General features: G+C 62.5%; 106 protein-coding genes and 1 tRNA gene (1 of these 107 only partly in view). 54 read left to right on the top strand and 53 right to left on the bottom strand.

Translation table 11 applies throughout. From position 1 onward, the window contains the following. Positions 1–219, bottom strand: partial view of a prolyl-tRNA synthetase associated domain-containing protein gene (locus C8D77_RS13940; RefSeq protein WP_109663657.1) — the beginning only. The gene continues 279 nt to the left of window position 1, outside the view; 219 of the gene's 498 nt are visible here — the first part of the coding sequence; its start codon is at positions 217–219; its stop codon lies beyond the left edge, outside the window. Positions 220–436: 217 nt separating this feature from the next. On the opposite strand from C8D77_RS13940, the gene C8D77_RS13935 reads away from it, so the two are divergent. Both C8D77_RS13935 and C8D77_RS13930 read left to right on the top strand, forming a co-directional pair. Further along, positions 437–511, top strand: a tRNA-Gly gene (locus C8D77_RS13935). 528 nt (positions 512–1039) lie between these two features. Next, positions 1040–2692: an amidohydrolase family protein gene (locus tag C8D77_RS13930; protein WP_109663654.1), complete on the top strand. Its 1653-nt coding sequence runs from the start codon at positions 1040–1042 to the stop codon at positions 2690–2692. A 141-nt stretch (positions 2693–2833) separates the two neighbouring features. Here the strand turns inward: C8D77_RS13930 and C8D77_RS13925 are convergent, their stop codons facing one another. Beyond that, positions 2834–2971, bottom strand: coding sequence for a hypothetical protein (locus C8D77_RS13925; RefSeq protein ID WP_215732067.1), 138 nt, complete (start codon positions 2969–2971; stop codon positions 2834–2836). A 40-nt stretch (positions 2972–3011) separates the two neighbouring features. Between C8D77_RS13925 and C8D77_RS13920 the strand changes: the two genes are divergently transcribed. Continuing rightward, the gene (locus C8D77_RS13920) at positions 3012–3368 is read left to right on the top strand and encodes an invasion associated locus B family protein (protein WP_245468918.1); all 357 of its coding nucleotides are present in this window, start codon (positions 3012–3014) and stop codon (positions 3366–3368) included. Between the two features lie 144 nt (positions 3369–3512). Then, the gene (locus C8D77_RS13915) at positions 3513–4757 is read left to right on the top strand and encodes a M24 family metallopeptidase (RefSeq protein WP_109663647.1); all 1245 of its coding nucleotides are present in this window, start codon (positions 3513–3515) and stop codon (positions 4755–4757) included. Between the two features lie 5 nt (positions 4758–4762). Here the strand turns inward: C8D77_RS13915 and C8D77_RS13910 are convergent, their stop codons facing one another. The 5 genes from C8D77_RS13910 to C8D77_RS13885 form a co-directional block, all read right to left on the bottom strand. Then, the gene (locus C8D77_RS13910; RefSeq protein ID WP_109663645.1) at positions 4763–6199 is read right to left on the bottom strand and encodes an amidase; all 1437 of its coding nucleotides are present in this window, start codon (positions 6197–6199) and stop codon (positions 4763–4765) included. Between the two features lie 204 nt (positions 6200–6403). Next, entirely contained in the window at positions 6404–7495 is a 1092-nt protein-coding gene (locus C8D77_RS13900; protein WP_109663640.1) for a Gfo/Idh/MocA family protein, read from the bottom strand. A 78-nt stretch (positions 7496–7573) separates the two neighbouring features. After that, positions 7574–8737 (bottom strand): ABC transporter substrate-binding protein, encoded by a 1164-nt coding sequence (locus C8D77_RS13895; RefSeq protein ID WP_109663638.1) that lies wholly within the window; start codon positions 8735–8737, stop codon positions 7574–7576. Between the two features lie 70 nt (positions 8738–8807). Then, complete coding sequence (locus C8D77_RS13890; RefSeq protein ID WP_109663636.1) at positions 8808–9656, bottom strand: ABC transporter permease; 849 nt, start codon at positions 9654–9656, stop codon at positions 8808–8810. Then, complete coding sequence (locus C8D77_RS13885) at positions 9653–10480, bottom strand: ABC transporter ATP-binding protein (protein WP_109663634.1); 828 nt, start codon at positions 10478–10480, stop codon at positions 9653–9655. Before C8D77_RS13885 ends, C8D77_RS13890 begins: the two co-directional genes overlap by 4 nt. Before the next feature lie 336 nt (positions 10481–10816). Between C8D77_RS13885 and C8D77_RS13880 the strand changes: the two genes are divergently transcribed. The 3 genes from C8D77_RS13880 to C8D77_RS13870 all read left to right on the top strand — a co-directional run bounded on the left by C8D77_RS13880 (position 10817) and on the right by C8D77_RS13870 (position 14403). Continuing rightward, entirely contained in the window at positions 10817–11761 is a 945-nt protein-coding gene (locus tag C8D77_RS13880) for a MurR/RpiR family transcriptional regulator (RefSeq protein ID WP_109663632.1), read from the top strand. A gap of 169 nt (positions 11762–11930) precedes the next feature. Continuing rightward, the gene (locus C8D77_RS13875; RefSeq protein WP_109663630.1) at positions 11931–13715 is read left to right on the top strand and encodes an NAD(P)/FAD-dependent oxidoreductase; all 1785 of its coding nucleotides are present in this window, start codon (positions 11931–11933) and stop codon (positions 13713–13715) included. Between the two features lie 223 nt (positions 13716–13938). Next, positions 13939–14403 (top strand): CatB-related O-acetyltransferase, encoded by a 465-nt coding sequence (locus C8D77_RS13870; protein WP_109663627.1) that lies wholly within the window; start codon positions 13939–13941, stop codon positions 14401–14403. A gap of 41 nt (positions 14404–14444) precedes the next feature. On the opposite strand, the gene C8D77_RS13865 is transcribed toward C8D77_RS13870, so the two are convergent. Together C8D77_RS13865 and C8D77_RS13860 are read right to left on the bottom strand one after the other, a co-directional pair. Then, positions 14445–15680, bottom strand: coding sequence for an amidohydrolase/deacetylase family metallohydrolase (locus tag C8D77_RS13865; RefSeq protein ID WP_109663625.1), 1236 nt, complete (start codon positions 15678–15680; stop codon positions 14445–14447). A 29-nt stretch (positions 15681–15709) separates the two neighbouring features. Continuing rightward, positions 15710–16075, bottom strand: coding sequence for a RidA family protein (locus C8D77_RS13860; RefSeq protein ID WP_109665318.1), 366 nt, complete (start codon positions 16073–16075; stop codon positions 15710–15712). Between the two features lie 219 nt (positions 16076–16294). Here C8D77_RS13860 and C8D77_RS13855 point away from each other — a divergent pair, with 219 nt between their 5' ends. Next, positions 16295–16780, top strand: coding sequence for a hypothetical protein (locus C8D77_RS13855; RefSeq protein WP_109663623.1), 486 nt, complete (start codon positions 16295–16297; stop codon positions 16778–16780). 7 nt (positions 16781–16787) lie between these two features. Here the strand turns inward: C8D77_RS13855 and C8D77_RS13850 are convergent, their stop codons facing one another. After that, positions 16788–17423 (bottom strand): methyltransferase family protein, encoded by a 636-nt coding sequence (locus C8D77_RS13850; protein WP_109665314.1) that lies wholly within the window; start codon positions 17421–17423, stop codon positions 16788–16790. Positions 17424–17699: 276 nt separating this feature from the next. Here C8D77_RS13850 and C8D77_RS13845 point away from each other — a divergent pair, with 276 nt between their 5' ends. The 4 genes from C8D77_RS13845 to C8D77_RS13830 all read left to right on the top strand — a co-directional run bounded on the left by C8D77_RS13845 (position 17700) and on the right by C8D77_RS13830 (position 20933). Further along, positions 17700–17957, top strand: coding sequence for a hypothetical protein (locus C8D77_RS13845; protein ID WP_109665312.1), 258 nt, complete (start codon positions 17700–17702; stop codon positions 17955–17957). A 29-nt stretch (positions 17958–17986) separates the two neighbouring features. After that, entirely contained in the window at positions 17987–18784 is a 798-nt protein-coding gene (locus tag C8D77_RS13840) for a COG4705 family protein (protein ID WP_109663621.1), read from the top strand. Positions 18785–18888: 104 nt separating this feature from the next. After that, on the top strand, positions 18889–19566 hold the full coding sequence (locus C8D77_RS13835) for a winged helix-turn-helix domain-containing protein (protein ID WP_109663619.1): 678 nt from the start codon (positions 18889–18891) through the stop codon (positions 19564–19566). Next, complete coding sequence (locus C8D77_RS13830) at positions 19563–20933, top strand: HAMP domain-containing sensor histidine kinase (RefSeq protein ID WP_109663616.1); 1371 nt, start codon at positions 19563–19565, stop codon at positions 20931–20933. The genes C8D77_RS13835 and C8D77_RS13830 overlap by 4 nt, the downstream gene beginning before the upstream one ends. A gap of 43 nt (positions 20934–20976) precedes the next feature. Here C8D77_RS13830 and C8D77_RS13825 read toward each other — a convergent pair whose 3' ends face one another. Then, positions 20977–21405 (bottom strand): Lrp/AsnC family transcriptional regulator, encoded by a 429-nt coding sequence (locus tag C8D77_RS13825; protein WP_109663614.1) that lies wholly within the window; start codon positions 21403–21405, stop codon positions 20977–20979. Between the two features lie 115 nt (positions 21406–21520). Here C8D77_RS13825 and C8D77_RS13820 point away from each other — a divergent pair, with 115 nt between their 5' ends. Beyond that, positions 21521–22624: a saccharopine dehydrogenase family protein gene (locus tag C8D77_RS13820; RefSeq protein ID WP_109665309.1), complete on the top strand. Its 1104-nt coding sequence runs from the start codon at positions 21521–21523 to the stop codon at positions 22622–22624. A 41-nt stretch (positions 22625–22665) separates the two neighbouring features. Here the strand turns inward: C8D77_RS13820 and C8D77_RS13815 are convergent, their stop codons facing one another. The 5 genes from C8D77_RS13815 to C8D77_RS13790 form a co-directional block, all read right to left on the bottom strand. Next, positions 22666–23541, bottom strand: a complete 876-nt coding sequence (locus C8D77_RS13815) for a glycosyltransferase (RefSeq protein ID WP_109663612.1) — start codon at positions 23539–23541, stop codon at positions 22666–22668. 76 nt (positions 23542–23617) lie between these two features. After that, positions 23618–25015, bottom strand: a complete 1398-nt coding sequence (gene lpdA, locus C8D77_RS13810) for a dihydrolipoyl dehydrogenase (RefSeq protein WP_109663610.1) — start codon at positions 25013–25015, stop codon at positions 23618–23620. A 247-nt stretch (positions 25016–25262) separates the two neighbouring features. Then, positions 25263–26591, bottom strand: a complete 1329-nt coding sequence (locus tag C8D77_RS13800; RefSeq protein ID WP_109663608.1) for a dihydrolipoamide acetyltransferase family protein — start codon at positions 26589–26591, stop codon at positions 25263–25265. A gap of 1 nt (position 26592) precedes the next feature. Beyond that, entirely contained in the window at positions 26593–27606 is a 1014-nt protein-coding gene (locus tag C8D77_RS13795) for an alpha-ketoacid dehydrogenase subunit beta (RefSeq protein ID WP_109663606.1), read from the bottom strand. Positions 27607–27609: 3 nt separating this feature from the next. Next, on the bottom strand, positions 27610–28842 hold the full coding sequence (locus C8D77_RS13790) for a 3-methyl-2-oxobutanoate dehydrogenase (2-methylpropanoyl-transferring) subunit alpha (RefSeq protein WP_109663604.1): 1233 nt from the start codon (positions 28840–28842) through the stop codon (positions 27610–27612). Positions 28843–29300: 458 nt separating this feature from the next. Between C8D77_RS13790 and holA the strand changes: the two genes are divergently transcribed. Further along, a complete protein-coding gene (gene holA, locus C8D77_RS13785) occupies positions 29301–30344 on the top strand; it encodes a DNA polymerase III subunit delta (RefSeq protein ID WP_109663602.1) in 1044 nt (347 codons plus the stop codon). A gap of 46 nt (positions 30345–30390) precedes the next feature. On the opposite strand, the gene C8D77_RS13780 is transcribed toward holA, so the two are convergent. The 7 genes from C8D77_RS13780 to mnmE all read right to left on the bottom strand — a co-directional run bounded on the left by C8D77_RS13780 (position 30391) and on the right by mnmE (position 38173). Further along, positions 30391–31179, bottom strand: a complete 789-nt coding sequence (locus C8D77_RS13780) for a DUF2182 domain-containing protein (RefSeq protein ID WP_109663600.1) — start codon at positions 31177–31179, stop codon at positions 30391–30393. A gap of 32 nt (positions 31180–31211) precedes the next feature. Continuing rightward, entirely contained in the window at positions 31212–31838 is a 627-nt protein-coding gene (locus C8D77_RS13775) for a DUF1326 domain-containing protein (RefSeq protein WP_109663597.1), read from the bottom strand. A 386-nt stretch (positions 31839–32224) separates the two neighbouring features. Next, complete coding sequence (locus tag C8D77_RS13770; protein ID WP_109663595.1) at positions 32225–33115, bottom strand: ParB/RepB/Spo0J family partition protein; 891 nt, start codon at positions 33113–33115, stop codon at positions 32225–32227. Positions 33116–33178: 63 nt separating this feature from the next. After that, entirely contained in the window at positions 33179–33979 is an 801-nt protein-coding gene (locus tag C8D77_RS13765) for a ParA family protein (RefSeq protein ID WP_109663593.1), read from the bottom strand. 54 nt (positions 33980–34033) lie between these two features. Then, complete coding sequence (rsmG, locus tag C8D77_RS13760; RefSeq protein WP_109663591.1) at positions 34034–34666, bottom strand: 16S rRNA (guanine(527)-N(7))-methyltransferase RsmG; 633 nt, start codon at positions 34664–34666, stop codon at positions 34034–34036. Further along, a complete protein-coding gene (mnmG, locus tag C8D77_RS13755) occupies positions 34663–36543 on the bottom strand; it encodes a tRNA uridine-5-carboxymethylaminomethyl(34) synthesis enzyme MnmG (protein WP_109663589.1) in 1881 nt (626 codons plus the stop codon). Before mnmG ends, rsmG begins: the two co-directional genes overlap by 4 nt. A 298-nt stretch (positions 36544–36841) precedes the next feature. Next, positions 36842–38173, bottom strand: coding sequence for a tRNA uridine-5-carboxymethylaminomethyl(34) synthesis GTPase MnmE (gene mnmE / locus C8D77_RS13750; protein ID WP_109663587.1), 1332 nt, complete (start codon positions 38171–38173; stop codon positions 36842–36844). Positions 38174–38239: 66 nt separating this feature from the next. Here mnmE and C8D77_RS13745 point away from each other — a divergent pair, with 66 nt between their 5' ends. Continuing rightward, positions 38240–40258: a thioredoxin domain-containing protein gene (locus C8D77_RS13745; RefSeq protein ID WP_109663585.1), complete on the top strand. Its 2019-nt coding sequence runs from the start codon at positions 38240–38242 to the stop codon at positions 40256–40258. Here C8D77_RS13745 and yddG read toward each other — a convergent pair whose 3' ends face one another. The 4 genes from yddG to hemE all read right to left on the bottom strand — a co-directional run bounded on the left by yddG (position 40259) and on the right by hemE (position 44371). Continuing rightward, a complete protein-coding gene (gene yddG, locus C8D77_RS13740; RefSeq protein ID WP_109663583.1) occupies positions 40259–41191 on the bottom strand; it encodes an aromatic amino acid exporter YddG in 933 nt (310 codons plus the stop codon). Between the two features lie 172 nt (positions 41192–41363). After that, a complete protein-coding gene (rho, locus tag C8D77_RS13735; protein ID WP_109663581.1) occupies positions 41364–42629 on the bottom strand; it encodes a transcription termination factor Rho in 1266 nt (421 codons plus the stop codon). A gap of 174 nt (positions 42630–42803) precedes the next feature. Beyond that, positions 42804–43340, bottom strand: coding sequence for a protoporphyrinogen oxidase HemJ (gene hemJ, locus C8D77_RS13730; protein WP_109663579.1), 537 nt, complete (start codon positions 43338–43340; stop codon positions 42804–42806). Next, a complete protein-coding gene (gene hemE / locus C8D77_RS13725) occupies positions 43340–44371 on the bottom strand; it encodes a uroporphyrinogen decarboxylase (RefSeq protein ID WP_109663577.1) in 1032 nt (343 codons plus the stop codon). Before hemE ends, hemJ begins: the two co-directional genes overlap by 1 nt. Before the next feature lie 405 nt (positions 44372–44776). Here hemE and C8D77_RS13720 point away from each other — a divergent pair, with 405 nt between their 5' ends. The 5 genes from C8D77_RS13720 (at position 44777) to dnaQ (ending at position 48649) form a co-directional block, all read left to right on the top strand. Next, positions 44777–45598: a pyruvate, water dikinase regulatory protein gene (locus C8D77_RS13720; RefSeq protein WP_109663575.1), complete on the top strand. Its 822-nt coding sequence runs from the start codon at positions 44777–44779 to the stop codon at positions 45596–45598. A 132-nt stretch (positions 45599–45730) separates the two neighbouring features. Beyond that, entirely contained in the window at positions 45731–46330 is a 600-nt protein-coding gene (locus tag C8D77_RS13715) for a Maf-like protein (RefSeq protein ID WP_109663573.1), read from the top strand. Beyond that, positions 46323–47165 (top strand): shikimate dehydrogenase, encoded by an 843-nt coding sequence (locus C8D77_RS13710; RefSeq protein ID WP_109663571.1) that lies wholly within the window; start codon positions 46323–46325, stop codon positions 47163–47165. The genes C8D77_RS13715 and C8D77_RS13710 overlap by 8 nt, the downstream gene beginning before the upstream one ends. Then, the gene (gene coaE, locus C8D77_RS13705) at positions 47162–47767 is read left to right on the top strand and encodes a dephospho-CoA kinase (RefSeq protein WP_109663568.1); all 606 of its coding nucleotides are present in this window, start codon (positions 47162–47164) and stop codon (positions 47765–47767) included. Before C8D77_RS13710 ends, coaE begins: the two co-directional genes overlap by 4 nt. A gap of 177 nt (positions 47768–47944) precedes the next feature. Beyond that, positions 47945–48649 (top strand): DNA polymerase III subunit epsilon, encoded by a 705-nt coding sequence (gene dnaQ, locus C8D77_RS13700; protein WP_109663566.1) that lies wholly within the window; start codon positions 47945–47947, stop codon positions 48647–48649. Positions 48650–48772: 123 nt separating this feature from the next. Here dnaQ and secB read toward each other — a convergent pair whose 3' ends face one another. Both secB and C8D77_RS13690 read right to left on the bottom strand, forming a co-directional pair. After that, positions 48773–49273: a protein-export chaperone SecB gene (gene secB, locus C8D77_RS13695; RefSeq protein ID WP_109663564.1), complete on the bottom strand. Its 501-nt coding sequence runs from the start codon at positions 49271–49273 to the stop codon at positions 48773–48775. A gap of 133 nt (positions 49274–49406) precedes the next feature. After that, positions 49407–49907 (bottom strand): FxsA family protein, encoded by a 501-nt coding sequence (locus C8D77_RS13690; RefSeq protein WP_109663561.1) that lies wholly within the window; start codon positions 49905–49907, stop codon positions 49407–49409. A gap of 217 nt (positions 49908–50124) precedes the next feature. Between C8D77_RS13690 and C8D77_RS13685 the strand changes: the two genes are divergently transcribed. From C8D77_RS13685 to C8D77_RS13670, 4 genes are read left to right on the top strand one after another with little or no spacing between them, the layout of a single operon-like run. Beyond that, positions 50125–50832: a Tim44/TimA family putative adaptor protein gene (locus C8D77_RS13685; protein WP_109663559.1), complete on the top strand. Its 708-nt coding sequence runs from the start codon at positions 50125–50127 to the stop codon at positions 50830–50832. 24 nt (positions 50833–50856) lie between these two features. Next, positions 50857–51981, top strand: coding sequence for a murein transglycosylase A (gene mltA, locus C8D77_RS13680; RefSeq protein ID WP_109663557.1), 1125 nt, complete (start codon positions 50857–50859; stop codon positions 51979–51981). Next, positions 51978–52508 carry a Smr/MutS family protein gene (locus C8D77_RS13675; RefSeq protein WP_109663556.1) on the top strand — a complete coding sequence of 177 codons (531 nt, stop codon included), beginning with the start codon at positions 51978–51980 and terminating at the stop codon, positions 52506–52508. Before mltA ends, C8D77_RS13675 begins: the two co-directional genes overlap by 4 nt. Further along, complete coding sequence (locus tag C8D77_RS13670; protein ID WP_109663555.1) at positions 52505–52873, top strand: helix-turn-helix domain-containing protein; 369 nt, start codon at positions 52505–52507, stop codon at positions 52871–52873. Before C8D77_RS13675 ends, C8D77_RS13670 begins: the two co-directional genes overlap by 4 nt. Before the next feature lie 86 nt (positions 52874–52959). On the opposite strand, the gene C8D77_RS13665 is transcribed toward C8D77_RS13670, so the two are convergent. The 4 genes from C8D77_RS13665 to C8D77_RS13645 all read right to left on the bottom strand — a co-directional run bounded on the left by C8D77_RS13665 (position 52960) and on the right by C8D77_RS13645 (position 56351). After that, a complete protein-coding gene (locus tag C8D77_RS13665; protein ID WP_109663554.1) occupies positions 52960–53196 on the bottom strand; it encodes a hypothetical protein in 237 nt (78 codons plus the stop codon). Positions 53197–53545: 349 nt separating this feature from the next. After that, positions 53546–54163 carry a transglutaminase-like cysteine peptidase gene (locus C8D77_RS13660; protein WP_109663552.1) on the bottom strand — a complete coding sequence of 206 codons (618 nt, stop codon included), beginning with the start codon at positions 54161–54163 and terminating at the stop codon, positions 53546–53548. Between the two features lie 257 nt (positions 54164–54420). After that, positions 54421–55698: a polyhydroxyalkanoate depolymerase gene (locus tag C8D77_RS13650; protein WP_109663548.1), complete on the bottom strand. Its 1278-nt coding sequence runs from the start codon at positions 55696–55698 to the stop codon at positions 54421–54423. A gap of 293 nt (positions 55699–55991) precedes the next feature. After that, positions 55992–56351: a septal ring lytic transglycosylase RlpA family protein gene (locus C8D77_RS13645; RefSeq protein WP_109663545.1), complete on the bottom strand. Its 360-nt coding sequence runs from the start codon at positions 56349–56351 to the stop codon at positions 55992–55994. 309 nt (positions 56352–56660) lie between these two features. Between C8D77_RS13645 and C8D77_RS37610 the strand changes: the two genes are divergently transcribed. After that, entirely contained in the window at positions 56661–56837 is a 177-nt protein-coding gene (locus tag C8D77_RS37610; RefSeq protein ID WP_170136744.1) for a hypothetical protein, read from the top strand. An 11-nt stretch (positions 56838–56848) separates the two neighbouring features. On the opposite strand, the gene C8D77_RS13635 is transcribed toward C8D77_RS37610, so the two are convergent. The 4 genes from C8D77_RS13635 to tauA all read right to left on the bottom strand — a co-directional run bounded on the left by C8D77_RS13635 (position 56849) and on the right by tauA (position 59829). Continuing rightward, positions 56849–57034 (bottom strand): hypothetical protein, encoded by a 186-nt coding sequence (locus C8D77_RS13635; protein WP_109665302.1) that lies wholly within the window; start codon positions 57032–57034, stop codon positions 56849–56851. A gap of 31 nt (positions 57035–57065) precedes the next feature. Further along, positions 57066–57926, bottom strand: a complete 861-nt coding sequence (locus C8D77_RS13630; RefSeq protein ID WP_109663542.1) for an ABC transporter permease subunit — start codon at positions 57924–57926, stop codon at positions 57066–57068. After that, positions 57923–58714: a taurine ABC transporter ATP-binding protein gene (locus C8D77_RS13625; protein ID WP_109663539.1), complete on the bottom strand. Its 792-nt coding sequence runs from the start codon at positions 58712–58714 to the stop codon at positions 57923–57925. Before C8D77_RS13625 ends, C8D77_RS13630 begins: the two co-directional genes overlap by 4 nt. A 101-nt stretch (positions 58715–58815) precedes the next feature. Further along, positions 58816–59829, bottom strand: coding sequence for a taurine ABC transporter substrate-binding protein (tauA, locus tag C8D77_RS13620; protein ID WP_109663536.1), 1014 nt, complete (start codon positions 59827–59829; stop codon positions 58816–58818). A gap of 700 nt (positions 59830–60529) precedes the next feature. On the opposite strand from tauA, the gene C8D77_RS13615 reads away from it, so the two are divergent. The 10 genes from C8D77_RS13615 (at position 60530) to C8D77_RS13570 (ending at position 72086) form a co-directional block, all read left to right on the top strand. Next, positions 60530–60979: an RrF2 family transcriptional regulator gene (locus C8D77_RS13615; protein ID WP_109663534.1), complete on the top strand. Its 450-nt coding sequence runs from the start codon at positions 60530–60532 to the stop codon at positions 60977–60979. Between the two features lie 31 nt (positions 60980–61010). Next, complete coding sequence (locus C8D77_RS13610; RefSeq protein WP_109663531.1) at positions 61011–62345, top strand: FAD/NAD(P)-binding protein; 1335 nt, start codon at positions 61011–61013, stop codon at positions 62343–62345. Positions 62346–62534: 189 nt separating this feature from the next. Continuing rightward, positions 62535–63956 carry a pyridoxal-phosphate dependent enzyme gene (locus C8D77_RS13605; protein ID WP_109663529.1) on the top strand — a complete coding sequence of 474 codons (1422 nt, stop codon included), beginning with the start codon at positions 62535–62537 and terminating at the stop codon, positions 63954–63956. Continuing rightward, positions 63953–65134 carry a trans-sulfuration enzyme family protein gene (locus C8D77_RS13600; protein WP_109663526.1) on the top strand — a complete coding sequence of 394 codons (1182 nt, stop codon included), beginning with the start codon at positions 63953–63955 and terminating at the stop codon, positions 65132–65134. Before C8D77_RS13605 ends, C8D77_RS13600 begins: the two co-directional genes overlap by 4 nt. Positions 65135–65403: 269 nt before the next feature. Beyond that, positions 65404–66375 (top strand): GlxA family transcriptional regulator, encoded by a 972-nt coding sequence (locus C8D77_RS13595; protein ID WP_109663524.1) that lies wholly within the window; start codon positions 65404–65406, stop codon positions 66373–66375. Positions 66376–66644: 269 nt separating this feature from the next. After that, the gene (locus C8D77_RS13590; RefSeq protein WP_109663522.1) at positions 66645–67940 is read left to right on the top strand and encodes a M24 family metallopeptidase; all 1296 of its coding nucleotides are present in this window, start codon (positions 66645–66647) and stop codon (positions 67938–67940) included. Next, positions 67937–68617, top strand: a complete 681-nt coding sequence (locus C8D77_RS13585) for an isochorismatase family protein (protein WP_109663520.1) — start codon at positions 67937–67939, stop codon at positions 68615–68617. Before C8D77_RS13590 ends, C8D77_RS13585 begins: the two co-directional genes overlap by 4 nt. Positions 68618–68628: 11 nt before the next feature. After that, positions 68629–69576, top strand: coding sequence for an alpha/beta hydrolase (locus C8D77_RS13580; protein WP_109665300.1), 948 nt, complete (start codon positions 68629–68631; stop codon positions 69574–69576). 414 nt (positions 69577–69990) lie between these two features. Next, positions 69991–71631 (top strand): ABC transporter substrate-binding protein, encoded by a 1641-nt coding sequence (locus tag C8D77_RS13575; protein WP_109663517.1) that lies wholly within the window; start codon positions 69991–69993, stop codon positions 71629–71631. A gap of 266 nt (positions 71632–71897) precedes the next feature. Beyond that, positions 71898–72086: a hypothetical protein gene (locus C8D77_RS13570; RefSeq protein WP_109663515.1), complete on the top strand. Its 189-nt coding sequence runs from the start codon at positions 71898–71900 to the stop codon at positions 72084–72086. 394 nt (positions 72087–72480) lie between these two features. On the opposite strand, the gene C8D77_RS37605 is transcribed toward C8D77_RS13570, so the two are convergent. Next, positions 72481–72993 carry a hypothetical protein gene (locus C8D77_RS37605; RefSeq protein ID WP_170136742.1) on the bottom strand — a complete coding sequence of 171 codons (513 nt, stop codon included), beginning with the start codon at positions 72991–72993 and terminating at the stop codon, positions 72481–72483. Positions 72994–73344: 351 nt separating this feature from the next. Here C8D77_RS37605 and C8D77_RS13555 point away from each other — a divergent pair, with 351 nt between their 5' ends. Continuing rightward, on the top strand, positions 73345–76425 hold the full coding sequence (locus tag C8D77_RS13555) for an SIR2 family protein (protein WP_109663513.1): 3081 nt from the start codon (positions 73345–73347) through the stop codon (positions 76423–76425). Positions 76426–76444: 19 nt separating this feature from the next. Here C8D77_RS13555 and lepA read toward each other — a convergent pair whose 3' ends face one another. Next, positions 76445–78250 carry a translation elongation factor 4 gene (gene lepA, locus C8D77_RS13550; RefSeq protein ID WP_109663510.1) on the bottom strand — a complete coding sequence of 602 codons (1806 nt, stop codon included), beginning with the start codon at positions 78248–78250 and terminating at the stop codon, positions 76445–76447. Between the two features lie 191 nt (positions 78251–78441). Here lepA and C8D77_RS13545 point away from each other — a divergent pair, with 191 nt between their 5' ends. The 4 genes from C8D77_RS13545 to msrA all read left to right on the top strand — a co-directional run bounded on the left by C8D77_RS13545 (position 78442) and on the right by msrA (position 81792). Then, entirely contained in the window at positions 78442–79620 is a 1179-nt protein-coding gene (locus tag C8D77_RS13545) for a TadE/TadG family type IV pilus assembly protein (protein ID WP_109663508.1), read from the top strand. Between the two features lie 183 nt (positions 79621–79803). Further along, positions 79804–80502: a DUF1223 domain-containing protein gene (locus C8D77_RS13540; RefSeq protein ID WP_109663506.1), complete on the top strand. Its 699-nt coding sequence runs from the start codon at positions 79804–79806 to the stop codon at positions 80500–80502. A gap of 104 nt (positions 80503–80606) precedes the next feature. Beyond that, on the top strand, positions 80607–80909 hold the full coding sequence (locus tag C8D77_RS13535) for a hypothetical protein (RefSeq protein ID WP_109663504.1): 303 nt from the start codon (positions 80607–80609) through the stop codon (positions 80907–80909). 145 nt (positions 80910–81054) lie between these two features. Beyond that, a complete protein-coding gene (gene msrA / locus C8D77_RS13530) occupies positions 81055–81792 on the top strand; it encodes a peptide-methionine (S)-S-oxide reductase MsrA (protein ID WP_109663502.1) in 738 nt (245 codons plus the stop codon). A 61-nt stretch (positions 81793–81853) separates the two neighbouring features. On the opposite strand, the gene C8D77_RS13525 is transcribed toward msrA, so the two are convergent. Together C8D77_RS13525 and C8D77_RS13520 are read right to left on the bottom strand one after the other, a co-directional pair. After that, positions 81854–82858: a cytochrome d ubiquinol oxidase subunit II gene (locus C8D77_RS13525; RefSeq protein WP_109663499.1), complete on the bottom strand. Its 1005-nt coding sequence runs from the start codon at positions 82856–82858 to the stop codon at positions 81854–81856. 10 nt (positions 82859–82868) lie between these two features. Continuing rightward, positions 82869–84230, bottom strand: coding sequence for a cytochrome ubiquinol oxidase subunit I (locus tag C8D77_RS13520; RefSeq protein ID WP_109663497.1), 1362 nt, complete (start codon positions 84228–84230; stop codon positions 82869–82871). 317 nt (positions 84231–84547) lie between these two features. Here C8D77_RS13520 and C8D77_RS13515 point away from each other — a divergent pair, with 317 nt between their 5' ends. Beyond that, the gene (locus C8D77_RS13515) at positions 84548–85474 is read left to right on the top strand and encodes an ABC transporter ATP-binding protein (protein WP_109663494.1); all 927 of its coding nucleotides are present in this window, start codon (positions 84548–84550) and stop codon (positions 85472–85474) included. Next, entirely contained in the window at positions 85471–86232 is a 762-nt protein-coding gene (locus C8D77_RS13510) for an ABC transporter permease (protein ID WP_109663491.1), read from the top strand. Before C8D77_RS13515 ends, C8D77_RS13510 begins: the two co-directional genes overlap by 4 nt. Before the next feature lie 109 nt (positions 86233–86341). Here C8D77_RS13510 and C8D77_RS13505 read toward each other — a convergent pair whose 3' ends face one another. Beyond that, positions 86342–87379, bottom strand: coding sequence for a phosphatidylglycerol lysyltransferase domain-containing protein (locus C8D77_RS13505; RefSeq protein ID WP_109663489.1), 1038 nt, complete (start codon positions 87377–87379; stop codon positions 86342–86344). 355 nt (positions 87380–87734) lie between these two features. Between C8D77_RS13505 and C8D77_RS13500 the strand changes: the two genes are divergently transcribed. From C8D77_RS13500 to C8D77_RS13490, 3 genes are all read left to right on the top strand, one after another. Then, complete coding sequence (locus C8D77_RS13500) at positions 87735–88931, top strand: flavin-containing monooxygenase (protein WP_109663486.1); 1197 nt, start codon at positions 87735–87737, stop codon at positions 88929–88931. 84 nt (positions 88932–89015) lie between these two features. Then, positions 89016–89501 carry a MarR family winged helix-turn-helix transcriptional regulator gene (locus C8D77_RS13495; RefSeq protein ID WP_109663484.1) on the top strand — a complete coding sequence of 162 codons (486 nt, stop codon included), beginning with the start codon at positions 89016–89018 and terminating at the stop codon, positions 89499–89501. Next, positions 89498–90178, top strand: coding sequence for a GNAT family N-acetyltransferase (locus tag C8D77_RS13490; RefSeq protein WP_109663481.1), 681 nt, complete (start codon positions 89498–89500; stop codon positions 90176–90178). The genes C8D77_RS13495 and C8D77_RS13490 overlap by 4 nt, the downstream gene beginning before the upstream one ends. A 19-nt stretch (positions 90179–90197) precedes the next feature. Here the strand turns inward: C8D77_RS13490 and C8D77_RS13485 are convergent, their stop codons facing one another. Together C8D77_RS13485 and C8D77_RS13480 are read right to left on the bottom strand one after the other, a co-directional pair. Continuing rightward, positions 90198–90422 carry a hypothetical protein gene (locus tag C8D77_RS13485; protein ID WP_013528677.1) on the bottom strand — a complete coding sequence of 75 codons (225 nt, stop codon included), beginning with the start codon at positions 90420–90422 and terminating at the stop codon, positions 90198–90200. A 139-nt stretch (positions 90423–90561) separates the two neighbouring features. Further along, positions 90562–92565 (bottom strand): PhoX family protein, encoded by a 2004-nt coding sequence (locus C8D77_RS13480; RefSeq protein ID WP_109663478.1) that lies wholly within the window; start codon positions 92563–92565, stop codon positions 90562–90564. Between the two features lie 675 nt (positions 92566–93240). Between C8D77_RS13480 and C8D77_RS13475 the strand changes: the two genes are divergently transcribed. Next, a complete protein-coding gene (locus C8D77_RS13475) occupies positions 93241–93729 on the top strand; it encodes a hypothetical protein (RefSeq protein WP_109663476.1) in 489 nt (162 codons plus the stop codon). Positions 93730–93881: 152 nt separating this feature from the next. Here C8D77_RS13475 and C8D77_RS13470 read toward each other — a convergent pair whose 3' ends face one another. Both C8D77_RS13470 and C8D77_RS13465 read right to left on the bottom strand, forming a co-directional pair. Continuing rightward, a complete protein-coding gene (locus tag C8D77_RS13470) occupies positions 93882–94544 on the bottom strand; it encodes a LuxR C-terminal-related transcriptional regulator (protein ID WP_109663474.1) in 663 nt (220 codons plus the stop codon). Next, positions 94541–95932: a sensor histidine kinase gene (locus tag C8D77_RS13465; RefSeq protein WP_109663471.1), complete on the bottom strand. Its 1392-nt coding sequence runs from the start codon at positions 95930–95932 to the stop codon at positions 94541–94543. The genes C8D77_RS13470 and C8D77_RS13465 overlap by 4 nt, the downstream gene beginning before the upstream one ends. Positions 95933–96102: 170 nt before the next feature. On the opposite strand from C8D77_RS13465, the gene C8D77_RS13460 reads away from it, so the two are divergent. From C8D77_RS13460 to C8D77_RS13425, 7 genes are all read left to right on the top strand, one after another. Further along, entirely contained in the window at positions 96103–96444 is a 342-nt protein-coding gene (locus C8D77_RS13460) for a hypothetical protein (protein ID WP_109663468.1), read from the top strand. A gap of 14 nt (positions 96445–96458) precedes the next feature. After that, positions 96459–97178 (top strand): phosphatase PAP2 family protein, encoded by a 720-nt coding sequence (locus C8D77_RS13455; protein ID WP_109663465.1) that lies wholly within the window; start codon positions 96459–96461, stop codon positions 97176–97178. 295 nt (positions 97179–97473) lie between these two features. After that, positions 97474–97731, top strand: a complete 258-nt coding sequence (locus tag C8D77_RS13445; RefSeq protein WP_109663459.1) for a helix-turn-helix domain-containing protein — start codon at positions 97474–97476, stop codon at positions 97729–97731. Between the two features lie 99 nt (positions 97732–97830). After that, entirely contained in the window at positions 97831–99540 is a 1710-nt protein-coding gene (locus C8D77_RS13440; RefSeq protein WP_109663456.1) for a SulP family inorganic anion transporter, read from the top strand. A 351-nt stretch (positions 99541–99891) separates the two neighbouring features. After that, entirely contained in the window at positions 99892–101598 is a 1707-nt protein-coding gene (locus C8D77_RS13435) for a sensor histidine kinase (protein ID WP_109663453.1), read from the top strand. Beyond that, a complete protein-coding gene (locus C8D77_RS13430; protein WP_109663450.1) occupies positions 101598–102233 on the top strand; it encodes a response regulator in 636 nt (211 codons plus the stop codon). Before C8D77_RS13435 ends, C8D77_RS13430 begins: the two co-directional genes overlap by 1 nt. Beyond that, positions 102226–103242: a lysylphosphatidylglycerol synthase transmembrane domain-containing protein gene (locus tag C8D77_RS13425; RefSeq protein ID WP_109663448.1), complete on the top strand. Its 1017-nt coding sequence runs from the start codon at positions 102226–102228 to the stop codon at positions 103240–103242. Before C8D77_RS13430 ends, C8D77_RS13425 begins: the two co-directional genes overlap by 8 nt. Positions 103243–103285: 43 nt before the next feature. On the opposite strand, the gene C8D77_RS13420 is transcribed toward C8D77_RS13425, so the two are convergent. The 7 genes from C8D77_RS13420 to C8D77_RS13390 all read right to left on the bottom strand — a co-directional run bounded on the left by C8D77_RS13420 (position 103286) and on the right by C8D77_RS13390 (position 111306). After that, positions 103286–104752: a GMC family oxidoreductase N-terminal domain-containing protein gene (locus C8D77_RS13420; protein WP_206532334.1), complete on the bottom strand. Its 1467-nt coding sequence runs from the start codon at positions 104750–104752 to the stop codon at positions 103286–103288. Further along, positions 104727–105119, bottom strand: coding sequence for a gluconate 2-dehydrogenase subunit 3 family protein (locus C8D77_RS13415; protein ID WP_127262228.1), 393 nt, complete (start codon positions 105117–105119; stop codon positions 104727–104729). The genes C8D77_RS13420 and C8D77_RS13415 overlap by 26 nt, the downstream gene beginning before the upstream one ends. Continuing rightward, positions 105094–105828: an HAD family hydrolase gene (locus tag C8D77_RS13410; RefSeq protein ID WP_109663441.1), complete on the bottom strand. Its 735-nt coding sequence runs from the start codon at positions 105826–105828 to the stop codon at positions 105094–105096. The genes C8D77_RS13415 and C8D77_RS13410 overlap by 26 nt, the downstream gene beginning before the upstream one ends. Continuing rightward, entirely contained in the window at positions 105825–106820 is a 996-nt protein-coding gene (locus C8D77_RS13405) for a UbiA family prenyltransferase (RefSeq protein WP_109663438.1), read from the bottom strand. The genes C8D77_RS13410 and C8D77_RS13405 overlap by 4 nt, the downstream gene beginning before the upstream one ends. A 39-nt stretch (positions 106821–106859) precedes the next feature. Continuing rightward, a complete protein-coding gene (locus C8D77_RS13400) occupies positions 106860–108419 on the bottom strand; it encodes an ArnT family glycosyltransferase (protein ID WP_109663435.1) in 1560 nt (519 codons plus the stop codon). A gap of 36 nt (positions 108420–108455) precedes the next feature. Next, complete coding sequence (locus tag C8D77_RS13395; RefSeq protein ID WP_245951800.1) at positions 108456–109937, bottom strand: aspartate aminotransferase family protein; 1482 nt, start codon at positions 109935–109937, stop codon at positions 108456–108458. A 451-nt stretch (positions 109938–110388) separates the two neighbouring features. Then, on the bottom strand, positions 110389–111306 hold the full coding sequence (locus C8D77_RS13390) for an NADP-dependent oxidoreductase (protein ID WP_109665288.1): 918 nt from the start codon (positions 111304–111306) through the stop codon (positions 110389–110391). A gap of 108 nt (positions 111307–111414) precedes the next feature. Here C8D77_RS13390 and pdxR point away from each other — a divergent pair, with 108 nt between their 5' ends. Beyond that, positions 111415–112818 carry a MocR-like pyridoxine biosynthesis transcription factor PdxR gene (gene pdxR / locus C8D77_RS13385; RefSeq protein ID WP_109663430.1) on the top strand — a complete coding sequence of 468 codons (1404 nt, stop codon included), beginning with the start codon at positions 111415–111417 and terminating at the stop codon, positions 112816–112818. The last annotated feature ends 195 nt before the right edge of the window (positions 112819–113013 follow it).

The following is a 113013-nucleotide window of genomic DNA, read 5'->3' as shown; positions in this document are numbered from 1 at the left end:
GATCTGCTTCAGGTCGACGACCGCGTCCTCGCCAACGGTGACCAGGAAGAAATTATCCTTCTTGTCCTTCAGGAACAGGTTTTTCGTGTGCCCGCCGGCGATTTCGCCACGCAGCGCCTGCGAATCGGCGACCGTGTAGAGCGGCGGATGGCGCTTCGTCGAGGCAGCAATTCCGAGTTCGGCAAGAAAGGCCATCAATTCGGCTTCGGTCTTCGGCATCGGTTTGTCTTCGTCCCGTTTCTCAAGCCCATGCCGTTTACGGCCAAAGGGACGACCGACACAAGACCGTCATGCGACATCGCGGTGAACGCCCACCACCGAGCCTACGGCTTGCGGACATTGCCCGCCGCGTCGCAAAAAAGCCTGCGATTTCCCTGTTGCAATCGCCGCGCTCTTCAGCCATATAGGCCCGGCTTGCGGCCAAGACGCCGTGCGAGCGGGTGTAGCTCAGGGGTAGAGCACAACCTTGCCAAGGTTGGGGTCGAGCGTTCGAATCGCTTCACCCGCTCCAATTTCCTTCCAGGGAATCAAGCATCGAAAAGCCGCGGTCCGCCGCGGTTTTTTCGTTTTGATGGCGGATGAACTCCTCCGCCCGCGTTCGAGCGGATTCAGGCGACGCACACACGATTCCCCATTCGTGGCGATCACAAAGTCTGCACCCCATTCGAACAGCGAAGTAAGCTGACGACCACTGTCGAGCGAACACTTTGCATCTGCATGTAATGCCCGACTTTCAAAGCTCATCGGGTGCAAGGCCGAACGCCAAGAACGACATAGATTCTGCATTGAAAGAAATATCGGACCCAAATATCTCCTCAGCTTGACACCGTGCGGCACCGGGCTCAGTGTCCAAACATAGATCGTCGTAGATACCGTAAATATGGATGTATTTACTCCATGCAGACCAAAATAGCGTGACGCGACGATTGCGGCGATTGCAACGAAAGCGAGTGGGTTTTTGATCGGAAGAAGGCACCGGTACAAGACTCGGGCTGGGTGAACTCGATCGCTGCAGCTCAGCGCCCGGGGGGGCATCGACATGCTGCGACGGACCTTTCTGAAAGCTATTGGGCTTTACGCGCTTGCCCCAATTGTCGGCTGCAAGACTACTGTGCCTCCCGTTGCGCCTTTCGGCACCTCGATCGATGCCCACTGCCACGTGTTTAACGCGTCGGATTTGCCGGCAACGCGGTTCATTCGATACACATTCCTGGACCTTTACCCTGAAACTCAAGCCGTTCATCTGCTCGATGTCCACGATCCGGATATCGTCGATAGCCTGATTGCATTTTTCGAAGCGATACTCGGAGCCAACAGCGCTCCGTCCGCCGCCCAGGAAGTGGCGGTTCTTTCCCGAACAGCCAGATTGAAACCGGAGAATGGCGATCTCGCAACTGCCTCCGCGATTGCTATCGATGCCATCGGCAAGCATATCCAGAAGATCCAGCAGAGCAGTCATCTTTCCACCCTGACCGCCGGCCGGGCCAGTGCGGATCAAAAGGTCCTCGATGTCGTGCTACGGTCTTCAGGTAGCGCGAAAGCCAGGAGGCTTGGCCCCCTGACGCATGTCGAAGCGCGCCAAGCAGCGGCAGCGACTTTTGTCTCACCCAACCAGCTAGGCGTCTATTTCCGATGGTTCAGGCTTTTCACGCTCTATCGGCACAAACTGGTCGACTTGCTGATCTCCGATACGCAAGCGCAAGGGCTGAAACCGGTCATGCTTGCACCGGCAACCGTCGATTTCGACAAATGGCTGAACCAAGACGTCGACGGCTCGCCGCTTGCCGCGCAGGTCGAGGTCATGGACAGGATAGCGCGCAGGGACGGCCCCGCGGTCCATGGCTATTTCGGCTTCGATCCGCTCAGGGAGATTTACTACAGGGAGCACGTTGACCGCGAACGACAGAGCCCGATCGCTCTGGCCAGAAAGGCACTCGTGGACCACGGATTTCTGGGAATAAAACTGTACCCGCCGATGGGCTTCAGCGCCTCGGGCAACGCCGGCCCCTACCCGAAGTTCGTAACCAGGAAGGTTGGAAATCCGAGCAAGCGCTTGGATCAGGTGCTGGATGAACTCTACCAGCTTTGCGTGGACCTCGATGCGCCCATCCTGGCACATGCCTATGGTTCAAATGGCGCTGGCAAAGAATTCGCCGAGAGAGCAGATCCGGCATATTGGGTGCCGGTTTTCCGGGCCCACCCGAAATTGCGTGTTTGCCTGGCGCATTTCGGTCGCTTTGATTTGCCGTCCAGCGGCTCTCCCGGCCAGAGTTTTCCGGAAAGGAGTTGGGAGTGGACACTCGGCAGGCACTTGAAGGCCAATCCGCATGCGAACGTGGTTGCCGATCTCAGCTATTTCTCCGAAGTTCTGAATGCTGGCGCCACCGAACGAAAAAGACTGGCTACCGATTTCCGTCGGTTCATCGATGAGTTCGATCCCGGGATCGAGCATCTGGTGTACGGCACGGACTGGATCATGATCGGTCTTGAGGGTGGCTATCCCCATTATGCCCAAAGCGTGGATGGCTTCCTCAGGGATGATTGCGGACTGAATGAGGAAGAGCGCGGCCGGATCTTTCGCGGCAACGCCGTACGCTTCATGGGGTTGGGCGCGGGCGAACCTGCACGTCGACGTCTCCTGAGATTTTACAGGTTGCATGGCCTCGACCCCGCCAGACTGCCCGTCTCTTGATGTGAAATGCTGTGCGCACGCTGCGCGCGGCATGCTGAGAACTCAATGGCTCATGGAATTGCTCCAGAGGAGGCCAGGCATCGAAAAGCCGCGGTCCACCGCGGCTTTCAATAGGGGTGGCCGGTCAGCATCGGTGGGACGTCACGCAGCTGGCGGCCCCGCCTTCCGCAGTGACGCCTGGTGCACCAGCGAGGTCCAGCTGTTGGTCGAGGCGAGGTGGCAGTAGAGCATGCCGAGCGCGCCGGATTTACGCAGGTCGAGAAACGCCTCGTCGATCAATTGCTCCAGCGGTTCATCGACGGCCGAGCTTCAGTGTCAGGTGTCGCAAAACCTGACCGAAGCCAAGACCGGTCAGCGTGTGCTGACGGTGACCGTGCGCCGCGACAAGGGCAATGGCAGCCTGGCCATGTTGCTCGCTTTGCCGCACGGCCTGTTCCTGCCGTCCGGCGCCTCCTACCAGATCGACCAGGGCCAGAAGACGACCGTCGCCATCCAGACCAGCGACCAGAACGGCGCCTACGCCGCCGCACCGCTGTCGCCGGAACTCATCGCCGCCATGAAAGCGGGAACCAACCTCAACATCGGCATGGAATCCGTGACGCGAAAGCCGGTGACCATTCCGGTCTCGCTGGCCGGCTTCACCGCCGCGATCGACAAGCTGGAAGCCATCAAATAGCTGACATGCTTGACCAGCCGGCCGATTGCGATGCGGCTGACAGCTGCGGCCGCTAACTCTGTATCCAGCGATTACCCGGTATTTGCCCCTTGAACGTCGATGCCCGGAATGCTCCGTTGCCGCTTCAGACATTCGGAGAAACCCATGACAGGCTTTGTCGACCGCGAGCGCGCGGCTCAACTGATGGACCGCGCCGGCATCGAGGCGCTGGTGCTGTGCGCGCCCGAGGCCTTTCACTATGCGACCGGTGCCTCGATCGGACCGGCCGGGTTGTTCCGGCGCGCCGGCGCCGGCTTCGTCGTCATCCCGGCTGGCCAGGACCTGCCGATCGGCGTCGTGGTGGCGGATTTCAATGCGGGACAGTTGCAACGGGTTCTGCCGGACGCTGTCATCCGCAGCCATCCGATCTGGATCGAAACCGCCACGCTTGACGCCTCGACCTCAGGGCAAGGGTTGGCGCAACGCATCGAGGCCGGCCTTGCTTCGTCCAGCCGGGCGCGTGGTTTTTCTCGACCCGCGACATTCGAACTCGCCCATTCCGTCCGCGCGCTGAAGGAGATCCTGAAGGGCTTCGGCCTCGAGCGCGCAACGCTCGGCGTCGATCTCGATTTCATCGCCACCGCCGATTTCTCTGCCATGCAGGCACTGCTGCCGGGCTGCGCGATGGTTGACGGCTCGGCGGTGCTCGACAGGCTGCGGGCCATCAAGTCGCAACGCGAGATCGACCTTCTCCAGCAAGGCATCATCCTGTCGGAAGCCGGGCTGGACCTGCTGCAGGTGGATGCCATGGCCGGCATGCGCCAGGCCGATCTCATAGCGCTCTACCGGGAAGGTGTCACCACGGCCGCGGCCGGACTGGCCCATCCGGTCGCCACGGCCGAATATGTCACGCTCGGCGCCCGTGCCAAAAGCACCGATGCGAAAGCCATGCCCGGCGATCCGCTGAAGTGCGACATGGTCTGCACGGTCGGCGGCTATGCCTCCGACATGTCGCGCAACTTCACCTTCGGGCCGCCATCCGCCGAGCAGGCCGAACTGCATGCGATCGCCGAACAGGCCTTCGAGGACGGGCTGGCATCCCTTGTCCCCGGCAACACCCTCGCCCATGTGCATCGCGTCGCCACCGACAGCCTGGCGCGGCAAGGGCTGCGCTCTTACCGCCGCGGTCATTTCGGCCATGGTGTCGGCCAGTCGGTCTTCTCAGAACAATGGCCCTTCATCGCGGCCGACAGCGATGTCGTGATCGAAGCCGGCATGGTGCTGGCCTTCGAGATCCCGCTCTACATCGACGGCCTCGCCAGCTTCAATCTCGAGGACCAGTTCCTGATCACGCCGGACGGACCTGTTGCCATGAACCGCTTGCCGAGGCGCTTGGAGACAATCGGTTAGCCGGCTTATGCACTCACCGGCGGCCGCCTCTCCTTCCACGGCATCTCCTGTTCGAGCTGCGCCGCCGCGGCCAGCACCGTGGCCTCGTCGCCGTAGCGGCCGACCAGTTGCACGCCGATCGGCACGCCGCCTTTCGACCAGCCGAGCGGCAGCGAGATCGCCGGCTGGCCGGAAATGTTGAAGGGGAAGGCAAACACCGAGTCCGCCCATTTGGCGTTGTAGCGGTCGATGTCGGTTTCCGACATGTCGTAATAGCCGAACGGGCGCGGCAGCTGGGTCAGTGTCGGGGTTATGAAGAGATCGTAGGCGCCGAGGTCGCCGACGATGTCGCGGCCGATCTGCCTGAGTTGCTCGACATCGGAGATGTGCCTGGTGCCGCTGGTCGAGCGGCCGCGCTCGATGATCGCCCAGGTCACCGCCTCCACGTCGCCTGGCGTCACCGGCCGGCCGATGACCGTTTCAAGGTAGTCGAAGGTCGCCGCCGTCTGCACGCAGGTCATGTTGGTGTAGGTCTTCCACACCGTGGTAGCGTCGAGCGCCATGTCGTGCTCCTCGACATGGTGGCCGAGACGCTCGAGCGCCGCCACGGTTGCCAGCACCGCCGCCTTCACCTCCGCATCGATCGCCGTGCCGTTGGGCGGCGTGATGGAGAAGCCGATGCGCAGCTTCTTCGGTGCCCGCGTCGACAGGCTGAGCCACGAACCGTCCGGCACCGGCGGCGTATAGGGGTCGCCCGGCAGCGCGCCGGCGACCGCATCGAGATAGGCCGCGGTGTCGCGCACGGTGCGCGAGCAGCACAGGAAATAGGCGCCGCCATACCAATAGTCGCCGAAAGGCGCGAGGCTGACACGGCCGCGCGACGGTTTTAGCCCGACAATGCCGCAGCAGGAGGCCGGGATGCGGATCGAGCCGGCGCCATCGCTGGCCTCGGCGATCGGCACCATGCGGGAAGCGATGGCCGCGGCAGCACCGCCGCTTGAGCCGCCCGGCGTGATGCCGTCCTTCCACGGGTTCTTGGTCACACCGTAGAGTTTTGGTTCCGTGGTGATCGACCAGCCGTTTTCCGGCGCATTCGATTTGCCGACCAGCACCAGCCCGGCCGCCTTCATGCGGCGAACCACTTCGGTGTCGAAGTCGGCGACGACGTCTTTCAGGTAGAAGCACGAATTGGTGTTTGGCGCGCCTGTCCAGGACGAAGCCAGCTCCTTGAGCAGGAACGGCACGCCGGCGAAGGGTGCTGATTTGTCGACCGTCTCGGCCTGGGTGCGCGCCATGTCGTAGAGGCGGTGAATGACCGCGTTGAGCGCCGGGTTGAGCCGCTCGACCAGCGTGATCGCTACCTCCACCAGTTCCGCCGGCGAAACCTGGCCGCTGCGCACCAGCCCGGCCAGGTCGAGTGCATCGGACTCGGCATAGGTTTTCAGCAGACTGTCGGTGACCATGTCTCTCTCCCTCAACCAATGGGCTTTGTGTTGATGCCCCACAGATAACCGCGTTCGGGCAGCGGCCCCCTCACCCAGCCTCCGCTTCGCTCGGCTGACCTCTCCAAGGGAGGAGAGGAGACTGTCGCGCGCTGGCGCCCCCCTCTTCTCCCCAGCGGGGAGAAGGTGGCCGCGAAGCGGCCGGATGAGGGGGCTGGCGCGACTTCAGGCCAGGTCGACGGTCCGCCCCAGCGCGATGCTCTGCTCGGCGGCGAGCACGATGCGCAGGCTGTTGACCGCCGCATCCATCTGCTCTGTGAGGTCGAGATCCTCGCGGATGGCGCGCAGGAAGAAGGCCTGCTCGCGGTCGCAGAGTTCCTGATGGCCGGGCTCGTCCTCCATGCTGACGATCTCGTCGGGCTTCGAGAAATTCTTGTCGCCGTCGACCTGCGCGTAATGGATCTTCAGCGCATCGGTCTTGGTGTGGCGGTCGATGTCGGCGGAGTTCGAGACTTCAGCGGTGTCGGCAGCGCTGCTCGCCTGTTGGCCCGCGACGATCGACACCGCGCCCTTGGGGCCGACCACGTCCTTCACGAAATAGGCCGTCTCGCTCATCATCGGGCCCCATCCGGCCTCGTACCAGCCGACCGAGCCGTCATCGAAGGTGACGTGCAGATGGCCGTAATTCTGCTTGTCGGCTTCCGCCCACAATTTGGCGCCGATGCCGTGCACGCGCACCGGCTTGGCGCCGGTCAGCTGGCACATGACGTCGACATAGTGCACTCCGCAGTCGACGATCGGGATCAGCGAATCGATCAGGTTCTTGTGCCAGTGCCAGGCGCTGCCGCTGCTCTGCTGGTTGAGGTTGAGCCGCATCACCAGCGGCTTGCCGAGCGTCTTGCCGACCTCGATGAACTTGATCCAGGAGGGATGGACGCGCAGGATATAGCCGAGCACGAGCTTGCGGTTCTTGGCCCGCGCCGCCGCGACAACCTTTTCGGCATCCTCATTGTTGGTGGCGAGCGGCTTTTCCATGAACACATGGCAGTTGGCGGCGATTGCCTTCAGCGCGTATTCGGCGTGGGTGTTCGGCCAGCTGTTGATCGAGACGGCGTCGGGCCTGGTCTCCTTCAGCGCCTGGTCGAAATCCTCATAGAGCGGATAGCCGGCCAGTTCGGCCGGGATCTTCGTGTTGCTCTTGATCGAGCGGCTCATGATGCCGACGATCTCGAAACCGTCGAGCCGGTGATAGGCGCTGGCATGCGACGCACCCATATTGCCGAGACCCACCACCAGCACTTTTACCTTGTCGGACACCGCTACCTCCCACGCTTTTCATTGAAATGGATTGCGGGCGGCAATCGTGTCGCCGCCCGATCTTGTTGTCGCCGGTTCCTACTTGATCGCCGAATCGAACAGATGCGCCTTGATCTTCTCGACATCGAGCGCGGCAAAGCCTTCCGACAGCTTGTATCCGTCGGCGTCGGCCTTGACCTTGGCCTTGTCGAAATCATTGGCCGGGCCGATCAGGTCGTTGGTGCAGACATCCTCGGCCTTCACCGGAGCGGTGATCTGGCCGATCTTGTGGATCTCGTCGAAGAAGCCCTGCCAGCTCGCCATATCGTGCGAGCCCCAGCCGCCGCGCTTGTCCATGTCGCCGCGGAAGACGTTGATCTGCTGCAGGATCGAGGTGGTGCCGAGTTCGGGTCCCAGATTCTTGGCCAGCGTCGGGAACTGCTCGAACACCGCTTCGACGGCCGCGCGCGGATTCTGGTAGCCGAATTCGAGGCCCATCGCCCAGCCGCGCAGATATTTCTCCAGGAACGCCTTGCGGTCGGGATCCTCGAGGTCGGCGGCGCGCACGACGAAGGTGTTGGCCGGCAGCTTCGAATTCTGCACGCCGAGCCAGTATTCGAAGTCGAGCCCCTTGGCGATCCACTCGGCGCGGAGCCCCTCCCATGACAGGGCAGCGTCGCCCTGGCCGCCGGCAAGGGCCGTGCCCCAGGTCGGCCAGCCGGCCTCGACATATTTCACCTTCTTGATGTCGACGCCTTGCGCGGCCAGCAGCGGGTCGGTGATCGACTGCCAGGCGGCGGAGCCGAGCAGGATGGTCTTGCCTTCCAGCTTCTTCAGATCGTTCGATCCCTCGCCCTTGCGGAAGGCGAAGCTGAACGTGTCGCGCGCGCCCATGTGGAACACCGACTTAAGCTTCATGCCGTTCTGGATGGCGAAGGAGAACACGCCGGGCGACGGGAAGCCCATATCGGCCTGGCCGACGTCGACGAACTTCACCGTCGCGGTGCCGTCCGATGGTCCCGGCTGCATGTCGGTGTCCAGCCCATCGAAATAGCCCGCCTTCTTGGCCGCCCAGTAGGGATAGTCGTCGAGCACTTCGAGCGTGCCGCGCGGCGAGATCCAGGTGAATTTTCCGTAGGGTTCGGCGCTGGCCTTGAGGCCAGTGGCGCCGAGCGCGGTTGCCGTCACCAGCCCGGCGCCGGTCACCTGCAGGAAATAGCGGCGGCTGATCCCCGCCGGGTTGATCGAGTTCTCTTTGGTCATGGCATTCCCCTTTTTGTTTGACGTCAGTCTCTTGCCGCCCGCCTCCTGGGCGCCGCCTTATCCTTTGTGTTCAAGCCTCCCAGCTCGCCCATTTCTTGCCGATCAGGAAGAACAGCACGTAGATCAGGATGCCGAGCGTCGACAGGATCAGCACCACCGCGAAGAACTGCGGCATCTGGATCATCGACGAATAGGTGGTCAGCCGGTTGCCGAGGCCGAAACCGCCGCCGACCATCTCGGCGCCGACCGCGGTCAACAGGCCGAAGATGGCGCCGATCATCAGCCCGACCAGGATCATCGGCAGCGCCATCGGCGCGCGGATCTTCCAGAAGATCTGCAAGGTGCTGGCGCCATAGGAGCGCGCCAGCGCGATCTTGGCACTGTCGACGCGACGGAAACCGGTGGCGGCATTGATCATCACCATCGGGCCGGCGGCCAGCGCCACCGCGATGATGCGCGGCGTGTAGCCGAAGCCGAAGCGCAGGATCAGAAGCGGCACCAGCGCCAGCATCGGCGTGGTGACGAGCAGCAGGATGTAAGGCGCGACGATCTTCTCGGCGAACGGGAACTGGGTGATGACGGCGGCCAGCACCAGGCCGATGATAGCGCCGATGGTGAAGCCGGACACCAGCTCGACCAGCGTGTAGCCGAGATGCGGCGCAATCAGCGGAAACTCGTCGAACAGCGCATAGGCGATCGAGCTCGGCGGCGGCATGATGTAGAGCGGCACGTGGAACAGGCGCAGCGCCAGCTCGATGCCGCCGATGATGATCACCGCCACCGCAAGAATGGCCGCCACCTCCTTGCCCGACTTGATGCCGGGGCCGCTGGCGAAGGCCGACAGATTGGTCAGGCTGACCTCGTGGCCGTCACCGGTCTTGGACTTCGAGAATTCCGGAATGGCGTCGCCTCCGCTCACGGCCTGATCCTCACGATCTCGGCGCTCGGGCGCTCCGGCGCTTTTGGCCGCGTGCGTTCGCCGACAATGTCCATCTTGATCCGGTTGGTGAGGTCGAAGACCTCTTTCGTCGCCATGATCTCCAGCGAGCGTGGCCGCGCAAACGGCACGCGATACTCCTTGGCGACGCGACCCGGCCGGGCGCTCAGCACCACCACCCGGTCGGAGAGGAAGATCGCCTCCTCGATGCTGTGGGTGATGAAGACGATGGTGGTCTTGGTGTCGAGCCAGATCTCCTCGACCAGCCGGTTCATCTCCTCGCGGGTAAAACTGTCGAGCGCGCCGAACGGCTCGTCCATCAGCAGCACCGATGGCTTCAGCGCCAGCGCCCGCACGATCGCCGCGCGCTGTTGCATGCCGCCCGACAGTTCGCGCGGAAACTTGCCGCCGAATCCGTCGAGCCCGACGCGGTTGAGCAGATGCGCGATCCATGCCCGGTCCGGCTTCTCGCCCTTGATCTCGAAGGGGAAGCGGATGTTGGCATCGAGATTGCGCCACGGCAGAAGGTTCGCTTCCTGGAAGACGATGCCGATATCGGGATGCGGGCCGGTGATGGTCTTCCCGTCAAGCCGGATCTCGCCGCTGGTCAGGCTGTGCAGGCCCGACATCGACCACAAAAGGGTCGTCTTGCCGCAACCGGACGGACCGACGATCGAGACGATTTCATTGGCACTGACATCGAGGCTGCAACGGTCCAGCGCCAGCAGGTCGCCGGAAGCCGTATGATAGATCTTGGTCGCTGCCTGCACGCCAAGCTTCGGGTTTCTTGCATCGCCCGTGTTCATCTGCCCCCCGGGAAGATTGCGCGATGATCCACTGGCTCACCCGACCGCGAAATCAGTCTGTAACTATCCTACTTTCCTGTCAAGCACGAGCGCTGGTACCCGTATCATAAAAATGGACATGCATATCTATCTAATTGTTTTCCCGATGTTTTCATGACCTTGAAATATATGTTGCTTTCCTACATACTTCCGAACTCGCACGGCCTGGAAGGAAGCGGAGAAGGTGAGGTTTCCCCAACGACACGCTACGGTTGCGATGTGGTCAGGCACGTGGAGCCATGACGTGCAAACATGCTAAGACGGCAGCCACGCAACCCAGGGAAAGACCAGGACCCCATGACCGAAGCTGGCAGCCAGGACGAGCCTGTTCCAGGCCACGATACTGAGGGGCGCGATCCTGTCCGGCGCATTCCCGACATCATCTCGCTGGTCAAGGATTCCTACAGCGAATTGCGCCCGGCCGAACGGCGTGTCGCCGATGTCGTGCTCGACGATGTCAAATATGCCGTCGACGCCTCCAATGCCGCCCTTGCCCAGCGCGCCGGGGTCAGCGAACCGACGGTGACCCGGTTCTGCCGCGCCATCGGCTGCGAGGGCGTGCGCGACTTTAAGCTGAAGCTGGCGCAGAGCCTCGTCGTCGGGGCGCTCTATCTGGCCAAGTCACCTTCCGTCAGCAACGACAATGGCATGCCGTTCTGGAATGCCGTGTTCGGCGAGGCGCGCCGGGCGCTGCAGGAGGCCGAGCGGCAGCTCGACCCGGCGCAATTGCAGAAGGCGGCCGAACTGATCGCCAAGGCGCGGCAGGTCACAGTCTTCGGCCTCGGCGGCAGCTCCTCGGCGCTGGCGCAGGAAACCCAGTACCGGCTGTTCCGCTACGGCATATCAGTCAGCGCCCAGTGCGATCCCTATCTGATGCGCATGACCGCCTCGACGCTCAAGCCCGGCGATCTGGTGATCGCCATTTCGGCGACCGGGCGCACCCGCGAGGTGATCGAGGCCGTCGAACTCGCCAAGCACTACCGCGCCAATGCGATCGCGGTGACCGCGCCCGACACCGAACTGGCGCGTGCCTGCGACGTCAGGCTGACGGTGGCGGTGCCCGAATATCCCGACACGCTGAAGCCGACGGCGTCGCGCTTCGCCTTCCTGGCGGCGATCGACCTTTTGGCGGTTGCCTCGGCCTACAAGCTCGACGGTTCGGCCCGCGAGACCGTGCGCCGCATCAAATACAACGCCCAGATCCACCGCACCGGCAAGGAGATGGAGCCGCTCGGAGACTAGCTCCCTTCACCTCGTTCACGGGGAGGTGAGGAATGGTCCGCGTAGCGGACGAAAAGCCAACTGCTTGGCTTTTCGAACGACGAACGCCGGCAGGCGGATGAGGGGCGGCGCTGAGTTCGACAATTGAGATTTTGCGCCATGTGTCGGCGCACGCACAAAGAGGGAAGAAATGCTCGAAATAGCACCGACGAAACAGGCCGCCGCATGGCTCGAATCCCTGGCGCAGGCGCTCGAAGCCGGCGATGGGTCGGCAGCGAGCAACCTGTTCGTCGACGACTGCTATTGGCGCGATCTCCTGACCTTCACCTGGAACATCACGACCATGGAAGGCCGCGAGGCGATCGCCGACATGCTGGCGGCGGCGCTGGCGACGACCAAGCCCAAGGCATGGCAGCTGACCGGCGAGGCGACCTCGGACGAGGGCACCATCGAAGCCTGGTTCAGCTTCGAAACAGCAGTGGCGTCAGGAGAGGGCATCATGCGGCTGCGCGACGGCCGCTGCCGGACATTGTTCACGGCGATGACCGACCTCAAAGGGTTCGAGGAGCGCAAGGGGGCGGAGCGGCCGCTGGGTGTGCGCCACAAGGCCGATCCCAGGCGCGAGACCTGGTCGGAGGCGCGGGCGCGCGAGACGCGCGAGCTTGGCGCTGACGAGCAGCCCTACTGCCTGGTCATCGGTGGCGGCCAGGGCGGCATCATGCTGGGCGCGCGGCTGCGCCAGCTCGGCGTGCCCACCATCGTCATCGAGAAGAATGCAAGGCCGGGCGACTCCTGGCGCAACCGCTACCGCACCCTCGTGCTGCACGACCCGGTCTGGTACGACCATCTGCCCTACATTCCCTTCCCCGAAAACTGGCCGGTGTTCACGCCCAAGGACAAGATGGGCGACTGGCTGGAAATGTACACGCGCGTCATGGAGCTCAACTATTGGGTCGCCACGAAATGCCTTAGCGCCAGCTATGACGAGGTGGAGAAAGTCTGGACCGTGGTGGTCGACCGCGTCGGCCGGCACATCACGCTGAAGCCGAAGCACATCGTCTTCGCCACCGGCGCTTATGGCCCGCCACGGCGGATCGATCTGCCGGGCGCCGATCAGTTCAAGGGCGAGCTTCTGCACTCCAGCCAGTATTCCAGCGGCGAGAAATTTCGTGGCAGGAAGGTCGCCGTCATCGGCGCGGCAAGCTCTGGGCACGATGTCTGCGTCGACCTCTGGGAGAGCGGCGCCGAGGTGACCATGATCCAGCGCTCACCGACGACGGTGGTCAAATCGGACACGCTGATGGAGGTCGGCTTCGAGATCTTTTCGGAGACGGCGCTGGCACGCGGCATAACCACCGAGAAGGCCGACATGATCGTCGCCTCGACGCCGTTCGCGCTGGTGCCCAAGGGCCAGCGGGCGCTCTACGAGGTGATCAAGGCGCGCGACGCGGCCTTCTATGATCGCTTACGCGCCGCCGGCTTCGCCATCGATTTCGGCGACGACGAAACCGGCCTTTTGATGAAGGCCTACCGCACCGGCTCCGGCTACTACATCGATGTCGGCGCTTCGGATCTCATCATCGACGGAGAGATCGGCGTCCGCAGCGGCGTCGCCATCAAGTCGCTGACACCGAACGGCATTCTGTTCGAGGACGGCAGCGAACTTGCCGCCGACGCCATTATCGCCTGCACCGGCTATCAGTCGATGAACGAGACGGTGGCGGCGATCGTCTCTCGCGACGTCGCCGACGAGGTCGGCCCCTGTTGGGGGCTTGGCTCGGGCGTCAAGGGCGACCCCGGACCATGGCAAGGCGAGCTGCGCAACATGTGGAAGCCGACCGCGCAGGAAGCGCTCTGGTTCCACGGCGGCAATCTGGCGCTGTCGAGGTTTTACTCCAAATATGTGGCGCTGCAGATCAAGGCACGCATGGAAGGTATCGCGACGCCGGTTTACGGAAAGCCGAGCAACTCCTGATCCGGTACGCCAGTAGCGTTGGGCCACTACACGAAATTGCTTGCGAACTTTTCAGATGTGGTGAGTAGTCTCCCTGTGTTGCCTGGCAATTCCTGGGGGGAAGCTGGTGGGACTGCTGAGAGGACTTCGTATAAAGCTGGGACTGAAAAAGGACCCGTTGCCGCCATTGCCAGGCGTTGAGATTGGCCGTCATACCTACGGTCTCAACAAGAGATCGTTCTATATGCCGCATGAAAACGTGCCGGTGCGAATAGGCTCGTTCTGTTCGGTTGGCCCGGAAGTTCTCTTCGTCTGCGCGGCCGAACACGGGGTCGGCACCGCAACCACCTATCCGATCCACCGTATGTACGGAAAGGCCCGAAGCGGTCCCGAGCCCTCCGGCAAGGGGCCGATCACCGTCGGCAACGACGTGTGGTTCGGTGCTCGTTGTACCATCCTGAGCGGTGTCACGATCGGCAACGGTGCGGTCATCGGTGCGGGAGCCATCGTCACCAGGAACATTCCCGGCTACGCCATCGCGGTCGGCAATCCCGCTCGTGTCCTCAGATACAGATTCTCGCCGGGAGTCATCGAGCGCCTGCAGACGCTGGAATGGTGGAATTGGAGCGACGATCTGATTCGTGAGCGCATCGAGCTTTTGATGACGATCGACGCCGAGCGCTTCGTCGGCATGCTGGATCCGGCCTGACTGCGCTGACATCCAACGACCGTCAGCAGAAAGGCGCAGCATCAATCGTGCCGATGTCCAAAATGCCTCGCCGCAACCTCGACATGCGTATGCCGCTCATGCGGCTCAAAACGCTCGGTCTCGCTGACATCGTTGACCGCCTCGTTCGGCCACCAGGTGCCGCCGATGGCGATGCCTTCGCAGATCAGCCGCTGGTCGGCGACCAGCGATGCGCCAACCGCGTCGACGAAGGTGAAGCGGCCCGGGCGCTGCCGTAGCACGGCGACGTCGCCGACAGTGCCGACCGCCAGCGTGCCCAGATCAGGTCTGGCGATCGCCTGCGCCGGCGCTTGTGTCGCGGCGCGTAGGACCTCGACCAGCGGCATGCCGAGCGCCAAAAGCTTCGACATGCAAACCAGGATGTCGAAGGCCGGCCCATCGACGCAGTAGAGATGCACATCGCTGCTGATCACGTCCGGCGCCAGCCCTTCCTGGAGCATCGCCCTGGCGACGGCGAAATCGAACGAGCCCATGCCGTGGCCGATGTCGAAGATGACACCACGCTCGCGCGCCAGCCGCATGTCCGGCCGCACCGCGCCGGACGCGAAGACCGGCGCGTTGGGGAATGGGCGGAAGCAGTGGGTGAGGATATCGCCCTTGCGCAGGCGCGGCAGCACTTCCGAGCGGCCGGGCGGCGGCTCGTCGATATGCGCCATCAGCGGCAGGCCAGCCTGGTCGGCAGCCTCCAGCGCGAGATCCACCGGGGCGATGCCGCTGGTCCCGCCGGCGTGCTTGCCGGAGCGAACTTTTACGCCGACCACGACATCGCGGTGTTCACGCACCGCTGCCACAACCTCGCGCGGCTCGCATAGCCTGAGGTCGCTGCATTCGCCGACCGACACCGTCTGCGAGAAGCCGAAGATGCCGGCAAAGGAAATGTTGACATAGGCCAGGATGCGAACCTTCGAGCGCTCCATGACGTGGCGGCGGAAGCCGAGGAAATTGCCGGCTCCCGCACTGCCCGCATCGATGAAGGTGGTGGTGCCGCTCTTGGCGGCCAGCCGATCGGCATCGACGCCGAGCGAGGTGCCGCCCCAATAGACGTGGCTATGCAGGTCGACGAGGCCTGGTGTGACGATGCAGCCGCCGGCATCGACGACCTGCGCGGCGCGGTCGGCCGGGACATCGGCGTCGACCGCCGCAATGCGGCCATTGGCAATGGCGACATCGCGCGGCGCATCGAGCCCGGACGCCGGGTCGATCAGCCGTCCGCCCTTCAGCAGGAGGTCGAATTGCATTGAGGTCACCTCCGGTTCGCCAGCTTCGCTTAGAGAGGCCGGTAGGCGACCGCTTCGACTTCGATCTTGATGTCGATCATCAGCCGCGATTCGACCGTGGTGCGGGCCGGCGGGTTCTTCGGAAAGTGCCTGGCATAGACAGCGTTGAAGGCGCCGAAATCGCGCGCGTCCTCCAGCCAGACCGTCGTCTTCACGACATCGTCCAGGGTGCAGCCGGCGAGCGCCAACGCGGCCTTGATGTTGGCGAGCACCTGTTCTGTCTGTTCCGTTATGCCGCCCTTGACCACGATGCCGTCGCTGCCGACGGGCACCTGGCCGGAGACATAAACGAGATCACCGGCCCGCACGGCTGGCGACAGCGGCACATGCGACGTTCCAAAACATTGCTTGGGCAAGGGAAGGCCTCCTCTGATGACAGGACGGATGCCGTGGCAGCGCCCGCTTGCGTCGACATTTACCCCGATCGGGGCGATCCTCATAGGGGCCTTGTTGGAAAGCAACATTCTTCGAAATCTATGTTGCTTTATTACAGAAGCGCTTGCATCGTGAGCGCTGTCGGGCTGCCTTTGCAGCCGCAACGCACAGACGCATTTGCCGGACCGGAGACAATAGCAATGACCTACGACAAGAACCCGTTTCCATCAGGCGATGCGGATCGCCACGCGCTCTGGGAAATGCTGGTGCGGCGCGACATCGACGCCTTCATCGGCCAGGACTGGTCCATGGTCGAGGATGATTTCGTCGCCGACAGCTTCTTCGGCATGCACGCGCATTTCCTCAGCAATGCCGACGCCTGGCGGCTGCAGTTTCCGAGGCTGGAAATCTATCGCGACGAGTGGCTGCGCCAGGCCAAGGAGACGGCGGCGACCAAATTCGCCGAGCCGCTGCGCGAGGCGCTGTTTCGCGTCACCAACATGCGCGACATCGATGTCGATGGCGACCGCGCCGTGCTGCACAAGAAATTCGACGGCTCGGTTGCCAAGGCGGATGGCAGCGTCGACAGGCTGAAATGGCAGACGCTGTATTTCTGCAGGAAGGTCGGCGGACATTGGAAGATCGCGGGCTTTGTCGGCTATATGCCGCATCCGCTCGGCAGCTAGGAACCGATCAGTAGAGCGTGACGAAGGCTGGAAACAGCAGGCCGGTCGCCCGGAAATGCTCGACCAGTTCGATGGCCGGGAAGATGGCGAGGAAATAAAGCCCGTCGAAAAACGTACGCTTGAGCGCCCGCGTCGAGAACTGCAGCTCGTCATGGTCGTGGTACAGCCAAGGATTTGGCCAGAAGCGGGGCGTGTCCTTGGTATAGGCAAGGTAGGCCGGGCCGAATTTGCCGAGCAGGAATTCGGCCTCCTTTCGCGCCGTGACGCGAAAGATGAAGAAGCTGGCGAGGCCCAGCGCCAGCGCCGCCACCATCGAGCCGTAGAGCAATCCGACGCCGACCGCGCCGACCGTCGAGAAGAAATAGAGCGGGTTCTGGGTTGTCGAGAACGGTCCCGTCGAGACCAGTTCCTCGTTCTTCTTGCCGCCGACATAGAGGATGCTCCAGAGTCGTCCGACGACGCAGGCGAGCACCAGGCAGAAGCCGAGGAGTTCGAGCCTTTCGTGCCCGTCCGAGCCCTCGCTCAGCGCCGGTTTGGTGAGAAACAGCAGCAGCACCGCCAGCAGCGCCGCGGCCCGCACGAAGATCAACCGCTTGCGCTGGTCGAAGGCCTGTGAAACCGGCTTGAGGGAAGCGTAGGTCATTCTTGTTTTCCTTGGGCTTCGACAACCGGCGTTGAGCAGGTTCGGGGCACTGGTCACCACATTGATGGCGGATGCAAGGCGCCCGCATTTCATCAGCGCATCGCGAGGCATTCGTAAAGGCCTTTTGCGCGATCCACGCCCATTCTTACGAATTTGTATGCCGCCGGACAGGCTGATGTGAAGTCGCATCCCTATCGTTCGGATGCCGGCCTGCCATTTAAGGGCCGGCTTCCATCGCGGCAGCCCGACCGCCGGCATCAAACAAGGAATGGTTTCATGAGAAGATTTGCGCTTGCCATCGCGGTCGGCACCCTCGCCATCTCCGGCGCGATTTCCACCGTCTTTGCCGCCACCGCGCCCTGCGAGGAGACGTTGAAAGCCCTTCGCGCGGCCGAGGCAACGGCCACGCTCAGCGCCGCCGACAAGGCGAAGGTCTCGGAGCTGGAGACCAAGGGCATCGAGCGCTGCAATGCGGACGACGACAAACGCGCCGACGACTTCTTCGCTCAGGCCATGAAGGTCATGGGCAAGTAATTCCGCGAACCAGCCTCAGGATATCAGCCATGCTCTCGCCCAACACGCAACCCCCAGCCGGACCAGGCCACCACAGGGTTCCGGATGTCACGATCGATTTCTGGCTGATCAAGCTGATGGCGGTGACCATGGGCGAGACGGCGGCCGACTATCTCGCCGTCAACCTGGGACTTGGGCTGACCGTTACATCGCTGATCATGTCGGGCGTGCTGATCGTAGCGCTTGTCTTGCAGTTCGCGCAGAAACGCTACGTGCCATGGGCCTACTGGCTGGCGGTGGTGCTGATCAGCGTCGTTGGTACACTGGTGACGGACAATCTCGTCGACAATTTCGGCGTGCGCCTGCAGACGACGACCATCGCTTTCTCGGTCGTGCTCGCCGCAACATTCGCCGTCTGGTACGCCAGCGAAAGGACTCTGTCGATCCACACCATCTTCACCACCCGACGCGAGACCTTCTACTGGCTGGCGATCCTCTTCACCTTCTCGCTCGGCACCGCCGCCGGCGACCTCGTCGCCGAGACCTTCGACATGGGCTACCTCACGTCAGGCCTGCTGTTCGGCGGGGTGATCGCGCTGATCGCGCTCGCCTATTATCTACTCCACCTGGACGCCATCCTGGCCTTCTGGCTTGCCTACATCCTGACCCGCCCGCTTGGCGCCTCCTTCGGTGACCTGCTGTCGCAGCCGGTCGAATATGGCGGCCTCGGCTTCGGCACGACCTTCACCAGCCTGATCTTCCTCGGCTGCATCATTGCCCTTGTTCTCTACATGACCCTGAAGAAAACCGCCGACGATGCCGACGAAATCCTGCTGGAGTCGGATTGAAACCTTGGCTTCGTCAGGGAAGCGGCCTGAATGCCTGCCATCCTAGGAACGGACCCATGCCGGTGCTACCCTGCCCCAGATCTCGGCAACGGACCGGACCTTTCATGCGACTTCTTCTCGTCGAGGACGACCACAGGACCGCCGACTACATCGTCAAGGGACTGACCGAGGCCGGCCATGTCTGCGACTTGCTTCGCAACGGACATGACGCACTTTTCGCGGCAACCAGCGGCAGCTATGACGTGATCGTCGCCGATCGTATGATCCCGGGCCTCGACGGCCTGTCGATGGTCAAGGCGATCCGCGCCGCCGGCGTACGGACGCCGGCCATCTTTCTCACCTCGGTCGGCGGCATCGACGACCGCGTCGAAGGGCTCGAGGCGGGCGGCGACGACTATCTGGTCAAGCCCTTCGCCTTTTCCGAGCTTCTCGCCCGCATCAACGCGCTCGGCCGACGGCCGGCCGCGCAGGAGCAGAAAACCGTTCTGCGGGTTGCCGACCTCGAAATGGACCTGATCATGCGGCGCGTTATCAGGCAGGGCCAGCCGATCGACCTGCAGCCCAGGGAGTTCAGCCTGCTGGAAGTGCTGATGCGCGGCGAGGGCCGCGTCATCACCCGCACCATGCTTCTGGAGCGCGTCTGGGATTTTCATTTCGATCCCAGGACTAGCGTCGTCGAAACCCATATCAGCCGGCTGCGGGCCAAGATCGACAAGCCATTCGAAACCCAGCTCATCCACACGGTCCGCAACACCGGCTACAGCCTGCACGCGGCGCCATGACCGGAACATGGTCCCGCCTGCTGCGCAGCACGCCGTTCCGACTTGCCTTGACCTTCGCCTTCCTGTTCGTGCTGGCCTTCGTCTTGTCGGGCGCCATCGTCTACCAGATGATGAGTGCCGATCTTGCCGAGCGGCTCGACGACACCATCAAGGAAACCTACGCGGTCGTTGCCGCGACCTATGCCGACAACGATCTCAAGGAGCTGGTGGAGACTGTCGGCAGCCACTCCATGCGCAGCCTCAAGAAGGAACAGCTGTTTTCGCTGACCGACGCGGCCGGAAACCATCTGGCCGGCAATTTCACCGCGGCAGAGCTTCCCGACGGCTTTTCGATGTTCGACGCCGTATTGCCCGGCGTGCCGCCGGGGGCCGAATACCGCGCCTATTCCGGCTCGATCGGCGGCAACACCCTGACCGTCGCCTTCAGCCTTTCCGAGACGGAGGAGCTGGAAGAGGTGGTGCTGATGAGCTTCGGCTGGGGGACGCTGATCATCACCGGGCTGGCGGTCGCCGGCGGCGCCCTGCTGGCCTCGCGCGTCCAGCGCCGTCTCGACGGCATCGCCGCCACCATGGTGGATGTCTCGCATGGACGGCTGGATACCCGCATTCCGCTGACCGGCAAGGGCGACGATATCGACATCGTCTCCAACCAGGTCAATGCCGCGCTCGACCGCCTGTCGGCGCTGGTCGAGGGCATGAAACAGGTCAGCGCCAACATCGCGCACGATCTGAAGACGCCGCTCAACCGATTGCAGATGATCCTCGACACCGCGTCGGAAAAGAACCTGTCGGGTCAGAAGGTCGCCGGCGAACTGGCGGAGGCGCATGCCGAGAGCCTGCAGATCAACGAGACCTTCGATGCGCTGCTGCGCATCGCGCAGATCGAGGCCGGCGCCCGCCGGGCGCGATTCACCGATGTCGATCTGGGCGAGGTTCTGCAAACCATCGCCGAGATCTATGCCGACGTTGCCGAGGACGACGGAAAATCGCTGTCGTCAGTGCAGCTGTGCGAGACGGCGGAGCGTATCCACGGCGACAGGGAGCTGCTGACGCAGATGTTCGCCAATCTGGTCGAGAACGCACTACGCCATTGTCCATCAGGCACATCCATCAAACTGTCGGTGACGCGCCAGGGCGAGCGCGTTGTGGCCAGCGTCGCCGACAACGGTCCCGGCATTCCGGCGGAAGAGCGTGAGAAAGTGTTCCAGCGGCTTTACCGGCTGGACCACAGCCGGTCGACGCCGGGCAGCGGCCTCGGCCTCAGCCTTGTCAGGGCCATCGCCGATCTGCATGGCGCCTCGATTATGCTCGAGGATTGCCGACCTGGACTTGCGGTATCGGTCAGTTTTCCCACAGCGATGGATTAGCCGGCGAAACGCCTGGTGCAGTCCAAGTCCTCAGAAGCCCCGCCTAGCGGTCTATACGCGTCGACAGGATGATCGATGACAAAGTCCGTTCGACCCCGTCCATGGCGCCGATCTGGTCGAGCAGCATATCGAGATCGCGGATCGACGGCGCGTCGATAATGACGATCATGTCGAAATTGCCGCTGACCGAATGCAGCGTCCTAACCGGCGCCAGGGCGCGCAGGCCGCGCACCACCTTGTCGGCGAGCTTGGGCGTCACGGTGAGCAGCACATGCGCTCGCACCAGCCCCTGCTCATAGTCCGGCGCCAGCCGCACACCATAGCCGGTGATGATGCCGCGCAGTTCCAGCCGCTCGATGCGGCTCTGCACCGTCGTGCGGGAAACGCCAAGCCGCCGCGCGAGCTCGGCGGTCGAGGCGCGCGCATTTTCGCGCAGCAGGGAAAGCAGGGCCTGTTCGGCTTCACTGAGCATTTTGACGATTCCTCTCGGCAGAATGTCCAATCAGAGTTTCGTTTCGAACAATTCCACGCTTCCTTTCGACGGGCAAGCTGCGAATCTGTGCCTCATAATCAGTGAGGGATCGGTCATGAAGAAAATTGTTGTTGTCGGCGCCGGCAAGATCGGCTCGACCATTGCCGAGATGCTTGCCGCCACCGGGGATTACCAGGTCACGCTCGTCGACCGCTCGGCGGCACAGCTCATTGCTGCCGAACTGCCGGCCACGGTTGCGGCGCTGGAGCTCGACATCGAAGCCGCCGGCACCCTGGAAGCCGCGCTCGCCGGCAAGTTCGCGGTGCTCAGCGCCGCCCCCTTCCACCTGACCACCCGCATCGCCGAGGCGGCGGCCAGTGCCGGCGTGCATTATCTCGACCTGACCGAGGACGTCGTCTCGACACGCCGGGTCAAGGAGCTGGCGCGTTCGGGCAAGAGTGCCTTCATTCCGCAATGCGGCCTGGCGCCGGGCTTTATCTCGATCGTCGCCAACGATCTCGCCAGCCGCTTCGATTCGCTGGAGAGCGTGCGCATGCGCGTAGGCGCCCTGCCGCAATATCCGTCCAATGCGCTGAACTACAACCTGACCTGGAGCACCGACGGCGTCATCAACGAATATTGCGAACCGTGCGAGGCGATCGTCGAGGGCGAGCTGGTCGAAGTGCCGCCGCTAGAGGAGCGCGAGGAATTCTCGCTCGACGGCGTCACCTACGAGGCCTTCAACACCTCTGGTGGCCTCGGCACGCTGGCTGAGACACTGAAGGGCAAGGTGCGCACGCTGAACTACCGCACCATCCGCTATCCCGGCCACGCCGCGATCATGAAGGCGCTGCTCAACGATCTCGGCCTGCGCCATCGCCGCGACGTGCTGAAGGACATTTTCGAGAGCGCCCTGCCGGCGACGCTGCAGGACGTGGTCATCGTCTTCGTCACCGTCTCCGGTCGCAAGAACGGCCGCCTGCTGCAGGAGACCTACGCCAACAAGGTCTACTCCCAGCGCGTCGGCAATCAGGTGCGCAGCGCCATCCAGATCACCACGGCCTCCGGCATCTGCGCCGTGCTCGACATGCTGGCCGACGGCAGCCTGCCGGCGACGGGTTTCATCAAGCAGGAAGAGATCGCGCTCGACACCTTCCTCGCCAACCGCTTCGGCCGCGCCTACGCCCAGCACGAGATGGTGAGCCGGCTGGCGAGCTGAGCGCATAATCTCCCCCTCAAGGGGGGAGATTAGCGGTCGACTTACTTCCGCAACACCATCGGCCGCCCCAGTAGAAACCGGATGAAATTGCCGGCGTTGCGCGAGGCCTTGGCGGAGGCCTGCGGCATCTGCTTTTGCGCAGGCTCTTTTCGGGCAGCCGCGCGCGTTTCTGTTTCGGCACCGGGCCGGCCCACCGTGAAAGCCGGCTCCGCGACCGTCTTGCCGCGCAAGACATTGGCTGCATTGTTGTCGTGGATGACGATGCACCATTGGGCCTCCTTCGAGGCCGCCCCAACGGTGTTGAAACGCATCGCCATCTTCGTGTGCTTGTCGCAATAGACCCCGTTCATGGACGGTGATCTCTTCTCGACCAGCGTGCCGAAGGCCGACGTCGGATATTCGTGCTGCGTATAGCGGTTGGTTGCCGCATCGAAATTCTGGCCGTGCGGAAAGGCTATATAGAGCGGTTGCTGGTTCACTTCGCCCTTGGCGATTTCCCGGCGCGCGTAGAAGTCGACACGCTCCATGAAGCTCGGCGCCAGCGCGTCATCGCTGTCGAGCCGCGTCAGCGAAACGAATTCGGCATCGGTGTCGCTTTGGACAAACGCATTGAAGGCAACATTGTAGTCCGCGCCGGCATCGACGAGGACCGGCCTGACGTCGATCCCGATCGCACAATCGCAGACGGTCCGGATGTAGTTCTCGTGTGTCTCGGAATCGAACCCGACCAGGACCGTAAAGTCCTTCAGCGACTGGCCCTCGAGCGAGGGCGCGCAATAGGTGTCGAACAACGCCAGCCGCTCGACCAGCCACACCGGGTCGAGATTGGCTCTGCCCTTTCCATTCCATTGGCTCGGCATGAAGCCGGTGGCGGTGTTGTAGCGAATCGCCACGTATTTCTTCAGGTCGGTGTTCATTGGCTGAGACTAGAGCATGATGCCGAACGGTGGAATCCGGTTCCCGGAAATGCTCGCGCGGGCCGAGCAACCCACCCTAGATATGCAGCGCGTGCCCGAGCGCCTTCAGCGCTGCTTCCTGGAACCCCTCGCCTTGCGTCGGATGCGCATGGATGGTGCCGGCGATGTCCTCCAGCCTTGCGCCCATTTCGAGCGCCAGCCCGAAAGCCGCCGCCAGTTCCGACACGCCCTGCCCGACCGCCTGGATGCCGAGCACCAGATGGTTGTCCGCCCGCGCCACGACGCGAACAAAGCCGTCCTCGCCCAGCTTGGTCATCGCCCGCCCATTGGCGGCGAATGGGAACATGCCGATCTTGATCTCGCCGCCGAGCGCCTTGGCCTCTTCCGGTGACAGGCCAGCGGTGACGAGTTCCGGATCGGTGAAGCAGACGGCGGGAATGGAGCGCTTGTCCCAGCTGCGCTTATGGCCGGCGATGATCTCGGCGACCATTTCACCCTGCGCCATCGCCCGGTGCGCCAGCATCGGCTCGCCGGTGACGTCGCCGATGGCAAAGATGCCGCGCATCGAGGTGCGGCACTGGTCGTCGATGCGGATGAATTTTCCCGCCCTGTCGAGGTCGATCTGCTCGAGCCCCCAGCCTTCGGTCACCGGCTTGCGGCCGACCGTCACCAGGATCCTGTCCGCGGCGACCTTGGCGTTCTTGCCGTCTGAGGTCTCGACCAGCAGCGCATCGCCTTTGGTCGACAGCCCCTTGGCCTTGGCACCCAGCATCACCTCGACGCCCAGTGCGTTGAGCCGCTTGACCACCGGCCGCGTCAACTCGGCATCATACTGCGCCAGCACGCGCGGCAAGGCCTCGACCACGGTCACCTCAGCGCCCATTTTCGCGAAAGCCATGCCGAGTTCCAGCCCGATATAGCCACCACCGACGACGGCGAGTTTTTGCGGCACTTCGTTCAGCGCCAGCGCCTCCGTGGAGGAAATAACCGGACCGCCAAAGGGCAGGAACGAAAGGTCCACCGGCGCCGAACCGGTGGCGATGACGATCGTCTCGGCCCGGATCACTTGGCTTCCCGTCTCGGTCTCGACCGCGACGGTCTTGCCGTCGCGAAACATCGCCCAACCATGCACGGTCTTGACGCCGGCCTTCTTGAGCAGACCGGCAACGCCACTGTTGAGCCGGCTGACAATGCCGTCCTTCCAGGCGACGGTCCGGGCGAGGTCGAGCGTGGGTGCGGTGACCGAAATGCCGAGCGGGCTATTGCCGCCTTCCATGTGCGAGACCTTCTCGAACTCCTCGGCCGCATGGATCAGCGCCTTGGACGGGATGCAGCCGACATTGAGGCAGGTGCCGCCCGGTTTGCCGGCTTCGACGATCACCGTGTCGACGCCGAGCTGTCCGGCGCGGATGGCGCAGACGTAACCACCGGGACCGGCGCCCATGACGAGCAGCTTGCAGGAGATTTCTTTCATCTTGGCATCCTAACTCTTTGTCGCGCCGGCTTGAAAAGAGCGGTCTGTCGCGATCCTTCACGCCCCCCTCTGTCCTGCCGGACATCTCCCCCACGAGGGGGGAGATTGGCTAGTTCGGCGCTCCGCCTGCACTTCCATCGTTGAAGGTTGGCGAAAGCCGGCGTGACATCCGATCTCCCCCCTTGTGGGGGAGATGCCTGGCAAGGCAGAGGGGGGCGCTGTCCCGCCGGCATCTCGATCGTTTCCCTCAATCCACGAAAATCAGCGCCGGCGTTTCCAGCAGCGTCTTGATGCGCTGGATGAACACCGCCGCGTCCCAGCCGTCGATGACGCGATGGTCGAAGCTGGAGGACAGGTTCATCATCTTGCGCGGGATGAACTGGGTGCCGTCCCACACCGGCCGCACCATCATCTTGTTGACGCCGATGATCGCCACTTCCGGATGGTTGATGACCGGCGTCGTCGCCACGCCGCCCATGGCGCCGAGCGAAGTAATGGTGATGGTCGAGCCGGACAGCTCGTCACGTGTCGCCGTGCCGGACTTGGCCGCCTCGGCCAGCCTGATAACCTCGGCGCCGCAATCCCAGATGTCGCGCGCCTCGGCATGCTTGACCACCGGCACCACCAGCCCCGACGGCGTCTGCGCGGCAATGCCGATATGGATGCCGCCATGCTGGTGGATGATTCCGGCCTCGTCGTCGAACAGCGAATTGAGATTGGGCTGGTCCGATATCGCCTTGACCATCGCCCGCATCAGGAACGGCAGCAGCGTCAGCTTCGGCCGCTCCACGCCCGGACGCTTCTCCTTGTTGAGCGCGGCGCGCAATTCCTCGAGCGCGGTGACGTCGATCTCCTCGACATAGGTGATGTGCGGGATGCGCGATTTGGACAGCGACATCTTCTCGGCGATCTTGCGCCGCAAGCCCACCACCTTGATGTCCTGTACCGCATCGTTACGGGCGAGGCCGGATGCCTTGGCGACCTGCGGACCGCGCGCCAGGAAAGCCTCGATGTCCTCGTGGCCGATGCGGCCGGCCGGACCGGATCCCGCAACCTGCCTGAGATCGATGCCCGCCTCTTTTGCCCGCAGACGAACCGCCGGCGAGGCCAGCGGTCTTTCGCCTTCAGGACGCGGCGCGCCGGAGACGGACGGCTGCGCCGTGCTTTTCGAAACGGCCGATGGGGCCGCCGGTTTCGCCTTTGGCTCGTCGCTCTTTGGCGATGTCTTCACAACCGGCGGCGCGGCAGCCTCGGGTTTCGGGGTCGGGAGTTTTGCCGGAGGCTCGGCGGCCACCGCTTCCGCTTCGCCGCTTTGCGGCTTCGCATTGCCCTCGCCCGCCACCTTCAGCCGCACGATGGGCGAACCGATCGCCACCGTGTCGCCGATCTCGGCGCCCAGCCACAGGATTTCGCCATCGACCGGCGACGGGATTTCGACCGTTGCCTTGTCGGTCATGACAGCGGCAAGCACGGTGTCCTCGCGCACGATGTCGCCGATCTTGACGTGCCATTCGACGAGCTCGGCCTCGGCGACACCTTCGCCGACATCGGGCAGCTTGATGATGTGTTCACCCATGTCAGGCTCCCATGGTTTCAAGCAAAGCGCGGCCGACGCGCGCGGGACCGGGGAAATAGTCCCATTCCTGCGCATGCGGATAGGGCGTGTCCCAGCCGGCGACCCGCGCCACTGGCGCCTCCAGATGGTAGAAACAATTTTCCTGCACCAAGGCCGACAGCTCGGCGCCGAAGCCCGACGTCAGCGTCGCCTCGTGCACGATGACGCAGCGCCCGGTCTTCTTGACCGAGGCGACGATCGTATCGAGGTCGAGCGGCAGAAGCGTCCTGAGATCGATGATCTCGGCATCGATGCCAGTTTCCTCGACCGCGGCCTGCGCGACATAGACCATGGTGCCGTAGGCCAGCACGGTGATCGCTGAGCCCGCCCGGCGGATCGCCGCCTTGCCGAGCGGCACGGTGTAGTGGCCGTCGGCGACTTCGCCGAGCTCATGCTTCGACCATGGCGTTACCGGCCGGTCGTGATGGCCGTCGAAGGGACCGTTGTAGAGCCGCTTCGGCTCAAGGAAGATCACCGGATCCGGATCTTCGATGGCCGCGATCAGCAGCCCCTTGGCGTCATGCGGATTGGACGGCACCACCGTCTTCAACCCCGACACATGGGTGAACAGCGCTTCCGGGCTCTGGCTGTGCGTCTGGCCGCCGAAGATGCCACCGCCGGTCGGCATCCGCACCACGATCGGGCAGGTGAAATCGCCGTTGGAGCGATAGCGCAGCCGCGCCGCTTCCTGGGTCAGCTGGTCGTAGGCCGGATACATGTAGTCGGCAAACTGAATTTCCACGCACGGCTTCAAGCCATAGGCGGCCATGCCGATGGCCGAGCCGACAATGCCGGATTCGTTGATCGGCGCATCGAAGCAGCGGCTCTTGCCGTATTTGGCCTGCAGGCCCTGCGTGCAGCGGAAGACGCCGCCGAAGAAGCCGACATCCTCGCCGAACACGACAACTTTGCTGTCGCGCCCCATCGACACATCCATGGCGTCGCGGATGGCCTCGATCATGGTCCGTCTCGGCATGGCTCAGACTCCCGCCTGCTGGCGCTGGCGCCGCAGATGCGGCGGCATTTCGGCGTAGAGGCCCTCGAACATGTCGCGCGTCGACGGCTTGCCTCCGGCATGCAGCGTGCCGTGGCTTTCGGCTTCCTTTTGTGCCGCGATCACTGTGTCGAGGATTTCCGCCTCGGCCTGCGCGTGCCGCTCGTCCGACCAGACACCGAGCCCTATCAGATGGTTCTTCAGCCGCACGATCGGGTCGCCGAGCGGCCAGGCGTCGGATTCGGTCTTTGGCCGGTAGGCGGACGGATCATCCGAGCTCGAATGCGCGCCGGCACGGTAGGTGACATATTCGACCAGCGTCGGCCCGAGATTGCTGCGCGCCCGCTCCGCCGCCCATTTGGCGACCGCATGGACGGCGAGATAGTCATTGCCGTCGACGCGCAATGACGGGATGCCGAAGCCGAGGCCTCTTGCCGCGAACGTGCCCGAACCGCCGCGCGCAATGCCCTGGAAAGTCGAGATCGCCCACTGGTTGTTGACGACATTGAGCACCACCGGCGCCTTGTAGGTGGAGGCGAACACCAGCGCCGAATGAAAGTCGGATTCGGCGGTCGAGCCATCGCCGATCCAGGCGGCGGCGATCTTCGAATCATTGCTGATCGCCGAAGCCATCGCCCAGCCGACCGCCTGGATATACTGCGTCGCCAGATTGCCGGAGATCGAGAAGAAGCCGTGCTCCTTCGACGAATACATGATCGGCAATTGCCGGCCCTTCAGCGGATCGGCCTCGTTGGAATAGATCTGGTTCATCATTGTGACCATCGGGTAGCCGTCGGCGATGAGCAGCCCGGCCTGGCGATAGGTCGGAAAGTTCATGTCGCCGGGTTCAAGCGCCTTGCGGAAGGCGCAAGCCACCGCCTCTTCGCCCAGATGCTGCATGTAGAACGAGGTCTTGCCCTGCCGCTGCGCCATCTGCATGCGCGCATCGAAGGTCCTGAGCGTCATCATATGGCGCAGGCCGGCCAAAAGCTCGTCGCTGGACAGCAGTCCGGCCCAAGGGCCGACGGCTTCGCCATTGCGGTTCAGCACCCGGATGATCGAGAAGGCATGATCGCGGATGGTGCGCGGATCGACATCAATCTCGGGGCGCGGCACCGAGCCGGCCTTCGGGATCGGCACATTGGAAAAGTCAGGCGTTCCGCCCGGCCGTACTTCCGGCTCCGGAACGTGAAAACGCAACATCCCAGCATCGGCCATGACCTTTGTCCTCCAATGTTGCCTGGCCTAATTTGCCCGGAAAGATATTTGCATATCTGCGCGGCCAGACCAGTGCGAATTCGTCGGGCAAGCCTGCGGACCTCGGTCCGGTCGCGCCGGCCGATCCAGCCTCCCCAGCACCAAGATGAAGATATGTCCGCGAAATTTCTCGTCGATGTTGGGCGGTCGCGCGCAATTAGGGAGAAGGTTGGGCCGGGTTTGCCGGAAGATAAGGTAAGTTGGCGAAAGCGGCGGTATCTCCCCCCTCGAGGGGGAGATGTCGCCGAAGGCGACAGAGGGGGGTCGCCGCGCATGAAGCGCCGGCCTCCATCTGCCGCAAGGAGGTCGCATCCAATCGAACCGACCCCCTCTGGCCTGCCGGCCATCTCCCCCTCGAGGGGGGAGATCACGCACTCCACCATTTCACCCCGCCCCCGCATCATGCTAACCAACCCGCCATGGCACAGAAGAAAGCTTACGAGGTCGATGGGTGGTTGGCGCGGCCGGACCAGCGCATCTCCATTGTCCTGCTTTACGGCCCCGATCGCGGCCTCGTCTCCGAGCGGGCGAAGGCCTTTGCCGAAAAGACCGGCCTGCCGCTCGACGACCCGTTCTCGGTGGTCCGGCTCGAGGGGTCGGAGGTCGATCGCGACGAGGGCCGGCTGCTTGACGAAGCCCGCACCGTGCCGATGTTCTCCGACCGGCGCCTGCTTTGGGTGCGCAATGCCAGCGGCCAGAAGGCGCTGGCCGACGACGTCAAGGCGCTGACGGCGGAGCCCGCGCGAGACGCGATCATCCTGATCGAGGCCGGCGATCTCAAGAAGGGCGTCGGGCTGCGCGCCATCGTCGAGGCGGCGGACACTGCCATGGCGCTACCGTGCTATGCCGATGAAGCCCGCGACATCGACGCGGTCATCGACGATGAACTGCGCAAGGCCGGCATGTCGATGACCATGGAGGCGAGGCAGGCGCTGCGCCGCAATCTCGGCGGCGACCGGCTGGCCTCGCGCGGTGAGATAGAAAAACTCATTCTCTACGCCCATGGCCAGAACGAGATCGGGCTGGAGGAGGTCAAGGCGATGTCGGGCGACGTGTCCGGCGCCTCCTTCGATGACGCCGTCGATGCGCTTCTCGAAGGCAAGATCGGCGACTTCGACACCGCCTTTAGCCGCCATTGCCAGTCGGGCGGCCAGCCCTTCCTGGTGCTGTCCTCGGCGATGCGGCAGTTGCAGCAGATCCAAGTCATGCGCGGCCAGATGGACTCAGGCAATCGAAGCGCCGCCTCGGTCGTCGCCGCCGCTCGGCCGCCGGTGTTTTTCTCTCGTCGTAAGCTGGTCGAGAAGGCCCTGGAGCGCTGGAGCACCGACGCGCTCAGCCGCGCGCTGACCCGGCTGCAGACGGCGGTGCTGCAGACGCGGAGGCGACCGGATCTTTCCGTGGCGCTGGCACGGCAGGCACTGCTGGGGATAGCGGTCGAGAGCAGCAGGCTGGCGCAGCGGTAGGAGAGCGATCCTCCTCCTTTCGGCGCCGAGCCGCTGGCTCCATTCGTCAATTCATTGTAATGGCGCCCACCGGCTGAAAGGTTGGCAGCGCCTGTGGAAAGACCAGTACCGCCGCGCCATAAAGAAGCAGAGCGATACCCGACACCTTTGCGATCCCACCTCCTGACGGGAGGGTCTTTTCCGCAAAGATTAGCAAGGTGACCACGGCCATTGCGGCGACGTTCATGATCCCGAGAGGAAAGAGGGCGAGAAACAAAAGCCAGCAGCAGCCCAGGCAAAAAAGTCCATGCTCCAGGCCCATGCGAACCGCACCCCAGTAACCATCGCGCCATGAGGTCAGGATGAAGCCAATCGGCGTGCGGCATTTGGCCAGACATAGATCTTTCAGTGGGGAGAGTTGATAGGCGCCCCCGATCATCAGCAGCGCGCCGCCGATACGCGCGGCCGTCGCCGTGGACAATCCCACACGCCCGGCAAGCATCTCCGCACCCGCCGCCCCGGCAAAGGCGATAACGCCCATCACGCCCCAAACCAGCATGTACCCGGCCACGAACACCCAGCTCGAGACAAAGGTCTCGCCCCGGCCCTGTTTGCCGGCCTGGACCTGGTGAAACGTCAGGATCATGGGCGCGGCCGTCGGAAACATCATGGCAATCATCATGATCATCCAGACGGCAAGAAACAGCGGCGCCTTCATGCCCATGGTGAGTGCGTACATTTCCATGCGCATGTCCGCGTCCATGCCCATCTGCTCCCAGATAAGCAGGCTCCACGCCGCCGCAGCGATAGCGATCAGCAGCGCGAGAATTATGTATCGCTGCAACGTCGGCGCCATGGACGAGTCGTTTCGTACTATGCGGCCAACGGCTACTGCTGGCCAGACCAATTGATCGGGGCGTAATGTCCGTTTCGGCGGGAATTGTCCCAGCTCATGCCATGGTCGCTGAATGTACTGCCTTCCGCCCCCATCGCCAGGGCGAGCCAGTCGGGATTGATAGGATGGCCGGTGGCCGCCCACATCTGCCCGTCCTCGCGCATTGTCGGCAGCGGCTCGACCGCCATCTGCATGACGCCCGCGATCTCCGCCGACCGCTTCTTGCCGTCTATCCGGTAGCTTATCGGCACCTTCTTGGCGCCAAGGTTCGTGCCAATCATGGGCGCCAGCACCGCCATCGGGCCGCCCGCGGCGCCAGTGAAGATGGCACCTAGCGCCTCTGTTTGCCTGTCATCGGCCCGTTCGTCGATATAGGCGGCGGCCGTCCAATTGCCGTTTGCCATCGGACCCGGCGTGTGAGCAACCATCGCGACACTGAGCCCATCCAATCGAACGTCGCCGTAGTTGCCCGTATCGATATGAAAGACCAAACCGACGTCGCAAACACCTCTCGTCGGCTTCGATGTCAGCTGCGCGTTGGTGGACAGCAGGCAAGGACATACGACATCGCAGCTACAATTTTCGAAGTAACTTCCGGACAATTGCCAACGGACTGCCATTTGCACCTCCCACTTGCGTCAGGCGCGTCGGCATATCGCTTTGGCAAGGCGGTGCCATTTCACGACTATTGTAGGAACGGCAAATAGCCCTTGCCTCGACTGACCGGCACGCTAGGGCACATAATTTAAGCCATATGTAATATAGGTTACGCCGTTGCCTGGCACTGTCAAGCCGCGAGCGCCAGGGCTGGCGACAGGCGCTGCTCGGGATCGCGGTTGAGAGCGCGAGGCTGGGGCAGCGCGCCCAATCTCCCCTCTCGAGGGGATTCGCGGCTTCGCCGATTTCGCCAATCACCATTGCCACAAAGGAAAAAAGGCCGCCCAACGGCCAGCCCTTTCCATATGCGCCAAATCAATCTCCGACTTGAAGATAATTCGCCGGCTAACTACCGCTCCTGCTTCAGCCGTCTGCACAGCTCATCAAGCTGCTCCAGCGACCGATAGGACACGCGAAGCGTGCCGCCCTTGCCCTTGTGATCCACCGATACGATCATGCCGATCGTGTCGGTCAGCAGCTTTTCCAGCGCCAGCGTGTCGGCGTCCTTTTGCTCCGGGCTTGGCGCAGGCTTGGCTTCCTTCGCACTGCTGCTGCCGGCCGGCATCTGCGCCAGCGCTTCGGCTTGCCGCACCGAAAGCCCCTCTTCGACGATGCGCTTGGCAAGGCCGGCCGGATCCTCGGCCGTCACCAGCGTGCGGGCGTGGCCCGCAGACAGTGCGCCGTCGACCAGCATATCGCGGATCACATCCGGCAGCTTCAGGAGCCTGAGCGTGTTGGCGACATGGCTGCGGCTCTTGCCGATCACCTGGCCGAGATCGGCCTGGGTGTAGCCGTGATCGTCGATCAGTTGCTGATAACCAAGCGCTTCCTCGACCGCATTGAGGTCGGTGCGCTGGACGTTCTCGATGATCGCCAGTTCGAGCGCGGTGCGGTCGTTGACCTCGCGGATGATGACCGGGATATCGGTCAGCCCGGCGCGCTGCGCCGCACGCCAGCGACGTTCGCCGGCGATGATCTCGTAGCGTCCGGCCTGTGTCGGCGAAGGCCGCGCCACCACCGGCTGGACGACGCCATGTTCGCGGATCGACTGCGCGAGATCCGTCAGCTCGGCGTCGCCGAAATGCCGGCGCGGATTTTTCGGATTTGGCGTCAGGAACTCGATCGGCACCTTGCCGTCGGCGCTCATACCCGGCTTTTCGGGTGCTACTGGGCGATCAATCTCGCCGATCAGCGCTGCCAGTCCACGGCCCAGTCTCTTTCTCGAAAGGTCTTCGCTCATTTTTATTCCAAAGTCCCGGATCGTTTCGGTATCGAATCGGCTTTTAACTGTGTGGACGGTCTATTAAGCAGCGCGTAACTTGCGCTCACGGCGGATCACTTCCGACGCCAGTTGCAGATAGGCCTGGCTACCCGAGCATTTCAGGTCGTAGAGGATCGCCGGCTTGCCGTAAGACGGCGCCTCGGACACCCGAACATTGCGCGGAATGATGGTCTCGTAGACCTTGTCGCCCATATGCGCCCGCACATCCTGCACCACCTGGTTGGCGAGATTGTTGCGGCCGTCATACATGGTCAGCACGATGCCCTGGATGGTGAGATCCGGATTGATCGAACGGCGCACCTGCTCGACCGTTTCCAGCAATTGGCTGAGACCTTCGAGCGCGAAGAATTCGCATTGCAGCGGCACAAGAACAGAATCGGCTGCCGCCATGGAATTCAAAGTCAAAAGGTTGAGCGACGGCGGGCAATCGATCAGCACATAGCCGAACGGCGCCCCACGGGCGGTTGCGGCGCGAAGCGCATTGCGCAGCTTGAGCACACGGTCGGGTGCGGAGGCGATCTCCATTTCGATGCCGAGCAGATCGAGCGTCGACGGCACGATCGACAGGCCAGGCACAGCCGTCGGGATGGCCGCGGCTTCCAGCTCCAGCTCGCCGGTCAGCACGTCATAGGACGAGACCGTCCGATCCTTGCGGTCAATGCCAAGGCCGGTGCTGGCATTGCCTTGCGGATCGAGATCGACGATCAGCACCTTTTCGCCGATCGCGGCCAGCGCGGTCGCCAGATTGATGGCGGTAGTGGTCTTGCCGACGCCGCCCTTTTGGTTGGCTACGGTGATGATTCGGGGGCCATTCTTCATCATGGGTCTATGCCAGAAGTTCATTTTGGGTCGCCAAATGGTCTGAAAGGTCGCAGATCAGACAGGTCGCAGGTTCGACAATTCAAGGATGACCCCATGAGGGTCGGTCACACTTGGATGTTCTACCAGATCGAAGGACCATCGGTGAACGCTTTCTTGCACTTCGGCGCGGTAATCCCGGCCTTTGTGGAACAGGCCGCGCGCGCCCGACGTCAGCCAGGGCGCCGACAGGTCCAGCAAGCTCGAAAGCGAGGCCAGCGCTCGCGCCGTGACGATTTGCGGTGTCGAAACAAGCGCATGGCTGTCGTCGATGCGGCGCGCCACGACCCGCGCCGGCAGGCTGAACTGTCCGACCACGGTCTGCAGGAAGGATGCTTTTTTGCGATTGCTTTCAACCAGATCGATGCTGGCGCCGTCGCGCTCGGCAAGCAGAAAAGCCATGACGAGGCCGGGGAATCCGCCGCCCGAGCCGAGATCCACCCAGCGTGTGGCGGTCGGCTCTATGCGCCCGAGCTGCGCGCTGTCGAGGATGTGGCGCTGCCAGACATCGCCCGACGTCGACTGCGCCACAAGATTGATGCTGCGGTTCCATTTCTGGAACATCTGCTCGAACGCCATCAGCCGATCGAATGTTTCACGTGAAACCGGGCCCGCCGCGTCCTGCAGGCTCTTCCAGGACATAGAACTCACGCAACATCCTTTTGTGGGCGCTGGGCGCTCTCTGCATGGCGGACATGCGCGACAATGATCGCCAGCGCCGCCGGTGTCATGCCTTCCATGCGCTGGGCATCGGCGATCGAGCGCGGCCGCCGTACCTGCATCTTCTGCTTCAACTCGTTCGACAGTCCCGGCACGCCGGCGAAATCGACCGCCTCAGGGATCAAGCGGCTCTCTTCATGCCGGATTTGCGCCACATCCGTCCTTTGGCGATCGAGATAGACCGAATATTTCGCTTCCGTTTCGAGACGTTCCGCCGTCTTGCCGTCGATTTCCGCGAACCGCGAATCGATACGAGCCAGCCAGGCCACATCGACGTCGGGATAGGACAGCAATTCATAGCCGGACCGGCGCACGCCATCCCGGTTGATCTCCAGCCCATGACGCGCCGCTTCATTGGGGGTCAGGGTGAGCGACTTCGCCAGTTCTCGCGCCTCATCGAGATGCTGCATGACATGCTCGTAGCGCCGCATCCGCCGCGTCGAGGCGATGCCCAGTTTCGCCGCCAATGGCGTCAGCCGCTCATCGGCATTGTCGGCGCGCAGCGAGAGTCGGAACTCAGCCCGCGAGGTGAACATCCGGTAGGGTTCGCTGATGCCGCGGCTGGTCAAATCGTCGACCATCACCCCGATATAGGCCTCGGTGCGGCTGAGCACGATCTGCTCGCTGCCTGCCGCCCGCCGCGCCGCATTGAGGCCGGCGAGCAGGCCCTGCCCGGCCGCTTCTTCATAGCCGGTCGTGCCATTGATCTGCCCGGCGAGGAAGAGGCCACTAATGCGCTTCGTCTCCAGGGTCTGATGCAGCTCGCGCGGATCGACATGATCATATTCAATGGCATAGCCGGGCTGCAGCATGGTTGCGCGTTCGAGCCCGGGAATGGTTTTCAGGATGTCAAGCTGCACATCCTCAGGCAGCGAGGTCGAAATCCCATTGGGATAGACGGTGTCGTCGTCCAACCCTTCCGGCTCCAGAAAGATCTGGTGTCCATCCCGATCGCCGAACTTGACGATCTTGTCCTCGATCGACGGGCAATAGCGCGGCCCGACCCCTTCGATCGAACCGGAATACATGGCCGAGCGGCGGAGATTGGCGCGGATCAAATCATGAGTTGCCGTAGTGGTCCGCGTGATGCCGCACTCGATCTGCGGCGTCTCGATGCGGTCGGTCATCAGTGAGAACGGCACCGGATATTCATCGGCGGCCTGTTTTTCCAGCGACGCCCAATCGATGGTCCGGCCATCGAGCCGAGGTGGCGTGCCGGTCTTCAGCCGTCCGAGCTTGAAGCCCGCCCGGTCCATCGTTGCCGACAGGCCAAGGCTGGCCTGCTCGTTCATGCGGCCGGCGACAATCTTTTTCTCGCCGATGTGAATAAGCCCGCGCAGGAAGGTCCCAGTCGTCAGAACGACCGCGCCACAGGCAAGCCGCCTGCCGTCAGCCAGGAAAACAGCCGCGATCCGGCCGGCGACGATCTCGAAGTCCAGAACCTCGCCTTCGACGACGTCGAGATCGTTCTGCTGCCGAATCGCTTCTTGCATGGCAAGGCGATAGAGCTTCCTGTCGGCCTGCGTGCGGGGGCCGCGCACCGCCGGACCCTTGCGGCGGTTGAGCAGACGGAACTGAATGCCGGCAGCGTCGGCTGCCCGGCCCATCAGGCCGTCCATGGCATCGATCTCGCGCACCAGATGACCCTTGCCGAGCCCGCCGATCGCCGGATTGCACGACATGACACCGATCGTATCAAAGCGTAGCGTCACCAGTGCAGTCCTGGCACCGGCGCGCGCAGCAGCACTGGCCGCCTCGCAACCCGCGTGGCCGCCGCCCACCACAACCACATCATAGTGATTGGTCATCACAAACTTCCTAGACTCAATGAATGAGGGACACATGTCCCTGCCAAGCAGCGCTGTCAAGAAAACTCCGTAAGTCGTTTCACGTGAAACAGCCTTGCACTTGCCATCGCGCGTGTTTCACGTGAGTCATTGGGACCACAGATGTTTCACGTGAGTCACGCCGGCGGCGCAGCGCGGTGGCTTGGACGAGCCTCCCCGCCTTCGTCATCCACGGGCAAGCGGTTCCGCACGGACAATCCCTCAAAGCCTCTGAAGCATCAGAGGCAGATCCATCGGGCAAAAGACTGTTTCACGTGAGTCATTTACCGATGCAGAACTGCGAAAAGATCACGTCCAGCATGTCCTCGACGTCAATGGCGCCAACGATTCGGCCCAGGCGATCGGCAGCGAGCCGCAACTCCTCGGCGCGCAATTCCTGTCCGACAGTCCTGTCGTCAATGGCACGAAGCAGATGGCTGTTTGCCGCGCCAAGCAATTCGACGTGGCGCAGGCGTGAGGGCAGAACATCGCCGACGCTACCGGCCGCCTCCGCCGCACGCCGGCCGATTTCCGCCAGCAGTTCTTCCACGCCGGCCCCATTCTTCACCGAGATGACAAGATCATAATCGCCAGCCGCTTCGTTTGCAGCACGGCTCTCCAGCAGATCGAGCTTGGTGCCGACGCGCAAGGCCGGCGCCTCCGTCGGCAGCGACCCGATGTCCCTGGGGTCCGCAACGTCCTGCAGCAGCAGCAAGAGATCGGCACCATGCGCCTTGGCCTTCGCCTTCTCGATGCCAATCGCCTCGACCTTGCCCGGCGCATCGCGCAGCCCGGCCGTATCCGTAAGCCTGACCCGCAGCCCCTGAAGATCAAGTGTCACTTCAAGCAGATCCCGCGTCGTGCCGGGCTCATCCGTTACTATAGCGGCATCCCGCCGCGCCAGGGCGTTGAACAGACTCGACTTACCAGCGTTGGGCGCACCAAGGATGACGACCTCGAATCCATCGCGAATGATCTCGGCGGCGCGAAACCCGGCGATGTGTTGGTGGATCTCATCGATCATTATCCGGACGTCGGACCAAACCGTATCCGAAACGGAACCGGGGACATCGTCCTCATCGGCAAAATCGATCTCCGCCTCGATCATGGCGCGGGCATGGACCAGCCTGCGGCGCCAGCCGAGGTAGAGTTCGCTCTGAACGCCTTCGGCATTTTGGACAGCAAAACGCCGCTGCGCCTCGGTTTCGGCGTTGACGAGATCCGCCAGCGCCTCGGTCTCGACCAGATCGACTTTGCCGTTAAGAAAGGCGCGGCGGGTGAATTCGCCTGGTTCCGCGTGCCTGACGCCGTCAAAACCAGTGATCGTCTCCAGCATCCTGGCCACCACCGCACGTCCGCCGTGAACGTGGAACTCCGCGACATCTTCACCCGTAAAACTGGCCGGCCCGGGAAAGAAGACGACCAGGCCGTTATCCAATACGGTTCCATCGGGCGCCCGCAGCCTGCGCAAAACCGCCGCGCGGCCCTTAACCATACCGTTGGCAATCGTTTCGACTACGAATCGAGTCTGCGGGCCCGAAATGCGGATGACGGCGACGCCGGCCGGAAGCCGGCCGCTCGACAATGCAACGATCGAATCGCCTGAAATCATTTGCCCGCTCTACCAAACCACCCTAGCTTCGCGCCCATACGGTAACCCCAACCGAGTTTACCCATCGTGACGCTACCCGCGCAAAACCTGCTTGCCCAGGAGGCCAGCCCCTATCTGCAGCAGCACAGCGGCAATCCCGTCCACTGGCGGGCCTGGTCGCCGGCTTCGCTTGGGGAGGCAAAGGCGCTGGACAGGCCGATCCTGCTTTCGGTCGGCTATGCCGCCTGCCATTGGTGCCATGTCATGGCGCACGAAAGCTTCGAGAACGCTGACGTCGCCGCCGTCATGAACCGTCTGTTCGTCAATATCAAGGTCGACCGCGAGGAGCGCCCTGACATCGACCAGATCTACATGGCGGCGCTATCCGCCATGGGCGAGCAAGGCGGCTGGCCACTGACCATGTTCCTGACCCCGGACGGCAAGCCGTTCTGGGGCGGCACCTATTTCCCGCGCGAGCCGCGCTATGGTCGTCCTGGTTTCATCCAGGTGATGGAGGCGGTGGACAAGGCCTGGCGCGAGAAGCGGGCGAGCCTCAACCAGAGCGCCGACGGCCTGACGACACATGTCGAGGCACGGCTCGCCGGCTCGCATGCGAAAACAGGGCTCGATCGCGACACGCTGGCGGAACTGGCCAAGGGCATCGACGGCATGATCGACCGCGATCTAGGGGGCTTAAGCGGCGCGCCGAAATTCCCCAATGCGCCGTTCATGCTGACACTCTGGCTGTCCTGGCTGCGCGACGGCAACGCCAGCCATCGCGACGACGTCCTCATCAGCCTCGAACAGATGGTGAGCGGCGGCATCTACGATCATATTGGCGGCGGGCTCAGCCGCTACTCGACCGATGCCGAATGGCTGGTGCCGCATTTCGAAAAGATGCTCTACGACAATGCGCAGCTCATCCGCTTCTGCAACTGGGCCTATGCGGCAGGCGGCAATGAACTGTTCCGGGTGCGAATCGAAGAGACGGTCGACTGGCTGCTGCGCGAAATGCGCGTCGACGGCGGCGCCTTCGCCGCCAGCCTCGACGCCGACAGCGACGGTGAGGAAGGGCTGTTCTACACCTGGAGCCGGGACGAGATCGAAGCTGTTCTCGGCGACGAGTCCTCCTTGTTTTTCAAACACTTCGCGCTCTCCAGCCCACATGGCTGGGAAGGAAAACCGGTTGTCCATCAAACAAGATCCCAGCAATCCCAAAGCGTTATCGATCGCGATCAACTCGTCCCGCTGAAAGCGAAACTTCTGGCGGCCAGAGAGCATCGTGTGAGGCCCGGGCGCGACGGCAAGGCCCTCACTGACTGGAACGGCCAGATGATCGCAGCCCTTGCCGAGGCCGGCCGGTCGCTATCGCGGCCTGACTGGATCGACGCCGCGGCAAAAGCTTTCACCCATATCAGCTCTGCCAGCCGCGATGGCCGCTTGCCGCATTCGATGCTTGGCGCCAGGACATTGTTCCCTGCTCTGTCCAGCGACTACGCCGCCATGGCCAATGCAGCGGTATCGCTGTTCGAAGCGACTGGCGATTGGAGCTATGTCGACCAAGCCGGCAAGTTCATCGGGCAGCTCGACCATTGGCACGCCGACGCCGAGAAGACAGGCTATTACCTGAGCGCCTCGGACAGCGCCGATGTGCCGATCCGCATCAGGGGCGATGTCGACGAAGCCATCCCGTCCGCCACCGGCCAGATTATCGAGGCGCTGGTCCGGCTGGCGTCCGTCACCGGCGATCTCGAGCTGCAGGAAAGAGCCTGGCAAATCGCCGAGCACGCCGCCGGTCGCGCGGCGCACCAGGCCTATGGCCAGGCCGGCATCGTCAACGCCTGCGCGCTGGCAATCGAGCCGCTCAAGCTGGTCATCGTCGATGCGCTGGATGATCCAAAGCTCGTTCCGGTTGCGAATCGATACCGGGACCCGCGTCGCGTCGACATAGTCACATCAATCGGTACGGGTGCGAATCGACCCTTGCTGCCTGGTGGAGTCTTGCCGCCGACCGACAAACCTGGCGCCTGGCTCTGCACCGGCCAGGTCTGCCTGCCGGTCGTCACGGATCCGAAGGAGCTGGAGCAGCTCCTGCGTCGTCAATAATCAGGAGGCGTCGCTCTCCGCCGGCGCAGGAAACGCTGCCGTCTCGATCGTAGCCGCAATCTGTCGTGGCTTGAACAGCAAATCCTTGGCGGCGATGACCGCGCCGATCGTGATCAGCACGCAAGCGAGCGCCACCGACCAATGGAACACGCCAAACCCTGCCAACAGCAGCACGATCACCGAAAACAACGGTGCGGCGTAGGACAGGGCGCCGAGGATCATGATGTCCCCGTGCTTGCAGCCAAAATCCCAGGCGTAGAAGCCGGCTCCCAGAGGGATCGTGCCCAGAATGACGATAGCCATCCACTGCGTCGGCGTCTGCGGCCAGACCGTGGTCTCGAGGGTCAGGTGCAGCGCGAAAGCGACCGCCGCCGTGATGAAACAATAACCCGCCACGACATCGGTCGGCACCTGGCCGAAGCGGCGCGACAGGACCGAATAACCGGCCCAGATGAAGGCGCAGAACAGAGCGATGACATGGCCCTTCATCACCCCATTGGCCAGCCCGACATTGCCGCCCTTGGTGATCACGACGATGGCGCCGGCAAGCCCGAGAACAACGCCCACGACGTGATGAACCCTCAGCCTTTCACCGGGCAGGAAGGCGGCGAAGACGACGATCAGCAGCGGCCAGAGATAGGCGATCAGGCTGACCTCGACCGGCGGCGCCGACTGAATCGCGAAGAAGTAGGCGCAGTGGTAGATGCACAGTCCCGCCGTGCCGATCGCCCAGACCGGCCATGGCTGCCGCAGCGACCGGATCGCGCCCGGACGGACAATCCAGCTGCTTGCGCCGACCAGCCCTCCGAGCAGGAAGGTCATGGCCGCCAGCTGAAAAGGCGGGATCGGGCCGGCGGCAGTCGAAAGCACTGCCAGGAACGACCAGGTCAGGATGGCCGAAAAGCCGATCAGGGTCGGGATGGTCTTCTTCACGTCGCTGCTTCCAATTCGAAGACGTCAGCTTTGCATGAAGGCGAAATTATCTGCTGCCGCATACGGCCGCTCGATATCGGGAAAGCGACTTGCCGCAGGGTAATGAAAAACCCCATCCCGGTTTCCCGGAATGGGGTTTCAATGTAGAGGCCGGAAAGTTTCGGCCTGACCTTTACGTGTTCATCGAATCGAAGAAATCCGCATTGGTCTTGGTCTGCTTCAGCTTGTCGATCAGGAACTCGATCGCGTCGGTGGTTCCCATCGGCGCCAGGATGCGGCGCAGCACGAAAATCTTCTGCAGATCCTGGCGAGCGACCAGCAGGTCTTCCTTGCGGGTGCCGGACTTGAGGATATCCATGGCCGGATAGATGCGCTTGTCGGCAACCTTGCGGTCGAGCACGATTTCCGAATTGCCGGTGCCCTTGAACTCTTCGAAGATGACTTCGTCCATGCGGCTGCCGGTATCGATCAGCGCGGTGGCGATGATGGTCAGCGAACCACCTTCCTCGATGTTACGGGCAGCACCGAAGAAGCGCTTCGGGCGCTGCAGGGCGTTGGCGTCGACACCGCCGGTCAGCACCTTGCCTGATGACGGCACCACGGTGTTGTAGGCGCGGCCGAGACGGGTGATCGAATCGAGCAGGATGACGACGTCGCGGCCATGTTCGACCAGCCGCTTGGCCTTCTCGATGACCATTTCGGCGACCTGTACGTGGCGCACCGCCGGCTCGTCGAAGGTCGAGGAGACGACCTCGCCCTTCACCGAGCGCTGCATGTCGGTCACTTCTTCCGGCCGCTCGTCGATCAGAAGCACGATCAGATAGCATTCGGGATGGTTGGTGGTGATCGAGTGGGCGATGTTCTGCAAAAGCACCGTCTTGCCGGTGCGCGGCTGCGCCACGATCAAAGCGCGTTGGCCCTTGCCGAGCGGCGCCACCAGGTCGATGACGCGGGCCGAGATGTCCTTGGAGGTCGGAACCTCCATTTCCATCTTAAGCCGCGAGGTCGGATACAGCGGCGTCAGATTGTCGAAGTGGATCTTGTGGCGGATCTTTTCGGGATCGTCGAAATTGATCGTGTTGACCTTGAGCAGCGCGAAATAGCGCTCGCCCTCTTTCGGGCTGCGGATCGGCCCTTCGACCGTATCGCCGGTCTTCAGCGAAAAGCGCCGGATCTGCGACGGCGAAATGTAGATGTCGTCGGGACCTGGCAGATAGTTGGCGTTGGCTGAGCGCAGGAAACCAAAACCATCCTGCAGCACCTCGACCACGCCGTCGCCGATGATCTCGACGTCCTGTGCGGCCAGTTTCTTCAGGATCGCGAACATCAGCTCCTGCTTGCGCATGACACTGGCGTTTTCGACCTCGAGCGATTCGGCATAAGCGATCAGCTCTGGTGGTTTCTTGTTTTTGAACTCGGCGAGTTTCATTTCTTGCATAGACGGACCTTGAATAGATGGAGTCTGGGTAAGCTTTGGGAAAATATCGGCGGGATGCGACAAATGCCGGGCGCGGCCGAAAGCAATGAGGGGCGGCGCATGACGGGAAGGAAGACCCGTCTTTTATCGTCGGTCGGGTGAAAGAGCAAGCTGCGTTTTATGGGCCAAACAGGCCTAGAACGGCTTGACGACAACCAGGATCACGATTGCGATCATCAGCAATGTGGGGATCTCGTTGACGATTCGCCAGTGCTTGGCGGGTTTTTCATTGCGGTCCTCGGCGAATTTGCGTACCGCGCCGGCCAGATAGCCATGAACGGCGGACAGCAAAAGCACCGCACCGATCTTGGCGTGCAGCCAGCCGCCCTGGAAACCAAAGCCCTTCCATGCCAGCCACAGGCCGAACACCCAGGTGACGATCATCGCCGGATTGATGATGCCGCGCAGCAAGCGCCGCTCCATCACCTTGAAGGTCTCCGACTGCACCGAACCCTTCTCTACATCGGCATGGTAGACCAGCAGCCGCGGCAGATAGAGCATGCCTGCCATCCATGAGATCACGGCGAGGATGTGGATCGCCTTGGCCCAGGGATAAAAACTGTCGGGAGCGGCGAAATACAAAAGTGCGGTAAGCACAACCAGAACGCCTATGCCAATGACCATGCGCATCATCGCCTGCCCGGTGCTATTCGTGTTGTTCATCTGAGCCATCAGCGTGTCGCGCTCCTCACCTGTTTCACCATCGCCTCGACATGGGCGATCGGCGTCTCCGGCGTGATGCCGTGACCGAGATTGAAAATCAGTGGTCCGTCTCCCAGCGCCTTCAGGATCGCTTCGACGCCGTCGGACAGTGCCTTGCCGCCAGCCACGAGGCGCAAGGGATCGAGGTTGCCCTGAACCGCACCCGAGTGCTGCAATTCCTTCGCCGCCTCCAGGGGCACCGTCCAGTCGATCCCCAGACCCGTCACGCCGGTCTTCCGGCGATAGGTCTGGTAGCGCGCGCCGGCGCCCTTGGGAAAGCCGATGATCGGAACATCGGGATAGACGGCTCTAACCTGACGCACGATCTCCGCCACCGGCTGCACGCAAAACAGGTCGAAGGAGGCGTCATCGAGCACGCCGGACCAGGAATCGAAAATCTGCACCACATCGGCACCCGCCTCGATCTGGCGGATGAGATAGGCGGCCGAATGATCGGCAAGCACTTTCAGCAAATGCTGGAACGCCACCGGCTCGCGATAGGCAAACAGCCGTGCCGGCGCCTGGTCGGGCGTGCCATGGCCGGCGATCATGTAGGTCGCCACCGTCCAAGGCGCGCCGCAGAAGCCGATCAGCGTTGTCTCGTCGGGCAGTTTGACCCGCAAGCGGCGAACCGTCTCGTAGACCGGTTCGAGATTCACGTGAAACACCTTGCTTTCCAGAGCCAATATCTCCGGTGCCGTAATCGGCGCCAGCAATGGCCCTCTTCCCTCTTCGAAGCGAACGTCGCGGCCAAGCGCATGCGGAACGACAAGGATGTCGGAAAACAGGATCGAGGCATCGAAGCCGAAGCGCTCGATCGGCTGCAAGGTCACTTCGACGGCAAGGTCGGGATCATAGCAGAGATCGAGGAACGACCCGGCCCGTCTGCGCGTTTCACGATACTCCGGCAGATAGCGCCCGGCCTGACGCATCATCCAGAGCGGAGGCGGAAACACCGCTTCGCCCTTGAGGACGTCCAGCATGATCCGGCTTTTGGGCATCGAACGCTCGCCTCTCCCAGCCCTCTATAATCTTAAAGATTCTTATATCTAAGATTCTTCTGATTCTAAGAGTCTGTTGGTTGTGGTGGTTGTCACCTGTCCCGCTTTGCCCCGAAAAACACCAGCAAGCATATTGTCGCGCGCTTCTTTCTCCCGGATGTAGGGCTCTGGGGATAGTTTGGAATCCGCTACTGGAGTCAAAGCCTTAGGATGCTCCGGGAAAAACCGGCCCTGTGGACAGAAGCAGGGCAAGAAAACCGGTCCCCAAACTTGTCCCCAGCCGCCCGACGAAGCTGACAGCGCATCGAATTGTGGACAAACTGCCATCTGATACAGTCGCCTCCGACCGACCCGTCTTTTCATCCCGCTTTATCCACAGAAGCCCACAGCCCCAGGTGACCCCCTGTGAACAAACCCCAGAGCTTCTTCCACCTGCACCTGATTTCCGACGCGACCGGCGAAACGCTGCTCGCCGCCGGCCGGGCGGCTTCGGCGCAGTACAAGGATGCGCGTGCCATCGAGCACATCTATCCGCTCATCCGCACCGAAAAGCAGGTGGCGAAAGTGTTCGAGGACATCGAGGAGGAGCCCGGCATCATCCTCTATACGGTCGTCGACCAGAAGCTGGCACGCGGCATCGACGAGCGGTGTGCGACCATGGGCCTGCCCTGTGTGTCGGTGCTGGAGCCGGTGCTGACCGTGTTCCAATCCTATCTCGGCACGCCGGCCGGCCGGCGCGTAGGCGCCCAGCACGTGCTCGATGCTGAATATTTCCGTCGCATCGATGCGCTCAATTTCACCATGGACCATGATGACGGCCAGCTGCCGCTCAATATGGACGATGCCGATGTCGTGCTGATCGGTATCTCGCGGACGTCGAAGACGCCAACCAGCATCTATCTCGCCAACCGTGGCATCAAGACCGCCAACATCCCGATCGTGCTCGGCGTGCCGGTGCCGGAAAGCCTGGTCAACGCCAAGACGCCGCTGATCGTCGGGTTGATCGCCACCGCCGAGCGCATCTCGCACGTCCGGCAAAACCGCATCCTCGGCAACAGCAGCTCTTATGAGGCATCAGACTATATCGACCGCGCCGCCATTACCGAAGAGCTCGCCTACGCCCGCCAGATCTGCACGCGCCATGGCTGGCCGATGATCGACGTCAGCCGTCGCTCGATCGAGGAAACGGCAGCGGCGATCGTTGCCCTGCGGGGAAAGAACCGATAATTGGAGCCGCCGCGCGTCGCCAACACCCCACCGCTACGTCGCTTGAAAGTTACAGTGCCCGACGGGCGCAACGGTTTTCTACTTGGATGAACATCCCGACGGCAACTGGACGGGTAATCAGGCGCACGAACCATGACCGAGAAAATCATCCTCGCTTCGGGCAGTCCGTTCCGCAAGGCAATGCTCGTCAGTGCCGGCGTCGACGTCGAGGCGGTTCCGGCCGATGTCGACGAGCGTGCACTCGAGGCGCCTCTGCAGGACAGCGGTGTCTCGCCCGAGGATGTTGCCCTGGTGCTGGCCGAAGCGAAGGCCACCGAAGTCAGCGAGCGCAAGCCGGGCGCCCTGGTGCTGGGCTGCGACCAGACGCTGTCGCTCGGCGACGAGGTGTTCCACAAACCGGCCGATAGGGAAGGCGCGCGCCGTCATCTCCTGGCACTCTCCGGCAAGACCCATCAGCTCAACAGCGCCGCAGTGCTGGTTCGCGACGGCAAGGTTTTGTGGCGTCATGTCGGCATCGCCAGCATGACCATGCGCAAGCTCGACCCCGCCTTCATCGGCCGCCACCTCGCCCGCGTCGGCGCCAAGGCGCTGTCGAGCGTCGGTGCCTACCAGATCGAGGGCGAAGGCATCCAGCTGTTCGACAAGATCGAGGGCGATCATTTCACCATTGTCGGCCTGCCGCTGTTACCGTTGCTGGCCGAACTGCGCACGCTGGGAGCCATCGATGGCTGACGCGACCAAGAAGGCCTTCGTCACCGGCCATCCGGTCAAGCATTCGCGCTCGCCGAAGATCCATGGCCACTGGCTGGCCAGACATGGCATCGACGGCAGCTACCAGGCCATCGATGTCGCGCCGGAAAACTTTGCCGATTTCGTTAAGACGCTGCAGGCAAACGGCTACCGCGGCGGCAACGTCACCATCCCGCACAAGGAGGCGGCTTTCGCACTGGCCGAACGCCGCGACCAGGCGGCGCAAGAAATCGGCGCCGTCAACACGCTGTGGTTCGAAGACGGAGTCCTGTGGGGCGGCAACACCGACGCGCACGGCTTTGCCGCCAATCTCGATGATCATGCGCCGGGCTGGGCGAGCGAGGGCCCGGCGGTCGTGCTTGGCGCCGGCGGCGCGTCGCGCGCGGTCATCCATGCGCTGAAGGAGCGCGGCGTTGCCGACATCCGCATCGTCAACCGCACGCTGGCCCGGGCTATAGAATTGAGCGATCGTTTCGGCGCCGGCGTTTCGGCGCATGGCATGGCGGTGACCAGCGAATTGCTTGGCGATGCCGGCCTGCTGATCAACACCACCGCCCTCGGCATGCACGGCAATGAGGGCCTGTCGGCCGATCCCGCTTTGCTGCCGGACCACGCCATCGTCACCGACATCGTCTATGTGCCGCTGGAAACGCCGCTGCTTGCGGCGGCGCGCGCGAGAAAGCTGAAGACGGTCGACGGCCTCGGCATGCTGCTGCATCAGGCCGTGCCCGGCTTCGAACGCTGGTTCGGTGTCAGGCCGCAGGTCACGGCCGAACTGCGCGCGCTCATCGTTGCCGATCTGGTGCCGAAGCCATGATCGTGCTCGGCCTCACCGGCTCCATCGGCATGGGCAAGTCGACCACGGCCAAGATGTTCGCCGAGGCCGGCGTGCCGGTTCACGATTCCGACGAGGTGGTGCATCGCCTCTATGCCGGCAAGGCAGCACCTTTGGTCGAGGCGGCCTTTCCTGGCACCACATTTGCCGGAGTGGTTGACCGCACCAAACTTGGCGCGCGTGTGCTCGGTGACGCCGCCGCGCTGAAGCGGCTCGAGGCGATCATCCATCCGCTGGTGCGCGCCGACGCCGATGCCTTCCTGGTCAGGCATCGTAAATCAGGCACGCCGATCGCCGTCCTCGACATCCCCCTGCTGTTCGAAACCGGCGGTCGTGGCCGCGTCGACAAGGTCGTCGTCGTCACCGCGCCACCTGAAATCCAGCGAGAACGCGTGCTGGCGCGGCCGGGCATGACGGAGGAAAAACTGGCGTCGATCCTGGCCAAACAGGTGCCGGACGTGGAAAAGCGCCGCCAGGCCGATTTTGTCGTAGACACCGGCCAGGGGCTGGACGCCGCGCGGGTGGCGGTCAAAGCCATCATCGCCGAACTCTCCGGGGATAAGTCCGGCAAGGCAGGCTCCTGACACTACAGCGCCGCGCGTCCGTTTGGACGCGCAAAGGACGCTGTAGCACTTTGATTTTGCGCATGTCCTTTCCGAAAATCGGTACCGATTTTCGGGGACATGCGGCAGGTCGTCAGCATTGGCCATTGCCATTTTGTTCCGGTCTCATGATTCTGCTCCTTTGGAGCACCTGATTCGATGCGTGAGATCATCTTCGACACGGAAACCACCGGCCTCGATTCGCGCGACGACCGCGTGATCGAGCTGGGCGGCGTCGAGCTGGTCAACCGCTTCCCGACCGGAAAGACCTTCCACCACTATATCAACCCTCAAGGGCGCGCGATCCACGCCGAGGCGCAGGCCGTGCACGGCATCAGCGAGGCGGACCTCGCGGGCAAGCCGACCTTTGCCGAAATCGTCGAGGAGTGGCTGGCCTTCACCGACGGCGCCAAGCTGGTCGCCCACAACGCGACGTTCGACATCGGCTTCCTCAACGTCGAGTTCGGCCGGCTGGGTCACCCCGTCATCGACAATGGCCTTGTTGTCGACACGCTGGCACTGGCACGCCGCAAGCATCCGATGGGTCCCAATTCGCTCGACGCGCTCTGCCGGCGCTACGGCATCGACAACACAAGGCGCACCAAGCACGGCGCCCTGCTCGATTCCGAATTGCTGGCCGAGGTCTATATCGAGCTGATCGGCGGCAAGCAGGCGGCCCTCGTCCTCGACAGCGCCACCGCGCCGGCCCGGGGCAACGAGAATGTCCGCCAGATCGAAATTGTCATCAGCCAGCGGCCGGCACCCTTGCCGCCGCGCCTCACCGAAGCCGAGCGCGGCGCGCATGCCGGCATGGTCGCCACGCTTGGCGAAAAGGCGCTGTGGCTGAAGGTTGTCGGGAACTAAAGTACGTTCCGTAGCGATCCTTCGCGCTGTCCCGTCGGCGTCTCAGCTATATCTCTCCGGCGCCCCCCAAAACAAAAAACCCGGCGCGAGGCCGGGTTTTTCACAATTCGTGGCTGGCAGGCCTCAGCTCACCTTGACCTTGGTGGCCGCCTGGTCTTCGGCCAGCTTCTGCTGGAACATCTGCGCGAAATCGATCGGGTCGAGCATCAGCGGCGGGAAGCCGCCGTTGCGGGTTGCCTCGGCTATGATCTGGCGGGCGAACGGGAACAAAAGGCGCGGGCATTCGATGAACAGGATCGGCAGCATGTGCTCCTGCGGGAAGCCGCTGATGGCGAACACGCCGCCATAGACCAGCTCGACATTGAACAGCACTTCCTGATCGAAGGACGCCTTGGCGTTCAGCGTCAGGTTGACGTCGAACTGCTTGTCGGAGAGCGGGTTGGCGTTGACGTTGACGTTGATGGCGATACCGGGCGCCTTGTCGCGGCCACGCAGCGAATTCGGCGCGCCGGGGCTTTCGAAGGAAAGGTCCTTCACATACTGCGCCAGCACGTTGAGCGACGGCTGCGCCGCATTGCCGTTTCCGTTGGCTGCGCCGACCGGCGCGTCATCTTTGCTGGCCATAAGCCTTGTCCTCTTGCCTGGGCAGCGTCGCTGACCGAATTGAAATCGGGCGTTCGCTACCATGGCGGGGATGACAAGACAAGGTTTGCCGCCTTGCTTCTCCGTCCCGGGATGACGCAAGGGTGCGGCGTCCCTACTCGTCCTTGAGGCGGCGCCAGGGCGAGTTGTGGTCCGGTCCGCGCGCATAGTCGTCGCTGCGCGAATAATCGCTGTCATCGAGGTCGATGGTCTTGTCGCGTTGCCGGCCGCGGAAGCCGCCGGTCGAGAAATTGGTGGCCAGCATGACGCGGCCCTTCAACGCCCGCCAGGCGAGGTCGCGGATCGGCGGCAGGAACAGCAGCAGGCCGATAATATCCGTGATGAAGCCGGGAATGATCAACAGGATCGCCGCCAGCACGATCATGGCGCCATGCGCCAGTTGCCGGCTTGGATCGCGGCCGGCGTCCATCTCGGTCCGGATCCGCGTCATGACGCTGAAACCCTGATGCCGGAGCAACAGCGCGCCGGCGATACCAGACGCCAGCACCAGGCCGACCGTCGCCAAGGCGCCGACCTGGCGTCCGACAACCACGAAGCCGGCGATTTCCAGCAGAGGAAGTGCCAGGAGAAAAAGCGGAAGGAACGGAATGCGCAAGTCTTGCCAACCTTTTTCGATCGTTTTGGCTGTTTCGATTGTTTTGGCCGTCGGCGAGCAATCGCCGCTGGCACTGAGGCTGTTAGATAGGTATGCCTGCCTTTGATTTGAATGATTGCGCCTTGCGTTCTATATGCTTTGAATGTTGAACGCTATGCGACCGCGGCCATTGGGCCTGACGGTCCGGCCACAAGGCAGGGATTGATTGGCGGAAGATATGGGATTCTTCGACTTCGGCACGATTTTCTTCCTGATTGCGGCGGTGGTCATCTTTTTCCAGCTGCGCAATGTGCTGGGCCGTCGTACCGGCAGCGAACGGCCGCCCTTCGATCCCTACACGGCGGCCCGCAGCGACAAGGATGCCGCGCAGAAATCCGAAAATGTCGTTTCGCTGCCGCGCAAGCGTCTGCCGGGTGAGCCGGCGGCGGCCGACACCTATGCGGCGATCGACGCTTTTGCTAAGCCCGACACCGACCTCAATAAGGGCCTGCGCACGATCAAAGACAACGACCCGTCCTTCGAGCCGAAGGGTTTTGTCGACGGCGCCAAGATGGCCTACGAGATGATCGTCATGGCCTATGCCGACGGCGACCGCAAAACGCTGAAGAACCTGTTGTCGCGCGAGGTTTTTGACGGCTTTGTCGCCGCGATTGGCGAGCGCGAGGCCAAGGCGGAAAAGATCCAGTCCTCCTTCGTCGGCATCGACAAGGCCGACATCGTCTCGGCCGAGATGAAGGGCGGCGAGGCGCATGTCACGCTGCGCATCATCAGCGAGCTCATTTCGGCGACCCGCGACAAGGCCGGCGCCGTCATCGACGGCGATCCGGAAACTGTCGCTGAGGTCAAGGATGTCTGGACCTTCGCCCGCGACACGCGCTCGCGCGATCCGAACTGGAAGCTCGTCGCCACCGAGGAAGAAGACTGAGTTCGGATACGCGGCGAGGCTCCGGTGTCGCTATCGTCCCTCTTTGTCGGAAAATCTTTCGCTGACCTCCCCGGCTGGGAGGACGACGACCATCTGGCGGCCTTCGAAGCCTTTCGCCGCTCGGCCTTTCATGTCCTGACCAGACCCTATCGCAGCGGTGCGCTCGGCGTCGACTTCGACGCCTTTGCCGAATCCTACGCCGAGGCCCGTTCCGTTTCGCCGACGAATCGGCCGCCATTTCTAGATCGAAAGGGAGCCCGGTCCTTCTTCGAGCGCCATTTTGTCCCGGCGCACATCCGCGCCGAGAATGGCGTCGCCGGCCTCGTCACCGGCTTCTACGAGCCCGTGGTCGAAGCCTCGCCGGTGCGAACGGGCCGTTTTTCGGTGCCGCTGCTGTCGCGCCCCGCCGATCTCGTCGATATCGACGACGCCAACCGGCCGTCTGGAATGGATTCGTATCTCGCTTTCGCGCGGCAGACGCCGGACGGGCCGGTCGCCTATTTCGATCGCGGCGCGATCGAGCGCGGCGCGCTTGATGGCAAGGGCCTGGAAATCGCCTGGCTGGCTGACAAGGTCGATGCCTTCTTCATTCACGTGCAGGGTGCTGCACGACTAAACATGACCGACGGCCGGCTTGCCCGCGTCACCTATGCCGCCAAATCCGGCCAGCGCTTTACCGGGCCCGGCAAGATCCTGAGCGAGATGGGCGAGATCCCGCTCGAGAAAGTGACGATGCAGTCGATCCGCGCCTGGTTCAAGGCGCACCCCGACCGCATCGACGAGATCCTGTGGCAGAACCGCTCCTACATTTTCTTCCGCGAGGCCGATGTCGAGGACGCGGCCCTTGGCCCGATCGCCGCCGCCAAGGTGCCGCTGACACCGGGCCGCTCCATTGCCGTCGACCGCCTGCTGCACACATTCGGCACGCCGTTCTACATCGACGCCCCGACACTGACCGCTTTCGACGCAGAACCGTTCCGGCGCCTGATGATCGCGCAGGACACCGGTTCGGCCATCACCGGGCCGGCGCGGGGTGATCTCTTCGCCGGCTCCGGCGACGCGGCCGGCGAGATCGCCGGCGTGGTGCGCAATGCGGCCGATTTTTATGCGCTGGTGCCGCGCGTGCTCATTCCGGGTGCGAATCGATGACCCGGCGCCCAGACAAATTGAGCGAAGACGACCGGGTTCTGTGGAACCTGGTCGCGCGCACGGCCAAGCCGCTCAAAGGCAGGACTGCAGTCGACGTCCCCGAAATTGCTGCCGAAGCCAAGCCAAGCCAGTCGCAGCCCGCGCTGGCCGCTACCAACGCCGCAGGGACCGCAAAGCCGAAGGCTCAGCATGTCACGCACCGCCTCGACGAGCCGACGCTGGATAAACTGTCGAAAGGCCGGCTGCCGATCGAGGGCCGCGTCGACCTGCACGGCATGACGCAGGACGAGGCCTATTCGCTGCTATTTTCGTTCCTGCACCGGGCGCATGCCGGCGGCATCCGCTATGTCCTGGTCATCACCGGCAAGGGCTCGTCCTCCGGTGGCGATGGCGTCTTGCGGCGCGCCGTACCCGCCTGGCTGTCGACGCCTGCCTTCCGGCCGCTTGTCTCCAGCCACGACCATGCCGCGCGCAACCATGGCGGTTCGGGCGCGCTTTATATCCGGCTGCGGCGGGTGCGTTCATGACCCCGTTCGGCGAGAAGCTGCGGACGCTCAGAAGCGAACGCCGTGTCAGCCAGAAGGACATGGCGGCGGCGATCGGCGTCAGCGCCGCCTATCTGTCGGCGCTGGAACATGGCAGGCGCGGCGCGCCGACCTGGACGCTGATCCAGAAGATCATCGGCTATTTCAACATCATATGGGACGACGCCGAGGAGCTGGCGCGGCTGGCCGAAGCCTCGCACCCGCGCGTCAAGCTCGACACGTCGGGTCTGAACCCGGCTGCCACCGAGCTGGCCAATCTCCTGGCCGAGAACATCGAAAAACTCGACGAAGCGGAGCTTCGCCGCATCACCGCATCGATCCGCGCGGCGCTCGGCCGGCGGCCATAACTCGCCGGCTCGTGCCAGGGGCCTGAGTTCCCCTAGTGGCGCCGGCGTTCACTTCACCTGAAGAGCCCGCCGGCGGTCAACAGTGGTCATTTCTTGCCGGCCGTGCCGCCATTGTTTCCCCGGCCACCTTTGTCGCTATGGTCGTGGCCATTGTTTCCGCCGCCCAGGCAGTCCGACGCCCCGGCAGCGCTGCAACAACGGCCAGCCCAGAGGTCGTTGAGGTTGGTTTTGGCACAGCTGGTGGTCTGATCTGCCATAGCGGATCCGGCTAGGCTCGACACCGCGATAGCGGCGAGAAGGGTGTTTCGCAGAAAAGCAGTCATCTGAAGTCTCCATGGTTGGTTTCGGTTCACGGCTGTGTGTCGTTGGCCGGAGCGAAATGGTTCATGGAGAAGTGCGAAAATTCATTCGGGGCGTGGTAACGTTCGCGGGGGGAAATATTGGCAGACGTCGCGCTGCCACTCATCCGCCTGCCGGCACCTTCTCCCCGTCACTGTGACGGGGAGAAGGGTATAGCCGCGCCGTTGGCGCTTGCGACGTTGATGATTGGCGAAAGCGCGATGAAAGCGTCTTTCTCCCCGCCCCTATACGGGGAGAAATGTCCGGCAGGATAATGAGGGGCGGCGCCGGCCTCGGCTATTTGGCGAAAGCGCGATCGTGCTTCGAAGCTTCCTACTGCACCGCGCCGACCAGCACCTGCTGGCCGCCACGGATCGAGACCCAGCGGCCGGTGTTGTCGATCGCCTGCCGCTTGAGGAAGCGGTAGCCGGTCGCGTCCCATGGCCTGACCTTGTCGGTCAGATTGTCGAGCACATAGTCGCCCTTGTCGGTGCGCACTGTCAGCACCGCATGGCCTTCGCCGTCCGGCTTGCGCACCACGGTGATCAGAAGATCGGCAAGCGAGATGCTCATGCGCGAAAGCTGGCGCCGTTTTTCCAGCACGTAGTCCTCGCAGTCGCCGACGCCGTTGTCGGGATAGGCCCAGACTTCGTCCTTGCCGTAGATGTCCATGTCGCTCATCGGCTTGACGGCGGCGTTGACCCTGGCGGTGACATTGAGGAGCTTGCGCATCAACCCGTCGGTCATCGGGGCCGGCGCGAGATTGGTCGGACGGATAGAGCATTCGCCCGGATGCAGCTTGCAGAAGTCATAGTGGCCGATCGGCTGCGAGGTGAGACCCCCGGTCGCCATCGCTCCGGCCGCCAAAGCCGGCGCCACCCAGCCTCCCGTTACTGCCAGCCCGGCCGCCACATACACGCGCAGCCTTCGTGCCATTGATGAGGATATCATTGTCCCCGCTCACCCTTGTTATTAACGAAAGGTTAAGGGGGATTTACAGTCCGTGTCAATTACGACGACGGTCGGATTGTCGGCATGGTTACCCGAGGGGCAGCACCGCGTCTATTGTGCAACAGAATCGGCCAGCCGGCCGGTTTTGACGATCAATTGGCCGGATTGGCGCCGTTAAGCTTTGTTCCAGGGACGTCATTTCCCAAAATAGCTACGCCCTCGGGTCAGCCCGTGACCATGCTTTTGGGCGATGCTCATTATCTTTTGGCGGTACGCACCAGCTTCGGCTTCACCGCAACACGCTCTTGGCGCCCATAGCTGGTGATGAAGTCGACAATGCGAGGCACGATCTCGGAGCGGAAACGCGAGCCGTTGAACACGCCGTAATGACCGACTGCCGGCTGCATGTAGTGGGCATGCCGCTCAGTGGGGATGTTGGGGCACAGATCATGCGCCGCCTTGGTCTGGCCAAGGCCGGAAATATCATCGTTCTCGCCCTCGACCGTGAACAGGGCGACATTGCGGATTGCCGACGGATCGATCCTGGTGCCGCGATGCGTCATCTCGCCCTTGGGCAAGGCCTGGCGCACGAAGACGGTGTCGACGGTCTGCAGGTAGAACTCCGCCGTCAGGTCCATCACAGCCAGATATTCGTCGTAGAAGTCGCGGTGCTTCTCGGCATTGTCGCCGTCATGCTTCACCAGGTGCATGAAGAAGTCCTTGTGGGCGATGATGTGGCGGTCGAGGTTCATGCTCATGAAGCCGGACAACTGCAGGAAGCCTGGATAGACCTCGCGGCCGAAGCCCGGCACCGGCCACGGCGCCTGCATGATGACATTGTCGCGGAACCAGTCGATGCCCTTTTCCTGCGCCAGGAGGTTGACCGCGGTCGGGTTGCTGCGGGTGTCGATCGGCCCGCCCATCAAGGTCATCGTCGAGGGCACGAAGGGATCGCCCTTCGTTTCCATCAGCGCAACCGCGGCAAGCACCGGCACGGAAGGCTGGCACACTGCCATCACATGGGTGTCGGGGCCGAGCGCATGCAGCATGTCGATGATGTAGTCGATATAGTCGTCGAGATCGAAACTGCCGTCGGCCAGCGGCACCATGCGGGCATCGACCCAGTCGGTGATGTGCACGTCGGCATAGGGCAGCATGGCTTCGACCGTGCCGCGCAGCAGCGTCGCATAGTGGCCCGACATCGGCGCCACGATCAAAAGCTTCGGATCCGGCCGGCGCCCGGCGGGAATGGCGCGTTCGAAGCGGACGACTTTGCAGAACGGCTTCGACCAGACGGTCTTCTCGGTGACCTCGACGCTCTTCCAGTCGACCACTGTCTTGTTGAGGCCGAAGGTCGGCTTGCCGTAGCGGCGCGTGGTGCGCTCGAACAATTCGGCGGTCGCCGCGACCGAACGGCCCCAGGGCGTGTGGGAAAACGGATTGAGCGGATTGGAGTAGAACAGGCGCACCGCGTCGGCATAGAGACGCGCCGGCTGCAAGGCGGCGTGGTTCATTTCATAGAGCTGGTAGAACATTAAGAACCCCGCTGCTGCCTGCGACCGAAGGGACGACGAGCAGCGCCGAGCCTAAATGTCTCGCGGGGAGGTTAACAACTAATTGCTGCGATGCAATACGTCACGTGGCGTGACCAATGCTTCTTTGGTTCAAGCCACTGGGAATCGGCCCTGAACGGCGCCAGCCGGCTCAGTGTGCGGCTGCGAAATGTGTAAGTAATGTGTCCGGCCCCTCTTGCCGGACACCCGACCATGATCCCGAAAAGTGGATTCCGGTTTTCGGCAGGGGGATCATGGTCCAGGAAATAGTCGCATCAAACGCGCGCCATGCACACGGCGGTGTGGCCGGAGCCGATGAAGCCGAGCTGGCCGGCGGCACCCTTCGACAGGTCGAGCACGCGACCCTTGATGAACGGGCCGCGATCGTTGATGCGCACGATGACGCTGCGGCCGTTGTTCTTGTTGGTGACCCTGAGCTTGGTGCCGAACGGCAAGGTGCGGTGGGCGGCGGTCATCGCCGAAGGATTCATGCGCTCACCCGATGCGGTCTTGGAGTGCAGGGCATACCACGAGGCACGGCCGCACTGGCCGGCGGCGGTTGCCGAAGAAGCGCCGACCATCAGGCCAGCAGCGATCGTTACCGCGACAAGCGCGGTCTGTTTTGAGTTCTTCATGTTGAGGGATGGCTCCGTTCTTTGACAGACCCCAGCCGTTAGGTGCCGAATAAGGCAGGAAATGCGGCAATGATCTGGCGGTTCCGTGGCAGTGGCACACGTTTGGAGTCATTGGGTAACAGTCTGTCAGGGATTTTCCGGCAAGAGATGATCAATTGATGATGATCTTCGTTCCGATATCCGGGATTTGTTTGACAAGATCGAGCATAGATATCCAAGTAGAAGTCGACGCAAGCGGGCCACTTCCTTTGGCTCTTTCATCGCGGCCCCAGCGCCGCAACCGATCGACTTCGAAAGCGAGATCCGTCAATGAGACTGACCAAAAATCTGCTGGCGTTGATTGTGCTTGCAATCGGCGCGCTGTGGTCGCTGCAAGGCGTCGGCGTTGTCGGCGGCAGCTTCATGTCCGGCCAGTCGCAATGGCTCTATATCGGCATTGTCGCCATGCTGGTCGGCCTAGTGGGGCTGGTCTGGGCAAACCGGTAGGGTGTGACCCCTCACTGCGACCAGTACTGCCAGGCCCAGTAAAAACTCTCGTCGCGTGGCGGCAGGCGGTCGCGCTCGGCGTCCCAGCGTACCGGCGCCGGCGATTTCGGTTGCTGTTCAGGCGGCTGGCTTTCCCTGGTCCAGGCGAGAAACCAGTTGCCGGCCTGGGCGAACAGCACGGCGGTGGAATGGGTCATCGTCATTCTCTCCTGCTCTTCTGGTTTCCAATCATTCGCGTCCCGCCCACGGGACGAGCACGCGCTCGATCCTGCGGATGGTGAATTCGAGCACGAAGGCGATGGCCGCGATCACCAATATGCCCATCACCACGACGTCGGTGACGAGGAACTGGGCGGCCGACTGGATCATGAAACCGAGCCCCCGCGTCGCCGCCACCAGCTCGGCGGCGACCAGCGTCGACCAGCCGGCGCCGAGTGCGATGCGCAGTCCGGTCAGGATCAAAGGCAGCGCACTGGGCAGGATCACATGGCGGACCACTTGTGCTCGTGTCGCGCCAAGCGAACGCGCCGCATTGATGCGCTCCTGCGAGACGCCGCGAACGCCCGAGGCGGTCGACAATGCGACCGGCGCCAGCATGGCGATGGCGATCACCAGGATCTTGGACGGTTCGCCGATGCCGAACCAGATGATGACCAGCGGCAGATAGGCGAGCGGCGGGATCGGCCGCAGGAACTCCAGCAGCGGATCGAAGATGCCGCGCCCGACCGTGCTGATGCCGATGGCGAGACCAACCGGCACGCCGACGAGGATGGCCGCGATCAGCGCGGCAAAGACTCGGCCCAGGCTGGCGACCGCATGCTGCAGCAGCGTTGCATCGACGAAGCCGTCACGGGCGACGAGGATGAACTTGTTCCACACTGCGATCGGCGAAGGCAGGAACACCGGCGACACCAGTTGCAGGCGGGCCGACAGCGCCCATACCGCCAGCACCACCAGGATGGTCACGGCGCTGACCGCGCGTGCCGAGATGCCCTTGCGCTTCGGGCTTGGCCGCGACCACGGCACCGACAGGCCGTCGGCCTCGTCGACCTTGCTGCCCGGCCGCTCCGTGTAGGAAGTAACGGTCATGCCGCTTCTCCTTCGAAGATCGCGTCGGTCAACTCGCCGCGCGCCGCGGCAAAGGCCGGATCGGCCTTGATGGTGCGAATGGCCTCGCCGGCCGCGTAGCGCCTGGAGAAACCGGGCTCGAAGCTCCTCACCACGCGGCCCGGGCCGGGCGCCAGCACGACGATGCGGGTGGCCAGCACCAGCGCCTCCTCGATGCCGTGCGTCACCATCAGCACACCGACATCGCTTGCCGTCCACAAATCGAGCAGTGTCGTCTGCATGCGTTCGCGCGTCAGCGCGTCGAGCGCGCCGAGCGGTTCGTCGAGCAGCAGGAATTCCGGTTCTGCGGCCAGCGCCCGGGCGAGGCCGATGCGCTGGCGCATGCCGCCGGAAAGCTCCCAGATGCGCTTGTCGCCGGCATCGGTGAGCTTCACCAACTCGAGCAGTTCATCGGCGCGGCGCGCCCGCTCGGCCGGCCTGATGCCACGCAGCCTGAGCGCGAAGGCAACATTTTCGCGCGCGGTCAGCCACGGAAACAGCGCGTCGTTCTGGAACACCACCGCCCGGTCCGAGCCCGGCGCGGTGATCGGCTTGCCGTTGATGGAGGCACGCCCACGCGCCGGCGCGACAAGGCCGGCGGCGACATTGAGCAGCGAGGTCTTGCCGCAGCCGGAACGGCCGACCAGCACGACGAAGTCGCCCTTGGCGACATCGATCGACACAAGTTCGACGGCGGGTGCGGCTTGGCCGTCATACTGGATCGAGACCTTGTCCAGCACGAGATGGGGGTCGAGCACGAGATGCGGCATGGGTGCCTCGCAAGAGGTTCGTCTAAATCTGAAATGCCCCGGAGCCGCTCCTCGTCAGCGGTTCCGGGGCAGTCAGCACGCGGCGTCAGGGGTTCATGCGTCTAGTTCGAGGCCAGCGCCTGGGTGACGTATTTCGACGACACGTATTTCGAATAGTCCGGCAGCACGGCGTCGATCTTGCCTTGCTCCTTGAGGAAGGCGGATGTCGCTTCCACCGCCTTGACCGTGCCGCCGCCAAGGAATTTGTCGGACGCCTGCTCTTCGAGCGTCGGGAAGACATAGCCCTTGAGCAACTGCGGCACTTCTTCCAGCTTGGCGCCGGTGAGCTTGGCGATCGCAGCCGCCTGCGGCGACGACACCGACCAGGCGTCCGGCTTCGCCAGGAACTCGGCATAGGCCGCACCTGTCACCTTGACGAAGTCGCGTACTGCCTCAGGGTTCTTTTCGGCAAAGTCGGTGCGCACGATCCAGGCGTCGAAGGTCGGCGCGCCCCAGGCGGCGACCTTCGAGGAATCCAGCACCACCTTGCCCGTCGTCTTGATCTGGCCGAGCGCCGGATCCCAGACGTAAGCCGCATCGATGTCGCCGCGCGAAAAGGCCGCCGCGATTTCCGGTGGCCTGAGATTGAGGATCTCGACCGATTTCGGATCGACGCCCTCATGCTTCAGCGCGGCGAGCAGGCTGTAATGCGTCGTCGACACGAACGGCACGGCGACTTTCTTGCCGGCGAGATCAGCGATTTTCTCGATGCCGGCGCCGTTGCGCGCCACCAGCGCCTCGGATTCGCCGATCAGGCCGACGATGAAGATGGTCTGGATCGGCAGCTCGCGGCTCGCCGCCGCCGCCAGCGGGCTCGAGCCGACATAGCCGATATCGACCGAACCGGAAGCAACCGCGGCGATGACATCGGCGCCGGAATCGAATTTGCGCCAGTCGATGGCCGCCTTCGTCGCCTTTTCATAGGCGCCATCGGCCTGCGGCACTTTCGAGGGTTCGACCACCGTCTGGTAGCCGATGGTGATCTTGAGGTCGTCGGCAAGGGCCGGGCCGAGGAAGGCAGCACCGGCCAATGCTGCCGACGAGAGCAGAACAATGCGTCGCGAAATCGTGGACATGAAGGGCTCCTGAAAAGAGAAAATCGGAATGCCCCAGGATAGTCATCTAATTCTATCGTTCTTGTAGAGTTAAATCCTTCCAACGAAGGCCGGCTTGTTAGAAAAAAGCCACCGGCGTTGGGCTGCCAAGGCGGATAGGGCAGCTACGGTGGGCAACGTCACGGCGTTGGACAGGGCAGAGCTTTTCTAATTGCCCGCGGGACAAAGGGGGCGCGAAGGATCGCCGCATCGCCTAGCCACTCGCGAACGAGAATTCCCCCTTCGGCCAATGCCACGCAAATCCATGCCTCAAACAGCTCCGGATTTGAAAACGCATTCCGCGTGCCCGGAGCTAAGTATAGTATTCTTATCGACATGAGGGAGTTGGAGTCGACGATGAGCGGCCACCACATCACCATGATCGCTCGCGGCATGGATCGGCTTTCGCAGTCGCGTCAGTCGATGCCGGCCGCATCCGGCCCCGGAGGACCATTTGCCATTCCGCTGCCATCAAAGCGCATTCTTTGTGCTCTCAAGGGCACAAAGGCAGGTTAAAATGGCCACAGCAGCTTGAAAACGAAGCAAAATCAACATTGATCGGCTTGTACATCATGTCACTAGAATTTATGTGTCATGGCAGCTTGGACGTGGCGGCAACGCACGCCAGGCGTTTTGCAACCGATGGTTCTACGCCGTCGCATGACAGAGAAATTTTGATCTCATGCTCACGAAAAAGGGCAAGTACGGCCTCAAGGCGCTCGTACATCTCGCGCGATTGCCGGCCGGACAGCTCGCCTTCGTCAACGACATTGCCACCGGCAACAACATCCCGAAGAAATTTCTCGACGCCATCCTGGGTGAGCTGCGCAATGCCGGCTTCGTCCAGAGCCGCAAGGGCAAGGATGGCGGCTACCGCCTGGCGCGCCCTGCCGACGAAATCAAGGTCGGCCATGTCGTGCGCGTCCTCGACGGGCCGCTGGCCCCTATCCCTTGCGCCAGCCGCACCCAGTATCAGCGCTGTGAAGATTGCAACGAGGCGACATGCCAAGTCCGACATCTGATGCTCGAGGTCCGGCAGGCGATCGCCGAGGTGCTCGATCAGCGCAGCCTCGCCGAAATGCGCGATATGGCCACGGACGACCTGCCGGTTGCGATCAAGGTCCAGGCCTGACACTGGCGCTGCGCACACCGCAGGCATGCCTATGACCGGGCGCGCCAACTCGATCATCATCGTCGGCGGCGGCGCCAGTGGCGTCGTGCTGGCAGCGCATCTGCTGAAATCGTCCAATCCCGACCTGCGCATCACGCTGATCGAGAAGCGTCCGCATTTCGGCCAGGGCATCGCCTATTCGACGCTGCTGTCGGCGCATGTGCTGAATGTCAGCGCCGCCGGCATGAGCGCCTATGCCGACGATCCCGCCAATTTCTGGCGCTGGCTGCTGGAGCGCGGCCTGGCAAGTCAGGACCAGGCGCCGGTCTACGCGCCGCGCAGCGTCTATGCCCGCTATCTCGGGGAGCTGCTGGATGATCTCGAGACGCGCGAGCAGCAGACCGGGCGGCTTCGCCTGATCCGCGAGGAAAGCCTATCGATCACGCCCACGGCATCGGGCGTCGAAGTGGCGCTGGCCAACGGCACCAGCGTGGTTGCACACCTCGCCGTGCTGGCCACCGGCCATGACGAGGAGCCGGCGCAAGGCCATGCCGTCAGGATGGGCTCGGAAGCCGATACAGCACTTGATCCCGACAGAAGCGTCATGGTGCTCGGCACCGGTCTCAGCATGGTCGATGCGTTCCTGGCGCTGGAACAGCGCGGCCATCGCGGCGACATCATTGCTGTGTCCAGGCGTGGCCTGCTGCCCTCGCCGCATCGCAAGGGCAACCCGATCAAGCTCGACGTCGCCGACATCCCGCTCGGCACGCAGCTATCCTATTTCGTCGGCTGGTTCCGCGACCTGATCAAGGAAAACCAGAAGGCCGGCATCGACTGGCGCGACGTCGTCGACGGGCTGCGGCCATTCAACCAGAAGATCTGGCAGAACTGGCCGGCTTCCGCCAAGCGCCGCTTCGTCGAGCACACCAAGGCCTGGTGGGACATCCACCGTCATCGCATGGCGCCGGAGGTCTACGCTCGGGTGACCGAAGCCGTGCAATCCGGCCGCATCCGCCTGGTCGCAGGCCGCGTCGTCGACATCGCCAAGGGGGGCGAATTCACCATCCAGGTCCAGTCGCGCCACACACAGCGCCTCGAGACATTCGAGGTCGCCCGCATCTACGATTGCTCCGGCATCGTCAGGGACATCTCGACCTCATCGAACAGCGTGGTGCGTTCGCTGGTCGACCGCGGCCTGGCAAGGCCGGATCCGCTGCGCATCGGCCTCGACGTCTCAGCCAAATGCGAGATCATCGCCGGCGACGGCACCGTTTCAGCCAAGATCCTCGCCGTCGGCCCGCTGACACGCGGCACCTTCTTCGAGATCGACGCCATTCCCGATATCCGCGTGCAGTGTGCGAGGCTGAGCAAGCAGCTGCTGGGGTGAGTTGCTGTTGACGTCGGCGCTGTCCCGCTGCCCGGCCACGATTTGCGCGACAGCAGTAAACCCGGAATTTCATTCCTAATCTGGCCAGTTGATTGGCACGATCTATCTTCTTTCCGACTGCAAAGGGCTGGAAAAGAGGCTACGCTGCCGCTCTGCCTCGAGGCGGTCGCTTGATCATGGAGCATCGATATGAGCGAGCACGAGATCGCCGCACCCGACGCGTTGTCCCGCCTGCGTCCGCCCTACAAGTCGGTTCTCGACCTGATCGGCCAGACGCCGGTGGTCGAGCTGACCAAGTTCGACACCGGCAAGTGCCGGCTGTTCATTAAGCTCGAAAGCCAGAATCCCGGCGGCTCGATCAAGGACCGCATCGCGCTGTCGATGATCGCCGCGGCGGAGCGAGAGGGCAAGCTCAGGCGTGGCGGCACCATCGTCGAGGCGACCGCCGGCAACACCGGCCTCGGCCTCGCCCAGGTCGGCATCCCCAAGGGTTATCGCATCGTGCTGGTCGTGCCCGACAAGATGTCGCGCGAAAAAATCCAGCATCTGCGCGCGCTCGGCGCCGAGGTGCGCATGACGCGTTCCGATGTCGGCAAAGGCCATGCCGAATATTACCAGGACATGGCCGAGAAGATCGCGGCGGAAACGCCTGGCGCCTTCTATGCCAACCAGTTCGCCAATCCGGCCAATCCGCTGGCGCATGAGACCACCACCGGTCCGGAGATATTTTCGCAGCTCGACGGCGATGTCGACGCGGTGGTCGTCGGCGTCGGCTCCGGCGGCACGCTGACCGGCCTTGGCCGCTATTTCGCCAAGGTGTCGCCGAAGACCGAAATGGTGCTCGCCGATCCGGTCGGCTCGGTGCTGGCGCCGCTGATCAAGACCGGCAAGATGGAAGAGGCCGGCAGCTGGACCGTCGAAGGCATCGGCGAGGACTTCGTGCCGCCCAATGCCGACCTGTCGCTGGTGAAAAGAGCCTACGCCATCCCCGACAAGCAGAGCATGCTGGCCGTGCGCGACCTGCTGTCGAAGGAAGGCATTCTGGCCGGCTCGTCGTCGGGCACGCTGTTGTCCGCTGCCTTGCGCTATTGCCGCGAGCAGACGGTGCCCAAGCGCGTCGTCACCTTCGTCTGCGACAGCGGCAACAAATATCTGTCGAAAGTGTTCGACGATTTCTGGCTGGCCGAGCAGGGGCTGGCCGAGCAGGAGCAGCATGGCGACCTGCGCGACCTGGTGATGCGCTCGCATCGCACCGGCGACACCGTGTCCGTCGGCCCGGACGAAAGCCTGCTCAACGCCTATGGGCGGATGCGCCGCTCCGATGTTTCGCAGCTGCCGGTGCTCGACGACGGCAAGCTGATCGGCATCGTCGACGAAAGCGATATCCTGGCCAAGGTCGAAGGCCCGCATGACGGCCGCTGGGAGCGCTTCAACGGCCCGGTGCGCACAGCGATGACCTCCAACCTGCACACGCTGCAGGCCAGCCAGACGTTGGACGCGCTGCTGCCTGTCTTCGACCGCAACGAGGTCGCCATCATCTTCGATGGCGACGAGTTCGTCGGCCTGATAACCCGCATCGACCTGATCAACCATCTGAGGCGCGCACGATGACCAGCAAGACTTCACAGTCGGGCAAGAACCGCCTGGCCTTCTCGACGCGCACCATCCATGGCGGCCAGAGCCACGATCCGCTGACCGGTGCGGTGATGGTGCCGATCTACGCCACCTCGACCTATGCCCAGCAATCGCCCGGCGTGCACAAGGGCTTTGAATATGCCCGCAGCCAGAACCCGACACGCTTTGCCTTCGAGCGCGCCGTGGCCGATCTCGAAAGCGGTACCAATGCTTTCGCTTTCGCGTCCGGCCTGGCGTCGATCGCCACCGTTTTGGAACTGCTCGATTCCGGAGCCCATATCGTCGCCACCGACGACATCTATGGCGGCTCTTTCCGCCTGATGGAGCGGGTGCGCAAGCGCTCGGCCAATCTGCAGGTCAGCTTCGTCGACTTCACTGATCTCGCCGCCGTCGAGGCTGCGATCCGCCCCGAGACGAAAATGCTCTGGGTCGAGACGCCGACCAACCCGCTTTTGCGCATCGTCGACCTCAAAGGCGTCGCCGCGCTGGCCAAGCGCAAGGGCGTTCTCACGGTCGCCGACAACACCTTCTGCAGCCCTTACATCCAGCGGCCGCTGGAACTCGGCATCGACATCGTGGTGCATTCGACGACCAAATATCTCAACGGCCATTCCGACATGGTCGGCGGCGTCGCTGTGGTCGGCGACAACAAGGATCTGGCCGCCCAGCTGAAATTCCTGCAGAACGCCATCGGCGCCATATCAGGTCCGTTCGACAGCTTTCTGGCGCTGCGCGGCCTGAAGACGCTGGCGCTGCGCATGGAGCGCCATTCCGCCAATGGCCTCAAGATCGCCAAGTGGCTGGAAGGTCGGAAAGACGTCCGCCGCGTCATCTACCCAGGCCTCGCCAGCCACCCGCAGCACGACATCGCAAAGCGCCAGATGCATGCCTTCGGCGGCATGATCACGGCCGTGCTCGACCGCGACCTCGCCGGCACGAAAAAGTTCCTCGAACGCACGCAGCTGTTCACGCTGGCCGAAAGCCTCGTCGGGGTGGAAAGCCTGATCGAGCATCCGGCGCTGATGACGCATGGGTCGATTCCGGTCGAGAAGCGGGCGGAGATCGGCATTTCGGATTCGCTGGTGCGGCTGTCGGCGGGCATCGAGGATGGCGATGATCTGATCGCGGATCTGGATCAGGCGCTGGGGGGTTAGCGGGCGGAATCGCTCACGCCGAAGCGAGTCTCCAAAGCCTGCGCCGCCCCTCACCAGCCTGCCGGCATCCTCTCCCCGTAAACGGGGCGAGGGACGCTGTTGTCGCCGGTTTCGCCAATCACCGGCGCCAGCGGTTAGCCTCTTTCGCCCCGTTTACGGGGAGAAATGCCCGGCAGGGCAATGAGGGGCGGCGCCGACGTCTCATGATGAACTGACCAGCCAACGACCCAGTTGACCCCGAACCCCATCTGCCCGAAGTGTAGCGCCCCATGGCCACGCGCGAACCACCAAAGCCCACCGAAACGCCCCTCACCTTCGCGGTGCTGGTGTTCCCCGGCTTTCCGATGATGGCGTTCAGCTCCGTCATCGAGCCGCTGCGCGCCGCCAATGTCCTGGCCAAGCGGCAGTGCTATCGCTGGATCATCGTCGGCGGCACGAGGGGCGCGGTCGAGGCCTCGAACGGCGTCGTCATCCAGCCGGGCTTTTACGCCGAGGACGCACCGAAGGTCGATCGCATCGTCGTCTGCTCCGGCGGCGATGCCGACCACCTCGTCGCCGAGGACGCAGCACACTGGATCCGCAAGAGCCTGCGCAATGGCGCCCATATCGGCGCGGTGGCGGACGCCGCGTTCTTTCTCGCCCGCGCGGGCCTGCTCGACGGCCATGCCTGCACCTTGCACTGGACTAGCCAGGCCGCCTTCACCGAGGCTTTCCCCAACATCGAGCTCAGGCGCGACCTCTACGTCATCGACCGCAAGCGCTTCACCTCGGCCGGCGGCGTCGGCAGCCTCGACATGATGCTGGAGATCATCACCCGCGACTATGGCGCCGAACTTGCCGCCGGCGTCGCCGAATGGTTCGTGCACAGCCAGCTGCGCTCCAGCATCGACCGCAAGATGATGCCGCTGCGCCTGCGCACCGGCGTCCAGAACGAGCTGGTGCTGTCGGCCATCGCTATCATGGAGGATGCGGTGGAGGAGCGGCTCGGCATGGCCGAGCTGACCGCGAAGCTCGGCGTCTCCTCCGACAAGCTCGAACGCAGCTTCCGTTCCGAACTCGCCATTTCGCCCAATGGCTATTACCGGCGGCTCAGACTGAAACGCGCCGCAGATCTGCTGGCGCACTCGACGCTCGCCGTGCGCGACGTGGCGCTGGCCTGCGGCTTTGCCTCGATGTCGAGCTTTGCCCGCGCGTTTCGCGAGGAGCATGGCCACCCGCCGAAACTGGCGCGGAGGCATTAGGGCCGGCACTTGAGGGTAGACCCCCTCATCCGGCCGCTACGCGGCCACCTTCTCCCCGCTGGGGAGAAGAGGAAGGCGCCGGCGCTGCAAGTCTCCTCTCCCCTCGGGGAGAGGTCAGCCGAGCGAAGCGGAGGCTGGGTGAGGGGGCTGCCCCACACGTTGCAGGGCTCCAGCGGCATCCCGCACAACACCTGCGGTTTTCCGCACAATACCCGCGCCCCGCTTGCGCCATGCTCCGACCTCCCAACCCCACCCAAGGCCAGGCACCCATGAGCATCGTCGTATTCGACCCCGACAGCACCGAGGACGTCGACTTCAAGGACCGCATGCGCCACCCCGCCGCCGCCGATCCGGCCGGCGGCATGTGGCTGTCGGACACCGAGCCGTCCTTCATCGATGCGGATGCCTTGCGCAAAGGCCGGCTGGCAAAACTGCGCGGCTGGATGCGCGAGGCAGGCTATGGCGGCGTCGTGCTGTTCGACCCCTACAACCAGCGCTACGCCACCGGCTCGCGCAACATGTTCGGCTATTTCCTGCGCAACTCGACCCGCTATTTCTTCGTGCCCACCGAAGGGCCGATCGTGCTGTTCGAATATCCGCAGAGCTACCATGTCTCGATGGTGCTCGACACGATCGACGAGGCGCGTCCTTCCAAGCTCGTCTGGTCGTCGGTCTCCGGCCGCGACGACGAAACCGCCGGCCCCTTCGCCGACGAGATCGCGGAGCTCTTGAAGCAGCATGGCGGCGGCTCGATGAAGCTCGGCCTCGACCGCTGCAGCCATTTGCAGGCGCTGGCCCTGGAAAAGCGCGGCTGCGAGGTTCGCGATTGCCAGGGCGAAATCCTGGCGGTGCGCGCGGTCAAGACGCCGGAGGAAGTCAAATGCCTGCAGGTGTCGATGGCCGGTGCCGAGGCCGCGGTCTATGCGGTGCGCGAGGCAATCAAACCCGGCGTCTCCGAGAACGACCTGTTCGCCATCATGTATGGCGAGGTCATCCGCCAGGGCGGCGAGTTCATCGAGACCCGGCTGCTGACATCAGGCCAGCGCACCAACCCCTGGTTCAACGAAGCCAGCGGCCGCAAGATCCGGCCCGGTGAGCTGCTGGCGCTCGATACCGACACGATCGGCTGCTACGGCTATTATTCCGATTTCTCGCGCACCTTCCGCTGCGGGCCTGGCAAGCCGACGCCTTACCAGAAATCGCTCTACCGCATGGCGCACGACCAGGTTCAGCACAACATTTCCATCGTCAAACCCGGCATGGCCTTCCGCGAGATCGCCGAGAAGGCCTGGAAGATCCCCGACCGTTTCGTCGACCAGCGCTACACCTCCGTCATGCACGGCGTCGGCATGCATGGCGAGACGCCGTTCATCGCGCATGCCATGGACTACGAGACCTATGGCCGCGACGGCCATATCGTGCCAGGCATGGTGGTCAGCGTCGAAAGCTATATCGGCGAAAAGGGCGGCCGCGAGGGCGTCAAACTGGAGGACGAGATCCTGATCACCGACACCGGCACCGAACTCCTGTCGCGCTTTCCCTATGAGGACGAGTTTCTCGCGTGAAGGCTCCCATCGCCATCAAGCGCGGCACCGTGGCCGCGATCTTCATCGACCTGCAGGAAGAGCACCGGCAGGACCCGCGCTACCTCGTCGACGGCTTTGCCGAGATCCTCGCCAACGTCCAGCGCCTGCAGGCGGCGGCGCGCGCTAACCACGTGCCGCTCTACCACTGGGCCTACATCGTCGATCTCGACAAGCAGGACCGGCCCTTTCATCCGGTCGGTGAAGACGGCAAGTCGGCCTTCTCCGACAAGAGCGACCCGCTGACCGAGATCTGCCATGAGGTGGCGCCGATCAAGGGCGAGGCGCTGCTGATCAAGGCGGAGGCCAGCGCCTTCCGGTCGGGGCCGGCGGCCCGCGACATCAAATCGGCTGGCGTCGAATGGCTGGTCGTATCCGGCGTCTGGACCGAGGCCTGCATCGACGCGTCAGTGAAGGATGCGGTGGCGAAAGGCTTTCGCGTGCTCTTGGTCAAGGATGCCTGCGGCAGCGGCAGCGCGGCCATGCACCAGACCGGTATCCTCAACCTCGCCAATCGGCTCTATGGCGGCGCCGTCACCAACACTGACGGCGCCTGCCGTCTGCTGGCTGGTGAAACCGTCACCGCCTGGCAGGTCGAAGGCTCGGTGCCGCTGCGCTTCAGCTTCGACAACGCGGCCGCACTCTACGCCGATCTATGACTGCCGAAAGCATGACGCGGGGCAAATACGAAACCCGGCTCGATCCGGCCCTGTGGGCCTATATCGACGCCGTCAACGCCTGGTATCCGCCCGAAATCCTCGGCCTGCCGATCGACAAGCAGCGCGCCGTCTATGACCGGATGAGCCGTGCCTTCCACCAGGGCCGTCCGCCCGGCGTAAAGGCCAGCGACGGCCTGATCGCCGCCGCCGGCCGCGACATTCCGGTCCGGCGTTACCAGTTCGCCGGCAGGGCCGCGAGGGCCTTGGTGGTCTACTATCACGGCGGTGGCTTCATCCTCGGCGGGCTCGACAGCCATGACGACATCTGCGCCGAGCTCTGCGCCGCCACCGGTTTTGATGTGCTGTCCGTCGACTACCGCTTGGCGCCGGAGCATGTCCACCCCGCCGCCTTCGACGATGCGGTCATCGCCTTCGAATGGGCAGCCGCCGCCACCGATCTGCCGCTGGTGCTGTGCGGCGAAAGCGCCGGCGGCAATCTCGCCGCGGCCGTGGCGCAGGTGACGCGCCGCCATATCAGGGCCGCCATCGGCCAGGTGCTGATCTATCCCGGCCTCGGCGGCGACGAGAGCACCGGCTCCTATGTCGAGCACGCCGCTGCGCCGCTGCTGTCGGTGGCCGACATCGCCTTCTACCGCGACGTCCGCTCGGCCAAGCGCCAATCACTGGGCGATCCGACCTTCTCGCCTTTGCGCGACCGCGATTTCTCCGCCTTGCCACCGACGGTGATCATCACGGCCGAGTGCGACCCGCTGTCGTCGGACGGCGAGACCTATCGCGACCGCATTCTGGCCAGCGGCGGCAAGGCCTGGTGGCACGAGGAGCCGAGGCTGGTGCACAGTTTCCTGCGCGCCCGCACCACCGTGCCGGCGGCGGCGGAAGCGTTTGCGCGGATTATCGCCGCGGTCGCGGCGCTGGGTAAGGGTGATTGGCCGTATTGAACGTAGCGAAGGCCCCCTCATCCGGCCGCTTCGCGGCCACCTTCTCCCCGCTAGGGAGAAGAGGGAACCGCCGGCGCTGCAAGTCTCCTCTCCCCTCGGGGGTCCGAAGGACGGGAGAGACACGCGGCTCGCCCCGGAATGGTCAGCCGAGCGAAGCGGAGGCTGGGTGAGGGGGCTTCGTAGGGCGGTCCCCTCTCCGTCTCGACTTCGCCGAGCCACCTCTCCCCACTCTCGTGGGGCGAGGAACCCAAGCTGCCCCCCCCCTGCGGCCCACCGCACAATCCCTGCGGATTCCCGAACACTCCCCAGCGTCACCTGCCCTTATCATTCCCCCTCAGGCAATGGCGTCCCGGCGGTCGCGTCCGCCTCCGCGTCTGTCGATCGGCCGGGGCGCCCAACAACAGGGGAACGACGATGAAATTCATGCTGACCGACCGCAAACTGCACCCGCAAGCCAAACCCGTCGCCGATGATTTCAAGACCGGCGGCATCAACCGCCGCGAGTATCTGGCGCTGATGGCCGGGCTCGGCGTCAGTGCCGCCGGCGCACTGGCGCTGGGCGGGCTCGGCACCACCCCTGCCCGCGCGGCCGAGCCAAAAAAGGGCGGCGTCTTGCGCGTCGCCATGAACGTCAAGGGTTTCAAGGACCCGCGCACCTTCGACGGCGTCGAGATGTCCAACGTCGCCCGCCACTGCAACGAATATCTGGTGCGCTGGAACACCGACTTCTCCTTCGAGCCCTGGCTGCTCGAAAGCTGGGAGGCGAGCGACGACGCCAAGACCCTCACCCTGCATGTGCGCAAGGGCATTTCCTGGTCGAACGGCGATGCCTTCAACGCCGACGATGTCATCCACAACCTCACCCGCTGGTGCGATGCTTCCGTGCCCGGCAATTCGGTCGCCGCGCGCATGGGCGCGCTGGTCAATGCCGACACCAAGAAGGTCGTCGACGGCGGCATCGCCAAGGTCGACGACTTCACCATCAAGCTGAACCTGCCCAAACCCGACATTTCGCTGATCGCCGGCATGGCCGACTATCCGGCGCTGATCATGCACCGCTCCTATGAGGGCGACGGCGATCCGATGAAGGCGCTGGCCATCACCACCGGCCCCTGCGAGCTGGTCAGCTGGGATGCCGAGACCGGCGCCGAGGTGAAGCGCAAGGACAAGCCATGGTGGAAGGGCGAATTCCACCTCGACGGCATCAAATGGGTCGACTACGGCTCCGATCCCAACGCCATGCTGTCGGCCTTCGAATCCGGCGAGATCGATACCGACCACGAAACCGCCTCCGACGCCGTCTCGCAGACCGAACAGATGGGGCTGATGAATTCCGAGATCGCCACCGGCTCGACCATCGTTGCCCGCTTCAATGTCGGCAACGCGCCCTATGACGACGTCAAGGTGCGCCGCGCCGCCCAACTCGCCGTCGACAACTCCGCCGTGCTGACGCTCGGCCTCGGCGGCCGCGGCAAGCCCGCCGACAACCACCATGTCGGCCCCATGCACCCCGAATATGCCGATATCGGCCCGGCCAAGCGCGACGTGGAGCAGTCGAAGAAGCTGCTCACTGAGGCCGGCAAGGCCGACCATGAATTCGAGCTCATCTCCGTCGATGTCGAATGGCAAAAGAGCACCGGCGACGCCATCGGCGCGCAGATGCGCGAGGCCGGCCTCAAGATCAAGCGCACCGTGCTGCCGGCCGCCACCTTCTGGAACGACTGGAGCAAATACCCCTTCTCCTGCACCGAATGGCTCGGCCGCCCGCTCGGCGTCCAGGTGCTGGCGCTGGCGTATAAATCGGGCGCTGCCTGGAACGAAAGCGCCTACGCCAACCCGGAATTCGACACCCTGCTCGACAAGGCGCTGGCAACGCCCGACGCCAAGGCGCGCAAGGAGATCATGGGCAAGATCGAGCAGAATCTGCGCGACTCAGGCATCATCATCCAACCCTACTGGCGCTCGGTCTACCGGACGTATCGCAAGGGCGTCGAAGGCTGCGAACAGCACCAGGCGCTGGAGCAGCATTTTGAGAAGGTTTGGATCGAGAGCTGAGCCAGGCGCGGCTCTCCCTTCTCCCACAGGGGGAGAAGGGAAGGTGCGTCGGCGCCCCGGATCGACAGGGGCGGCGCGTGAGGCGTCGGCATCTGCCGCCCGCGCACATAGCCAAGCCCTATATTTCATGTACGGCGCAAAACGTGCGGCGCCCGGCGGTAGACCGCCGCCGCCACAGGGCGCATGGTTGCGCTGTCGCTGGCCACTGTATGGGCGCTGGTGCTTGAGAGTGTCAGCGTGCTCCCGCCCCCGTTGGGAGCAATGCAATGGAAGATCCCACGGGCCGGGTGCCCGCGCTTACCTTCCATGCGTTGCGAAGGGCATTCAAGACATCCATTGCCGAACGCCTCATCCCTGAGGCGCAATGGAGTCGGCACGCCAAGGCCCTGGTGCGCAAACTCACGCACAACGCGCATGTCGACAGCGGCCTCGTCGCCTGGATCATTCGCAAGTGAAGCAGAAATGGCCGACGCGAATGCCGGTGAGGCAGTTGCCTGAGCCCGCGTCGGCCACTGGCGACCTGATAGAGGACCGCCGCCCGGATTTTTTATGCTCCGATTGTGGCACGATCAACCGGGCTTGGTTGGTCTGTACGCATTCGTACCAACTCTACCGAAGCGGCCGAAGCAACAAAGCCCGCCCCGGCATAGTCCGAAGCGGGCTTCGTCAGGTCACAGTTTTCCGCAGTTCGACAGGCAAACCAACGCCGCCACCGCCGAAAGCTTTTCGCGCCTGTTGAGCGTCGGCTTTTGATAGGTCTTTTTCATGGATGTTTCCCCTAAGCCCCCAATGGCCGGCGCCCAAAGGCGCCTGTGCGCCGGCAATGTCAATGCGCGCGTCCTGACCAGCTCAGCGCGCGGGCCTGAGAAGCGTCCAGATCCAGCCGACGAAGGTCAGCACCAGGAACGGATAGCCGGCGGCGGGCAGCGGCGAGGAGGTCGGCAGCAAGGGCGCGCGCCAGAGGATCATGCAAGCCGAGACGACAAACAGCACGGCGGCCACGAGCGCGGTGAGCCGTATCCACAGGGCAAAAGTCTTCGGCGCGCTGACCATGACCAGCGCGGCCGCCCACAGCGAGATGCCGCCGACATAGGAGGGCACGCTGGCCTCCAGCCCGGCCGCATTGCCGGCCAGCAGCAGGGTCTCGCCGGCCAGGAAGGTCAGGAAGCCGGCAGCGATGCAGTCATTGCCCAGCCGCTGATATTTCATCGTCAGCAGCGCGGTCGCGACCACCAGCGCTACGCCGTCGATCGTCCAGAGCGTTTCGCGCAGCGGAGCGCTGCCCACGAAGGTGCCGGCAAGGCCGAAGGCGCCACCGATGGCGAGGCCGATCGCGGCGATGGTGTCCGATGTGGTGCGCATGCGGTGTCTCCCCCAAAGCCGTGAATAGAATACGCTAGGGCGGTGTATTCTTAAAGAGTGGTCCGCTATCCGGAGAGCAGCGAGATTAGGCGGTATGTATTTGATCGCGTCAGGCGCGCCGATGGCCTGCCCATTCAGCATAAAGAAGCCAAAGATCGCCACGCCGATGAACGGCTCAACGCTGGAAAGAGCTTGCCGGAGTAGCGGTTTAGCAGCTCAACGGAGGATGGCTGAAATCGCTTGCTAAAAAGGCCATGTTGGCCAGGTCTGAGGATATTTACCTACGCAACAAAACTGTTATTACCGGACATCAGGAGAGGAAGTACAAGAAGATTTCTGATAACGAGAATAATGACCCCTGCTTCATATGATGCCCTAGTCGAGCGCTTAAGCGACGGAATCCTTGCCTCCCGTCAGCCTGTGACGATGGTCCTTGGGTCTGCTATCAGCGCCCCCACAAGCTCGGGTGCCCCAGGCGTATTTAGTGCCGAAACGATCGTAGATTTCATTGAACGCGAGTACTTTCCGGGGCGGCACGACGAATTTCGGGAGCACATCAAGTCTAAGGCGAACGACTATATCGGCGCGTTCGACTTCCTAATTCCTCGTCGCGGTCAGAATGCGGCAAATGCTGTAGTCAGGGCAGCGGTGTGGAATTCCCGTCTTCCAAGCCAAATGCTAGAGTCCGGCTCCAGCTACCAGCCAGACGAACATACAGAGGATCAAGCCTTTTTGTCTTTCGAGGCTGATTGGGATTCTTGGTATCTGACGCCTGCCCTATCTGCGATCGGATCCTTGGCGAGCGTCTTTCCGGAAACATACGGACAAACGGTATTAACAACGAATTTCGATCCCCTTATTGAAATAGCGATACGTCGAAATCGCGGCCGTTGCTTTCGCAACGTTTTTCACCGTGACGGCAATATAGGACAGGCTTCCGGCGAGGGCACAAATATCGTCCACCTACACGGCCATTGGTGGGGATCAGATACGTTAAATACTCATATCCAGCTTACCCAGGATCGACCGAGGCTTAAAACATCGTTGAACAGCTTGATAAGAAAGGACGTCATACTGGTTTGTGGCTACGGCGGGTGGGACGACGTGTTGAACTCCGCTCTTGCTGACATCGTGAACGACGACAATGCGTATCCAGAGATTTTGTGGGCCCTTCACGGTTCGGATCCTTCGATGGTCGAAGACAAGCTGAAGCCGCTTGTCGATCGGGGTCGCGTGACTGTCTACGCTGGCGTGGATTGCAACAATCTCTTCCCTGACGTTCTCAGTCGCCTGCTGAAATTATCTCCAAGAAAAATTGTTGCACAAAGTGCTCCACCTAGCTTTGTACCACCTTTGCGCTTGCAACAGGAATACGACCAGCGTTTGCCTCAAGAAATGGAAATAAACAGAAATTTTGCACTTCTCGGCCCAAATGAAGACGATCGACCTCCAAATATCGACTTCTATGTTGGGCGACAGGCCCAGCTTGAGGAACTGGTCGGTGGCGATTATACGGTTGGATACGTCACCGGAATTGGGGGGCAGGGTAAGTCGGCCTTGGCTGCAGCGTTTTTTAACGATTGCGTCTCAACTGGTAGATTCGAACACTGTGTATGGCGTGACTGCAAGGAGGAGGCCGAGCGTTTTGAGGTTCAGATAGTAAGGATCACCGTCGCGCTTAGCGAAGGAGAACTCAAACCGGCCGACCTATCCCATCTTTCGATAGAAGAACTCTTTGATGTATTCCTTAGATATCTTTCGATGCAGAGAATCTTGTTCATCTTCGATAATGTCGACCATTATATGGAAATGGAGCAAGAGAAATTATCTGGTAGTCCAGCCGACTTTTTGAAGAAAATTGAGCGCGCAGGCGTCGGCTCTAAATTCCTTTTTACCTGTCGAGGAAATATCAGGGAAACCGGCGGTAGTACACTAAATATCCGTCTTTCCGGCTTGGATTTAGAATCAACGATCAAGTTATTTTCCAAGCGGCAAGCGCTTTCGACCAGAGAAGATATAGAGATTGCTCACGGGGTTACCAAAGGGCATGCACTCTGGCTTGACCTACTAGCTGCGCAGGCGGCGAAGCATCCAGAGAAGCCGTTGGAGCGGCTTCTAAACGCGCCGTCTGGAGACAGTGCCGGAATTCCCCTCGAAACTCTACAGTCTATATGGCAAGACCTAAAGGAAAGGGAAAGACTAGTACTTCGAACATTGGCAGAATGTGTTCGACCATCAACTGAGATCGAATTGGCAAGCTTCTTGCAGGAGCAGATGAACTTCAATAAGATTGGTAAGGCACTATACAATCTTCGCAGTCTCAATCTTATTGTCGTAAAATCTTCTGGCGGTTTCCGAGATTACATAGAGCTTCATCCCATTATCCGCGAATTCATTAAGCGTACATTTAGTCGGACAGAGAGAGCGACATTCATAGACGTGATAATTAGATACTATGAGCAGATATTTTCCGTTAGAGTTGGTAGGGGAAAACCAAAACTAACAATCGAAGAGCTCCAAAATTGGATTGAAGGGATAGAACTTCATATTTCTGCTGGAAAGCTTGAGCTAGCCTTTCAACTCATTGCAGAAGTGCATCGATCCGGGCTCTACGTCCTGAACTGCAGGGAATTTGTTCGTGTTTGTGCTACGCTATTTTCCGAGATAAGTTGGGACAAGTACGCCACGTACCCAGAGTTCGATGCGATTGCTAGCGCCTATAGTGATGTACTGTCCGACCTTGGGCGGATAGATGATGCGCGGCGCCTGCTTGCTCAGTATCGTGAGACAATTGTGGGTAAGACGGTACGCTACATCAACTATTGCGACATGCTTTGCTACCTAGAATGGGCGATAGGTGAGTATAAAGAGGCCATTAGATGGGGTGAAGAGGGTCAAGGATTAAAGTCAAAGTCAAATATCGATACCACGTACGATGCGGGGCACAATTTGGCATTGGCAAAACGGGACGGTGGTGAGGTTGACGCAGCGCTCGCCTATTTCCTAAAGGGAAGGTCTATAGAATCGGCGCTAGATCCCGAAGATTTAGATGAGACACTGCACGAGTCGTTTTATGGGAACGTTGGCAGGTGTTTGCAGCTAATGGGCCAGATAGATACGGCGTTGGTCTGCTATAGAAAGTCTGCGCTCCTTATTGAAAGGCATGAAACGGCGAGCTCGGTCAACAACCGAGGGTATGTACGTCAATGGATCGGAGAGGTTTTCGCTGCAAAGAACGCCGACGTGGACGCGGCAAAATTCCTAAAAGCGGCGTTGCGGATTTGGGCTATTATCTCTCCCGTTCGCGAATCCCGCCTCATGTCATTAGTTGCGTCCCGGCCCGAAATTGCCAAGAACGTTGCTGAACTCGATGAGTTATATGCAGAGCGATATTGCGTTGCATGGTTCTTCGGTAGGGAGACGGACGTCTAGCGACTGACTTAGTTTTTCTTCAATCCCCCATCTTCAGCGCCTGGATAAACGCCTCCTGCGGGATATCGACCTTGCCGAACTGCCGCATCCGCTTCTTGCCCTCTTTCTGCTTGTCCAGCAGCTTGCGTTTGCGCGAGACGTCGCCGCCGTAGCATTTGGCGGTGACATCCTTGCGCAGCGCCGAGATGGTTTCGCGGGCGATGACCTTGCCGCCGATGGCGGCCTGGATCGGGATCTTGAACAGATGGTTCGGGATCAGCTCCTTCAGCTTCTCGCACATCTGCCGGCCGCGCTTTTCCGCCGCCGTGCGGTGCACCAGCATGGAAAGCGCGTCGACCGGCTCCTCATTGACCAGGATCGACATCTTGACGAGGTCGCCTTCCCTGTAGTCGGTGAGGTGATAGTCGAAGGAGGCGTAGCCCTTGGAGATCGACTTCAGCCGGTCGTAGAAATCGAACACGACTTCGTTGAGCGGCAGATCGTAGATCAGCATGGCGCGCTTGCCGACATAGGACAGGTCGGCCTGGATGCCGCGCCGGTCCTGGCAGAGTTTCAGGATGCCGCCGAGATAGTCGTCCGGCGTCAGGATGGTGGCGCGGATCCACGGCTCCTCGATCGCCGAGATCTTCACCACGTCGGGCATGTCGGCCGGGTTGTGCAATTCCTTCATCGAGCCGTCGGTGAGCAGCAGCCGGTAGACGACGCTCGGTGCCGTGGCGATCAGGTCGAGGTTGAACTCGCGCTCCAGCCGCTCCTGGATGATTTCGAGATGCAGGAGCCCAAGGAAGCCGCAGCGATAGCCGAAGCCGAGCGCGGCACTGGTTTCCATTTCAAAAGAGAAGCTGGCGTCGTTGAGGCGCAGTTTGCCGACCGCGGCGCGCAGATCCTCGAAATCGGCGGCGTCGACCGGGAACAGGCCGCAGAACACCACCGGCTGCGCCGGCTTGAAGCCGGGCAGCGCCTTGGCCGTCGAGCGCTTGTCCTCGGTGATGGTGTCGCCGACGCGGGTGTCGGCCACTTCCTTGATCGAGCCGGTGAAGAAGCCGAACTCGCCGGGGCCGAGCTCGTCGACATTGATGCGGGCCGGGGTGAACACGCCGGTGCGCTCGACCAGGTGCTTGGCGCCGGTGCCCATCATGCGGATGGTCTGGCCCTTCTTCAAGACGCCGTCGATGACGCGCACCAGCACGATGACGCCGAGATAGGCGTCGTACCAGCTGTCGACCAGCATCGCCTTCAAGGGCGCCGAAGCATCGCCTTCGCGCGGCGGCGGCAATTGGTGGACGATGGCCTCCAGCACGTCGGGAATGCCAAGCCCGGTCTTGGCCGAGATCAGCACGGCGTTGGAGGCGTCGATGCCGATCACCTCCTCGACCTGCTCGCGGATGCGCTCGGGCTCGGCGGCCGGCAGGTCGACCTTGTTCAGCACCACGACGATCTCGTGGTTGTTGTCGATCGCCTGGTAGACATTGGCCAGCGTCTGCGCCTCGACGCCCTGGCTGGCGTCGACCACCAGCAGCGAACCCTCGCAGGCGGCGAGCGAGCGCGACACTTCATAGGCGAAGTCGACGTGTCCGGGCGTGTCGATCAGGTTGAGGATATAGTCCTCGCCATTGTTGGCGTGGTACTTCAGCCGCACCGTCTGCGCTTTGATAGTGATGCCGCGCTCGCGCTCGATGTCCATCGAGTCCAGCACCTGCTCCTTCATGTCGCGCAGCTCCAGCCCGCCGGTCAGCTGGATCAGCCTGTCGGCAAGCGTGGATTTGCCATGGTCGATATGGGCGACGATGGAGAAATTGCGGATGTGGTCGAGGGGCGTGCTCATGGCGCGCGTTTAGCAGGGGCGGCTTGCCCGAGCAAGCGGCGCAGGCTGCTGCCGGGACGGGCGCTGCGGGCGTTTGTCGGCTTTGTCAGGCGGTTTCGCGAAAAGTCGATAAATTTTAACCAAGTAAGTTAGAGCATAATTGGGGAGTGCCATGTTAGCCGGTAGTGATATTCCGTTGTAAGGATCAAGGCATGCGGGGGCTGGCAGGTAGGTTTATCGAGTCGAGAAGCGGTGCATTTGCGCCGATCCTCATCGTCATGATGATTCCGCTGATCACCGCGGTCGGCTTTTCGGTCGACTACACCTCGGCGGTCCAGACCAGGTCGACCGAGCAGGCGGCGCTCGATGCCGCGATCCTGTCGATCACCACGATGGATACGGCCTCGACGAAACCGCAGCGCCAGGTGGTGCTGCAGGCTTCCTACGTAGCCAATGGCGGACAGGGCGCCGCGACGCTGAACACCTTCGACGTCAGCGCCAACGGCACCGCCACCGCGCAGGCTTCGGCAAGTTTCGCCATGCCGACCGTTTTCATGCAGATCGCCAGGATCCCCACGGTGGCGGTCGGCGTTACGTCGGCGGTCAGCAAAACGCCGGCGCTGGTCCAGGCTACATTCAACGTCGATCACGTTTCAGGCTACTGGAACAAGACCATGACCGTGTACGGCCTTCCCTTCGGTTCGACCTCCGCGACCACACCGACGGCCATGATGAAGGTCGACTATGTCTACAAAGGGTATAGTTATTCCTATACGAGCGGGGGTAAGACTTATACCGCTGCCGACCCGAAAGGTTACGGTACGACAACTATTTCCACTGTGTCGGGAACAACCCAGACGCAGGTTCAGAGCCAAGTGTGCACGACAGTAGGATCAAAAACCGATTTCACTCCCACCGCGGGCGTTTACCGAAGCACCGCGGTAGCAAAAAGCGGAAATACGAGCGGCTCCACCATCTATTTCAAGACGACGTGCGCAACCACGAATACCGCCGGAAACAGCAGTGGCGCAACAATCGACGTGAGCACGATGGACCAGCTCTATCTGCAGATGAATGTGCCGTCCGGACCGGTCAACCCGCTCAAGTCGAACGATGCAAGCACGTCGAACCGGCTCTACTTGGGCGCCGGGTACGGCACCGCGGCACAAAAGACCCTGAACCCTTCCCTATACCTCCCCGTCGAGGTTGCCGGCAACGCGATCGTCGACATCTTCGCCGCTGTGCCCTGCGGCGAGACCAGCGACCAGGCATGGGAAGACGGCGGCAACAATCCTCCACTGCCAGACGTTACGAACGCCGACTTCTTCTACAGCGTGATGGGCAAGTGCGACTTCAACCGGCGCCCGTCCGACACGCTGCTGACGCAGTAGACGCTGCCGATCTCCCCACCTGCGGGGGAGATTGGCTGTCGCGACAGCCGGTGCCGCTCTCCAGCGCCGCAAAGCGACGAACCTTCATCACAAACCGGTGAGCGCTGTAACGAAGCAGCGGGCGGCGGCGAAGTGGGGACATGAGCGGTGCATTCGAAGCGCCGCCGCCCACGGAGCAAGCCGATGCCGTCATCCCGCAAGCCTATCGCATTGTCCAGCCTGGCCGCGCTCGCGCTGGCAGTGTCGCTCAGTGCGGCGGCCGCCCAGCCGCTCACCGTGGTCGAGCTGTTCACCAGCCAGGGCTGCTCGTCCTGCCCGCCGGCCAACGCCAATCTGATCAAGGTCAAGGACCAGCCCGGCGTGCTGGCGCTGTCGTTCAACGTCACCTACTGGGACTATCTCGGCTGGAAGGACACGTTCGGCCGCCAGGAATTCACCCAGCGCCAGGTCAGCTACGAGCCGCCGCTCGGCCATGACGGGCCGTTCACGCCGCAAGTGGTCGTCAACGGCCACGCCGATGTCGTCGGCGCCGCTCCCGGCGAGATCCAGAAGCTGATTTCGGCGAGTGGCCAGGCGAGCGGCCCGTCGCTGTCGCTCAACGATGGCAAGATCAGCATCGGCGCTGGCGCCGCGCCGGCCGGCCGGGCCGATGTCTGGCTGGTGCGCTACCTCAAAGGCGTCGTCGAGGTGCCGGTGGCGCGCGGCGAAAACACCGGCCGCACCCTGCCGCACGCCAATGTCGTGCATGCGCTGAAGAAACTCGGCAGTTGGACCGGCGCCGCCACGGCGCTGGATCTGCCGCCAGCTTCGGACGGCCTGAGCACCGCCGTGCTCGTGCAGTCGCCCGGCGGCGGGCCGATCCTGGCCGCCGCGACAAACTAGATCACGCTTCACAAGAGATTGCGCAAACGCCGCACCCGCGGCGCCGCATAGCACGGCCGCCAAGAGGGCGCGCCTTCCACGACCAACCGCCAAGGAGACCCACCATGACAACACTGTTTCGCCTGACGCTGCCGGCGCTCGCTCTCGCTCTGTGCTCGACGGCGCTGCTCGCCGGCGGCATTGCCCGTGCCGATGATGCGACCAACGCGATGAAGCCTGCCGCCGATGCCATGAAACCCGCTGCGGATGCGATGAAGCCGGCCGCGGACGCCATGAAGCCTGCAACGGATGCGATGAAGCCCGCCGACCCGATGGCCACCAATTCCATGAAGCCGGCCGCCAACGCCATGAAGCCGGCGGCTGACGCGATGAAACCGGCAACCGATGCCATGAAGCCGGCAAACTAGAGTTGACGCTGTTTCCGGCTTCGGTCCTCCCCCAGGTCCGAATCCGGGCGCACGTGAAAGTGAGGCCTCGGCCGCAACTCGCCCGTCGCATGATCGCATCTTATCCAATAGACTCCACATGATGGACGTCACAGGAGCTCAAGCCATGACCGACATTCAAAAACCACCCACCAGACAGTCGTCGAACCTCGTCCGCAGCGCGCTCGCCGCGCTTGCGCTTGCCGCCGCGGGCGCCGCCTTCTGGCTGACGCCGGCGGTTTCGGCCGAGGATGCGGTGAAGATCCCGCCGCCGGCTTTTGACGAAAAAGCTGCTGCCGGCAGTGAAAAGGCAATCTTCGCCGGCGGCTGCTTCTGGGGCGTGCAGGGCGTGTTCCAGCACGTCAAGGGCGTCAGCAAGGCCGTCTCCGGCTACACCGGCGGTAGCAAGGATGATGCCGTCTACGAGACGGTCGGCTCAGGCCGCACCGGACATGCCGAATCCGTCGAGATCACCTATGATCCGTCTGAGGTCACCTATGGCCAGCTGCTGCAGGTCTATTTCTCGGTCGCCCACAACCCCACCCAGCTGAATTTCCAGGGTCCCGACTCGGGCACGCAGTACCGCTCGACGATCTTTGCCGAAAACGAGGCGCAAAAGAAGATCGCGCAAAGCTACATCGCCCAGCTCGACCAGGCCAAGGTGTTCCCGGAGCCGATCGTCACCACGCTGGAAACTGGCAAGACCTTCTATCCGGCCGAGAATTATCATCAGGATTTCCTGACGCTGAACCCGACCTATCCCTACATCGTCTACAACGACCTGCCCAAGGTGGCGAACCTGAAGGCACTGTTCCCGGCGCTGTACAGCGAGAAGCCTGTGCTGGTGCTGTCGGCGAGCAACTGAGGTTGGCGGACGCGCGTAATCTCCCCCCCTCGAGGGGGGAGATCAGCTCGCGCCAACCCCCTCAATCATACGTCAAATCCGTCGCCTTCCCGCCAAACACCCGGTAGGCATAGAACGAATAGAAGATGATGACCGGCAGCACGACCACGGTGCCGGCCAGGATGATGGCCAGGCTCTCCGGTGCCGAGGCCGCTTGCCAGATGGTCAGGCGATCCGGCACCACGAACGGGTAGAACGACCAGGCCAGGCCGGCAAAGCCGAGCGCGAAGATGGCGGCCAGCGTCAGGAACGGCGTCAGCGAATGGCGGTCGTCGGGCTTCGGCAGATGGAAGGTTTGCCGCCACAGCCACAGGAACAATATTGCCGACAGGATCGGCAGCGGCGACAAATAGAGCATCGCCGGCCAGACGAACCACTTGTCGAAGATGCGCAGGCTGGCGAAGGGCGTCGCCAGCGACACCGCCGCCATGCCAAGCGCGGTCAGCACCAGCGCCGTGCGCAGCCAGCGCACCGCCTTCTTCTGCAAGTCGCCCTCGGTCTTGTAGATCACCCAGGCGGCGCCCATCGCCGCGTAAGCCGCGGCAAGGCAGAACGCCACCAGCACGCCAAACGCCATGCCGCCGAAGCCGACATCGAGGCCCAGTACATAGACGCCCAGCATATAGCCCTGTGCCAGCGAGGCGATGAGCGAACCCAGGAAGAAAATACGGTTCCAGCGGTGCTTGCGCTCGGTCGGCACCTTGGCGCGGAAATCGAAGGCGACGCCGCGCAGGATCAGCCCGATCAGCAGCACGAAGACCGGAATGTAGAGCGCGGTCAGGATAACGCCATGCGCCATCGGGAAGGCGACCAGCAGCAGGCCGACGGCCAGCACCAGCCAGGTTTCATTGGCGTCCCAGAACGGGCCGATGGCCGCGATCATCGTGTCCTGCTCGGCGTCTTCGGCGGCGGCGAACAGGATGCCAATGCCGAGATCGAAACCGTCGAGAATGACGTAGATCAGGATGGCCAGGCCCATCAGGCCGGCGAAGATCAGGGGAAGCGCGGTGGGCCAGTCGAAGCTCATTTTTCTTCTCCTATTCGCCTGCTGCCGGTTGCGACATGGCCGTCTTCATGACGCCCGGCAGCGGCGATGAATCGCCGTCCTTCGCCGCCTTCAGCGCCAGGTGCACCAGCACGCCGAGATAGGCGATCAGCAAAAGCGCGTAGAGAATGAGATAGATGGCCAGCGTCAGCGCGACATGGCTGCCGGCCACCGGGCCGACCGCGTCGGCGGTTTTCAGCACGCCGGTCACCAGCCAGGGCTGGCGGCCGATTTCCGTGGTGTACCAGCCGGCCAGCGTCGCCAGCCAGCCCGACAGCCCCATCGGCACCATCAGCAGAGCGAGCGGCTTCGGCAGGCTGTGGCGGCGCTTGAGGAAGAAGGCGGCCGACCACGAGACGATGAGCATCAATATGCCGGTGCCGACCATGATGCGGAAACCCCAGAACACCGGGAACACCGGCGGATGGTTGCCGGGATAGTCGTTCAGCCCCGGCACGACACCGCTGGTCGAGTGCCGCAGCACCAGGCTGGCCCCGTCGGGAATGGCGATCTCGAACCTGTTTTCCTTGGCCGCCTCGTCGGGCAGGGCGAAAAGAACCAGCGGCACGTTGGGGCCGGTGTTCCAGTTGGCCTCCATGGCGGCGATCTTCTGCGGCTGATGCTCCAGTGTGTTCAGCCCGTGCTGGTCGCCGGCAAAGATCTGGATCGGGATCAGGATCGCCGCGGTGAAGACGCCGGTGCGCAGCGCCTTCCACATCGATTCCGAGCGGTCGCCCTTGAGATAGCGCAGCGCTGACAGGCCAGCGATCAGGAATGACACCGTCAGGCCGGATGCCAGCAGCATGTGGGTAAGCCGGTAGGGCATCGACGGGTTGAAGACGATCGCCCACCAGTCGACGGCGTGTGCGACGCCATCACGGATCTCGAACCCGGCCGGCGTCTGCATCCAGGAATTGAGCGCGATGATCCAGAAGGCCGAGACGGTCGTGCCGCCCGCCACCAGCACCGTCGCTAGCGTGTGGATGCGGTTGGAGACACGGCGGAAGCCGAACAGCATGATGCCAAGGAACGCCGCTTCGAGGAAGAAGGCGGTGAGGATCTCGTAGGCCAGCAGCGGCCCGGCAATGTTGCCGACCTTTTCCATGTAGCCGGGCCAGTTGGTGCCGAACTGGAAACTCATGGTGACGCCGGTAACCACACCCATGGCGAAGGACAGTGCGAACACCTTCACCCAGGTGAAATACGCACGTATCCAGGCGGAATCGCCTGTCGCGTTGTAGCGCAGCTTGAAGAACAGCAGCACCCAGCCAAGCGCAATGGTGATCGTCGGGAACAATATATGGAACGAAATATTTGCGCCGAATTGCATGCGCGACAGGATGAGCGGGTCCATGGTGGGCTCCGGCTGCTTCGAATGCCTTGAAGAATAGGCCTGTCACGCCGCTCGGTCAAAGCGGCGTCCCGCCGCGAGGCGGAACGCCGCAGCGCCCTGCCAATATGACGCATGTGCAGCATGGCTTAGCCTATGCGCCGGTGTCCGGCAGGTCGCCAGACTCATCCCGGTCGCTGGGGCAGTTGTATCGGCCGCCAGCCACCAGGGTCGGCCGGCAACGATTGTCGAGAACTGTCAGCAGCGGCATTGACTTACGGTTGCATGCACCGACATTCGGCCTATATCAGGGGACCTCTTTCAAGCAGCCGTTTTCAACCATGCCCTCCATCCTGTCTATTTCCGGGGTCTCCAAGACCTACGCCACCGGCTTTACCGCGCTCAAGGAGGTCAATCTCGACATCCAGCGTGGCGAGATCTTTGCGCTGCTCGGCCCCAACGGCGCCGGCAAGACGACGCTGATCTCGATCGTCTGCGGCATCGTCAACCGCTCGTCGGGCACCGTCACCGTCGACGGCCACGACATCAACAAGGATTATCGTGCCGCGCGCAGCCTGATCGGCCTGGTGCCGCAGGAACTGACCATCGATGCCTTCGAGAGCGTCTGGGCGACGGTCAACTACAGCCGCGGCCTGTTCGGCAAGCCGGCCAACCCGGCTTTTGTCGAGAAGGTGCTGCGCGACTTGTCGCTGTGGGACAAGAAGGACGCCAAGGCGATCACCCTGTCGGGCGGCATGAAGCGCCGGCTGATGATCGCCAAGGCGCTGTCGCATGAGCCGCGCGTCCTGTTCCTCGACGAGCCGACCGCCGGCGTCGATGTCGAGCTGCGCCAGGACATGTGGGCGATGGTGCGCCGGCTGCGCGAGGATGGCGTCACCATCATCCTCACCACGCATTACATCGAGGAAGCCGAGGCGATGGCCGACCGCGTCGGCGTCATCAACCGCGGCGAGATCATCCTGGTCGAGAACAAGGTCGAACTGATGCGCAAGCTCGGCCGCAAGCGGCTGGTGCTGGAACTGCGCAATCCGCTGACGGCCATTCCCGAGGCGTTCTCGCGCTACGCGCTGGAACTGTCGCCGGATGGCGGGCAGCTGACCTACACTTATGACAACCAGGCCGAGCGGCCGGGCGTCGCCTCGCTCATCCGCGATCTCGAGGCCGGCGGCATCCAGTTCCGCGACATCGACACGCAAAACAGCTCGCTCGAGGAGATCTTCGTCAATCTGGTGAGGAGAGAGCCATGAACCTCCGCGCGGTATGGGCGATCTACCGGATGGAAATGGCGCGTGCCTTCCGCACCGTGCTGCAGAGCATCGTCTCGCCGGTCATCTCGACATCGCTGTATTTCGTCGTCTTCGGCTCGGCCATCGGCTCGCGCATCACCGAGATCGACGGCATCAGCTACGGCGCCTTCATTGTGCCCGGCCTGATCATGCTGTCGCTCTTGACGCAGTCGATCTCCAACGCCTCCTTTGCCATCTACTTTCCGAAATTCGTCGGCTCGATCTACGAACTTTTGTCGGCTCCGGTCTCCTATCTGGAGATCGTCATCGCCTATGTCGGCGGTGCGGCGACCAAGTCCATCATCCTCGGCCTGATCATCCTGGCGACAGCCTCGCTGTTCGTGCCGCTGACCATCCTGCACCCGTTCTGGATGCTTACCTTCCTGGTGCTGACGGCGGTGACCTTCAGCCTGTTCGGCTTCATCATCGGCATCTGGGCGAAGAGCTTCGAGCAGCTGCAGCTGGTGCCGCTCTTGATCATCACGCCGCTGACCTTCCTCGGCGGCAGCTTCTATTCTATCAACATGCTGCCTGGGATCTGGCGCACGGTGACGCTGTTCAACCCGGTCGTCTATTTGATCAGCGGCTTCCGCTGGAGCTTTTACGGCAAGTCCGACGTCTCGGTTGGCGTCAGCCTTGGCATGACCGTCGTCTTCCTGCTGGTCTGCATAACCATCGTCGCCTGGATTTTCAGGACCGGTTATCGGCTCAGGAACTGAGCGGTCCAAAGTCGTCATCCTGGGGTCTGCGCCGCGTCGCTTCGCTCCTTGCCACGCCCCAGGATGACGAAGGGAAAAGGCTTCGCCCAAGCCCTGAATATCGATAGACCTAGATTGCCTTGACCAGCCGCAGCAGCCCTAACATCTCCACATACGTCCCCTTGCGGAAGGCGATGTAGACCGGCTCTTCGACACCATGGAAGCGGCGCTTGAACGCCGCCTGGCCCTGCAGGTTGAACCTGCGCCGGTTGACCCATGGCGAGCCGTAGGCGCGCTGGAAGATGTTGCGCCAGAAATCGCTTTCGTCAAAGCCGCTCGGGCCGATGTCGACGAGCGGCGACAGGCCGAGCGTGACCACCGAGATGCCTTGCTCGCGAAAACGGTCGACGGCGAATTTGGTCAGGCCGACCTCGGCATGCGGCGAGGCATCGATGTGCTTGCGCTTGAAGGCGGTGGTGTAGCCGATGACCTTGCCGTCGGCAAACAGCGGATCGAAGTCAAGCAAAGCGACCAGTTCGCCGTCGGGGCCATGCAGCACGAAACGGCGCATGTCGCTACCGAGATGGTCGGCGAACGGGCGGTTGAGAAAGCCCATCTCCCAGCGCTTGACGATGCGGTCGCCGCGCCAGTTTTGGGAAAGCCGGGCGATCTCGTCGAGGTGGATCGTTCGCCTGTCCTCTTCGAACGAAAAGCCCTTCTTCAGCAGCCAGCGCTCGGAGTAGCGCACGGTTTCGTTGCGCTTTCCGGAAAAATCATGCTCGGGCAGGGTGAGGCGGGTGTCGATGCCGAAACGATTGACCTTGTAGCCGAGCCCGGCCAGCACCCGTGCGGTCTCTTCGCCGATCTGCACGAACCACGGGCTGCCGGCGGCCTCGACGAAGCGTCTGATATAGTCGGGTCGATGCGCCGGAGCCGCCACGGGGTCGCCGAGCGCGAAATGATGCTTCATCTTGGTGCCGAAGGCGATGTAGCCGTCGGCGTCGCCGAAATAGGAAAGCTTGTTCTGCACGGCGCTGGAGTAGGCGAGCGAGAAGTCGCCGTGGCGGCGTACAAGCGCCAGCCGTTCGACATGGGTCAGCGCCTCCCGCTCGACCTTGGGCGCGGCGCCCTCAAGGATGCTGTCGACATAGATCCGCAAGGAGGGCATGGTCGAGATTCCGCGTGCCGCCTACAACGCCGCGCGTCCAAGACGCGCAAAGGTGCTGTAACACTTCGATTCTGCGCATGGCCTCGAAAATCGAACCCGATTTCGGGCATGCGCGTGGGGGATAACAGAGACCCGCCAGCCCCCCAGGGCCTCGAATCAATCACATTGCCGCGACCTGATTACCGTTGATATTGCGCATATGCCATATAGGGCACAACCGCGGCCCAGCGTATGCCTCGAAAATCGTATGGCTCGAAATCGGCAGCGGTTTGCGGGTATGGTCCTGCGCGGGATCAAACGGTTACAGCGTCATGCGAGCCTTGCGGCAGGGCGGTCGAATGGGATTCAAGAGTGAATGGCTGATACGACAATCAGGTGGGTGGCGGACCAGACGGTGACGGTCGAGCCGGCAATCGTCGTCGGCGCCGGTGCTGCCGGACTGGCCGTCGCGCACGCCTTGATGAACGCCGGCGTGCCGACCGCGATCCTGGAAAAGGAAAGCCGGCTGGCCGAGCCCTGGCACCGGCGACACCCGCAGTTGCATCTCAACACCCACCGCGATCTTTCTTCGTTGCCTGGCCTCGCCTATCCCCCGGGCACCCCTGCCTTTCCGCAAAGGATGGTCGTCATCCGCCATATGAATGATTTCAGGGAGGAGAACCGGCTGCCGGTGCAGTTTGGCGTCGCTGTCGAAGAAATCGCCTTCAAGGGCGATCATTGGGCGCTGCGGACCAGCGCGGGGCGGCGCCTGGCCCGCAATGTCGTCATCGCCACCGGCCGCGACAGGCAGCCATTCACTCCTGAATGGAAAGGCATGAAGGATTTCGCCGGCCGCATCATCCATTCGGCGGATTTCGGCGACGCGCAGGACTATGCGGGCCAGAAAGTGCTGGTCGTCGGCGCCGGCAATTCGGGCTTCGACGCGCTCAATCATCTGGCCGACATAGACACGGCCGCCATCTGGCTGTCGGCCCGCAACGGCCCCGCCCTCCTGCCCAAGCGGATCGGCAAGATCGCCGTGCATCGGCTTTCGCCGTTCATGGCGCGCTTGCCGTTGCGGGTCGCCGATGCGGCGATCGCGGCAACGCAGCGCCTCGTCTTCGGCGACCTGACCAAATTCGGCGTGCCGCCCGCACCCAGGGGCGGCGTCAGCCGCCTGACCTCGGATTATACCGCGATCGCTGCCGACGACGGCGCCGTCGACGCCATCAAGGCCGGCAAGATCACCGTCGTGCCGGCCATACGGGAATTCACCCGCGACGGCGTGATCCTGGCCAATGGCAGCCTGATCGATCCCGATATCGTCATTGCCGCGACAGGCTACCGCACCGGGCTGGAGCCCATGGTCGGCAAGCTCGGCGTGCTCGACAGCAAGGGCGTTCCGCTCTTCAACGGCGGGCAAGCCGATCCGAAATTGCCCGGCCTGTGGTTCACCGGCATGCGGCCAAGCATTCGCGGCTGCTTCGCCAATGCCGGCATCCTGGCCAAGGCGATCGCCAAACGGATTGCAGCTTCCGCTGGCGCCTCCCACCAATCCGGTGCTTCACGCTGACTTAATCGGAGACGCCGGTACGTCGGCTTGATCAACTGCTTGCTATGTTATATAACATGTTATCATTTATGGCACAGGTCGACTATGGAAGACGTCATACGATCTCTTGGCTACCTCTGCCTGGGCAGCAGGTTGAAGCGCATTGGCGAGCAGTTGCAGGCCGACGCGCAGCGTCTGCTCGACGGCTTGGAGGTTCCACTTCAATCGAGCCAGTACCCGTTGCTTGCCGCACTCGACAAACTGGGACCGTTGGCTGTCGGCGAACTGGCGCAATCGCTGGGGCTGACACAGCCGGGTGTGACAAGAAGCGTGTCGCTTCTGGCCGAGCTGGGGCTGGTCGAAGCCATCCAGTCGGATGGTGACCAGCGGCGGCGGGTGGTCTCGCTGACTAAGAAGGGTCAACGCCTGGTCGATGTCGCGAAGCGGGACGTGTGGCCGCGCATAGAGAGCGCCGTCGCGGATTTGTGCCGAGATCTTTCGGGGCCAGTTCTCGATCAACTCGCGGCCATTGAGGACGGTCTGGCTACGGCCCCGCTCGATCGTCGCGTCAAACAAGGCGCCAGGCAATGAAACATATTCTTGACCGTCCTGTCTGGAGCGCGCTGGAGACGAGGCATCAGGCCTTCGCGCAAGGTGGCAAGCTTGCCAGGCGCTATTCACCGTCAATCGCCCTCTTTGCCGCTACCGCTACCGACGATGCCGAAAGCCTGCGGGCGTTCGGCAAGCTTGTGTCCTCGGGCGAGAGCGTGATCATGGCTCAGGCCGATGCCATTGCGCTGCCGGTCGGCTTGTCGGCGATCTCGACGGCCGCTGCCGTCCAGATGGTTGCCGAGGTGCCGTTGCAGACCGTGTCGGACGAGCGCGTGCAACGTCTGACGCAAGAGGATGCGGCCGAGATGCTGGCCTTGGCGTCACTCACCAAACCCGGCCCGTTCACATCCGGGGCGTTGAGCCTCGGCGACTTCTGGGGTGTGAAAATCAACGGCAGGCTGGTGGCGATGGCCGGCGAGCGCATGAAGCAACCCGGCTATAGCGAACTCAGCGGCGTCTGTTCGCACCCGGAATTCCGTGGCGGCGGCCTCGGCCGGCTGCTATCGCTGTTCGTGGCAGACCAGATTTTTGCACGCGGCGAGATACCGTACCTCCACGCCTATGCCGCAAACACTGGTGCCATAAGATTGTACGAATCCATCGGCTTCCGATTGAGAAGCATGATCAATGTGGCCGTGGTTCAGCGGGCCGAATAGGATAAGGCGCCGCCGGGCATCACGCCGACTTCGGCTCGAGCCGACGGAAACCGACGGCCTCCATCAGCATATCCTCTTCGACCATGCCGGCATTGTGCAGGGCGAGCAGGTTAAGCGCGATTTCGCGCGCATCGGCGGAATCGGGATGCGCTTCACGCCGCCGGCAGGCCTCATCGAACACGCGCTGCAGCTTGGCTATATCGGCTGGCTTGAGCAAGCCACGGTCATAGACGGACTTCGACATGGCGATCTCCTGATAAAGACCTAGGGCGCCACGTTTAAATTGCCAATCTTTCCCGAGGCTTGAATGATTTCACGTAAAAAGGGAGGGGCTTCGGGGTCACCGAAATCCCTCCCTTGAGATTGCAAACCAGTGCCGGATATCAGACCGCGATCTTGCCGCCACCCTGTTTGGTGATAGCGACCACCGACGGCCGCACCGGCATGTCGGGCTTGAAGTCGGGCCAGCGTGTCGACAGGTCTTCATAGTAGGACGGGCGGCCGAACGCCTCCCAGTCCTCGCCGCCGTCGCCCGGATGCTGGACGGCGACGAAGGCGGTCTGGTCGTCGGGCGCAAACAGCGGACCGCACATTTCGGCGCCGATCGGCACGCGGAAGAACAGTTTTGAGGTCGCCCGCGCCGACCCTTCGGTGTCCACTGCCCACAGGCCGTCGGTACGGCCGGTGGCCTTCGGGCCCTGGCCATCGGTGGCGACCCACAGGCGGCCGGCCGAATCGACGGCGCAATTGTCGGGCATGCCGAACCAGCCATTGGCCGTCGTTGCCGTCGAGAAGGTGGCGCCGATATCGGCCACCGAAGGATCGCCGCATTTCAACAGCACTTCCCACTTGCCCTTGGCAGCGGTGAAATCGCCGCCGTCCTCCGATATCTCGATGATGTGGCCGAAGGCGTTTTCGGCGCGCGGGTTGGCGGCGTCGACCTGGTCGGCCTTGCGCTTCGAATTGTTGGTCAGCATCACATAGACCTTGCCGTTGACGGCATTGGGCTGGATGTCTTCCGGGCGGTCCATCTTGGTGGCGCCGAGCAGGTCGGCGGAGCGGCGTGTTTCGATCAGCACGTCGGCTTGGCCAGTGAAGCCGTTTTCAGCCGTCAGCGGCCCCTGGCCGAAGACGATCGGCAGCCATTCCACGGAACCGTCTTCGGCGAACTTGGCGACATGCAGCGTGCCGTCGTCGAGCAGGTCCTTGTTGGCGGCATGGTCGTTCGGATTGAACGCCGCCTTGGTGACGAACTTGTAGACATAGTCGAAGCGCTCGTCGTCGCCGAGATAGAAGACGACGCGGCCGTCCTTGGCGACGATCGATTCGGCGCCTTCATGCTTGAAGCGGCCCATGGCGGTGCGCTTCCTCGGCGTCGAGGTCGGATCGTTGACATCGACCTCGACGATCCAGCCGAAGCGGTTGGCTTCGTTCGGCTCCTTGGCCAAGTCGAAGCGGTCATAGTGCGCCGCCCATTCATAGGCGCCTTCGGGAATGCCGAGGCGCTTGTAGTTGGCGGCTTCCTTGTGGTCTGCCGGCAGTTCGCCGGAGAAATAGCCGTGGATGTTTTCCTCGGCCATCACATAGGTGCCCCAGGGCGTGACGCCACCGGCGCAGTTGTTGAACGTGCCGAAAACCTTGGTGCCGGACGGGTCGGCATTGGTCTTGACGCGGTCATGGCCGGCAACCGGACCCGACAGCGCCATTTCGGTGCTGGAGGTGATGCGGCGATTAAGCTTTCCGTCGCGCACCACCTGCCATTTGCCAGCGTCCTTGCGGATCTCGACGATGGTGCCGCCGTGCGCCGCCATCTCGACATCGACCTGCTCCTTCGAGAGGGGTGCGACTTCGGCCGACTTCTTGCCGTCCTTTTCGACGATCTTCACGATGCCCGGGAACATCAGATGCGGGTTGGTGTATTCGTGGTTGACCACCAGCATGCCGTGTTCGGCTGAACCGTCGATCGGGAGATAGCCGACGTAGTCGTTGTTGTAGCCGAACTGTCTGGACTGCGCCTGCGCCGACTGTTTCGTCGGGTCGAAGTCCGGCGAATCGGCAAACAGCGGGTCGCCCCAGCGCAACAGCACATCGGCGTCGTAGCCCGGTGCGACATGATGCTTGTCGTCGATGCCGGCCTCCAACTCGTCGAACGCGAAGGCCGAGCTTTCCGCGGCCCGGGCTTCGTCGGCGCTGATAAGCGCCAGCGGGGAGACGGTGGCGGCGATGGCCGAGACGGCCAGCGAACCCCTGAGGAAGCCGCGGCGCGAGAACCGCGCGGCAATGATCTCGCCCATGGTGCGGTTGTCGGTGGGGTTGGTGGCCGGGCCGTCGTTTTCCTCGAGCAGGCTGGTGCGGAATCGGGCGTCAGGGGAGCGGTGTTCGGTCATTTGGGGGCTTGCCTCTGGCTGCGTGGATGGCTGGAGCGTGTTGCCTGTTTAACCCCTTATAATCGCCGGATCACATTTTCGTGACATCAGAGGCCTTTCAGACGCAACAGGCATTCCGCGCACCGTTGGCCAAGCATTCTCGGAGTTGCCGTGCCAGGGATGGTGGACATGATGTGACGGCGGACCACCGGCGACAGGATCGGAGTGGACGGCAACAAGATCGAGCATCCCGACGGCATCAGAGAGACAGCGCCAGGGAAGCAATCGAGAACGGTCGTTTCGATATAAAGGAGCCCTCGGCCGCGCCATCGTCGAACGTCCGGCGCCGGCGGACGATATTAGTCGTCTTCAGGCTCTGTGAAACAGGTCAACCAGGCAAAAGCCAGCGTTACAAGTCACCTCCGCCGCCCCCGGCGGAGGTGACTTGATGTCCGGCGTCTGCCGTCGTCAGGCATCGGGAAAGCCAGTCTCCCGTTAAGCGATAGCGGTCGCGGCGCCGTTCATACGAAGCTAATATAGCATAGGGATAGGACTTTAGTCCAACCTTGCGCTTGCAAAAGTCCTGGGTGACAACCGCAACGGTCGGAGGTCGCTTCCGGGAACCACGTCTTTCAGCGATGCTGGTTGCTACTGCGACGTTGAGGGTGGGCGCCGGCTCAATCGACGGAGATCAGGATGCACAGATCGGTCACGACCCGTTGTTGCCGGCTGGCGCTCAGATTGGCGGCCGCGCTGGCGTTGACCATCGCTCCCTATCACTTTGCCCTCCACGGCTCCGTTCCCGGAATCGACACCGCCAGCGCACAGGCCGGCAAGGGCGGTAATGGCGGTGGCAACAGCGGGGGTGGAAACGGCAATGGTGGCAGCAGCGGTGGCGGAAACAGTAGCGGCGGCAACAGCGGTAATAGCGGCAACAGCAACGGGAATGGCAACAGCGGCAATTCCGGCAAGTCAGGATCAAACAAGGGCAACAGCGCGAGTCATGTCAATGCCACGACTGGTGACAAGGTCGACGTGACAGGCAACAAGATCACAGTCCGGCATCCCGACGGCTTAACCGAACAGCTTGAGAACGGCCGTTTCAGGATGGAGGATGCGCTCGGGCGCACGATCATCGACCGCCGGGCCACGCCGGCCGATGTCAGCCGCCTGAAGGCCTTGTGAAGCTTGCCAACAGGCAACGGCCGGCTTCACATGTCACCTCCGCCGCCCCCCGGCGGAGGTGACCTCGTTTCTGGGCCGGCACCGCGCGATTTCCGGCACCGCGATGACTGAAGTCCCTGGAGCGGCTCCGGTTTGGTAGAAGCGCTGAACTGTTAGGTATGGCTCCTGTCGCGGTCGCGCGACTCACGCATCATCAAGGCTGCTTCGGTGCGGTTTCGCACATTGAGTTTCGACAGCACGCCGGTCATGTGATGCTTGACGGTCTTCTCCTGAAGCTCCAGCCGCAGGGCGACTTCCTTGTTGCTCAGCCCCTCAGCCACCAGCCGCAGGATTTCCGTCTGCCGCTCGGTGAGTTGCCGCAGCCGGTCCGCTATGGCGTTGGTGGGCTTCTGGGACTGGAGATCCGAAAGCAGTCGGGCCGACAGCGTCGGCGAAAGATAACTCTCGCCAGCCGCCACGTTGCGCAGGATGTCGGCAAGCGCGCGCGATCCGATACCTTTGAGGACGTAGCCGCGCACCCCAGCGTTCAGGGCCATTGTCACATCGGCATTGGCCTCCGAAACGGTCAGCATGACGATCTTCTGGGCGGGATGGCTGGCGAGGATGCCTGCAACCGCGGCCAGACCACCCCCCGGCATGGAGATATCGAGCAGCAATATGTCGGGCCGCACCGTCGAGGCGATGCGTTCGGCATCCTGCGCCGTGGCACCCTCGCCAGCCATCTCGAAACCTCCGATCTCCGACAGGCTGCGCGTCACACCTTCGCGAAAGAGGGGATGATCGTCGACAATGGCGATGCGAATAACATCAGTCATGCTTGCTCCTCAATCGATAGACGGATCACCAATCGCGTGCCTTGCGGCCCGGTCAAGGTTTCGAACTGGCCACCAATGCTTTCGACCCGCTCTCTGAGGCCGGCGAGCCCGAGGCCCTCGACCCGTGCCGGATCGAAGCCTGGCCCGGCGTCCGATACTTCAACACAAAGCCTGCCACCTTTCATCCCGGCACTCACCGCTTGATCCTTGCCTCGCCCGTGGCGGTAGGCATTGTTCAGCCCTTCCTGCACGAAACGATAGATGCTGATCTTCTCGGAGGCGCCGGGCTCTGGCAACTGTCCGGCCAGCGTGAGTGTCACCGACGTTCCCGTCCTCAGCTCGTGTTCGTTGACGGCCAGCCGCAGAATGTCTGGTGCGGCTGCCGTCTCTATCTGCGGCAGGACGAGGCCGGTGCAGATGCCGCGTATTTCGCGCAGCGCATCCTCCAGCGTCTTGCGGATCATCGCGACCTCGGTCGAGCGGCTTTCGCCCGAATGGCCGTCGGCGGAAAATATCGGACTGTCCATGCGCAACGCCGCCAGGGCCACGAGTTGGGCTGGACCGTCATGGAGATCGGCGCCGATACGGCGCAAATATCTTTCGTTGAGCGCGGTGGCGCGGCGGGAGGCCCGCTGCACGCGCATTCTCAGGGCGCTGTTTTGCGTCACCAGACCCTGCAGTTCCGACACCTGGCGGCGCAGCGCCCCGCGCTGATCGTCGATGGTGCGGCTGCCGCGCAGGACGATGCCCGACAAGAGTAGCAATGCCGCCAGGGTCGCGCCGGCCACGATCAGCCAGCTAGACCACAGAGCCGAAGCCAAGGTGGCTTTGAACTCGTCGGCGATCTCGTAGAATTCGGTGACCGCCACCACTTCGCCGGACCAGGGCTCGCGCACCGGATTGTAGATCTCCAGCAAAGGCACGCCGAACGCCTCTTCCTTGCTTTCGGTCTCGTCGAACGTGTCGAGCTGGGCGACGACATTGCCCTGGAAGGCGGAGCGCAGGCCGCTGCTTGGTTCGAAACGGCGGCCTATCAGCGCCGTCTCCTTCGCATAGAGAACCGTGCCGTCGCGGCTCCAGAGCCTGAACGAGACGAGGCGCTTGCCGAGCGCGCCCTGGCCAAGTGTCTCGTCGAGCGCCCGCTTGACCGAGTCGCTGAGCTCCTGGTCCTTGCGCAGGTCTGGCAGCAGCGGCGCAATCACGCTGTCGACATACAGCGCCGTCGTGGCGGCTGAATTGTGGATGACGCCCTCCCGGATCTGCGCCGTCACCCAGGCGCCCACCACCAGCATGACGGCCAGCAGGCCAAAGCCGCCGGCAACGACGAATTGCAGGGCAAGAGAAAGTTCGCTCCAGCGTCGCACCAGGTTTTGCAGAATGCGTATCATGAGCCCCTGACCGCCCTTGAATCGACAGACTGGGCGATATCAGCACATTGACCCTCCCTCTTGCCGTTGCCAAGAGCTACGTTTGATCGACGTCGCTTGACGTCCCGGCACGCTTCGGAAACAAGGTCCTCGACACACGCGGCGGGAGCCGCTTCGAGAGGGGACGGGACGTGAGTTTTTCGGGATTGCTGCAGCTTGGCTTGTCGACTGTCATTTTCCTGCTGGCGGCGACGGCGGCCAAGCAATGGGGCCTGGCGCCGAGCCTGGGCAAGATCCTGCTGACGCTGGCGCTCTATTCGCTGGGCAATCTGATCATGCTGCGGCTGATCCGCGAGTTCGGCATGTCGGTGTCGTTCAGCCTCTCGGCCGTCATCCAGCTGGTCTCGGTGAATGTCGTCGCGCTGATGTTCTTCGGCGAGCGCGTCAACGCGCTGCAGGCGACCGGCATCATGCTGGCGATCGCCGCCGTGGCACTGATCACGCTTGGACCCTATCTGCAAGGCCGACTGTAACGGGCGAATTGCCGATGAAGAACGCTGCGAACGCTCTGCTCAACCGGGTCGAATTCCCGGTGCTGCTGGCCGGCCTGGTCATCGCCGCCGGCCTGTGGGGCTTCGAGGAGCTGATGGAGGTGGCGCGCGCCACCACGCCGCACGCTTTCGACACTGAAATCCTGCTCGCTTTCCGTCAGCCGGGTCAACCGGGGGTGCCAATCGGCCCGCTTTGGCTGGAGGGCGCGATGCGTGACATCACCAGCCTCGGCAGTTCGGCCGTGCTGGTGCTGATCACGGCGGCGACGATCCTCTATCTGCTGCTGATCCGCCGGCCGGCAACGGCAATTTTCATCTTCGTGGCGGTGGCCGGCGGCCAGGTGCTGTCGAGCCTGCTGAAAGCCGGCATCGACCGGCCCCGCCCCGAACTCGTGTCGCATCTCGTCAACGAAACTTCGCTGTCCTTTCCCAGCGGCCACGCCATGCTATCGGCGGTGACCTACCTTACGCTCGGCGCGCTGGCAGCGCGCTTCCTGCCGGGGCGAACGACGAAGATCTATGTGCTGTCGCTGGCGGTGCTGACGACGCTGCTGGTCGGCATCAGCCGCATCTATCTTGGTGTGCACTGGCCATCGGATGTGCTGGCTGGCTGGTGCGCCGGCTTCGTCTGGGCGATGCTGTGCTGGCTCACGGCCTGGGCGTGGCAGCGATGGCGCGGGCAGCGCCTGGACGGTGACAGCGAGACTGGAGATTAGATCAGCCGGTTGATCAGCCCGTGCCCGCAACCCGTCAACAGCAAAACCACCGACAGCAAGGCTGCTGATGTCATCCAAGCTCTGGAAATCTTCAACTGCTCACCCCGGTCGATGCTGAAAAGGGAAGGCTGCGTCGATATCTTCCCGGCAATGACCAGCCTAGCATGCCTGTCTTGCTCCCCGCCATCCGGTTTCCCGAGAGGGTACATGTTTCATATATGCATTATGATGGTTGAAACATCATCATGACTGTATTATACGTTGATACCGCAGACTCAGACGGGGGTTTTGGCCGATGATCACTGCCGCGCAGATGCGCGCCGCAAGGGCGCTAGCCGGCATCGATCAAAAGACGCTCGCCGAGCGCGCCGGCGTTTCGCTTCCGACCATCCAGCGCATGGAGGCGAGCGATGGCGTGGTCAGGGGCGTGGTCGACACGCTGATGAAGGTCATCCAGGCCCTTGACGAGGCCGGGGTGGAATTGATCGGCGAGAACCAGACCAGCGAGCGCGGTGGCAGGGGCGTGCGCCTCAAGCAGACCGTGCCGCGCTAAGCCTCTCCCGCAACCCGAGTCGGCACACATAAGTCGCGACGCGACCGCCGACGTTCCTGCCGACGATCCCGCCGCCTTCACGGAGCGGAAGGCACATTCATGGACCAGAGCCATCCGGCAAGCCACCATCCGGCGAGGCCGACATTTTACGAACTGTTCACGCCGAAACTGGTGACGGTCTGGCGCGAAGGTTACCGCCTGCCGCAGTTCAAGGCCGACTTCATGGCCGGCCTGACCGTCGCCATCGTCGCACTGCCGCTGTCGATGGCGATCGCCATCGCGTCGGGGGTGACGCCGGAGCGCGGCCTGTTCACCGCCATCGTCGGCGGCTTCATCGTCTCCGCGCTTGGCGGCAGCCGTTTCCAGATCGGCGGACCCGCTGGCGCCTTCATCGTGTTGGTGGCGGCAACGGTTCAGCGCGAAGGTGTCGACGGGCTGCTGCTGGCAACGATGATGTCGGGCGTCTTCCTGCTCGCAATCGGCTATCTGAGGCTCGGCACCTACATCAAATTCATCCCCTATCCGGTGACGGTCGGCTTCACCGCCGGCATCTCGATCATCATCTTCTCCGGCCAGATCGTCGAATTGTTCGGGTTGAAGCTCGCAGGCACCGAGCCCGGACCGCTTCTGCCGAAGCTGATGGCGATCGGTGAGGCGGCCGGCACGCTCAACATCTCGGCGACATTGGTGGCGGTGCTGACCATCGTCACCATTGTCGCGGTGAAACGCTGGCGGCCGGGCTGGCCGGGCATGCTGATCGCCGTCGGCCTGGCCTCGCTGGTGGTGGCGCTGCTGGCGCTGCCGGCGGAAACGATCGGCACGCGTTACGGTGGCATTCCGCGCAGCCTGCCGTTTCCGGCACTGCCGGTGCTGAGCCTCGACAAGGCGATCGCCGTGCTGCCGGACGCCGTCGCCTTTGCGCTGCTCGGCGCGATCGAATCGCTGCTGTCGGCGGTTGTCGCCGATGGCATGACGGGCCGGCGGCACCGTTCAAATTGCGAACTGGTGGCGCAAGGCTTCGCCAATATCGCCTCGGCTCTGTTCGGCGGCATCTGCACCACCGGCACCATCGCCCGCACCGCCACCAATGTGCGGGCCGGCGCACATGGGCCGATCTCGGGCATGTTGCATTCGCTGTTCCTGCTCGTCTTCATGCTGGTGGCGGCACCGCTGGCCAGCTACATCCCGCTCGCCGCCCTTGCCGGCGTGCTGGCGGTCGTCTGCTGGAACATGTTCGAAAAACAGGCCTTCGCCACCCTGTTGCGCGCTTCGCGAGGCGATGCGCTGGTGCTGATGGCAACCTTCCTGATCGTCGTCTTCCGCGACCTCACCGAAGGGATCGTCGTCGGCTTTGTGCTGGGGTCGATCCTGTTCATCGACCGCATGTCCAAGAGCATTGCCGTCGAGGCCGATCAGCCGCTGGTGCAGGAGGATGTCGCCGACAGCAGCAACGCCTACGATTCCAGCGAGGCGACCGACGCCGACACCGTCGTCTACCGCATTTCGGGCGCCTTCTTCTTTGGCGCTGCGTCGACCGTCGGCACCGTGCTCGACCGCATTGCCGACCAGCGCAAGAACTTCATCCTCGACTGTTCGGCCGTACCGTTCTTCGATTCGACGGCGGCCAATGTCATCGAGGGCGCCGCCCACAAGGCGAAGCGCGCCGGTGTCCGCTTCATCATATCGGGTGCCGCGCCCCAGATACGGCGCATGCTGATCAATCATGGCGTCAAGCGTCCGCTGGTGACCTATGCCGCCTCAATCCGCGACGCACGGGCGCAGTTGAAAGGGAAGCTGGAGACGGAGTAGGGCGCGGCTTGAACGACCGCTTTGCGCCTCTTATCAGCCGTAGATATCAGCTTTACCGCTGCCTGAAAGCAGACATTGCCGCCCACCACGCTGAAGGTCGCGATTGCGAGAACAATAGTAGTGACCGCAAAGCGACTCGTGCTGATTGAATAGCGGACTACCACATATTGGTATGGTGCAACGACTCCGTGGGTGCCTTATTCTTCCTTGTCCAGTTCCTGCATCGGCGTGTTCGTTCCGTTCGCGCCGGAGGTGATGCAATAGCTTGCGCAGTGATGCCAAACTCGCTTGCACGCTTATTGACGGTCGCCCCCCCGGCCGCGATGCACGGTACTTCGACAAGGAGTTTGCATGGCAAGCCTCGATTTTGGCTTTGTTACTCAGACGAAGCGCGCCGGCTTGGCCGTTCGTCCAATGAGGATTGGGAGATCGGCCAGAAACTTCCTGCTGGCATCAGATCCCGAAGCGTTGATCAACATCGGCCGCTTGGTCACCGCGCTATTCGCTGTCCTGGCGATCTATCTTGATCCCACCGACCCAGCGTCGTTTTTGTTTGAATCGCAGGTGGTTCTTGGCCTCTACATGGTCCTTTCCCTGCTTTTGGTGGTATTTCCGTTTCGGAAGTCTCTTGGCAGCCCAGTCCACCTCCTCGTTCACCTCATCGATGCCGTAATACTTGGCTGTCTCGCTTTTCTGACGGACGAACTCACAAGTCCGTTCTTTTCCTTCCTGCCTTTTATCTTACTTGCCATGACCCTGCGCTGGGGACTGAGGGGAGCTTTCTTGGGCGCTGTCGTTCTGCAGGTCGTTCTGGTCATTATCGGTGTGCCCGATCTGGAGAACGGCGGTCCGTCCGAACTTAATGTATTTATCATGCGTGCGACTTATTTCATGGTTGCGGCCGTTATGCTCGGCTATTTCGGCGCTTATCGTGAGCACCACCGCCAGCGTCTGACGCAGCTTGCCCATTGGCCGTTCGATGCAATTACTGGCGATCGACTGTCATGGCTCTACGGCCTTTTCAATCACGCGGCCGACGTAATGGGTGACCCTCGCCTGGTGGTCGTTTGGCGGGATCAGGAGGAGGATATCGGCAGCGTCGCCTATTGGCTGCAGGGCGATTTGCGGCTGATCGATGTTCGGGACGCGGTTTTCTGGAACCAACACGATCCGGAACCGCCGATGCCCGATCTCGACCGAAGCGGAACGGCGCCGGTCATCGAAGCCGAAGTAGCAGGAATTTTCCGCGACCTGCCGGAACTGGCGGCGGAAGTTCGCACGCCCTTCAAATATATCTGCTCGGCCGCATTCTCCAGCGTGCGGTATCGCGGCCGGGTTTTCGTCATCGATCCGGCCTGTCATCCCGACGAATGCGGTTCGCTCACTGAAATCATCGCTATGCGATTCAGATCGGAACTAGGGCGTCTCGCGCTGATGCAGCAAACAACCGAGGCGGCCCGCGCTGAAGAGCGCGCGAGGCTCGCGCGCGACCTCCATGACAGCATCCTGCAGGATCTCACTGCCGCTAGCCTGAAACTCAAGCTCATCGCCAAATCCGTTCCCAAGGAACCAAAAGCTAACGTGGCCGATGTGAATACGCTCGTTTTCAATTTGCAACAGCGCATCCGGCAATATGTCGATGACCAGCGCTCCGTCCACCAATATGATGAGGCGCCGCTCTGCCGGGCGCTGCCCGGTCTAACAAAGCTTCTGAGGCAGCAATGGGATTGCCGGATCGAGGCTACCCTCGATCCGCCGGACCTCGAAGTTCCAAAATCCATGCAGCATGAAATCATGCAGCTCGTCTCTGAGGCCACCGCCAACGCCGTCCGGCATGGGAAGGCAACGCAAGTGCGGATTGAGCTTGTTCGTGCCGATTCCGGCGTTGAGCTCGAAATTTCCGACAACGGATCGGGAATGGCAACTGATGTCGAACCGAAACGGCCCTTGTCGCTGTGCGCGCGGGTTAGCGAACTCAAGGGTAACCTGACAATCTGCGGCGCGTCGCCGGGACTGAGCCTGCGCATTGCATTGCCCCTGGGCCAGGTAGCGCGATAATGTATTCGGTTGTCCTCGCTGACGATCACCCTTTGCTGCTTCGCGGATTGCAGGGTCTGCTGAAAACCGCGCCGGATTTCAATGTGTTGGCGGCAACGGCGAGCGGGGCGCAAGCGTTGTCGCTCATTAGCGATCTCCGACCCGATCTGGCCGTGCTTGATGTTTCCATGCCGGATGTTGGCGGACTGGAGATCCAGCGAACCGTTTTTAAAGGGCGGTTGCCGGTGAAGGTAATTTTCCTCACCGCGACTCTGACAGGCCGCCAGATCGCGGACGCAATATCAATGGGGGTGTGTGGCATCCTCTTGAAGGAGTATGCCCCCGAAGCACTCTTGGACTGCATGCGGCAGGTCGCAAGCGGAGAGAAGTGGCTGCCGCCTGAGCTAGTAGTCAGGGCAACGAGCGCCGGGCCATCCGATAGCCCTCAAAAACTCGATCTGCTGACCGTCCGCGAAAGGGAGGTCGCGGTACAGATCTGCGGAGGATTGTCCAACCGAGCCATTGCACAGAAATTGGGAACAACCGAAGGGACCATCGGCATTCATCTAAACAACATCTACCGCAAGCTGGAGATCACCAATCGCACGACACTTGCTGCGCTCCATCTCCAATATATGGCAAGCCCGAATGGCTGATTTCAATCAGGGTCGCACAGGCAGAATAATCAGGGTTGGACTTGGCTTGATTGTTGGGGCGACGTTTGTTGTCCTTGCCATGCGCAATGTCCACATTGCAGAGGTTGGCGCTATGCTCCGCCGTGCGACCGTCGCGCCACTCCTCTTTGCCATCTGCGCCTTTGTTATTGACTTTCTTCTGAGGGCAGTCCGGTTCTGGATGATGCTGCAATGGACGACCGGTCGCCGCTTGCCGTTGAAACCTACGGTCGGTCCCTTTATAGCCAGCTTCGGCATGAGTGATGTTCTTCCCCTGCGGGTTGGGGATGGTTTCCGTGTTCTATGGTTTAGCCGCCAGTTCGATATCCCGGCAGGGACAGTTATCGGCACCATGATCATCGAGCGCATTCTCGATCTTGTCACCATCGTCCTATTGGGTGCGATGTCACTGGCGCTGGTTGACCTCACTGCTTCACCCGCATTGGTGTGGAATTTCCAGCTTTTGCTCATTCTCTCGCTTAGCGGTGGATTGGGGGTGCTATTTGCCCCGGCGCTTTGTTACCGCTTGCTCGAAAAATTATTCCGGCGGGTCAACTTCGGTCCCATCATTGTTCTGATCACTGCATTGCGGGCCGCATCGGAGGCAATCGCACAAATTAGCTCATGGCGCCGCCTAAGCATGCTCACGGTTATGTCGTTTGCCTTGTGGCTTTTGGAAAGTGGTGTTTTTCTTGGGGTTTGGGTCAGCTTAGGCGGATCAACCGATGCCTTGTTGCAACCCTCTCTGGCCTTCGCTTTCAGCACGCTCGGCACGCTTGTGCCGAGTCTCCCGGGGCATTTCGGTCCGTTTGAATTCTTTGGGCTTCAGGCCTTCACGCTCGCAGGGGTGGACACCCCAATGGCGGCGGCCGTCGTGTTGCTGGCCCATCTTATTCTGTGGGCGCCTACAGCTCTCTTTGGAATCGGGTGGCTGTTGTCGGCGGCGACGCAGAAACCAGATGCTTCAAGCAAAATCCAGACCTCGGGCTGATCTGCATCTGGAACGGGATCGGTCAGCGAACTGCAATATCAATTCAGTTAAATCGGCTTTCAACGGCGTGTGTCGCGTTGCGATGGGCGATGGCCATGACGGTGCCCTGAGGATTGACGATCGTCGGCCCGCACAAGAGGGACGCGTCGGCGATATAAAGTCCATCAGCATCACGAACGCGGCCGAACGAATCCGTCGCGCAAATGGCGTCGTTTCCACCCATCGGACATGATGAAAATACGTGCACCGAGGTCATGCTGCCATCGCTGCCGGCAAACGTAGCGGGAAGTTTTCGGACATCTTCCATGGAACGGAGCACCGGATAGCCCGGAACACTCGGATAGACAGCGACAGCGCCAGCGGCAAATAGCGCCTCGGCCAATCGCTTTAGGCCATCGGCGAGTTTTCCGAGATCCGCCTCATTTTGCCAGACCCTCACCAACGGATCGCGAAAAAACGGCAGGTTGCGCACCGTCGCCCTTCCGCTCGCTGCCTGCACATAATATATCCCCATGCGACGCCAGTGCTGATCGATTTCCGCGAAGTGCCCGGCATGATTTGCCATTGCGAGACCGAGCATCGGCCGTTTGCTGATAGAGCATCCCATGCCGAACCAAGGCTCAAATTCCCTGATTTGATGAACGGGATCGGGATCGTCCGGATTGTTCACATCCCCATCAAACTGCGCGACGACCTTCAGCATCGGGTGGAAATATAGAGAATTGCCAATATTTTTGGTCAAACCGGAACGTCGCAGAAGGGCGGGTGTCTGAACCGCTCCGCAAGCAATGAAGATCCGATCAGTTGAGATTTCTATCCTTTGTGATGGGCCGTTTGGCGGCGCATGCAACGCTTTCACGCACCATTTGCCCCCTGAACGCATCAGTCGGGTCGCACGGGTGTCCGCGATCAGACGGCCGCCTGCTTTGAGAAATCGCGGAACGAAGGTTTCCGACATCGATTGTTTTCGACCTGATTTTCCTGCGCCGTCGTACCGGAACAGACGAGGCGCCTCAGTCGCCTGCCACCCAAGACGGGCAGCCCCGTCGCGCAACCGCGTCGAAATAGGGGGCGTCTCGCCGGGAATATATTCGATCCTGGCGGTGTTCTCGCAGGCAACGAAGTGGGGCATCAGCCGGTCGAGAGACAAGTCCCCGACTTTGAAGATGGCCCGCCACTGATCGAGCAAATGTTCCGGCGCGCGGTGATAGAGGCCACGGTTGATCTCGCTGCCGCCGCCAACGCACCGACCTTCGACATAAGCAATTTTTGACGGACCAAAGGCTATGCAGATACCGGCATTTCGATATTTGACAAGCAACTCTTCCTTTGAAAAATGCGGGACCGACTGAAGCGACAAGTTTTGGCCTTCTTCGACCAGAAGCACTGATTTGCCCGCTTCCGCACACAAGGTCGCGGTCACCGCGCCGCCGGGCCCGGAACCGATGACCACGATGTCAGCCGTCATTTGGCTCGTGACAGGCTCAGTTGTGTTCACGATGCGATCCACATTCCACGTCCTGCTTGTAGAGTTCAGAATAGAGCCCAAAGAACGTCAAGGTCCGGTAGAAGGAGATTAGCGCGGGCCGGATCTTCAGACGTGAAAATTGCCAATGCCTCAACTGATCCGCGCGACGGTCAGGGCTCAGCTGATGAAAGGGCTTTCCGGCGACCGGGAAGGACCAGGCATCGAATACGAGGGTCAGGATACGAAAGGCCAGACGGAGGTAGTCCGGCATGCCCGCATGCGCCGCCAATACATAGATCCCGATGGCCTCAGCGATTTCGGGAGTTTCCCGCGAGGGCAGTTCCTGGCGGATCAAGGTGTCCGCGATGGCCTGGACACATTTTTCAAAACTCGGAAGGGGTGAATGCACCGCTTTTCTCCAGCGACTGCACCACGGGCTGGAACAGCGCATCGTGATAAGACTGGAAAGTCCTGCATCGCGGGTCCCTGCGCGTGGATCTTATGATGGCGGGCATGCCGACACGGTTTGCCACCGCCCAATCGCGGTCAAAGCGGTCGCCTATCATCAGCGAGCGGCTCGGATCCACACCGGTCGCACCAAGTATCTTGCGCAGCCCGGCGGGGTCGGGCTTTATCCTTCGCACGTCGTCGTCTGCGGCGCTGACTACAAAGTCCGCCTTAAGCGCCAGAGCCTTGAGCTTCTCAATGGCGGGATAGTCGGAACACACGGCAATCGTCCGACCTGAGCGGTGCAGAGCATCGAAAAGTCCCTCGACCCCCGAATAGCGGCAGGCGCCGAGATAGGCGAGAGGGCGTCGCTCGACCCATTCGTTGACAACTTCGCGAACGTACACCTCAGAACAGCCGCATCGCATCGCCGTGTCTTCAAACTGGCGATCCACGAAATCGGTCTGCACTTGCTCCGCCAGCGCTTCCCTGCATTGCCGGAATGTGCGCAGAACATTCAATGTCTTGAGGCTTCTTGTCCGCATGGCGGCGTGCAGCAAATTCAGCGCCATGCGCGTCCTGAGACGCCGCTGATTGTAGAGGGTCCCGTCCATGTCGAAGATCACGAGATCGATGTCACTCCATATGATGGACTGGTCGGGCTTTCTCATTGCATGTCGACAGGTTTGAAGCTGGGCGCCGACAGATCGTAAAGCCACGGCAAATCAACGAACGACAAGATGAATATCGCCATCACTGCCAGGATCAGCGACGCCATCAGCCGGCGCGATCGAAACATTCTTTCAGGCCGCTGCGCTATGGAATTCTTCAACAAGGAAAGCCACAGATAGGATGCGAACAGGATCGCGAGAAAGGGTAGAGCCAATATGTATTCGAGCCGGTATTTGGTCAGGAAGACCGCAATAAAAAATGCTGCCATCATGGCGTAAAGAAAGCAGGAGACCGTCAGGTTCTCGGCGGTGTAGAAACGGAACGATCGGCGGTAGCGCTGGAGCAAATCCACATTCCCGCTACTGGTAATGTCCCGGTATTCGGAAAGCCGCTTTGCCCCCATGAGGAAGGCGCCGGCAGCCCAATAGCCTAAAAGCAGACTGCTCGGTGGGAGTGCCGCGTGGTCAATCATCGTCCAGCCTAGTGTCAGTCTGATTGGATTGTTCACGGACTCCGAAATTACATCCAGATAAGGCAGATCCTTCGATCGAAGGGGTTTCACGTTGTAGGTCAGCCCCGAAATCAAAAAGATGACGGAGGTGTAGAAAAATGATGTTCCAACCGTCGTGGCGAGCAGAAGGCCGACCGACGCGAAAAGGAAATACTGCAGATAGACCAAGTGCGGCGACAGCGAACTTAGCACGGCGCTGCGCGTGCGTTTGGTTGGATGAAAGGCATCGAATTCTCGGTCGAGCCATTCGTTCAGGACGTAGTTCGCCGAGGCGATGGCAACCGCGCTCAAGAATCCAACCGCGATGGCCCCTGCCGCGTGATCTAGCGGCGGTTCACGCAAGGCATAGGCGACGATTACCCCTGGCAGGATGAAGACGTGCTTGGTCGCATGGTCGAAGCGGGCAATTGCCAGATATTCCTTAAGGCTTGCCCGGGGCGGTGAGATCGCGGCAGCTGGTTCACATCCGTCTGCGTACATGGGTTTGCCCTCCGGTTTTCGGTGCCTGCGACACGAGTGTCACTTGGTCGTTTTGGGCATCACGTAGATACGGCCATCTGCCTCGGTTGCGACGGTGACGAGCGAAAGATGCTGTTTCAGTTCGGCTTCGCTGACGAGATAGAAACGCCAGTCGATGGCGTCGAAGATCGCAACATAGGAATGCTCTTTGGTCAGACTGTCGCGCAGCGTTTGCAGCTGTCTCTCGTACGGATTGGCTGGGTTGTCGCGGCCCGTTCGCAACTGTATGCGTTCCGGAAGGGAATGGGATTCTCGTCTCAGCACATAGGCGATGACGTCGGCCCCATTGCTGTAGATCGATGCATCCGCCGGCAGTTGTCGCAGCGCCTGCATTGTCGGGGAGTTCGCCCATTCGCGGCTGGCATAGCCGACCCCCGAACGATACGCCTCGGACGATCGCACGGCCGTGCGGATCGCGTGGCCGCCGAACACCAGAACGGCGAAGCAGACAAGCCCGTAATGGAGCAGCTTCACCATCCCCTTGGCGTCGTCAACATGGGCTAGAACGATGGTGAGCATCAGAACGGTGGTCACGTAGACCGGAAAGGCGTAGCGGCCACTCAAAGACAGATTCGCTTCAACCGAAGTCGAAAGAACCATGAAACCCAGGTAAAAGAAGAAAAACAGTCCGAAAAGGGTGGGCAGCAGAGCATCGCTCGCCTTGGCCTGTCCCGCGTGCAGCAGCGTTACACGGGCCTGACGGAAAGTCAGGTAGGCGGCGGCGGCAGCAAATGCGCTAAGCAACAAAACGCGGGCTGAGAAAGGCACCTCGTCGGGCAGCAGCCATGCCGTCATCGCCCCAAGGCTTTTCAGCCACTCGCTGGCCCCCATATTGCCGTAAAACCAGAGTGCGCGACCAATGGAACGGTCGGCGATGACCTCACTCATCACCACCCAGCAGAGGAAGATCGCCGTGCTCACCACCGCGAAAATAGTGGCGTCGACGAAGCGGCGGGACAATGTGTGTCGAGGATTGAGAAGAAGGCATACAGCGATCGCTGCGCCAAGCGGCGGCGCGGTGAAGCGCACGAGCGTCGTAAGACCGAGCAGGACGGCGCTTGCCTTCAGCCATGTCCTGTCGTCGGTCTCGAAATAGCGTAGCAGCGCAAGCACGGTGACCAGGAGGAAAAACAGGAACGGCGGTTCTGACATCGCAAGGGAATGAAGCGTCACGAACTGAGGGGCAAGCGTGATGATCGCGGTCCCAGCGGCGGCATAGATGTATTTGCCGCTAGCCCGCACCAGCAGATGCCAGATCAGGATCGTGTTCGCACAGACGAAGAATAGACCGATTGCTTTTGCTCCGACTGGCAGGTCGACCCCGGTCGCGGAAACTCCTGTCAGCAGCCATGCATAGAGCGGTGCATCGTAGGGCCGCTCGCTGATCCCCATATAGCGCAAGCTGTCGGGATATATTCCGATGCCGTAGCGTGTGTTGATCAGAAATAGAACAAGCGAAGTCAGCGAAAAGAAAGCCACGCCGGCCCAATAGAGCCGACTCCCAAGACCGATACCCGATGTCCAGCGGCTCTCGGTCGAATTGAGGATATAACCATCCATGGTCTAGGCCCCCATCGCAGACTCTGCGCGCCGCCTTCAGGCGATGCCCTTGAAGACGCGCTTTATGTTTTTCGCTACGAAGCGAACAGTCGCATCGCCCAGTCCTCGGGAAAGAATGTCGTCCAGCGCCGCGATGAGCTTGTCGATTTGCTTTTCCCGCACAACAAAGGGCGGCATGAAATGCAGGATGTCCCGCGCGCCCGGCTGGAAATGCACCAGAATGTCGTGCCGGTCGTAGAGCTCGCGGACAAGAGCGCCGATCAACACCGTCTGATAGGTCTGGAACAGCGGATTTCTATCGATGTCCACCAGCTTTTCCGCCAGGCCCTGATGAAAATTCAAACGGATCGCCTGAAACATTCCGCGTCCGCGCACATCGAGAACGTGTTTCGGGTGCTTTGTTTTCAGCCACTGAAGGCCCTTGGACAGGTAGTCGCCCATCCTCTCGGCGTTTTCGATTAACCGCTCGTCTTGCAGGATATTAAGCGTCTCAATCGCGACGGCGCAGCTTTCGCCAAGTCCGCTGAAGCTGGAACTGTGCAGATTGCAATCCTGTTTGTTGCCGTAAGCCCGATCGAACAAAACTTGCGAGGTGACCATGGCAGCCACCTCCCGTTTGCCGCCGCCGAGGGTCTTGGCAAGCGTCACGATGTCGGGAACGGCAGCCTCATGCTGGAAAGCGCAGAACCTGCCGCTTCGCCCCATGCCGACCTTTACCTCGTCGAAGATGGACAGGATATCGTTGTCCCGGCAATGCTGAACGAATTCGGTCAAATAACCAGCGGGAGGGATTTCGCAGGAGGTACCCCGAATTGTCTCGACGATCGCGGCAATAATAGAATTGCCGCCGCTGCCATCCGTCTCTGCGCTGATCGCCTCTCGCAGTGAACCGATGTCGCCATACCTGGCATAAATGACGTTTTCCTTCGGCACGCCCAAAAGGAATCCCGATTGCACGTCGGTCGCGGTCGTTAGGGAGAGCGCCCCGTGGGTTTTGCCGTGAAACGCGCCCTGCATGCAGAGGAATTTCTTCTTGCCTTTGGGAGTCTGCACGCGCTCGCTCAGCTTCATTGCTGCCTCATTCGCTTCGGCGCCCGAGACTGCGAGAAATGAGACGGCTAATGGCGCCGGCAGGAATCGCGACAGGTTATACGCAAGCGCGCCCTGCAATTTGTGCGGCGCGACCTTGATGCAGTCGACGATCTTGCGCTCATGGCATTTGCGCTCCGCCTCAATAATGCGCGGATGGTTGTGCCCGAGGCCCAGCACGCCGAGACCCGCGGAAAAGTCGAGGAGCGTACGGCCATCATTCAGCCAGATCTCGACTCCCCGCGCGCCCTTCATATCCATATCCTTCAGTCCAAGGATATCGAAGAGCTGAAGCATATATTTATTCAAATGTTCGGAATAGAGTCTATTTGCCGAATTATTGTCGAGGTCAAAGCTCTGTTCAAGGGAAAGCAATGATCTTTCATTGTTGATTTCGGGACTATTTTGCGCCTCCGCAACACGGATCACATTCAATTTTCATACTCCCAAGCATCCGGCAATTTAGAATATTACCATGAGCAGAAGCGCTCGGCTATTTAACGAATTATATAGATCTGGCTTTATAGAGCCGGCGGCCATGATCGCCCGCCAAAGATCGTTGGCCCCCATTGGCGCCTCGATCCGCGACGCACGGGCGCAGCTGAAGGGGAAACCGGAGACGGAGTAGCAGCCGGGATTTGCCGGCCGGTGGCCACTTGGTACAAGGTGTACGCCGGTTGAACGTCAACTTTTGACTCCGAGCTGACTCACGCACGGCGCGACGTGAACGACCGCATTGCGCCTTATCTCGGTCGTAGAGCCGCGCCAGGGCCATGGGTAGTTTCCCAAGTTGCCACCGGCGCGTCTGATAGGACGCAGCGGCCGATCTGGACAGCTGGACAGCGCCGGCCGGCCGCGTGCATCGATAGGCGCGTGTCGCTTACTGACGAACGCGGATGATCGTCTTCCCCGAACGTCGCTTGGTCGGGTTGAAGGCGGAAACGGCATCGTCGAGGGTCGAGATGTTGCTGATGTTCGTCCGCAGTCGTCCGTCCCGCACCCGCTGGACGATCTCAGTTAGTTGAGCACGATCGGACTCGACAACGAAGTCGACCGCCAGGCCATTGGCGGGCCGCGCGTCGGGCGGCCCGACGACGGTCACCAGTGTTCCGCCGGCTCGAATCAGGCCTGCGGACCGCTTCTGTATGTTGCCGCCGATGACATCGAACACCAGATCGACGTTGCCGACGTCTTCCAGGGCGTCGTTATCGAGGTCGACGAACTCGTTCGCGCCAAAGTCGAGAGCCTTCTGACGGTCGGCGGCGCGTCCGGTGCCGATGACGTAGGCGCCGGCCTCACGTGCGAGTTGCGTCACCATCGAACCGACTGCGCCGGCCGCGCCGTGCGCAAGGACGCTCTGCCCCGCCTGAAGGCGGCCGTGCTGGAACAGTCCCTGCCACGCGGTCAGGCCCGAGATCGGCAGGCTCGCGCCCACCGTGAAGTCGACGTCGCCCGGCAGTGGCGCGAGGTTGCGCGCCTCCATGGCAAGATACTCCGCCAGGGTGCCGTCGCGATACCAATCGGCGAGACCGAACACGCGCTGGCCCACCGACAGTCCCGTTGTGCCGTAGCCGAGGGCGGTGACCACTCCGGCCAGTTCGTGCCCGGGGATCGATGGCGTCCGGTCACGGTCGACGCGATCGGTCCAGGTCGAGGGCCACATCAGCTCAGTCGGGACAAATCCAGACGCATGAACCTGAACGACGACGTCGTTTATCGCTGCCTGCGGCTCGGGCCGCTCGGTCAGCTTCATCCCGGCCGTTCCCGCGGCCTGATCCGTTACTGCGATTGCCTTCATCGGAACTGTCTCCTCGGTCATTTGTCACGTGGCGATGGCCGGTAGATATGTCCGGCTCCGGTCATCAAACAGGACCAAGATTGGCGGGAATGATGGTACCATCGCGCCATGGCCGCTGTGCCCATCCATCTCGACCGCGCCGCAAGGACGCCGCTGGCGACGCAGATCTACCGGGCAGTCCGGGACGCCATCGAGACCGGGCGGCTGGACCCGGGAGCAAAGCTGCCTTCCTGGCTTGACATGGCCGCTCAGCTCGGCGTCTCGCGCGGCACCGTACGCGTCGCGTACCAGCGCCTCATCGACGAGCAGTTCGCGGTCGGCGCCGGCGCGGCGGGCACCCGCGTCGCCGAGGGCCCGTCGCCTTCGTCGGCGCCGTTGTGGTCGCCAGACGTGCCGCCCCTGCCGGAACTGTTCCATACCTATGGAACGCCGCCCCTGCCTTTCCAGATGGGCGTGCCCTCGCAAGACGCCTTTCCGTTCAAGCTGTGGTCGCGCATCTTCGCGCGAGCGGCGCGGCGGGCAGCGGCCGCGCCGGTCAGCTATCCCGATCCCCGGGGTGACCCGCAGCTGCGAAAGGAGATCGCGGCCTATGTCGGGATCGCGCGGGGTCTTCGGTGCAGTCCCGCCCAGGTGTTCATCGCTGCAGGCTATTCCGGGGCGATCGGTCTGGCGGTGCGCGCGCTGCAGGTCGAGGGATCGCGGGCCTTGATCGAGGATCCGAGCTCCCCGATCACACGCAAAGCGCTCGACCTGGCCGGCATCACCGTGACGGCCGTTCCGGTCGACGCCGAAGGCCTGGATGTCGCTTCCGGCGTCCGGAGCGCTCAGGACGCAGCGCTGGCGATCGTCACGCCAGGGCAACATGCGCCGCTCGGGATGATGATGTCGCTGAGCCGCAGGCTTGCGTTGCTCGCTTGGGCTCAGCGGAGCGAGGCCTGGATCATCGAGGACGATTATCTGAGCGAGCTGCAGCTAACCGGCCGGGCGGCTCCAGCGCTCGCTTCGCTCGATCACGATGGACGGGTCCTGCATATTGGCAGCTTCAGCAAGACGATCAGCCCAGTTCTGCGCCTCGGGTTCGTCGTTGCGCCCATCGAACTGACTGGCCGGTTCGGTGACGTATGCGCCTGCCTGGCGCCGGCTCCAGCCCTAGCGCTCCAAGGCGCGGTGGCCGAGTTCCTGCGCGAGGGGCACTATATTCGGCATCTGCGGCGCATGAAGCGCCTCTACGCGTCTCGGCGGCAGGCCCTGCTCGAGGGCCTCGCACAGGTCGGGTCGGAGTCGCTGAAAGTCGAAGCCACCGCTGGCTTGGCCGTGATTGTCTCGACAACCGCCTCTCTGTCGGACGTGGAGATCGCCCGCCGCGCCCGCTCGTTCGGCTTGGCACCGTCGCCTCTCTCTCAATGGTGCGTCCGATCACCCCCATGGCAGGGGCTCCTGCTCGGCGTGACCAACTTGGATACGGGTCGGCTTCCACAGTATTGCCGGCAGCTCGCGGAAGCGGCGCAATAACGCCACTTGCGCTCGGCGATCCTTGTAGGGGCCGATCCTGCAATGGACTGCTCCTGCCCCTTGGTTTGGGGACACGGCCGTGGCCGCAATACGAGTTCGAGTTGGCGATCCTCGCCGACGAATGACGGTCCATCGGCTGTTGGCGAACGTCTCGGCGGAGCGGCGCCGAGGCGCCAGTTTTCATTCGAGCTTCAT

The organism is Mesorhizobium loti (assembly GCF_003148495.1).
Lineage (GTDB): Bacteria > Pseudomonadota > Alphaproteobacteria > Rhizobiales > Rhizobiaceae > Mesorhizobium > Mesorhizobium loti.
The sequence above is the reverse complement of the archived record's forward strand: the minus strand, read 5'-3'. Positions and strand labels throughout refer to the sequence as shown.

Excerpts from the sequence above, each read along its gene's own strand:
- C8D77_RS13600 (WP_109663526.1), top strand. The coding sequence starts at position 63,953 with ATGACCAGCAAGACTTCACAGTCGGGCAAGAACCGCCTGGCCTTCTCG.
- C8D77_RS13650 (WP_109663548.1), bottom strand. The coding sequence starts at position 55,698 with ATGTTCTACCAGCTCTATGAAATGAACCACGCCGCCTTGCAGCCGGCG.
- C8D77_RS13445 (WP_109663459.1), top strand. The coding sequence starts at position 97,474 with ATGATCACTGCCGCGCAGATGCGCGCCGCAAGGGCGCTAGCCGGCATC.
- C8D77_RS13660 (WP_109663552.1), bottom strand. The coding sequence starts at position 54,163 with ATGATATCCTCATCAATGGCACGAAGGCTGCGCGTGTATGTGGCGGCC.
- C8D77_RS13465 (WP_109663471.1), bottom strand. The coding sequence starts at position 95,932 with ATGATACGCATTCTGCAAAACCTGGTGCGACGCTGGAGCGAACTTTCT.
- C8D77_RS13670 (WP_109663555.1), top strand. The coding sequence starts at position 52,505 with ATGACCCCGTTCGGCGAGAAGCTGCGGACGCTCAGAAGCGAACGCCGT.
- C8D77_RS13915 (WP_109663647.1), top strand. The coding sequence starts at position 3,513 with ATGACAGGCTTTGTCGACCGCGAGCGCGCGGCTCAACTGATGGACCGC.
- C8D77_RS13770 (WP_109663595.1), bottom strand. The coding sequence starts at position 33,115 with ATGAGCGAAGACCTTTCGAGAAAGAGACTGGGCCGTGGACTGGCAGCG.
- coaE (WP_109663568.1), top strand. The coding sequence starts at position 47,162 with ATGATCGTGCTCGGCCTCACCGGCTCCATCGGCATGGGCAAGTCGACC.
- C8D77_RS13430 (WP_109663450.1), top strand. The coding sequence starts at position 101,598 with ATGTATTCGGTTGTCCTCGCTGACGATCACCCTTTGCTGCTTCGCGGA.
- C8D77_RS13625 (WP_109663539.1), bottom strand. The coding sequence starts at position 58,714 with ATGCCGCATCTCGTGCTCGACCCCCATCTCGTGCTGGACAAGGTCTCG.
- C8D77_RS13780 (WP_109663600.1), bottom strand. The coding sequence starts at position 31,179 with ATGGCGCCGACGTTGCAGCGATACATAATTCTCGCGCTGCTGATCGCT.
- C8D77_RS13575 (WP_109663517.1), top strand. The coding sequence starts at position 69,991 with ATGAAATTCATGCTGACCGACCGCAAACTGCACCCGCAAGCCAAACCC.
- C8D77_RS13825 (WP_109663614.1), bottom strand. The coding sequence starts at position 21,405 with ATGCTCAGTGAAGCCGAACAGGCCCTGCTTTCCCTGCTGCGCGAAAAT.
- C8D77_RS13875 (WP_109663630.1), top strand. The coding sequence starts at position 11,931 with ATGCTCGAAATAGCACCGACGAAACAGGCCGCCGCATGGCTCGAATCC.
- C8D77_RS13815 (WP_109663612.1), bottom strand. The coding sequence starts at position 23,541 with ATGAACACCGACCTGAAGAAATACGTGGCGATTCGCTACAACACCGCC.
- C8D77_RS13790 (WP_109663604.1), bottom strand. The coding sequence starts at position 28,842 with ATGGCCGATGCTGGGATGTTGCGTTTTCACGTTCCGGAGCCGGAAGTA.
- C8D77_RS13685 (WP_109663559.1), top strand. The coding sequence starts at position 50,125 with ATGGGATTCTTCGACTTCGGCACGATTTTCTTCCTGATTGCGGCGGTG.
- holA (WP_109663602.1), top strand. The coding sequence starts at position 29,301 with ATGGCACAGAAGAAAGCTTACGAGGTCGATGGGTGGTTGGCGCGGCCG.
- C8D77_RS13930 (WP_109663654.1), top strand. The coding sequence starts at position 1,040 with ATGCTGCGACGGACCTTTCTGAAAGCTATTGGGCTTTACGCGCTTGCC.
- C8D77_RS13400 (WP_109663435.1), bottom strand. The coding sequence starts at position 108,419 with ATGGATGGTTATATCCTCAATTCGACCGAGAGCCGCTGGACATCGGGT.
- C8D77_RS13880 (WP_109663632.1), top strand. The coding sequence starts at position 10,817 with ATGACCGAAGCTGGCAGCCAGGACGAGCCTGTTCCAGGCCACGATACT.
- C8D77_RS13830 (WP_109663616.1), top strand. The coding sequence starts at position 19,563 with ATGACCGGAACATGGTCCCGCCTGCTGCGCAGCACGCCGTTCCGACTT.
- C8D77_RS13895 (WP_109663638.1), bottom strand. The coding sequence starts at position 8,737 with ATGACCAAAGAGAACTCGATCAACCCGGCGGGGATCAGCCGCCGCTAT.
- C8D77_RS13425 (WP_109663448.1), top strand. The coding sequence starts at position 102,226 with ATGGCTGATTTCAATCAGGGTCGCACAGGCAGAATAATCAGGGTTGGA.
- C8D77_RS13765 (WP_109663593.1), bottom strand. The coding sequence starts at position 33,979 with ATGATGAAGAATGGCCCCCGAATCATCACCGTAGCCAACCAAAAGGGC.
- C8D77_RS37605 (WP_170136742.1), bottom strand. The coding sequence starts at position 72,993 with ATGCGCACCACATCGGACACCATCGCCGCGATCGGCCTCGCCATCGGT.
- C8D77_RS13570 (WP_109663515.1), top strand. The coding sequence starts at position 71,898 with ATGGAAGATCCCACGGGCCGGGTGCCCGCGCTTACCTTCCATGCGTTG.
- dnaQ (WP_109663566.1), top strand. The coding sequence starts at position 47,945 with ATGCGTGAGATCATCTTCGACACGGAAACCACCGGCCTCGATTCGCGC.
- C8D77_RS13490 (WP_109663481.1), top strand. The coding sequence starts at position 89,498 with ATGAAACATATTCTTGACCGTCCTGTCTGGAGCGCGCTGGAGACGAGG.
- C8D77_RS13590 (WP_109663522.1), top strand. The coding sequence starts at position 66,645 with ATGAGCATCGTCGTATTCGACCCCGACAGCACCGAGGACGTCGACTTC.
- C8D77_RS13555 (WP_109663513.1), top strand. The coding sequence starts at position 73,345 with ATGACCCCTGCTTCATATGATGCCCTAGTCGAGCGCTTAAGCGACGGA.
- C8D77_RS37610 (WP_170136744.1), top strand. The coding sequence starts at position 56,661 with ATGAGACTGACCAAAAATCTGCTGGCGTTGATTGTGCTTGCAATCGGC.
- C8D77_RS13595 (WP_109663524.1), top strand. The coding sequence starts at position 65,404 with ATGGCCACGCGCGAACCACCAAAGCCCACCGAAACGCCCCTCACCTTC.
- C8D77_RS13630 (WP_109663542.1), bottom strand. The coding sequence starts at position 57,926 with ATGACCGTTACTTCCTACACGGAGCGGCCGGGCAGCAAGGTCGACGAG.
- hemE (WP_109663577.1), bottom strand. The coding sequence starts at position 44,371 with ATGCCCAAAAGCCGGATCATGCTGGACGTCCTCAAGGGCGAAGCGGTG.
- msrA (WP_109663502.1), top strand. The coding sequence starts at position 81,055 with ATGACCGACATTCAAAAACCACCCACCAGACAGTCGTCGAACCTCGTC.
- C8D77_RS13645 (WP_109663545.1), bottom strand. The coding sequence starts at position 56,351 with ATGAAGAACTCAAAACAGACCGCGCTTGTCGCGGTAACGATCGCTGCT.
- pdxR (WP_109663430.1), top strand. The coding sequence starts at position 111,415 with ATGGCCGCTGTGCCCATCCATCTCGACCGCGCCGCAAGGACGCCGCTG.
- C8D77_RS13800 (WP_109663608.1), bottom strand. The coding sequence starts at position 26,591 with ATGGGTGAACACATCATCAAGCTGCCCGATGTCGGCGAAGGTGTCGCC.
- C8D77_RS13820 (WP_109665309.1), top strand. The coding sequence starts at position 21,521 with ATGAAGAAAATTGTTGTTGTCGGCGCCGGCAAGATCGGCTCGACCATT.
- C8D77_RS13580 (WP_109665300.1), top strand. The coding sequence starts at position 68,629 with ATGACGCGGGGCAAATACGAAACCCGGCTCGATCCGGCCCTGTGGGCC.
- C8D77_RS13710 (WP_109663571.1), top strand. The coding sequence starts at position 46,323 with ATGGCTGACGCGACCAAGAAGGCCTTCGTCACCGGCCATCCGGTCAAG.
- secB (WP_109663564.1), bottom strand. The coding sequence starts at position 49,273 with ATGGCCAGCAAAGATGACGCGCCGGTCGGCGCAGCCAACGGAAACGGC.
- C8D77_RS13635 (WP_109665302.1), bottom strand. The coding sequence starts at position 57,034 with ATGACCCATTCCACCGCCGTGCTGTTCGCCCAGGCCGGCAACTGGTTT.
- C8D77_RS13610 (WP_109663531.1), top strand. The coding sequence starts at position 61,011 with ATGACCGGGCGCGCCAACTCGATCATCATCGTCGGCGGCGGCGCCAGT.
- C8D77_RS13665 (WP_109663554.1), bottom strand. The coding sequence starts at position 53,196 with ATGACTGCTTTTCTGCGAAACACCCTTCTCGCCGCTATCGCGGTGTCG.
- C8D77_RS13545 (WP_109663508.1), top strand. The coding sequence starts at position 78,442 with ATGCGGGGGCTGGCAGGTAGGTTTATCGAGTCGAGAAGCGGTGCATTT.
- rho (WP_109663581.1), bottom strand. The coding sequence starts at position 42,629 with ATGCAAGAAATGAAACTCGCCGAGTTCAAAAACAAGAAACCACCAGAG.
- C8D77_RS13440 (WP_109663456.1), top strand. The coding sequence starts at position 97,831 with ATGGACCAGAGCCATCCGGCAAGCCACCATCCGGCGAGGCCGACATTT.
- lpdA (WP_109663610.1), bottom strand. The coding sequence starts at position 25,015 with ATGAAAGAAATCTCCTGCAAGCTGCTCGTCATGGGCGCCGGTCCCGGT.
- mnmG (WP_109663589.1), bottom strand. The coding sequence starts at position 36,543 with ATGACCAATCACTATGATGTGGTTGTGGTGGGCGGCGGCCACGCGGGT.
- C8D77_RS13500 (WP_109663486.1), top strand. The coding sequence starts at position 87,735 with ATGGCTGATACGACAATCAGGTGGGTGGCGGACCAGACGGTGACGGTC.
- C8D77_RS13475 (WP_109663476.1), top strand. The coding sequence starts at position 93,241 with ATGCACAGATCGGTCACGACCCGTTGTTGCCGGCTGGCGCTCAGATTG.
- C8D77_RS13775 (WP_109663597.1), bottom strand. The coding sequence starts at position 31,838 with ATGGCAGTCCGTTGGCAATTGTCCGGAAGTTACTTCGAAAATTGTAGC.
- C8D77_RS13910 (WP_109663645.1), bottom strand. The coding sequence starts at position 6,199 with ATGGTCACCGACAGTCTGCTGAAAACCTATGCCGAGTCCGATGCACTC.
- C8D77_RS13615 (WP_109663534.1), top strand. The coding sequence starts at position 60,530 with ATGCTCACGAAAAAGGGCAAGTACGGCCTCAAGGCGCTCGTACATCTC.
- C8D77_RS13535 (WP_109663504.1), top strand. The coding sequence starts at position 80,607 with ATGACAACACTGTTTCGCCTGACGCTGCCGGCGCTCGCTCTCGCTCTG.
- C8D77_RS13885 (WP_109663634.1), bottom strand. The coding sequence starts at position 10,480 with ATGAACACGGGCGATGCAAGAAACCCGAAGCTTGGCGTGCAGGCAGCG.
- C8D77_RS13715 (WP_109663573.1), top strand. The coding sequence starts at position 45,731 with ATGACCGAGAAAATCATCCTCGCTTCGGGCAGTCCGTTCCGCAAGGCA.
- C8D77_RS13455 (WP_109663465.1), top strand. The coding sequence starts at position 96,459 with ATGAAGAACGCTGCGAACGCTCTGCTCAACCGGGTCGAATTCCCGGTG.
- C8D77_RS13835 (WP_109663619.1), top strand. The coding sequence starts at position 18,889 with ATGCGACTTCTTCTCGTCGAGGACGACCACAGGACCGCCGACTACATC.
- C8D77_RS13525 (WP_109663499.1), bottom strand. The coding sequence starts at position 82,858 with ATGAGCTTCGACTGGCCCACCGCGCTTCCCCTGATCTTCGCCGGCCTG.
- hemJ (WP_109663579.1), bottom strand. The coding sequence starts at position 43,340 with ATGGCTCAGATGAACAACACGAATAGCACCGGGCAGGCGATGATGCGC.
- C8D77_RS13855 (WP_109663623.1), top strand. The coding sequence starts at position 16,295 with ATGACCTACGACAAGAACCCGTTTCCATCAGGCGATGCGGATCGCCAC.
- C8D77_RS13515 (WP_109663494.1), top strand. The coding sequence starts at position 84,548 with ATGCCCTCCATCCTGTCTATTTCCGGGGTCTCCAAGACCTACGCCACC.
- C8D77_RS13405 (WP_109663438.1), bottom strand. The coding sequence starts at position 106,820 with ATGTACGCAGACGGATGTGAACCAGCTGCCGCGATCTCACCGCCCCGG.
- C8D77_RS13850 (WP_109665314.1), bottom strand. The coding sequence starts at position 17,423 with ATGACCTACGCTTCCCTCAAGCCGGTTTCACAGGCCTTCGACCAGCGC.
- C8D77_RS13870 (WP_109663627.1), top strand. The coding sequence starts at position 13,939 with ATGCCGCATGAAAACGTGCCGGTGCGAATAGGCTCGTTCTGTTCGGTT.
- C8D77_RS13470 (WP_109663474.1), bottom strand. The coding sequence starts at position 94,544 with ATGACTGATGTTATTCGCATCGCCATTGTCGACGATCATCCCCTCTTT.
- C8D77_RS13865 (WP_109663625.1), bottom strand. The coding sequence starts at position 15,680 with ATGCAATTCGACCTCCTGCTGAAGGGCGGACGGCTGATCGACCCGGCG.
- C8D77_RS13505 (WP_109663489.1), bottom strand. The coding sequence starts at position 87,379 with ATGCCCTCCTTGCGGATCTATGTCGACAGCATCCTTGAGGGCGCCGCG.
- C8D77_RS13540 (WP_109663506.1), top strand. The coding sequence starts at position 79,804 with ATGCCGTCATCCCGCAAGCCTATCGCATTGTCCAGCCTGGCCGCGCTC.
- C8D77_RS13675 (WP_109663556.1), top strand. The coding sequence starts at position 51,978 with ATGACCCGGCGCCCAGACAAATTGAGCGAAGACGACCGGGTTCTGTGG.
- C8D77_RS13605 (WP_109663529.1), top strand. The coding sequence starts at position 62,535 with ATGAGCGAGCACGAGATCGCCGCACCCGACGCGTTGTCCCGCCTGCGT.
- C8D77_RS13485 (WP_013528677.1), bottom strand. The coding sequence starts at position 90,422 with ATGTCGAAGTCCGTCTATGACCGTGGCTTGCTCAAGCCAGCCGATATA.
- C8D77_RS13795 (WP_109663606.1), bottom strand. The coding sequence starts at position 27,606 with ATGCCGAGACGGACCATGATCGAGGCCATCCGCGACGCCATGGATGTG.
- C8D77_RS13520 (WP_109663497.1), bottom strand. The coding sequence starts at position 84,230 with ATGGACCCGCTCATCCTGTCGCGCATGCAATTCGGCGCAAATATTTCG.
- C8D77_RS13845 (WP_109665312.1), top strand. The coding sequence starts at position 17,700 with ATGAGAAGATTTGCGCTTGCCATCGCGGTCGGCACCCTCGCCATCTCC.
- C8D77_RS13510 (WP_109663491.1), top strand. The coding sequence starts at position 85,471 with ATGAACCTCCGCGCGGTATGGGCGATCTACCGGATGGAAATGGCGCGT.
- C8D77_RS13495 (WP_109663484.1), top strand. The coding sequence starts at position 89,016 with ATGGAAGACGTCATACGATCTCTTGGCTACCTCTGCCTGGGCAGCAGG.
- C8D77_RS13435 (WP_109663453.1), top strand. The coding sequence starts at position 99,892 with ATGGCAAGCCTCGATTTTGGCTTTGTTACTCAGACGAAGCGCGCCGGC.
- C8D77_RS13840 (WP_109663621.1), top strand. The coding sequence starts at position 17,987 with ATGCTCTCGCCCAACACGCAACCCCCAGCCGGACCAGGCCACCACAGG.
- C8D77_RS13410 (WP_109663441.1), bottom strand. The coding sequence starts at position 105,828 with ATGAGAAAGCCCGACCAGTCCATCATATGGAGTGACATCGATCTCGTG.
- mnmE (WP_109663587.1), bottom strand. The coding sequence starts at position 38,173 with ATGATTTCAGGCGATTCGATCGTTGCATTGTCGAGCGGCCGGCTTCCG.
- tauA (WP_109663536.1), bottom strand. The coding sequence starts at position 59,829 with ATGTCCACGATTTCGCGACGCATTGTTCTGCTCTCGTCGGCAGCATTG.
- C8D77_RS13390 (WP_109665288.1), bottom strand. The coding sequence starts at position 111,306 with ATGAAGGCAATCGCAGTAACGGATCAGGCCGCGGGAACGGCCGGGATG.
- lepA (WP_109663510.1), bottom strand. The coding sequence starts at position 78,250 with ATGAGCACGCCCCTCGACCACATCCGCAATTTCTCCATCGTCGCCCAT.
- C8D77_RS13480 (WP_109663478.1), bottom strand. The coding sequence starts at position 92,565 with ATGACCGAACACCGCTCCCCTGACGCCCGATTCCGCACCAGCCTGCTC.